The organism is Streptomyces sp. NPDC091416 (genome assembly GCF_044756845.1).
GTDB lineage: Bacteria > Actinomycetota > Actinomycetes > Streptomycetales > Streptomycetaceae > Streptomyces.
Map to the genome: position 1 here is coordinate 227,984 of NZ_JBIVTU010000012.1, position 97,870 is coordinate 325,853.

The 97,870-nt window shown below is 72.0% G+C and carries 78 protein-coding genes, 1 tRNA gene and 1 pseudogene; 35 read left to right on the plus strand and 45 right to left on the minus strand.

Annotation, left to right across the window (positions count from 1 at the left end; all coding sequences use genetic code 11):
- Positions 1–82 precede the first annotated feature (82 nt).
- Both ACIQMX_RS31285 and ACIQMX_RS31290 read left to right on the plus strand, forming a co-directional pair.
- Complete coding sequence (locus ACIQMX_RS31285) at positions 83–3,367, plus strand: S41 family peptidase (RefSeq protein ID WP_402483090.1); 3,285 nt, start codon at positions 83–85, stop codon at positions 3,365–3,367.
- 401 nt (positions 3,368–3,768) lie between these two features.
- A pseudogene (locus tag ACIQMX_RS31290) lies at positions 3,769–4,782 on the plus strand (MarR family transcriptional regulator).
- A gap of 250 nt (positions 4,783–5,032) precedes the next feature.
- Here the strand turns inward: ACIQMX_RS31290 and ACIQMX_RS31295 are convergent.
- Together ACIQMX_RS31295 and ACIQMX_RS31300 are read right to left on the minus strand one after the other, a co-directional pair.
- The gene (locus ACIQMX_RS31295) at positions 5,033–5,485 is read right to left on the minus strand and encodes an ATP-binding protein (protein WP_402483092.1); all 453 of its coding nucleotides are present in this window, start codon (positions 5,483–5,485) and stop codon (positions 5,033–5,035) included.
- The gene (locus tag ACIQMX_RS31300; RefSeq protein ID WP_363067293.1) at positions 5,482–5,700 is read right to left on the minus strand and encodes a hypothetical protein; all 219 of its coding nucleotides are present in this window, start codon (positions 5,698–5,700) and stop codon (positions 5,482–5,484) included. Before ACIQMX_RS31300 ends, ACIQMX_RS31295 begins: the two co-directional genes overlap by 4 nt.
- 118 nt (positions 5,701–5,818) lie before the next feature.
- On the opposite strand from ACIQMX_RS31300, the gene ACIQMX_RS31305 reads away from it, so the two are divergent.
- Positions 5,819–6,670: a helix-turn-helix domain-containing protein gene (locus ACIQMX_RS31305; RefSeq protein WP_402483095.1), complete on the plus strand. Its 852-nt coding sequence runs from the start codon at positions 5,819–5,821 to the stop codon at positions 6,668–6,670.
- Positions 6,651–6,854 (plus strand): DUF397 domain-containing protein, encoded by a 204-nt coding sequence (locus ACIQMX_RS31310; RefSeq protein WP_363067291.1) that lies wholly within the window; start codon positions 6,651–6,653, stop codon positions 6,852–6,854. Before ACIQMX_RS31305 ends, ACIQMX_RS31310 begins: the two co-directional genes overlap by 20 nt.
- A 56-nt stretch (positions 6,855–6,910) precedes the next feature.
- Here ACIQMX_RS31310 and ACIQMX_RS31315 read toward each other — a convergent pair whose 3' ends face one another.
- The 7 genes from ACIQMX_RS31315 to ACIQMX_RS31345 form a co-directional block, all read right to left on the minus strand.
- Positions 6,911–8,584 carry a tetratricopeptide repeat protein gene (locus ACIQMX_RS31315; protein ID WP_402483098.1) on the minus strand — a complete coding sequence of 558 codons (1,674 nt, stop codon included), beginning with the start codon at positions 8,582–8,584 and terminating at the stop codon, positions 6,911–6,913.
- A gap of 109 nt (positions 8,585–8,693) precedes the next feature.
- Positions 8,694–9,974, minus strand: a complete 1,281-nt coding sequence (locus tag ACIQMX_RS31320) for a S8 family peptidase (RefSeq protein WP_402483101.1) — start codon at positions 9,972–9,974, stop codon at positions 8,694–8,696.
- Positions 9,962–10,975: a hypothetical protein gene (locus tag ACIQMX_RS31325; RefSeq protein ID WP_402483103.1), complete on the minus strand. Its 1,014-nt coding sequence runs from the start codon at positions 10,973–10,975 to the stop codon at positions 9,962–9,964. The genes ACIQMX_RS31320 and ACIQMX_RS31325 overlap by 13 nt, the downstream gene beginning before the upstream one ends.
- Before the next feature lie 246 nt (positions 10,976–11,221).
- Entirely contained in the window at positions 11,222–11,452 is a 231-nt protein-coding gene (locus ACIQMX_RS31330; RefSeq protein ID WP_402483106.1) for a hypothetical protein, read from the minus strand.
- 88 nt (positions 11,453–11,540) lie between these two features.
- The gene (locus ACIQMX_RS31335) at positions 11,541–12,452 is read right to left on the minus strand and encodes an SDR family oxidoreductase (protein WP_363067286.1); all 912 of its coding nucleotides are present in this window, start codon (positions 12,450–12,452) and stop codon (positions 11,541–11,543) included.
- The gene (locus ACIQMX_RS31340) at positions 12,449–13,363 is read right to left on the minus strand and encodes an alpha/beta fold hydrolase (RefSeq protein WP_402483109.1); all 915 of its coding nucleotides are present in this window, start codon (positions 13,361–13,363) and stop codon (positions 12,449–12,451) included. The genes ACIQMX_RS31335 and ACIQMX_RS31340 overlap by 4 nt, the downstream gene beginning before the upstream one ends.
- Entirely contained in the window at positions 13,360–14,913 is a 1,554-nt protein-coding gene (locus ACIQMX_RS31345; RefSeq protein ID WP_402483112.1) for a flavin-containing monooxygenase, read from the minus strand. The genes ACIQMX_RS31340 and ACIQMX_RS31345 overlap by 4 nt, the downstream gene beginning before the upstream one ends.
- A 194-nt stretch (positions 14,914–15,107) precedes the next feature.
- Between ACIQMX_RS31345 and ACIQMX_RS31350 the strand changes: the two genes are divergently transcribed.
- Entirely contained in the window at positions 15,108–15,743 is a 636-nt protein-coding gene (locus ACIQMX_RS31350; protein WP_402483234.1) for a MerR family transcriptional regulator, read from the plus strand.
- Between the two features lie 119 nt (positions 15,744–15,862).
- Here ACIQMX_RS31350 and ACIQMX_RS31355 read toward each other — a convergent pair whose 3' ends face one another.
- Positions 15,863–16,678 (minus strand): exodeoxyribonuclease III, encoded by an 816-nt coding sequence (locus ACIQMX_RS31355; protein ID WP_363067283.1) that lies wholly within the window; start codon positions 16,676–16,678, stop codon positions 15,863–15,865.
- Positions 16,679–16,727: 49 nt separating this feature from the next.
- Here ACIQMX_RS31355 and ACIQMX_RS31360 point away from each other — a divergent pair, with 49 nt between their 5' ends.
- Positions 16,728–17,210 carry a GNAT family N-acetyltransferase gene (locus ACIQMX_RS31360; RefSeq protein WP_363067282.1) on the plus strand — a complete coding sequence of 161 codons (483 nt, stop codon included), beginning with the start codon at positions 16,728–16,730 and terminating at the stop codon, positions 17,208–17,210.
- On the opposite strand, the gene ACIQMX_RS31365 is transcribed toward ACIQMX_RS31360, so the two are convergent.
- Together ACIQMX_RS31365 and ACIQMX_RS31370 are read right to left on the minus strand one after the other, a co-directional pair.
- On the minus strand, positions 17,207–18,037 hold the full coding sequence (locus tag ACIQMX_RS31365; RefSeq protein WP_402483116.1) for an alpha/beta fold hydrolase: 831 nt from the start codon (positions 18,035–18,037) through the stop codon (positions 17,207–17,209). The genes ACIQMX_RS31360 and ACIQMX_RS31365 overlap by 4 nt on opposite strands.
- Positions 18,034–18,828: an SAM-dependent methyltransferase gene (locus ACIQMX_RS31370; protein WP_402483118.1), complete on the minus strand. Its 795-nt coding sequence runs from the start codon at positions 18,826–18,828 to the stop codon at positions 18,034–18,036. Before ACIQMX_RS31370 ends, ACIQMX_RS31365 begins: the two co-directional genes overlap by 4 nt.
- 178 nt (positions 18,829–19,006) lie before the next feature.
- Between ACIQMX_RS31370 and ACIQMX_RS31375 the strand changes: the two genes are divergently transcribed.
- Entirely contained in the window at positions 19,007–19,993 is a 987-nt protein-coding gene (locus ACIQMX_RS31375) for an aldo/keto reductase (RefSeq protein WP_363067279.1), read from the plus strand.
- A gap of 83 nt (positions 19,994–20,076) precedes the next feature.
- Here the strand turns inward: ACIQMX_RS31375 and ACIQMX_RS31380 are convergent, their stop codons facing one another.
- Complete coding sequence (locus ACIQMX_RS31380; protein WP_402483122.1) at positions 20,077–21,126, minus strand: aldo/keto reductase; 1,050 nt, start codon at positions 21,124–21,126, stop codon at positions 20,077–20,079.
- A gap of 107 nt (positions 21,127–21,233) precedes the next feature.
- Between ACIQMX_RS31380 and ACIQMX_RS31385 the strand changes: the two genes are divergently transcribed.
- On the plus strand, positions 21,234–21,647 hold the full coding sequence (locus ACIQMX_RS31385) for a MerR family transcriptional regulator (RefSeq protein ID WP_363067277.1): 414 nt from the start codon (positions 21,234–21,236) through the stop codon (positions 21,645–21,647).
- A gap of 260 nt (positions 21,648–21,907) precedes the next feature.
- On the plus strand, positions 21,908–22,687 hold the full coding sequence (locus tag ACIQMX_RS31390) for an SMI1/KNR4 family protein (RefSeq protein ID WP_402483125.1): 780 nt from the start codon (positions 21,908–21,910) through the stop codon (positions 22,685–22,687).
- A 686-nt stretch (positions 22,688–23,373) separates the two neighbouring features.
- On the opposite strand, the gene ACIQMX_RS31395 is transcribed toward ACIQMX_RS31390, so the two are convergent.
- The 7 genes from ACIQMX_RS31395 to galU form a co-directional block, all read right to left on the minus strand.
- Positions 23,374–23,447: transfer RNA gene (locus ACIQMX_RS31395), tRNA-Ala, on the minus strand.
- A 98-nt stretch (positions 23,448–23,545) separates the two neighbouring features.
- A complete protein-coding gene (glpR, locus tag ACIQMX_RS31400) occupies positions 23,546–24,715 on the minus strand; it encodes a gephyrin-like molybdotransferase receptor GlpR (protein WP_363067275.1) in 1,170 nt (389 codons plus the stop codon).
- A 163-nt stretch (positions 24,716–24,878) separates the two neighbouring features.
- Complete coding sequence (locus ACIQMX_RS31405; protein WP_363067274.1) at positions 24,879–25,502, minus strand: GNAT family protein; 624 nt, start codon at positions 25,500–25,502, stop codon at positions 24,879–24,881.
- Positions 25,503–25,519: 17 nt separating this feature from the next.
- Positions 25,520–26,035: a molybdenum cofactor biosynthesis protein B gene (locus tag ACIQMX_RS31410; protein ID WP_402483129.1), complete on the minus strand. Its 516-nt coding sequence runs from the start codon at positions 26,033–26,035 to the stop codon at positions 25,520–25,522.
- Positions 26,032–26,532, minus strand: coding sequence for a cyclic pyranopterin monophosphate synthase MoaC (moaC, locus tag ACIQMX_RS31415; RefSeq protein ID WP_363067272.1), 501 nt, complete (start codon positions 26,530–26,532; stop codon positions 26,032–26,034). The genes ACIQMX_RS31410 and moaC overlap by 4 nt, the downstream gene beginning before the upstream one ends.
- A 122-nt stretch (positions 26,533–26,654) precedes the next feature.
- Positions 26,655–27,965 (minus strand): gephyrin-like molybdotransferase Glp, encoded by a 1,311-nt coding sequence (glp, locus tag ACIQMX_RS31420; protein WP_363067271.1) that lies wholly within the window; start codon positions 27,963–27,965, stop codon positions 26,655–26,657.
- A gap of 4 nt (positions 27,966–27,969) precedes the next feature.
- Positions 27,970–28,872, minus strand: a complete 903-nt coding sequence (gene galU, locus ACIQMX_RS31425) for a UTP--glucose-1-phosphate uridylyltransferase GalU (RefSeq protein WP_363067270.1) — start codon at positions 28,870–28,872, stop codon at positions 27,970–27,972.
- Between the two features lie 107 nt (positions 28,873–28,979).
- On the opposite strand from galU, the gene ACIQMX_RS31430 reads away from it, so the two are divergent.
- Positions 28,980–29,564, plus strand: a complete 585-nt coding sequence (locus ACIQMX_RS31430; RefSeq protein WP_402483134.1) for a 5-formyltetrahydrofolate cyclo-ligase — start codon at positions 28,980–28,982, stop codon at positions 29,562–29,564.
- 102 nt (positions 29,565–29,666) lie between these two features.
- Here the strand turns inward: ACIQMX_RS31430 and ACIQMX_RS31435 are convergent, their stop codons facing one another.
- On the minus strand, positions 29,667–32,417 hold the full coding sequence (locus ACIQMX_RS31435; RefSeq protein ID WP_402483137.1) for a penicillin acylase family protein: 2,751 nt from the start codon (positions 32,415–32,417) through the stop codon (positions 29,667–29,669).
- Between the two features lie 275 nt (positions 32,418–32,692).
- Here ACIQMX_RS31435 and ACIQMX_RS31440 point away from each other — a divergent pair, with 275 nt between their 5' ends.
- The 6 genes from ACIQMX_RS31440 to ACIQMX_RS31465 all read left to right on the plus strand — a co-directional run bounded on the left by ACIQMX_RS31440 (position 32,693) and on the right by ACIQMX_RS31465 (position 38,809).
- On the plus strand, positions 32,693–34,255 hold the full coding sequence (locus ACIQMX_RS31440) for a potassium/proton antiporter (protein WP_402483140.1): 1,563 nt from the start codon (positions 32,693–32,695) through the stop codon (positions 34,253–34,255).
- A 303-nt stretch (positions 34,256–34,558) separates the two neighbouring features.
- Complete coding sequence (locus tag ACIQMX_RS31445; RefSeq protein WP_363067266.1) at positions 34,559–35,842, plus strand: MFS transporter; 1,284 nt, start codon at positions 34,559–34,561, stop codon at positions 35,840–35,842.
- A gap of 66 nt (positions 35,843–35,908) precedes the next feature.
- Complete coding sequence (locus ACIQMX_RS31450; protein WP_402483144.1) at positions 35,909–36,280, plus strand: FmdB family zinc ribbon protein; 372 nt, start codon at positions 35,909–35,911, stop codon at positions 36,278–36,280.
- 119 nt (positions 36,281–36,399) lie between these two features.
- Entirely contained in the window at positions 36,400–37,233 is an 834-nt protein-coding gene (locus ACIQMX_RS31455) for an S-methyl-5'-thioadenosine phosphorylase (protein ID WP_402483147.1), read from the plus strand.
- A 352-nt stretch (positions 37,234–37,585) separates the two neighbouring features.
- Complete coding sequence (locus ACIQMX_RS31460; RefSeq protein ID WP_402483150.1) at positions 37,586–38,161, plus strand: hypothetical protein; 576 nt, start codon at positions 37,586–37,588, stop codon at positions 38,159–38,161.
- Positions 38,162–38,284: 123 nt separating this feature from the next.
- The gene (locus ACIQMX_RS31465; protein ID WP_363067262.1) at positions 38,285–38,809 is read left to right on the plus strand and encodes an MscL family protein; all 525 of its coding nucleotides are present in this window, start codon (positions 38,285–38,287) and stop codon (positions 38,807–38,809) included.
- A gap of 10 nt (positions 38,810–38,819) precedes the next feature.
- On the opposite strand, the gene ACIQMX_RS31470 is transcribed toward ACIQMX_RS31465, so the two are convergent.
- The 7 genes from ACIQMX_RS31470 to ACIQMX_RS31500 all read right to left on the minus strand — a co-directional run bounded on the left by ACIQMX_RS31470 (position 38,820) and on the right by ACIQMX_RS31500 (position 44,725).
- Positions 38,820–39,029 (minus strand): hypothetical protein, encoded by a 210-nt coding sequence (locus ACIQMX_RS31470; RefSeq protein ID WP_363067261.1) that lies wholly within the window; start codon positions 39,027–39,029, stop codon positions 38,820–38,822.
- Between the two features lie 93 nt (positions 39,030–39,122).
- Entirely contained in the window at positions 39,123–39,500 is a 378-nt protein-coding gene (locus ACIQMX_RS31475) for a hypothetical protein (RefSeq protein ID WP_363067260.1), read from the minus strand.
- Positions 39,497–40,210, minus strand: coding sequence for a Rieske (2Fe-2S) protein (locus tag ACIQMX_RS31480; protein WP_402483155.1), 714 nt, complete (start codon positions 40,208–40,210; stop codon positions 39,497–39,499). The genes ACIQMX_RS31475 and ACIQMX_RS31480 overlap by 4 nt, the downstream gene beginning before the upstream one ends.
- Positions 40,207–40,809, minus strand: coding sequence for a 4Fe-4S dicluster domain-containing protein (locus ACIQMX_RS31485; RefSeq protein ID WP_136327991.1), 603 nt, complete (start codon positions 40,807–40,809; stop codon positions 40,207–40,209). Before ACIQMX_RS31485 ends, ACIQMX_RS31480 begins: the two co-directional genes overlap by 4 nt.
- Before the next feature lie 7 nt (positions 40,810–40,816).
- Positions 40,817–43,141 (minus strand): molybdopterin oxidoreductase family protein, encoded by a 2,325-nt coding sequence (locus tag ACIQMX_RS31490; RefSeq protein ID WP_363067258.1) that lies wholly within the window; start codon positions 43,139–43,141, stop codon positions 40,817–40,819.
- Positions 43,138–44,289, minus strand: a complete 1,152-nt coding sequence (locus ACIQMX_RS31495; protein ID WP_363067257.1) for an MFS transporter — start codon at positions 44,287–44,289, stop codon at positions 43,138–43,140. Before ACIQMX_RS31495 ends, ACIQMX_RS31490 begins: the two co-directional genes overlap by 4 nt.
- Positions 44,290–44,536: 247 nt before the next feature.
- A complete protein-coding gene (locus ACIQMX_RS31500) occupies positions 44,537–44,725 on the minus strand; it encodes a hypothetical protein (RefSeq protein ID WP_402483159.1) in 189 nt (62 codons plus the stop codon).
- A gap of 97 nt (positions 44,726–44,822) precedes the next feature.
- Here ACIQMX_RS31500 and ACIQMX_RS31505 point away from each other — a divergent pair, with 97 nt between their 5' ends.
- Together ACIQMX_RS31505 and ACIQMX_RS31510 are read left to right on the plus strand one after the other, a co-directional pair.
- Positions 44,823–45,968, plus strand: a complete 1,146-nt coding sequence (locus ACIQMX_RS31505) for a P1 family peptidase (protein ID WP_402483160.1) — start codon at positions 44,823–44,825, stop codon at positions 45,966–45,968.
- A gap of 133 nt (positions 45,969–46,101) precedes the next feature.
- Complete coding sequence (locus tag ACIQMX_RS31510) at positions 46,102–46,881, plus strand: DUF6227 family protein (protein WP_363067255.1); 780 nt, start codon at positions 46,102–46,104, stop codon at positions 46,879–46,881.
- A gap of 156 nt (positions 46,882–47,037) precedes the next feature.
- Here the strand turns inward: ACIQMX_RS31510 and ACIQMX_RS31515 are convergent, their stop codons facing one another.
- Positions 47,038–48,579 (minus strand): MFS transporter, encoded by a 1,542-nt coding sequence (locus tag ACIQMX_RS31515; RefSeq protein WP_402483164.1) that lies wholly within the window; start codon positions 48,577–48,579, stop codon positions 47,038–47,040.
- Positions 48,580–48,611: 32 nt separating this feature from the next.
- On the opposite strand from ACIQMX_RS31515, the gene ACIQMX_RS31520 reads away from it, so the two are divergent.
- A complete protein-coding gene (locus tag ACIQMX_RS31520) occupies positions 48,612–49,610 on the plus strand; it encodes a helix-turn-helix transcriptional regulator (RefSeq protein ID WP_402483167.1) in 999 nt (332 codons plus the stop codon).
- Positions 49,611–49,770: 160 nt separating this feature from the next.
- Here ACIQMX_RS31520 and ACIQMX_RS31525 read toward each other — a convergent pair whose 3' ends face one another.
- Entirely contained in the window at positions 49,771–50,769 is a 999-nt protein-coding gene (locus ACIQMX_RS31525) for a sigma-70 family RNA polymerase sigma factor (protein WP_363067253.1), read from the minus strand.
- 148 nt (positions 50,770–50,917) lie between these two features.
- Between ACIQMX_RS31525 and ACIQMX_RS31530 the strand changes: the two genes are divergently transcribed.
- Together ACIQMX_RS31530 and ACIQMX_RS31535 are read left to right on the plus strand one after the other, a co-directional pair.
- Positions 50,918–51,472, plus strand: coding sequence for an N-acetyltransferase family protein (locus ACIQMX_RS31530; RefSeq protein ID WP_363067252.1), 555 nt, complete (start codon positions 50,918–50,920; stop codon positions 51,470–51,472).
- Positions 51,473–51,543: 71 nt separating this feature from the next.
- Positions 51,544–52,584 (plus strand): questin oxidase family protein, encoded by a 1,041-nt coding sequence (locus ACIQMX_RS31535; protein ID WP_363067251.1) that lies wholly within the window; start codon positions 51,544–51,546, stop codon positions 52,582–52,584.
- A 35-nt stretch (positions 52,585–52,619) separates the two neighbouring features.
- Here the strand turns inward: ACIQMX_RS31535 and ACIQMX_RS31540 are convergent, their stop codons facing one another.
- Positions 52,620–53,402 (minus strand): class III extradiol ring-cleavage dioxygenase, encoded by a 783-nt coding sequence (locus ACIQMX_RS31540; protein ID WP_363067250.1) that lies wholly within the window; start codon positions 53,400–53,402, stop codon positions 52,620–52,622.
- 135 nt (positions 53,403–53,537) lie between these two features.
- On the opposite strand from ACIQMX_RS31540, the gene ACIQMX_RS31545 reads away from it, so the two are divergent.
- Positions 53,538–54,050, plus strand: coding sequence for a MarR family winged helix-turn-helix transcriptional regulator (locus tag ACIQMX_RS31545; RefSeq protein ID WP_402483172.1), 513 nt, complete (start codon positions 53,538–53,540; stop codon positions 54,048–54,050).
- A 122-nt stretch (positions 54,051–54,172) separates the two neighbouring features.
- Here the strand turns inward: ACIQMX_RS31545 and ACIQMX_RS31550 are convergent, their stop codons facing one another.
- Both ACIQMX_RS31550 and ACIQMX_RS31555 read right to left on the minus strand, forming a co-directional pair.
- Positions 54,173–55,705 (minus strand): MFS transporter, encoded by a 1,533-nt coding sequence (locus ACIQMX_RS31550; protein ID WP_363067248.1) that lies wholly within the window; start codon positions 55,703–55,705, stop codon positions 54,173–54,175.
- Positions 55,706–55,880: 175 nt separating this feature from the next.
- Entirely contained in the window at positions 55,881–56,543 is a 663-nt protein-coding gene (locus ACIQMX_RS31555) for a TetR/AcrR family transcriptional regulator (protein WP_363067247.1), read from the minus strand.
- A gap of 269 nt (positions 56,544–56,812) precedes the next feature.
- On the opposite strand from ACIQMX_RS31555, the gene ACIQMX_RS31560 reads away from it, so the two are divergent.
- On the plus strand, positions 56,813–58,090 hold the full coding sequence (locus ACIQMX_RS31560; protein ID WP_363067246.1) for a M6 family metalloprotease domain-containing protein: 1,278 nt from the start codon (positions 56,813–56,815) through the stop codon (positions 58,088–58,090).
- A 22-nt stretch (positions 58,091–58,112) separates the two neighbouring features.
- On the opposite strand, the gene ACIQMX_RS31565 is transcribed toward ACIQMX_RS31560, so the two are convergent.
- On the minus strand, positions 58,113–59,555 hold the full coding sequence (locus ACIQMX_RS31565; RefSeq protein WP_402483176.1) for a class I adenylate-forming enzyme family protein: 1,443 nt from the start codon (positions 59,553–59,555) through the stop codon (positions 58,113–58,115).
- A 143-nt stretch (positions 59,556–59,698) separates the two neighbouring features.
- Here ACIQMX_RS31565 and ACIQMX_RS31570 point away from each other — a divergent pair, with 143 nt between their 5' ends.
- The gene (locus ACIQMX_RS31570) at positions 59,699–60,322 is read left to right on the plus strand and encodes a glyoxalase (RefSeq protein ID WP_363067244.1); all 624 of its coding nucleotides are present in this window, start codon (positions 59,699–59,701) and stop codon (positions 60,320–60,322) included.
- A gap of 37 nt (positions 60,323–60,359) precedes the next feature.
- Here ACIQMX_RS31570 and ACIQMX_RS31575 read toward each other — a convergent pair whose 3' ends face one another.
- Positions 60,360–60,839 carry a hypothetical protein gene (locus ACIQMX_RS31575; RefSeq protein WP_402483179.1) on the minus strand — a complete coding sequence of 160 codons (480 nt, stop codon included), beginning with the start codon at positions 60,837–60,839 and terminating at the stop codon, positions 60,360–60,362.
- Between the two features lie 106 nt (positions 60,840–60,945).
- Here ACIQMX_RS31575 and ACIQMX_RS31580 point away from each other — a divergent pair, with 106 nt between their 5' ends.
- The gene (locus ACIQMX_RS31580) at positions 60,946–61,857 is read left to right on the plus strand and encodes an alpha/beta hydrolase (protein ID WP_363067242.1); all 912 of its coding nucleotides are present in this window, start codon (positions 60,946–60,948) and stop codon (positions 61,855–61,857) included.
- Between the two features lie 61 nt (positions 61,858–61,918).
- On the opposite strand, the gene ACIQMX_RS31585 is transcribed toward ACIQMX_RS31580, so the two are convergent.
- The 4 genes from ACIQMX_RS31585 to ACIQMX_RS31600 form a co-directional block, all read right to left on the minus strand.
- Entirely contained in the window at positions 61,919–62,995 is a 1,077-nt protein-coding gene (locus tag ACIQMX_RS31585) for an alpha/beta fold hydrolase (RefSeq protein WP_363067241.1), read from the minus strand.
- The gene (locus ACIQMX_RS31590; protein ID WP_402483184.1) at positions 62,992–65,373 is read right to left on the minus strand and encodes a thioester reductase domain-containing protein; all 2,382 of its coding nucleotides are present in this window, start codon (positions 65,371–65,373) and stop codon (positions 62,992–62,994) included. The genes ACIQMX_RS31585 and ACIQMX_RS31590 overlap by 4 nt, the downstream gene beginning before the upstream one ends.
- 43 nt (positions 65,374–65,416) lie before the next feature.
- Positions 65,417–74,311: an HAD-IIIC family phosphatase gene (locus tag ACIQMX_RS31595; RefSeq protein WP_402483187.1), complete on the minus strand. Its 8,895-nt coding sequence runs from the start codon at positions 74,309–74,311 to the stop codon at positions 65,417–65,419.
- A gap of 87 nt (positions 74,312–74,398) precedes the next feature.
- Complete coding sequence (locus tag ACIQMX_RS31600) at positions 74,399–76,150, minus strand: fatty acyl-AMP ligase (RefSeq protein ID WP_402483190.1); 1,752 nt, start codon at positions 76,148–76,150, stop codon at positions 74,399–74,401.
- Between the two features lie 166 nt (positions 76,151–76,316).
- Between ACIQMX_RS31600 and ACIQMX_RS31605 the strand changes: the two genes are divergently transcribed.
- Positions 76,317–76,958 (plus strand): TetR/AcrR family transcriptional regulator, encoded by a 642-nt coding sequence (locus ACIQMX_RS31605; RefSeq protein ID WP_363067237.1) that lies wholly within the window; start codon positions 76,317–76,319, stop codon positions 76,956–76,958.
- Positions 76,959–77,026: 68 nt separating this feature from the next.
- On the opposite strand, the gene fabI is transcribed toward ACIQMX_RS31605, so the two are convergent.
- Positions 77,027–77,806 (minus strand): enoyl-ACP reductase FabI, encoded by a 780-nt coding sequence (gene fabI, locus ACIQMX_RS31610; RefSeq protein WP_363067236.1) that lies wholly within the window; start codon positions 77,804–77,806, stop codon positions 77,027–77,029.
- Positions 77,803–78,666: an alpha/beta hydrolase gene (locus ACIQMX_RS31615; RefSeq protein WP_363067235.1), complete on the minus strand. Its 864-nt coding sequence runs from the start codon at positions 78,664–78,666 to the stop codon at positions 77,803–77,805. Before ACIQMX_RS31615 ends, fabI begins: the two co-directional genes overlap by 4 nt.
- A gap of 149 nt (positions 78,667–78,815) precedes the next feature.
- Here ACIQMX_RS31615 and ACIQMX_RS31620 point away from each other — a divergent pair, with 149 nt between their 5' ends.
- From ACIQMX_RS31620 to ACIQMX_RS31660, 9 genes are all read left to right on the plus strand, one after another.
- Positions 78,816–78,989, plus strand: coding sequence for a hypothetical protein (locus ACIQMX_RS31620; RefSeq protein WP_363067234.1), 174 nt, complete (start codon positions 78,816–78,818; stop codon positions 78,987–78,989).
- A complete protein-coding gene (locus tag ACIQMX_RS31625; RefSeq protein ID WP_402483196.1) occupies positions 78,986–79,936 on the plus strand; it encodes a hypothetical protein in 951 nt (316 codons plus the stop codon). Before ACIQMX_RS31620 ends, ACIQMX_RS31625 begins: the two co-directional genes overlap by 4 nt.
- The gene (locus ACIQMX_RS31630; RefSeq protein WP_363067232.1) at positions 79,933–80,283 is read left to right on the plus strand and encodes a ferredoxin family protein; all 351 of its coding nucleotides are present in this window, start codon (positions 79,933–79,935) and stop codon (positions 80,281–80,283) included. The genes ACIQMX_RS31625 and ACIQMX_RS31630 overlap by 4 nt, the downstream gene beginning before the upstream one ends.
- Positions 80,267–82,054, plus strand: coding sequence for a fatty acyl-AMP ligase (locus ACIQMX_RS31635; RefSeq protein WP_363067231.1), 1,788 nt, complete (start codon positions 80,267–80,269; stop codon positions 82,052–82,054). The genes ACIQMX_RS31630 and ACIQMX_RS31635 overlap by 17 nt, the downstream gene beginning before the upstream one ends.
- On the plus strand, positions 82,051–82,317 hold the full coding sequence (locus ACIQMX_RS31640; RefSeq protein WP_363067230.1) for a MoaD/ThiS family protein: 267 nt from the start codon (positions 82,051–82,053) through the stop codon (positions 82,315–82,317). The genes ACIQMX_RS31635 and ACIQMX_RS31640 overlap by 4 nt, the downstream gene beginning before the upstream one ends.
- A gap of 4 nt (positions 82,318–82,321) precedes the next feature.
- Positions 82,322–83,182, plus strand: a complete 861-nt coding sequence (locus tag ACIQMX_RS31645) for an acyl-CoA thioesterase (RefSeq protein WP_402483200.1) — start codon at positions 82,322–82,324, stop codon at positions 83,180–83,182.
- Positions 83,179–84,906, plus strand: coding sequence for an acyl-CoA dehydrogenase (locus ACIQMX_RS31650; RefSeq protein ID WP_402483203.1), 1,728 nt, complete (start codon positions 83,179–83,181; stop codon positions 84,904–84,906). Before ACIQMX_RS31645 ends, ACIQMX_RS31650 begins: the two co-directional genes overlap by 4 nt.
- Positions 84,907–84,972: 66 nt before the next feature.
- Positions 84,973–85,209: an acyl carrier protein gene (locus ACIQMX_RS31655; RefSeq protein ID WP_402483237.1), complete on the plus strand. Its 237-nt coding sequence runs from the start codon at positions 84,973–84,975 to the stop codon at positions 85,207–85,209.
- Positions 85,206–87,596 (plus strand): acyl-CoA dehydrogenase family protein, encoded by a 2,391-nt coding sequence (locus ACIQMX_RS31660; protein WP_402483207.1) that lies wholly within the window; start codon positions 85,206–85,208, stop codon positions 87,594–87,596. Before ACIQMX_RS31655 ends, ACIQMX_RS31660 begins: the two co-directional genes overlap by 4 nt.
- Before the next feature lie 51 nt (positions 87,597–87,647).
- Here ACIQMX_RS31660 and ACIQMX_RS31665 read toward each other — a convergent pair whose 3' ends face one another.
- Genes ACIQMX_RS31665 through ACIQMX_RS31680 form a run of 4 tightly spaced genes read right to left on the minus strand, consistent with a single transcriptional unit; the run spans position 87,648 to position 97,682 of the window.
- Positions 87,648–88,082 carry a nuclear transport factor 2 family protein gene (locus ACIQMX_RS31665; RefSeq protein WP_363067226.1) on the minus strand — a complete coding sequence of 145 codons (435 nt, stop codon included), beginning with the start codon at positions 88,080–88,082 and terminating at the stop codon, positions 87,648–87,650.
- Between the two features lie 51 nt (positions 88,083–88,133).
- Positions 88,134–89,318 carry an FAD-dependent monooxygenase gene (locus ACIQMX_RS31670; protein WP_363067225.1) on the minus strand — a complete coding sequence of 395 codons (1,185 nt, stop codon included), beginning with the start codon at positions 89,316–89,318 and terminating at the stop codon, positions 88,134–88,136.
- Position 89,319: 1 nt separating this feature from the next.
- The gene (locus ACIQMX_RS31675) at positions 89,320–96,630 is read right to left on the minus strand and encodes an amino acid adenylation domain-containing protein (RefSeq protein ID WP_402483212.1); all 7,311 of its coding nucleotides are present in this window, start codon (positions 96,628–96,630) and stop codon (positions 89,320–89,322) included.
- 41 nt (positions 96,631–96,671) lie between these two features.
- Positions 96,672–97,682, minus strand: coding sequence for an acyl-ACP desaturase (locus ACIQMX_RS31680; RefSeq protein ID WP_402483215.1), 1,011 nt, complete (start codon positions 97,680–97,682; stop codon positions 96,672–96,674).
- Positions 97,683–97,870 lie beyond the last annotated feature (188 nt).

Below are 97,870 nucleotides of genomic sequence, written 5' to 3' on the forward strand. Positions count from 1 at the left end.
CCCACCGAGCGAAACGAGAACGTTTCGCTTGTGTTCCGCACCACAAGTTGCCGCACCCCCCTCACACGGAAAGCATTGGGGGGTGAGTGACGACGTCTCGTATCTCCGGTTCCCGCACCTCCACGAGGATCTGCTCTGCTTCGCCGCGGAGGACGATCTCTGGGTGGCCCCCCTCGTCCCCGAGGGCGAGGTGCCCGGGCGCGCCTGGCGGGTGACCGTCGACCGCACCAGAGTGAGCCATCCGCGCTTCTCACCCGACGGGACGCGGATCGCCTACACGACCTGGCGCAGCCTGGACCCCGAGATCCACATCGCCCCCGTCGCCGGCGGGCCGGCCCGCCGGCTCACCTACTGGGGCTCGACGGACGCCCGGGTCTGCGGCTGGACGCCCGACCCCGGCGACAGCGCCCAGATCCTCGCCGTGTCCTCGCACCGGCAGCCGTTCTCGTACTTCTCCTGGGCCTACAGCGTGCCCACGGACGGCAGCCCCGGGGGCAGGCTGCCCTGGGGCCCGGTCTCCGACATCGCCGTCGCGGACATCGACGGCGAGCGCCGCACCCTGCTGCTCACCGGGAAGCCGCCGCACGAGCCGGCCGCCTGGAAGCGGTACCGGGGCGGTGCGACCGGCCGCCTGTGGCTGCACGGCGAGCGGCTGCTCCCGGACATTGGCGGGCACCTCGACTCCCCGATGTTCGTCGGCGGCCGCATCGCGTTCCTCTCCGACCACGAGGGCGTCGGCAACCTGTACTCCTGCCTCCCCGACGGCACCGGCCTGCGCCGCCACACGGACCACGACGCGTTCTACGCCCGGCACGCCTCCAGCGACGGGCGGCGGGTCGTCTACCAGTGCGCGGGCGAGGTGTGGCTGGTCGACGACCTCCAGTCGCCCGACGCCGTGCCCCGCAAGCTGGCGGTCCGGCTCGGCGGCCCGCGCGCCGGACGCCGGACCTACCAGGTACCGGCCGCCAGCAACATCGACTCGCTCTCCGTGGACGAGACCGGCCGCGCCAGCGCCGTCGCGGTACGCGGCAGCCTCTACTGGCTCACCCACCGCGACGGCCCCGCCCGCACCATCGCCGACACCCCCGGCGTCCGCGTCCGGCTGCCGGAGATGCTGGGCAGCGGTGGTCAGGTCGCGTACGTCACCGACGCGGAGGGCGAGGACGCGATCGAGATCGCCTCCCTGCCGCGCGCCAGCGGCGACCGCGCCCCGCGCCGGCTCGCCTCGGGCCTGCTCGGCCGGGTCCAGGAGCTGATCGCCGACCCGGACGGCGAACGGCTCGCCATCGCCTCGCACGACGGCAGGCTGCTTCTCCTGGACACCGACGAGGAGACGTCGAGCGGCGAGCCCACCGAACTCATCCGCTCCGTCAACGGCCCGGTCCGCGATCTGGCCTTCTCCCCGGACGGTGCCTGGCTGACCTGGTCGCACCCCGGCATCGGCCGCTCGCTGCGCAAGATCAAGCTCGCCCGCATCCAGGGCCCCGGCGCCCCGGCGATCGTCGACGTCACCAACGGCCGCTTCGAGGACGAGAACCCCGTCTTCACGGGCGACGGCCGCTATCTCGCCTTCCTCTCCTGGCGCGGCTTCGACCCGGTCTACGACGTGCACACCGGCGACCTCTCCTTCCCGCTCGGCTGCCGCCCCTATCTCGTCCCGCTCTCCTCGGCGACCCCGTCCCCCTTCGCCCTCTCCCCCGACGGCCGGCCGGCCGCGGGCGGCCTGGACCCGGGGGACTCCGACGAGGCGGAGGCGGCCGAGGGCTCCACGGTCACCGTCGAGTTCGAGGGCCTGGAGAGCCGGGTGACGCCGTTCCCGGTCTCCGCCTCCAAGTACTCGGCGCTGTACCCGGTCAGCGGCGGCGGGCTCGTCTGGCTGCGCTGGCCGATCTCCGGAGCGCTCGGCGAGACGTTCGCCAACCCGGCGGACATGTCGGGGCGGCCGACCCTGGAGTACTTCAACATCACCAAGGCGAAGAAGACCGAACTGGTCGACCACCTGGACTGGTTCGCCGTGAGCGGCGACGCCTCCCGCCTCGTCGTCATGGACGACGGCGAACTGCGCGCCGTCCCCGCAACGGAGCCCGGCGACAACGACTCCACGGTCTACCTCGACCTGCGCCGCATCCTGCACGAGGCCGACCCGCCCGCGGAGTGGCGGGGAGCGTACGACGAGGCGGGCCGCCTCATCCGCTCCTACTTCTGGGAGCCGGACATGTGCGGCATCGACTGGCCGGCCATCCTCGACCAGTACCGCCCGCTCGTCGAACGAGTGGCCACCCCGGACGAGTTCGCCGACCTGCTCCGCGAAGTCCTCGGCGAACTGGGCACGTCCCACGCCTACGTCTCCCCCGCCCGCCGCAACGAGGGCCCGCCGCACTACCAGCGCGCGATCGGCCTGCTCGGCGCCAACTTCGTGTGCCGTGACGGCGACTGGACCCTCTCGCGCATCCTTCCCGGCGACTCCTCGGACTCCAAGGCCCGCTCCCCGCTGGCCGGTACGGGCATCCGCGAGGGCGCGGTCCTCACCCATGTCGACGGCCGCCCGGTCGACCCGGTCACCGGCCCCTACCCCCTCCTCTCCGCGGCGGGCGGCACCACGGTAGAGCTGACCTTCCGCCCGGCCGAGGGCGCGGGCCGCTCCCGCCGCGTCGCGATCGTCCCGCTCGTGGACGAACGCCCGCTGCGCTACCAGGACTGGGTCGCCAAACGCCGCGAGGTCGTCCGCGACCTGAGCGGCGGCCGCTGCGGCTACCTCCACATCCCCGACATGGGCGGCTCGGGCTGGGCCCAGTTCAACCGCGACCTGCGCCTGGAGGTCTCCCGCCCGGCCCTGATCGTCGACGTACGCGGCAACGCGGGCGGCCACATCAGCGAACTGGTCGTCGAGAAGCTCACCCGCACGATCCTCGGCTGGGACCTCACCCGCGACGCCCAGCCGGTGTCGTACGCCTCCAACGCCCCCCGCGGCCCGGTCGTCGCCCTGGCCGACGAGGCGACGTCCTCCGACGGCGACATGATCACCGCCGCGTTCCGCCTCCTGAAGCTCGGCCCGGTGGTGGGCCAGCGCACCTGGGGCGGGGTCGTCGGCATGACCGGCCGTCACCGCCTGGGCGACGGCACGGTGATCACGGTGCCGATGAACGCGGCCTGGTTCGACACGTACGGCTGGTCGGTCGAGAACCACGGCGTCGAACCGGACCTGGAGGCCCTGCGCACCCCCCTCGACTGGGCGGAGGGCCGCCATGCGGTACTGGACGACGGAGTCAGGGTCGCCCTGGACCTGCTGGCCGCGCACCCTCCGGCGACGCCTCCGACGTACGACACGGCCCCGGACAGGAGGCGGCCGCCGCTGCCGCCGCGGTAGGGACGGCGCGGCGCTGCACGGTCCGAGACCCGAGACCCGAGATTCGACCTTCGGGACTCGGGCTTCGAGCCCCGGGCTTCGAGCTTCGAAGGGCCCTGTTCACTCGTTCGTGGGGATCCGACGGGGGCTGTGCCCGAGTCTCGAACCCCGGGATCCGAGCGTCGGGTTCCGAGTCCCGAGATTCGAGCGATGCCTGACAACCGGTAGGTAGAAGAAGGAGGTTGGGGAAACCCTCCCTACCCCCCTGACCCGTAACGGCGAGCAGATCTGACCGTTTGTGACCGACTTGCCGCAGAGCGTCACAAGTGCTTACGGTGCCCCCGACGTAGCGACCCCGACGCGGTGTTGAACGCACCGGCCGGGGTCTCACCCAAGATCGACACCAAAGGAAACACGATCTCGTGGCTACCCCGAACCTTAGCTCCGCCCTGCCGACGCCCGCAGTTCCGGCCGCGGCCGCGTGCCCGAAGGCCAGCCCCGGCTACGGCAAGCGTTCCGTCCCGGACCAGCGCCCGCCCCGCACGGACGACTTCGCGCTTCTGCCGGAGCGCGAGCGGTACATCGCCGGATTCGTCGACCGGCTCCCCGAGGGCGCGGCGATGAACATCAAGTCGCTCGCCAAGTCCCAACCCCTGTAGGGGCAGATGGCCGTCGGCAGCGCGCTGCGCGCCCTGGGCGTGGCCGGTCACCTGCGCCAGGCGCGGTGCGCGGTCGGCGACGGCGACAACCTCCGCTGGGTCACCCGTACCTTCTGGTCGCGGACGGCCCGCGACAACGAGTGGTGGGCCACTTTCCTCGCCGCCGAAGCAACCCACCGCCTGCCGCAACCGGTGGCCTCCTCGCCCACACCCGCACCGCCGTGGGTCCCGGCCGAGCCCGCGCCCGCCGCCGAGGAGCCCCTGCCCACCCCGGTCGTACCGCAACAGCGCACCGCCCCGACGGACGCGTCACCCGCCTCACCCGCCTACCTCGCCCTGACCCGCCTGGGCCCCGCCGATACACGCCTGGGGCTCTCCGAGGACGACTGCCGGGAACTGGAGGAGCTGGCCGCCGAGTGGTTCGCACGCGGCGCGGACGCCGACTACCTCGTCCACACCCTCACCGCCGGGCTGCCCCCGGCCGTGGACTCCCCGCGCGGCTTCGTCAGGAAGCGCCTCATCACCAAGCTCCCGCCCCAGCGACCCGCTGCACCACAACCGGCCGCGCCGGGCAGCTCCGCACCCCGGCTCATGGTCGAGTGCACCGACTGCGGCGCGCCCGGCAGGGCCGGGGCATTCCGAGACGGCTTGTGCGGCCCCTGCCGCGAACCCGCCCAGGCCTCCGACGCCGGCCCGGTGCCCACCGAGGAGCCCGGCATCGAGCGCGACATCCAGGCCCAGGTGAAGCGGCTGCGCGAAACGCTGAGGCTGCGCTGAGGAGGGTCTCCACCGGTTGACTCGGGCGCCTGACCGCCTCTGGCCGACGCCACTGCCGCCGCGACGGAACGGGCGGCTACTGCCGCGTGAGGCCGGCCGGGTCGATCTCCACGGGGAACGGCTCGTCCAGCGAGGTGGTCGCTCCGGCGAGCACGGTCGTCCGCTCGACGTATCGGCGCCCGCCCGCTCGTCACGCGTGAGCCCGGCAGCCGGTACACGGCCAGCATATGGGTGCTCCCAGGTGCCTGCATCAGGTCCGACCGCCACCAGCGAGGCCTCGAACCCGCGTGCCGCGAGGCCCGCTGCCCTGGGCGGGACATGGGTGGCCCGGCGCCCGCAGCTCGCACCAGACCGTTTTCCCGTACGGGCCCGGCTCCACGCCCCATCGCAACGCCAGCGCGTCCATGAGCAGGAGCCCGCGCCCGGACTCGTCAGCGGCGTCGGCCGACCGGAGCGCCGGCCAGACGCCAGGCGTCGGATCGCTGAGCTCGGCTCGGATCCGGCCGGTGTGCGTGCCGCTGACGCGCAGCGTGACAGGGGTCCCTTCGCCGAGATGCACGATGACGTTCGTCAGCAACTCAGCAACGCAGAGCGCCAGATCGTCCGTGTCCGCACCCACGAAACAGGCCCGCAGTATTTGTCGTACCTCCGGCACCGCCTTCGGCACGGCGAGCAGTTCCACCGCGAACGGCAGCGCGCTCATCCTCCGTCCACCGGGCGCAGCGCCTCGGCCAGCTTGCGTGCGGTGGCCGCGTTGCAGTTGCCGAGCGCGATCAGCGGCGGGCGGGTGGTGCGGGCCGCGAGGGTCAGGGGATCGACGCCGAGGGAGGGCAGGGTGATGCCGTGTGCGGTGAGCGCGGCGCGCAGGGCGTCGATGTCCGCGCCGATGTCGTACGTCTCGTGCTGCCAGTCGTCCATGAGGGGCGTACGCCTTTCGTTGCTGTCTGTGACGGACGCCTCACACGCTGCCGTACGGACCTCTACGGTGAAAGGGATTCCCGCTCCACAGAGCACAGCGTGAAAGGCGGTCGGCGCAGTGGCCACACGCAAGGAGATCGACGGATCGGCGGGAGTCCCGCAGTTCTACGGGAAGGAGTTGCGCTTCAAGCGGGAGGAAGCGGGCCTGACCCTGGAGAAGCTGGCGGACGGCAGCTTCTTCGGCATCACGTACCTGAGCGAGATCGAGCACGGGCATCGGCGGATGCCGATGGAACTGGCGCAGCATGTGGACCGGGTCCTGGGGACGGACGGGTTCTTCCAGCGGCGTTGTGAAGACGTACGGAAGGCCAGACAGGGTGCTCACGCTGCGTACTTCGCTGAAATCACGGAGGCCGAGGCGAGGGCCCGGTCCATCGGGGAATGGTCCGGCACCCTGATCCCAGGACTGCTTCAGACCAGGGCGTACGCCCATGCCCTGATCGACTCCGCGCACTCATTGGACACACCCGAGGAAGTCGAAGCCAAGATCGACGGCCGCCTGGGACGAGCCAGGCTCTTCAACGACCCCAAGCGGCCCGAGTACTGGGTGATCCTGCACGAGTCGCTGGTGCACCATTCCATCGTCCCGCCTGTGGAAATGGCCGAGCAACTGGACCACATCGCCGCCCTGGTAAGGCGCCGCCGCATCGTTGCGCAGATCCTCCCGTGGAACGGACCGACCCGCGCCTTCACCGAACTGCCGCTCTTCCTCATGGACTTTGACGACGAGCCACCGCTGCTCTACACCGAGGGCCCCTATCACGGCCAGACCATCGATGATCCAGTCCTCGTGATGCGGTACCGCAAGGCCTACGATCGCCTGAGGGCCGCCGCATTGCCGCCGGAGGCGTCCCTCACCCTGATCGAAAGAGCGGCTGAGGAGTACCGGCATGGCCAGCACCGATCTTGACCTCAGCGCTACGACCTGGCACAAGAGCAGCTACAGCAACGGCGATGGCGGCAACTGCCTAGAGGTAGCCGAAGGCCACCCCGGCCTCGTCCCCGTACGCGACTCCAAGCGCCCCCACGGCCCCGTGATCCTCGTGCACGCGACGGCCTGGGCACCCTTCATCGCTTCCGTCAAGGCGCCCTGACGTCGGCGACGCCCCGGCCCTGTGCCGTCGGACCGGGGCCGTCATCCACCTGGAGGTCAGGCCGACAGGGCCGCCTCCACCTCCTCCAGCACCTTCTCCGGGCGGACCATGCGGGACAGGAGGTCGAGGTCGTCGCGGTCGTAGCGGGACCTCACGTCCTCCTCCCACCGGTCCACGGCCTCCTCAAGCGGTTCGACCGCCTCCTCGGAGCGGCCGAGCCGGTGCAGGACGAGGCCGTAGTAGCCGGCGGCCTCCGTCCAGTAGGCGGAGCCTTCGCCCTCCTCCCAGGCGGTACGCAGGAACGGCTCCGCCTCGGTGTACGCGCCCCGCTGGGCCTTCAGCTTGCCCGCGAGCATGGAGTCCAGCAGGAGTCCGCCGTCGGCCGCGCGCATGTACCAGCGCTCGGCCTCCTGGTAGTCGCGGTGGTGCTCGGAGAGCCAGCCCATGTAGTGGCAGGAGTGGTGGTCCCCGCCCTCGGCGGCCCTGCGGTGCCACGCGTCGCGCAGCGGGAAACGGCGCAGGTCCGCGTAGAGCTCCGCCACGTCGTACGCCGCTTCGGCGTCCCCCGCCTCGGCGGCGGGCTCCATCCAGGGCAGCAGGTAGCGGGCGTTCTTGCCGCGCCAGTCGTTGAGCATCGCCGCGTACTCGTACCCGGCCCGCGCGTCCCCGGCCTCGGCCCGCTCGCGCAGCCCCGGCAGGAGGCGGAAGTCCACCTCGCCGGAGGTGGCGGCACCGCCCTCGCGGAGCGCGGTGATCCGGGCGAGCTGCTGGAGGGCGTCCTTGTCGTCGTCGCCGAACTCCGCGAACCAGGCCTCGGCCTCGTCGTACCGGGCCAGGCGCTTGCACAGCATCGCGAGGTTCCACTTGGGCGGTTCCTCGCCCGCGTCGACGGCGAGCAGGTAGGCGCGCTCGGCCTCCTCCAGCTCGCCGCGCCGCTCGTGCTCGATCCCGAGCGCCGCCGCCGCCTGGTCGCACCCGTCCTCGTGCGCCCGGAGCAGCAGGTCGCGGGCCCGGGGCCAGGACTCCTCGCCGCCGGTCTCGGTGAGGAACATCGCGTAGTACAGGCCCGCCCGGGCGCTGAGCGCGGAGGCCCGGCGGTAGAGCGCGTCGGCTTCGGTGGTCAGTCCCGGGTAGTCCGCGAAGTGCTTGTCGAGTGCGAAGAGCTGCTTGACCGCCGTCACGGCGGCCTCCCCGTCCTCGTCGGCCTCGGCCGCTTCGAGGCCCGTGGCCGTGGCGTCGAACGCCGCCTTGAACGAGTCGAAGAGCTGGGACCAGCGGAAGACCGCGATGTCGCCCAGCCCGGTGTCGCTCATCAGGAACGCGGACGCTTCCTCGACCCGGCCCTCGGCCGCCATCAGCTTGCCGAGCTCGATCTTGCAGTCCAGGTTCCGCCCGTCCTCCCAGCCCCGCCGGAGCCACTCGGCGGCCTCCGGGTCCCCGTCCTCCCTCAGCAGCACGCCGAGCCCGTACGCACAGCCCGGGTGCCGCTCGGCGACGGCCCGGTAGAGCGCGTCCGCCGCCGGCCGGTCGCCGCGGACCTTCCGGTACCGGGCCAGGGTGTAGTGCGAGAAGGCGTCCCCCGCCGCCGCTGCCCGTTCCCAGTACGGGATGCCTTCGTCGATGTGCTTCCCGAACACGAAGAAGTCCGTACCCCGTCGCGCGCCCTCGCTGTCACCGGCATGGGCGGCGGCGACGAGCGCCTCACCGCGGGCCTGTATGTCTTGCGTCATGCCTGCATCGTGTCAGGCGCGCTCATGTGCCTCTCAACAGGCGGGCGTTGGGGCCCGGTGCTCGGGGCCGGGCGGCCCAGCCCCGAAGCGGACCGGGCCGCCCGTCCTGTCAGTACGCCGGCGGCATGGCGGGCACGGCCGCGGCCCGGCCGCTCCTGCGTGCCCGTCTCAGCAGCAGGATTCCGCCGGCCATCGCCAGCAGCCCCGTCGCGCCGAGCCCCGCCGCCAGGCCCAGGTAGCCCTTGTCCATGCCGGTCCCGGTGCGCGCGGGCGTGCCGTCGTCGCCCGGGCCGAAGTGCGTGCCGGAGGTGGCGGTGCCCACCGCCATCGTCCCGGTGCCCTTCACCTTCGCGGCGGCCCGCAGCGCGGCCGCGGCGTCGATCTGCCCGTAGCCGGTGAGCGGCGAATAGGACGAGGGGTGCGAGGCCGTCTTCTTGAGAACCTCCGTCACCTGGGCGGGCGACAGCTTCGGGTACTTCGACAGCAGCAGCGCCGCGACCCCGGCGGTCAGCGCGGCGGCGGGCGAGGTGCCGTTCACCGGAGCGCGGCCGCTGCCCATATGGTCGGCGCTGTTGACGGCCACGCCGGGCGCCGCGACGTCCACGTAGTTGTGGACGGAGGAGAACGTGGCGCGTGAGCCGCCCGGTTGGCTTGCCGCCACCGCGAGCACCCCCGGGTAGGCGGCCGGGTAGCTGAGGTTGTTCTCGCCGCCACCGTTACCGGTCTCGTCGACCTCGTTCATGTCGCCGTCGTTCCCGGCGGAGGCGATCACCGTGATGCCCTTGGAGAGCGCGTACTGGATCGCGTCGGCGTCGCTGCTCTCGTAGCTCGCGAACGCGCTGGAGCCGCCGAGTGACATCGAGATGACGCGGACGTGCTGCTCCACGGCGTAGTTGATCGCGTTCCGCAGGGAGTTCGCGTTGTCCCCGCTCTCCGGGCCCTTCTGCATGGCCTCCTTCCAGGTCTGGTACTTCGGGTCCTCGTCGTCGCGAATGGCACGCAGCCCCAGGACCTTCGCCTCCGGCGCGACGTCCAGCACGTTCGAGGCCATGGCCGTGCCGTGCTTGCCGTACCAGGACTCGTCCTGGTCGTTCTCGTCCAGGAAGTCGGGGCCGTTCTCGGCACGGCCCGCGAGCACCGGATGGCTTGTGCGGATGCCGGTGTCGATGACGGCGACCGTGACCCCGCCCCCCTTGCTCACGGCGTGCGCCGCCGGTACCGACATCGCCTGCTGCTCCCAGCCGGGTGCGGCGGCTGCGGTGCCCGGCGCGGTGGCGACCAGCGCGACCGCGAGGCCGCCCGCCAGGGCCGTGGGGAGCGTGCGCGGCCGACGGCTCTGTCGCGGAGCCCCGTCCGGCCGCTGCGGCCTCGTCCTGCTCAGGCGCCCCACGACTTCTCCTTGCCTTCGATGACGTTCGGGAACGAGCGGCTGTAGATGCCCGCGAGATGGTCGGCGATCTTCGGGAAGACCCTGACCTCGGGCGGCCCCTCGTGTTCCCAGTCCCCGGGCAGCTTGCCGTAGTGGCGGTTGAGGTCCGTCGGTCCGGCCGTGACGGCCACGACGAAGGGCGCGCTGGTGGTACTCAGGCCGACCGCCCTGACGGCGCCGCCGAAGGCCTGCCACTCGGCGGCCGGAGTCCTGGCCACGGCGAGCGGCGGGACGGGCGGCTCCACCAGGTCGTTGGCCTTGCGGTCCACGACGGTGCTCTCGAACTCGCCGGCCAGCGCTTCCGCGTCCTTGTACGAGCGGGTGACAACGAGCGCCACCGTGGCGGCGGTCTTGCCCGTGTCATCCACGTACGTGGCGGCCATGACCCGGACGCAGCCCGCCGTCTTGGCCTGCTCGCGGAAAGGGCCCTTCAGGTTCTTCTCGCAGGAGCCGTCGCCGAGGATGCCCTGCCGCGTCCAGCCGGTGTTCTTCTGGATGATGCTGGTGTCCTCGAGATGCGCCGGAAAGATCTGGTCCGACCTGAGGTTGTGCCAGCTCTTGGCGGCGAACTCCTGATTGAACTCGTCGCTCTTGGAGTTGGAGAAGGCGACCCCGACCACCAACAGCCCGGCGAGCAGCGGGAACACACCCAGCACGATCAGGGCGGCCCCCCAGCCCCTGGCCGCCCGCCCGGGGCGCCGGCCACCGGGAGGCGGTGCGCCGAACCCCACGTGCTGCTGGGGGTATTGACCGGGCGCGGCGGGTATCTGCTGATGCCCCGTGCCGGGTTGAGGCGGCAGGGCGTACCCGTTGCCGGGTTGAGGCGGCGGGGCGTAACCGGCGCCGTACTGCGGCGGCGGATAGTATCCGCCCGGCTGCGGCGGGGCGGCAGCCGGTTGCTGGGGCGGATACGCCTGGGGCGGCCCCGGCTGCCACGGTGGTGGGGCGGATTGGGATGACACGCGCTGATCCCCCTCGTTGAGGTCTGCCGGGATTCGCTCACCTGCAGCGATGAGCGGGCGTCCGGCCGACGGGGATCGCATCCTAAGTGATCGGGAAAGCGCTTGAGTTGCCAGGTCGCTACTGGTCAGTCGGGTACCTCGGCGCGCACGGACCGGGGGTCGGCCCCACCGCACGCCGAGACGCGAAAGGGCGCGCCCGGACGAACCGGGCGCGCCCTTCAGCACGCGACGCTCAGAAGCGCGACATCAACGGTCGAAGCGCTCCCGCATGTCGTCCGCCGCACCCTGGGCGCGGTCACGACCCTGCTCGGACGCCTGGCGGGCCCGGTCGGTCGCCTCCTGGCGACGGTCCTGGCCCTGCCCCTGGCGCTGGCCCTGGCCCTGACGCTGGCCCTGACCCTTGCCGTCCTTCATCTTCTTCTGACCCTGGTCGGCAAGCTCCTGCGCCTTGTCCTTGAACTGGTCGGCGATGCCCATGCTGTTCACTCCTATGTGGGGGTGCGTGGGGATGGCCCCGTCGGGGCCTCGACCAGAGTTACACGACCGGACATCCAACGCATTTCGATCACTTACGCTGTGTGCTCGATGCCCGTCGCGACTCACGTTCGTCCTGGTCAGCCGCGCCTCCGGCGCCCACGAGTCCCTTGCCGACCCCCTCCAGCCGGGGGCCGAAGCGCTTCATCTCCCGCTGGCCGACCACGCCGATCAGCGAGGGCAGGTAGCCGCGCACGGACTGCATCCCGCGCAGCCACCACTGGGCGTACACATGCGGGGAGCGCCGCTCGATGCCGGCCACGATGCGGTCGACGGCCGGGCCCAGCGGGTACGTGCGGTTGGACGGCCACGGCAGCCGCTGGCGCAGCTCCCGCATCACGTCGTCCTCGTCCGCGCCGCGCACCATGTCGGTGTCGGTCCAGGAGAGGTAGCCGACGCCGACCTTCACACCCCGGTAGCCGACCTCCGCCCGCAGGCTGTGCGCGAACGCCTCGACGCCCGACTTGGAGGCGCAGTACGCCGTCATCATGGGCGCCGGCGTCAGCGCGGCGAGCGAGGCGATCTGGAGGAAGTAGCCGCGGCTCTCCATCAGGACCGGCAGAAACGCCCGGCCGGTCACCGCGCCGCCGATCAGGTTGACCTCGATCACCCGCCGCCAGGCCACGGGGTCGGAGTCGACGAACGGCCCGCCCGAGGCGACGCCCGCGTTGGCGACGACTATGTCGACCTTCCCGAAGCGCTCCTTGACCTCCTGCGCGACCCGCGCCATCGCCTCGTGGTCGGTGACGTCCGCGTGCCAGTGGTCGCTGTCCCCGTGCAGCCGCTCGGAGACCTTCTTCAGCTCGTCGGGCTCCAGGCCGACCAGCGCCAGCTTCGCGCCCCGCGCGGAGAGCTTGCGCGCCAGCAGCTCGCCCACACCGCGCGCCGCGCCCGTGACGACGACGACCTGTCCTTCGAGACTGCGCCTTCCGCTGCCGCTCATACGGCCTCCTCCGTGTCGTCGATGCGGACCCCCCGTACCGGGAGGTACGCGGTCACCAGTTCCCGGATCTTCGCCGTGACGAACTCCGGCGCCTCGACCGGTGTCATGTGGCCCATGCCCGCCAGCTCGGTGAGACCGAGACAGCCGGGCAGCGCCGCCGCGAGCGCCCGGGCGTGGACGGGCGGGGTCAGCCGGTCCTCCGTACCCGCGATCACCGCGGTGGGGACCCTCAACTCCCGTACGCCCTCGTCGAGATCGAGGTCCGCGAGCACGTGCCCCCAGGCGACCCGGGCCGCCCGTGGGCATCCGTGCACGATCCGTGCGCAGGCGTCGACCCGGTCCGGGGCCGAACCCGCTCCCATCGTCGCGTACTTGAGGATCCGGCGGGAGACCGGCGTGACCGGTCCCAGCGGTGCCCGCGCCCCGAGGATCGCACGCGTCATCCTGGTCCGCACGCCGCCGGGCCGCATCGGCACGACGAGGGACTCCGCGGTCAGCCGGGAGCTGCCCGTACTGCACAGCAGGGCGGCGGCCGCGTGCTCGCGCAGCCCGGCCCGGCGCGAGGCGGACATGATCGTCATGCCGCCCATGGAGTGACCGGCCAGCACGGCCTTCTCCCCCGGCGCGAGGGTGGCGGCGAGGACCGCTTCGAGGTCGTCGGCCAGCGCCTCGGTGCTGTAGCCCCCGCGCTCCGCCGACGGCGAGGCACCGTGGCCGCGCTGGTCATAGGCGATGACGCGGTGGTCCACGGCGAGGTCCCGGATCTGGGCGTCCCAGAAGCGGGTGCTGCAGGTCCAGCCGTGGGCGAGGACCACGGCCGGGGCGCCGTCCTGGCCGTGCACCTCGACGTGGACGCGGGAGCCGTCGGCGGAGACGGCCATCAACTCCCGTACGGGCAGCGGCAGGCTCATCGCGCCACCTCCTCGGCGACAGCGGTGGCAGCGGTGACAGCGGTGACGGCGACGGACTTCTCCGCGTCCTGCGCCGCCTTCGCCCGTATGACCTGGTACTCCGTGATGTCGACCCTCCGCGTCACCTTGCGGAACTCGGCGGTGGTGCCGGGCCAGGACGTGGTGTTGCGCCCGCTGGCATCCAGGTACCAGCTGTCGCAGCCGCCGGTCTTCCAGACCGTACGCTTCATCCGCTCCTGGACATGGCGGGTCCAGGCCCCGACGGCCGAGGGCCGGGCGTCGAGCGCGACGCGGCCGCCCAGCACGTTCAACTGCCTCATGTAGTCGGCCAGGTAGTTCAGCTGGGCCTCGATGATCAGGATCATGGAGGAGTTGCCGAGCCCGGTGTTGGGGCCGATGATCGTCATCCAGTTGGGGAAGCCGGCCGCGCTCGTGCCGCGCAGCGCCTCCATGCCGTCCTTCCAGGCATCGGCGAGCGTGATGCCGTCCGCGCCCACCACCCGGTCGGCGATCGGCACGTCGGTGACGTGGAAGCCGGTGCCGAAGATGATCGCGTCGACCTCGGCCTCCGTACCGTCGGACGCCACGACCGTGGAGCCGCGCACCTCGCTGAGACCGGAGGCGACCACGTCGACGTTGGGCCGGGCGAGCGCCGGGTAGTAGGCGCTGGAGAGCAGGATGCGCTTGCAGCCGATGCGGTACGAGGGGGTCAGCTTGGCCCGCAGCGCCGGGTCCTTGATCGCCCGGGCCATGTTGGCCTTCGCCACCCCCTCGACCAGGCCCAGCTGGTTCGGGTGCTTGGTGAAGGCGCCGACCTGCAACTCCCTTATGCCCCAGAGCAGTCCGCGGCGGGCCGTGCCGGTGACGGGGAGCTTGCGGTGCAGCCAGCGCTCGGCGCCGCTGATCTGCCGGTCCATGCGGGGCATGACCCAGGGCGCGGTGCGCTGGAAGAGCGTCAGCTTGCCGACGCGGGGCTGGATGGACGGCACGATCTGGATGGCGGAGGCGCCGGTGCCGATCATCGCGACGCGCTTGCCGTCGAGGTCGGCGTCGTGGTCCCAGCGGGCGGAGTGGAAGACCTTGCCGGGGAAGCCGGCGAGCCCCGGTATGTCGGGCATCTTCGGGTCGGAGAGCGGGCCGGTCGCCGAGACGACGACGTCGGCGACGATCGTGGCGCCGTTCACGGTCTCGATGACCCAGTTCAGCTCATCGCCGTCCCAGCGCGCCCGGCTCACCTCGTGGTTCAGCCTGATGTGCGGCCGGAGTCCGAAGGTGTCCGCGACGTGCTCCAGGTAGGCACGGATGTGCTCCTGCCCGGAAAACGTGCGCGGCCACTCGGGGTTGGGCGCGAAGGAGAACGAGTAGAGGTGGGACGGTACGTCGCAGGCGCAGCCCGGGTAGGTGTTGTCGCGCCAGGCGCCACCGACCGAACCGGCCCGTTCCAGGACCACGAAGTCGGTGATGCCCTCGCGGCGCAGCCGGGCGGCGGCCCCCAGGCCTCCGAACCCGGATCCGATCACCGCCACGCGTACATGTTCGTGCTCGGCCATGCTGCCGCCTCCTGCGGTACGTTCCACAACTCCGCCAGCAATCACTGGCATGGTTGGGAGAGTAGAGGAGCTTCGTACTGATGGGTAGGGGTCCGGCGAGGGAAAGTTACCGGCGGTACAACATGCCACCCGCCCGGGAAGGGGGCCGGTAGGGTGCGGAGGTGGCAGAAGGACACGAGCACCGCGAATACCGCATGGAGGAGCTGGCCAAGGAGGCCGGGATCCCCGTCCGCACCCTGCGCTTCTACCGGGAGCGCGGCCTGATCTCGCCGCCGCGGCGCGAGGGCCGCATCGCCTGGTACGACGACCACCATCTGGCCCGGCTGCGCACCATCGCCGGCCTGCTGGAGCGCGGCCACACCCTCACCGGGATCGCCGACCTGGCCCGCACCTTCGAGAGCGGCCGCGATGTCGCCGAGGTGCTGGGCCTGGGCGAACCGACCGAGGAGACCCCGGTCCGGCTCACACCCGAGCAGCTGGCGGACTACTTCAAGGACGACTCGACGCCGGAGAACCTGGCGACGGCCATGGAGCTCGGCTACCTCGGCACGGACGGCGACGAGATCGTCCACATCAGCCGCCGTCTGCTGGAGGTGTCGGCCGAGCTCGTACGCGAAGGAGTCCCGCTCGCCGAGGTGCTCGCCTCCGGCCGCCGGGTCCGCGAGCACGCGGACGCCCTGGCCGACCTCTTCGTCACGACCCTGCGCGCCCACAGCACGGAGGCCGAACCACCCCAACTGCGCCCGCTGGCCCGCGCGGTGGTGGACGCGGAACTCTCGATGGCCCTGGACCGGCGGCTGCGCCGCGAGACGGACCCGCCGCAGCCGTAGGCGCGGCCGCGGCGCCGGGGCGGGGCGGACGGGGCCGCCACGACCCCGCCGACGCGACCCGCACCGCCGGGCGCCGGGCAGACCCGCCACGGCCCCGCCGACGCGACCCGTACCGCGTCCTACCGCTCGTACACCACCGTCACCGGCGCGTGGTCGCTCCACCGCTCCCCGTGCGTCGCGGCCCGCTCGACCAGGGCCTTCACGGCGCGCCCGGCCAGACCGGGCGTCGCCACCTGGTAGTCGATGCGCCAGCCCGTGTCGTTGTCGAAGGCGCGCCCGCGGTAGGACCACCACGAGTACGGCCCCTCCACGTCCGGGTTCAGGGCGCGCACGACGTCGACGTACGCGGCCTCCTCGAAGACCCGGGTCAGCCACTCCCGCTCCTCGGGGAGGAAGCCGGAGCTCTTCCTGTTGGCCTTCCAGTTCTTCAGGTCGGCCTCCCGGTGCGCGATGTTCCAGTCGCCGCACACCACGACCTCACGGCCATCGGCGGCCGCCCGCGCCTTCAGGCCCACGAGGTAGGGCAGGAAGGCCGCCATGAAGCGCTCCTTCTCGTCCTGCTTGTCCGTGCCGACCTCGCCCGAGGGCAGGTAGAGGCTCGCGACCGTGACGCCCGGGAGGTCGATCTCGACGTACCGGCCGCTCGCGTCGAACTCCTCGCCGCCCTCGTCGCCGAATGCGCCGAAGCCGATCTGTACGCGCTCGGGCGCCCGGCGGGAGTAGAGCGAGACCCCGGCCCGGCCCTTGGCGGCGGCCGGCGCGTGGACGGTGTGCCAGCCCTCGGGCTCACGCACCTCGTCGGGCAGCTGCTGCGGCTCGGCCCGCACCTCCTGGAGGCAGATCACATCGGCATCGGTCTGCGCCAGCCACTCGACGAAGCCCTTCTTGGCGGCGGCACGGAGTCCGTTCACATTTACGCTGGTAACGGTGAGCATTCCGGCACGATACCGACCCAGTCGATCGCATACATGTACCATGATTCGCATGAATATCCAGCAACGCCCTTACGATCACCCCGATGCCGTCAAACTCAACGACCAGGTGCAGCTCGAATACGCCGAGCGTTACGGGGACGAGGGCGACATCACACCGCTGGACGCCACGATGTTCGACCCGCCGCACGGGCTGTATCTGCTCGCATACGACGCGTCGGACCGCCCGGTCGCCACCGGCGGCTGGCGCTCGCAGGAGCGCAACGACCAGGGCTACTCGGACGGTGACGCCGAGCTCAAGCGGATGTTCGTGATACCCGAGGGACGCGGCCAGGGCCTGGCCCGCCGCATCCTGGCCGCCCTGGAGGCCGACGCCCGGGCGGCGGGCCGTACCCGCATGGTGCTGGAGACCGGTGACCAGCAGCCCGAGGCGATCGCGCTGTACCTCTCCAGCGGCTACGCACCCTGCGAGAAGTTCGGCCACTACCGGACGTACGACAGCAGCCGCTGCTACGCGAAGCCGCTCCAGCCCTAGCCCTGCCCCTGCCCCCGGCCCACGCCCGCCAGGAACCGCACCACCGCGCCGTTGAACGCCTCGGGCCGCTCCAGGCCGGGCAGGTGCCCGGCCTCCTCGACCACGACCAGTTCCGCGCCCGGAATCAGCCCGTGCAGTGCCCGGGCCTCCGCGACGGGTGTGTAGACGTCGTCCGCGCCCACGACGACGAGGACCGGCACCCCGGCACCGGCCAGCGAGTCGCGGTAGTCGGTCCGCTCAGCCCGGCCCCGCAACGCGGCGGCCGCGCCCTCCGGAGCGGTGTCGCGCATCATGCCCAGCACATGCGCGGCGACGTCCGGCAGCCCGGTGACGTTGTACGGCGCCAGCATCTTGTCGATGACCTCGTCCGCGTACCCGCCCATTCCCTCGGCGAGCAGCCGGTCGGCGAGACGGTTGCGGAACGCCTTGCCGTCCTCGGTCTCGGCGACCGGTGAGGTGTCGGCCAGGACCAGCGCCGCCACCCGGTCCGGATGGGAGCGGTGGAACTCCATGGCGATCTGCCCGCCCATGGACACCCCGCCGACCACGGCCCGCCCGATGCCGAGGTGGTCCAGCAGCGCGGCGATGTCCGCGGCGAAGACCTCGAAGAGGGTCCGCCCCGGGACGACACCGCTCTCGCCGTACCCCCGCAGGTCGGGCACGACCACCCGGTACCCGGCCGCGACGAGCGCGGTGACCTGCGGCTGCCACATGGTCCGGTCGAACGGGTGCCCGTGGACGAGGACGACGGGCGGCAGTTCACCGGCGGGTCCCTGGTCGTCGTACGCGAGCAGGGTGCCGTCGTCCGCCGTGAACCCGCCACTCACCGGACCACCCGCCCGACCCCCACGTAGAAGCCACTGCGCTCGACGACCGGCACCGGCTCCTCGCGATACCACTCGGTCGCCGTGACGAGCCCCGGCTCGACGAGCTCCAGCCCCTCGAAGAACCGCTCGACCTCGGCCCGCGTACGCATCTGAAGCGCGATGGCACCCTTCCTGTACGCCTTCTCGGTCTCCTGCCTCAGCTCCGGGTGCTGGTCGGCGGTGCCGTGCGAGAGGGCCAGGTAACTGCCGTTGGGCAGCGCGTCGACCAGGGTGCGGGTGATGCCGTACGGGTTCTGGTCGTCCGGCAGGAAATGCATCAGTGCGTTGAGCGAGAGGGCGATGGGCCGGTCGAAGTCCAGGAGCCCGACCGCCTGTTCAAGGATCGCCTCCGGCTCCCGCACATCGGCGTGGAGGTAGTCGGTGGCCCCTTCGGGGGCGCTCACGAGGAGAGTCTCCGCGTGCCGCAGGACGATCGGGTCGTGGTCCGCGTAGACGACCCGGGCGGCGGGCGTGACCGCCTGGACGATCTGGTGGAGGTTGGGTTCGGTGGGGATGCCGGCGCCGATGTCCAGGAACTGGTCGATCCCGGCACGCGCCAGCCAGGCGGAGGACCGGTGCATGAACGCCCGGTTGCGTGCGGCGTTGCCGCGCGTCTCCTCCGGCAGCGTCTGCCCGAAGCTCCGGTCCGCCGGATAGTTCTCCTTGCCGCCCAGGAACCAGTCGTAGACGCGGGCGGGATGCGGCCTGCTGGTGTCGATCGGGGGCTGGGGTCCGGGTGTACCTGCCGTCACGGGCCGCTCCTCGATGCGGAGAGTCTCAACGTCGGGTCAATGCCTCAGCCTAAGGGCTGTCGGCGATCGCTCACTGCGGCCGACTCATTTCAACACCCTTGCGTTGAAGTGCACTTCAACACGCACACTCAACTCCGCGGCCACCGCAGGACGGTGGCCGGAACCGGAGGGGAACGTCATGAAGTACCGCACCATCGGCACAGATCCCGCCACCCGCCGCGAGGTGAGCGTCCTCGCGCTCGGCGCCATGCTCTTCGGATCGGTCACCGACGAGAAGACCTCGTTCGCGATCCTGGACCACTTCGCCGAGGCCGGCGGCACGTTCATCGACACCTCCGACAACTACGCGTACTGGGTCGAGGGCGGCCTCGGCGGCCAGAGCGAGCGCCTGCTCGGCGCATGGCGGCGCAGCCGTGGTGTCGGGGACGAGATCGTCATCGCCACCAAGCTGGGCGCCGAACCGCTCGCCCCGGGCACCGGGTTCGTCGACAACCCGGAGGGCCTGTCGGCGAAGGCGGTCCACGAGGCCGTCGAGCGCAGCCGCGAACGCCTCGGGGTGGAACGGCTCGACCTGCTCTACGCCCACATCGAGGACCGCACCGTCCCGCTCGCCGAAACGGTCGAAGCGCTCGGGGAACTGAGCGCGGCCGGTACGGTCGGGCTGCTGGGTGCCAGCAACCATGCCATCTGGCGGGTGGAGCGCGCCCGGGCACTCGCGGCCGCCGCCGGACTGCCCGGCTACCAGGTCCTCCAGTACCAGCACAGCCACCTCCGCCCCCGGTTCGACGTCCCCAGCCCCCTCTTCGAGGACGGCAGCCTGGGCCATGCCGGGCCCGAACTCCTCAGCTACCTGCGCGCCGAGCAGGACCTGACCCTGGTCGCCTACTCCCCGCTGCTCGCCGGCGCGTACACCCGCCCGGACAAACCGCTCCCCCAGGACTACGACCACCCCGGCACCCCCGCCCGTCTCGCGGTCCTGCGCGAGGTCGCGGCCGAGACGGGGGCGAGCGTCAACCAGGTCGTCCTGGCCTGGCAGATCGGCGGCCCGCTGCCCGTGATCCCGCTGGCCGGGGCTTCGTCGGTGGCGCAGCTGAAGGAGAACCTGGCGGCGGTGGACCTGGAACTGACGGACGAGCAGCGGGCGCGGCTGGACGGGGCGCACTGAGGACGGCGGCCCGCGTCCGAAGGACCTCTCTCCTGACGGGTCCGGTGAACTCCGGACCCGGACCCGGCATCCGGCCGCAGACCTCAGGCCGCGGCGCGCCCGTCGAGCGGGCGGCGGCGCAGGGCCGTCTCGGTCAGCGAGCGCGCCGGGAACGAGACGGCGGGGTTGTACAGGTTCGTCCCGGGCGGCACGATGGCGTCGATCCGGTCGAGGGTCGCATCGTCCAGGGTGAGCGCGGCGCCCTTGAGCAGGCCTTCCAGCTGCTGCATCGTCCGCGGTCCGATGATGGCCGAGGTGACGGCCGGGTGGGCCACGGTGAAGGCCACCGCGAGCTGGGGCAGGGTGCAGCCGATGCTTTCCGCGAGTTCGACGAGCTGCTCCACGGCGTCGAACTTGGCGGCGTTCGCGGCGATCGCGGGATCGAAGTTCGCCGGCCGGATCGCGGCCCGTCCGGTCGTCAGATCCGAGGGCCTGTCCTTGCGGTGCTTGCCGGTGAGGAACCCGAAGGCCAGAGGGCTCCAGACCAGTACGCCCATGCCGTAGCGCTCGCAGACCGGCAGGAGCGAGGACTCGATGCCCCGGGCCAGGATCGAGTAGGGCGGCTGATCGGTGCGGAAGCGCCCCAGGCCGCGGCGCGCGGAGGCGTGGTGCGCCTCGACGATCTCCTCGGCCTGGTAGTTCGAGCAGCCGAACGACCGGATCTTCCCCTGGCGCACGAGGTCGTCGAGGACGGAGAGGGTCTCCTCGATGTCGGTGGTGTGGTCGGGGAAGTGGATCTGATAGAGGTCGATCCAGTCGGTGTCCAGGCGCCGGAGGCTGTCCTCGACCGCCTTGAGGATCCAACGCCGGGAGTTCCCGCCTCGGTTGGGACCCTCACCCATCGGGAAGTGGACCTTGGTGGCGAGCACTACGTCGTCACGGCGTCCTCGCAACGCCTTGCCCACGATCTCCTCGGACTCGCCCTGCCCGTACATGTCGGCGGTGTCGACGAAGTTGATGCCCTGGTCGAGGGCGGTGTGGATGATGCGGGCGCAGTCCTCGTGATCGGAGTTGAATCCGTCCTGGAACATCATGGTCCCCAGGCAGTGGACGCTGACCTCGATGCCGGTTCTGCCGAGCGGGCGATAGCGCATGGTGGTGCTCCCCTACTAGCCGATCACGCAGGCGACACAAGCGTCGGCCGCACGAGGAACCCTAGGAACTAGAGCCCCCTCTAGATCAACCCATTACCCTGAGCGGCATGGTCGAGGTCCCCACGATTCTGAGCATCGGACAGGTCGCCGAACGCACCGGTCTGAGCGTTCACGCCCTGCGCTTCTACGAGCAGGAGGGCCTCTTCGTCAACGCCGTGCGGCGCGGGTCCGGCGGACGCCGGGTCTACGACCAGGACGATGTGGACTGGCTGACGGTCTGCATCATCCTCCGCGCCTCCGGCATGCCCCTGACCGTGCTCCGCCGCTACACCGAGCTCGTCCGGGAGGGCGCCGGCAACGCGGAGGAACGGCTCGCGCTCATGCGCGAGCACCAGGAGCGGGTCACGGACCGGATCAGCCGGCTCACCGAGTCCCTGGACCTGATCACGTTCAAGGTCGGGGTGTACGAGGACCTGGTCGACCAGGGCGACGCCGCCGAGCAGTGCCACGGTCCTGCCTGAACCGGGAAACCTGGCGGCCCGGAGCGCTCCTCGCGTACCCCAGGTCTCCCGATGCCCCCGGAAACGCCAAGATCCCGCCCGATCAATCAGATCGGACGGGATCTTGTGAACTCTTCCTGAGCTGACTCAAGAACAGTTGCTGCGGCGGGGTGTTCACGAGTACCACTGGCCAGCAGGGCAACCTCCCCGTTCAAGACCCCTTCCCGGTAGGGAAGTGATCGTTTCCCAGCGCACCTGCGGAAGGGGGTACGGTCCACCGCATGGTGGGCGACTTCGATGCAGCTGAGGCTATGCACGCCGGCATATCGGACCGGTCGGAGGCATGGAGCTTCATCCGGGCCTTTGCGGCTGGGTGGTACGCGCCCTTGGCCGATGGCGACGGCGTCAGTGAGGACGAGCTCAAGCAGGTCGAAGGCCAATTGGGCCTGTCGCTCCCTACCGCTCTGCGTGAGGCCTACCTGCTTTTCGGCCGACGTCCGGAGTTGTTCGAGCACCAGGATCCGATGCTGCCTCTCTCAGAGCTTTTCGTGCACGAGGACCTCGGTGGTGTGCTGTGCTTCCGGAGCGAGAACCAGGGGTGCTCCTTCTGGGGCGTGCGTCTGTGCGATCTGGGGCAGGCCGACCCGCCTGTCTTCGTCCAGTCGCGCGAGGGCTGGCGGCTGTTCATGGAGAGAGTCTCGCTGGCATGCGTGGAGCTGGTCCTCTCCGAGACCCTGTTCAGCGACGGGCCTCTCTACAACGCATGCGAGCTGCCGGCAGGGGTCGTGGGGGAGGTTCCGCGGCTCTTCCAGCGGGTCGCCCTCCCGGACTACCCGATGTGGACCGGTGATGACGAGTCACCGGTCCGCTGGTTCTCTGCTCCCGGGCTTCTTCTGCGGCAGGACGGGCTGACGGCCGAGTGCTGGCTGCACGTCCGGGGGAAAACTCTGGCCCACCTCTCAGCAGCCTGCATCACGGTCCCGGGACGGTGGGCCCAGTGGCAGGGAACGGAGCCGACCGCGATCGACGAGCTTCCCTTCTCAGCGGTCTCGGCCCGATAGGCGTCCAAGAGTCGGAAGAATTTCTCGACCGGAGTTGAGCCCTCGGGGGTGTTGCGCTCGATGCCGGCTGCCCAGCCGTACGACGCACTGCCGCTGCTCCCAAGGCGTTCCTTGAGCCACTGACTGAACCGCGGCATCGACGACGACACCCCGCTCCGTGAACAGATCGCCGCCCGCGAGCCGTACTACCTGCGCCTCAAGGAGTCCGCGGACGAGCGCGGCGCGATCCGGCTCCAGTGCCCGGCCAGCGGACCGTCGCCCGCAGTGGCCTGCCCCCGCTTCAGCCAGGTCCACCAGATCCCCGCACCGCGGCCCGCCACCGTCGACCTCACCAACCGGCGGGCCACCGCCGCACACACCGCGGCCAAACCCACCGTGCCCATCCCCCAGGGCCGAACGCCTGCGAGCCCTGCCCAAGAAGGACCTGCCGCGGATCTGCCAGAAACCGACGATCACGACCCGGCCCGGCGACCTCGGCAAACGCGACAAGTTCCGCCAGGACCGGCACTGCCTCCACCCCAGCTGGCAGGACGCCTACCGACCCGAACGGGCGAACATCGAAGGGGCGCCCATGCTCGGACACCAACTCGAACAGACCCCGGAAACGCCAAGATCCCGCCCGATCAATCAGATCGGACGGGATCTTGTGAACTCTTCCTGAGCTGACTCAAGAACAGTTGCTGCGGTGGACCTGTGGGGATTTGAACCCCAGACCCCCTCGATGCGAACGAGGTGCGCTACCAGACTGCGCCACAGGCCCTTGCAACGAGTGAAACTTTAGCACCCCGACAGGGGTGCTCGGAAATCCATTCCGCGCTGGTCAGCCGAGCCGGTGTCGCAGCGGGCGGTACGGCCGTCTCACTCGTTGGCCGCGCGGGGGCGGTCGTCCTCGTCGTACTGGTCGAAGAGCGGGGTCCGGCCCCGGTCGCGGGCGCGGCGGGACTGGACGGAGCGCTGGCGCGGCGCCGGGTCCACCGTGGGTGTCGCGGGCTGCGGGGCAGCCGACTGAGCGGGTTCGGCGGAGGAGGAGCGGGCCGCGCTCCAGGTCTCCGGGTTGCCGACCTCGATGCCGCCCGTGGCGCGCGGGGCGACCGGGGCCGTGACGTAGGTCGGCAGCGGGACCGGGACCGGCTCCCAGCTGTCGCCCTGGACGCGGCCGCGCTCGCGCTGCTGGTCGACCCACTCCGCGTGGTCCGTCTGCTCGACCAGGGCGCGGCGGCCCGCCTCCTGCGGGGAGACCGTGGGAGTGGGCTCGGGGGCGGGGTGGCGGGCTTCGGAGTCCTCGTCGGCGTCGGCGGGGGCCGTCGCGGCCGGCTGGTGGCGGCGGGGGCGGCTCTCGCGGAGACGCTGCGCGGCGACCTCCGCCCGGCGCCGGTCCATGGTGAAGGCGAACCTGCGGCGCTCCTGCGCGCGCAGATGCACGATGTACGTGCTCAGCAGCACGGCGGGGACCGCCGGCGCCCAGAGGAAGCGAAGGCCTCCCACCGCCGCGACGACCGCGCCGAGCGTGAAGCCGAGGAAGAGGACCACGGTGGTACGCCGACGGCGCGCGAGTACCTGGAGGCGCTGCGCACGCCGGGCGCGCTCCGCGTCGATTCCACCGGGGCGCGGACGCCGGTCGGATGCGGGCGCGGATACATCGGGGGACGGCTCGGGGTGGTCGCGCGCCGGACGCTTGTGCGCCGCGCGCTCCTGGGCGGCGTGCTCCGGCGTACGAGCCGGGTCGAGCACCCGGGCCTCGGTGTGCGCCGGAGGCGCGGAAAAGGCCCGGACGTCGACGGATTCCATTCGGTCCGTGACTTCGTCCGGGTCGGCGTCGGGCGCCGCCTCCTCATCGGTGCGCTCCCGCAGCTCCTTGGCGTACCGGCGCTCCATCGCCGCCCGTCCGGACAGCAGCCGGATGGCGGTGCTGAAGCGTTCCGTCGGACGGGCTTCGTTGAGCTCGTCCTGCCTGCGGAGCCACATCGGTACCAAGTAGGCGGCCCAGGCCCCGACAATGACTGCGTAGATGAGGCCGCTGCTGCTCACATCTCACACCGTAGAGGGGTTTGCGTGGAGGCATCCGCCAATTGGCGCGGTGTGTCGCACGTTCCGGCTGATATCACGGACTTTTTTTGTGATTGTTCGGATCAACAGTCGGCGTTTGTGCGTTCGCTAGCGGTCATCGACCGATCAATTTCGAACACACATTTCATTCCCGGCCGTACTCCGGCCGATCGGGGCGCTCCGGTCGCGGCCGGCGCCACCTCCGGAGCAGGCCGTCGGGCACCTCCTCCGCGGTGAGCGCGTAGATCAGATGGTCCCGCCAGGCGCCGTCGATGTGCAGATAGCGGGGACGGATGCCCTCCTCGCGGAATCCGAGTTTCTCCACGACCCGCCGGCTGGGCCCGTTCTCGGGGCGAATGCACACCTCGATGCGGTGCAGCCCGACCGCGCGGAAACAGTGGTCGGTGGCGAGGGCGACCGCGGTCGGCATCACGCCGCGGCCCGCCACCTCCTGGTCCACCCAGTAGCCGACGTGGCCCGAGCACATCGAGCCCCAGGTGATCCCGGCCACGGTCAACTGACCGACCAGGCGGCCCTCGTACTCGATGGCGAACGGAAGCATCCGGCCCGCGTTGGCCTCGGATCGCAGATGGCGGATCATCTGGCGGTACGTGGGGCGCTGGGCGACCGGTCCGCCGGGAGCGGGCGGGGGCACGGTCGCCTCCCAGGGGCGCAGCCAGTCCCGGTTGCGCCGGTTGACCTCGCGCCACATGCGCTGGTCGCGCATCTTTATCGGCCGGAGGGCGACGTCGCCGTCCACCAGGATCACCGGCCAGGTCGGGACGTTCAGCTCGGGCTCCCCGGTCGGGGGTGATCGCCGCCGTGGAGCTGGTCGACGGCGTGCACCAGGATTCGGTCGAGGACGGCCAGCCCGTCACGCACTCCGCCGGTGGAGCCCGGCAGATTGATGATGAGCGTGCGCTCGGCCACCCCGGCCACCCCTCGCGAGAGCGCGGCCGTGGGGACCTTGTCACGGCCCTCCGCACGGATCGCCTCGGCGATGCCGGGCAGCTCCCAGTCCAGCACGTTGAGGGTGGCTTCGGCGGTGCCGTCGGTGGGCGAGATGCCCGTACCGCCGGTGGTCACGATGACGTCGTACGCGGCGGCCAGGCCGTCCCACAGCGCCCGCTCGACCGGGTCGCCGTCGGGCACGACCTGCGGCCCGTCGACGGTGAAGCCGAGCCCGGACAGCGCGGCGGCGATCAGTGGTCCGCCCTTGTCCTCGTAGACCCCGGCCGCGGCCCGGTTCGAGGCGGTCACCACGAGGGCGCGGTAGCCGGCGTCCGGCTGACCGGCGCTCACGCTTCCGCCCCGCCGGACGCGCTGCGCCGGTAGTCGCCGGACTTGCCGCCCGACTTCGCCTCGACCCGGACGTCCGTGATGACCGCGGACTTGTCGACGGCCTTGATCATGTCGACGACGGTGAGCGCGGCGACCGAGACCGCGGTCAGGGCCTCCATCTCCACGCCGGTGCGGTCCGTCGTCTTCACGGTGGCCGTGATCTCCACCGCGTCGTCGGCGACGGAGAGGTCGACCGTGACGCCGGAGACGGCCAGCGGGTGACAGAGCGGGATCAGGTCCGGGGTGCGCTTGGCGCCCATGATCCCGGCGATGCGCGCGGTGGCGAGGGCGTCGCCCTTGGGGACCCCCTCGCCCCGGAGCAGCTCGATGACACGCGGCGAGACGAGGACCCTGCCGCTGGCGCGGGCGACGCGCGCGGTGACGTCCTTCGCGGAGACGTCGACCATGCGGGCTGCGCCCGCCTCGTCGATGTGCGTCAGCCTGTTCTGCGTACTCAACTAACTCCGCCTAGCGGTAGGGCGCCGGTTGCCCCGGTGCTGCACCGGGGTGCAGGTCCGGGGTCCGGGGGGTGTCCCCCGGAAGGCACAGCGGCAGATACCGTACCGCCACCGGACGCCGGTCAGCGGAGCAGGATCACCTCGGTGTCCGCGCCGGGCTCCGCGGAGGTGACGTCCTCGGGCAGCACGATCAGCGCGTCCGCCTGGGCGAGCGCCGCGATCAGATGGGATCCCGAGCCGCCCACGGGGGTGACGGTGCCCGCCTCCGCGTCGTACGTCCCGCGCAGGAACTGCCGTTTGCCGGCCGGCGAGGACAGCGCCTTGTCGGTGACCAGCGAGGCTCTGGCCGTCGGGCGGTTCACGTCGGGCAGGCCCATCAGGGTGCGGATCGCCGGTCGCACGAACAGTTCGAACGAGACGTAGCTGGAGACCGGGTTGCCCGGGAGTGCCAGCAGTGGGGTGTGGTCCGGGCCGATGGAGCCGAAGCCCTGCGGCTTGCCGGGCTGCATGGCGAGCTTGCGGAAGTCGACGCCGCCGCCGGGCTCGTCCTCGTCGCCGACGGAGGACAGGGCCTCCTTGACGACGTCGTACGCGCCCACGCTGACGCCGCCGGTGGTGACGACGATGTCCGCGCGGATCAGCTGGTCCTCGATCGTGGCCCGGAGCGTCTCGGCGTCGTCGGAGACGGCTCCGACCCGGTAGGCGATCGCTCCGGCCTCGCGCGCGGCGGCCGTCAGCGCGAAGCTGTTCGAGTCGTAGATCTGGCCGCCGGTCAGTTCCTCGCCGGGCTGGACCAGTTCGCTGCCGGTGGAGATGACGACGACGCGGGGGCGGGGCCGTACCTTGACCGTCGAGCGGCCGATCGCGGCGAGCAGACCGATCTGGGGCGGCCCGATCACCGACCCCTCGCGCAGCGCGAGGTCGCCCGGACGCACGTCGCTGCCGCGGGCCCGGACATGGGCGCGGGCCTCGGCCGGGCGGTGGACGCGGACCTCACCGGCCGCGCCCTCGGGGGCGTCGCTGTGGGCGCGCATCGTGGCGGCGGGGCCTTCGCCCGTGCCGCCGTCGGTCCACTCCACCGGGACCACGGCCTCGGCGCCTGCCGGGAGCGGGGCGCCCGTCATGATGCGGGCGGCCTCCCCCGGCCCCAGGCGCTGGTCGCCGTCCAGTCCGGCGTCGCCCGCCGCGACGTCGCCGATGACGGTCAGGACGGCGGGGAACTCCTCGGTGGCGCCCTCCACATCGGCGACGCGGACCGCGTAGCCGTCCATCGAGCTGTTGTCGAAGGGCGGCAGGGCGATCTCCACCACGACGTCCTCGACCAGGACGCAGCCCTGGGCCTCGGGCAGTTGCAGCTCGATGGGTTCGAGCGGCCTCACCGCGGCGAGGATGTCTTCCAGGTGCTCGTCCACCGACCAGATCGTGCTGCTCAAGGTCCTACATCTCCTCGGTGACGTAGCTGCGGAGCCAGGTCCGGAAGTCCGGGCCCAGGTCTTCACGTTCGCACGCGAGTCTGACAATGGCACGGAGGTAATCGCTCCGGTCACCGGTGTCATAGCGGCGGCCCTTGAAGACGACGCCGTGTACCGGGCCGCCCGCCTTCTCGTCCTCGGCGAGGAGCTGGAGGGCGTCGGTCAGCTGGATCTCGTCGCCGCGGCCCGGCTCGGTCCTGCGCAGTATGCCGAAGACCGCGGGGTCCAGGACATAGCGGCCGATGATGGCGAGATTGCTGGGCGCGTCGGCCGGTTCGGGCTTCTCGACCAGACCGGTGATCCGCATCACGTCGGCCTCGGCGGTCGGTTCGACGGCCGCGCAGCCGTACTGGTGGATCAGTCCGGGCGGGACCTCCATGAGCGCGATGACGCTTCCGCCCTCGCGCTCCTGGATCTCCACCATGCGGGACAGCAGCGGGTCGCGCGGGTCGATCAGGTCGTCGCCCAGCAGGACCGCGAAGGGCTCGTCGCCCACGTGCGGCTCCGCGCACAGCACCGCGTGGCCGAGACCTCTCGGGTCGCCCTGGCGGACGTAGTGCATGGTGGCGAGATCGCTCGACTCCTGGACCTTGCGCAGCCGTTCCGCGTCGCCCTTGCGGGTCAGCGCGGACTCCAGCTCGTAATTGCGGTCGAAGTGGTCTTCCAGGGGCCGTTTGTTGCGGCCGGTGATCATCAGGACGTCGGAGAGCCCGGCGGCGACCGCCTCCTCGACGACGTACTGGATGGCAGGCTTGTCGACGACAGGCAGCATCTCTTTGGGAGTGGCTTTGGTGGCCGGCAGGAAGCGGGTGCCGAGGCCCGCCGCCGGGATGACAGCCTTGCTGATCCCGTGGTTCGACTGAGTCATGCGCAGAACCTTAACGGTCACGCATGGGCGGAAGATGAGGCTCCGGTTAACTTTGTACTCATATATGCCAGTACGAGAAGTCTGTGGGTGCCCCGTTGAACACCGACATGTCCGCAAAGACACCACTGAGGCGTGAACTGCTCGCCGCCCGGCGCCTTCTGACCGGTGAGGACATCGAGCGGGCCGCCGCGGTCCTGGCCGGTCGCGCACTGGAACTCCCGGAGGTGGCCGGGGCCCGCACCGTGGCCGCGTACGTCTCGGTGGGGAGCGAACCGGGGACCCGCGCCCTGCTGGACGCGTTGCGCGCGCGGGGCGTACGCGTCCTGCTGCCGGTGCTCCTGGCCGACAACGACCTGGACTGGGCGCCGTACGAGGGAGCGGGGAGTCTCCGGAAGGCCGGGCGCGGGCTGCTGGAGCCCGCCGGGGCGCCGCTCGGCCCCGACGCCGTCCTGGACGCCGACGTGGTACTGCTGCCCGGCCTCGCCGTGGACGGGCGCGGGATGCGGCTCGGCCGCGGCGGCGGCAGCTACGACCGGGTACTGGCCCGCCTCTCGGCAGCCGGGGCGCACCCCGCACTGATCGTCCTGCTGTACGACAACGAGGTGGCCGCGCGGGTCCCGGAGGAACCGCACGACCGCCCCGTGGACGCCGTGGTGACCCCGGCCGGCCCCCGCCGCTTCGACGAGAACTGAGGCGCGTCGGCGCTTCGTCAGGAGCTGGAACCGGAGGGGCCCGCGGACCTCGGAGGCATCCTCCGAGGTCCGCGGGCCCCTTCGCTACGGCTTCAGCAGTCCCTACGGCTTCAGCGTCAGCGTGTCCTTCGTCGCCCCGGCCACCGCGTTCGTCCCGTAGGACCAGTCGAGCAGTTCGCCGTTGACCCACTTGTCGGTCTGGTCGGTGTAGTGCGCGCTGAACGCGTGCCCGGAGGCGCCGGTGAGGTTGATCCAGCGGGACTTGTCCCAGTCCCCCACGTTGACGACCATCCGCATCGACGGGACCCAGACGACCTCGTAGCCGCCGGCCGCGTTCCAGCCGGTGGCGTTCACCGCGGCCTCGCCGCCGCCGAGGTTCCAGGGGCCTCGGTTGAGTGCCCGCTGGAGCAGTCCGGGACCTTCCGTGCCGAGGGTCTGGTTCTTCAGGGTCAGCTGGTGCAGCCGGCCCCAGCTCCACGTGGTGATGTCCTTGCCGAGCTTGGCGGTCAGCTCCCAGCGGGCGTCCTCCATGGCGCGGGCGAAGAGCTCCTCGCGGTTGTCGGTCGCCCGGTCCTTGCGGTTCGCCGGCGCCTTCCACCAGGCACTGTCCGGCTTGTCCATGAGGTTCGCGACGACCTGGTACCAGCGGTCACCGCCGTCCGGCTGCGCGGAGTCGGGTGCGCGCTGACCGCATTCCCGTACCAGCCGGTCCTGCTCGTCGACCGGGCCCGAGCTCTTGGCCGGGGGCACGTTCAGGCACTCGCCCTCGACGCGCATCTCCTTGGGCAGCTTGTCCCCGAAGGCCAGCTTGAGGATGTTGCGCCAGACCGCGTTGAAGTAGGCGGCGGCCGCCGAGTCGGCCTCCTGGGTGTAGTCCCAGCCCTCCAGCAGCTTCTGCGCCTCGCGGATGTCCTTGTCCGAGATGTTGATCTTCATCAGCTCGGGCACCAGCAGCGCGGCGATCTCGCTGGTGTTGTCCATCTGCATCTTCTGCATGTCTTCGGTCGAGATCTTCCCGCCGCCCTTGATCTTCGACTCGACGAGGTCGTTGATCCGCTGACTGCGGCTGCCGTAGCCCCAGTCCTTGGTGAGCATGTACGGGTACTTGTCCTCATCGATCACGGCCTGGTTGGCGGTGACGATGAAGCCGCGCGCCGGGTCGTACTCGTAGGGCAGCTCGTCGAAGGGGATCGGGTCCTTCTTCCAGCCGTACGACGAGGACCAGCCGGGGCTGGGCATCGTGCCGTCACCGGCCTTGCGGACGGGGATCTTCCCCGGCGCCTGGTAGCCGATGTGGCCCTTGGTGTCGGCGTAGATGAGGTTCTGCGAGGGGACCTCGAAGTGCTCGGCCGCGGCACGGAAGGTGGTGAAGTCCTTGGCCCGGTTCAGCTCGAAGACGGCGTCCATGGAGTGGCCCGGCTCCAGAGCGGTCCACTTCAGCGCCACCCCGTAGCCGTCCGCCCGGTCGGGGGCGGCATTGCTGACGGGGGCCTTCTGGCCGACCTTCTCCAGCTCGCCGCTGCGGTCGGAGACCAGCGGGCCGTTGTTGGTCTCGCGGACGGTGATGTGCCGGCTGCTGCCGCCCGCGACCTTGATGGTCTCCTCGCGGACGGTGAACGGCTTCACCTTGCCGTCGTACAGGTAGCCGTCGCCCGAGACCTTCTCCAGGAAGAGGTCGGTGACGTCGGCGCCGAGGTTGGTGAAGCCCCAGGCGATGTCCTGGTTGTGGCCGATGATCACACCGGGCATGCCGGAGAACGTGTATCCGGCGGTGTCGTACTTGCAGGTCGCCGAGACCGCGCGGCAGTGCAGCCCCATCTGGTACCAGAGCGAGGGAAGCTGCGGCGCCAGGTGCGGGTCGTTCGCGAGCAGCGGCTTGCCGGTGGTCGTGTACTTGCCGGCGACGACCCAGGAGTTCGACCCGATGCCGGTGCCGTTGGGGCCCAGCAGCGCGGGAATCTCGTCAAGGGTGTCGGACAGCGCGCCGAGCTGGGAGGTCAGGCCCTCGGTGGCGCCCTGGGCGGTCGCCGAACCCGTGCCGTCGGACGGGGTCGCCTGCGGGTCGAACTTCCCGGTGACCGGGGAGATCGCGCCCTCGCCGACGATCGGCCTGTGCTTGTCGTACGGGTACGCCGGGTACAGGTCCTCGATCTGGTCCGCGTCGAGCCGGCTGGTCATCAGCGAACGGTCGATCTCGTCCTGCATGTTGCCGCGCAGGTCCCAGGCCATGGCCTTCAGCCAGGCGACCGAGTCGACCGGGGTCCACTCGGTGGGCTTGTAGTCGTTGGTGAAGCCGAGGGCCGCGTACTCGACGGAGATGTCCGCGCCGTCGCGGTCCTTGAGGTAGGCGTTCACGCCGTCCGCGTACGCCTGGAGGTTCTTCTTCGTCTCGTCCGAGAGGACGGTGTCGTACTCCTCCTGCGCGACCTTGCGCCAGCCCAGCGTGCGCAGGAAGGAGTCCGTCTCGACCTGGCCGGAGCCGAACATCTCGGAGAGCCGGCCGGCCGTCATGTGGCGGCGGACGTCCATCTCCCAGAAGCGGTCCTGCGCCTGGACGAAGCCCTGGGCACGGAAGAGGTCGGCGTCGGAGTCCGCGTAGATCTGCGGGATTCCATAGCTGTCGCGCTTGACCTCGACGTTGCTGTCGAGCCCGGCGAGCTGGATCGTGCCGCTGGTCTGCGGGTACGAGGCGCGCACAGTGGTTACGGACCAGAACGTTCCGTAACCGACACCCGCGACAAGCGCCAGCACCAGGACGATCACGATCAGGCGGGCGCGTCGCCCCTTCTTCTTGCGCGGCCCGCCGCCGGCGGAACCGGTGGAGCCGGAAGAGGCGGTTGTATTGGCGGGCATCGCTGTCCTTCGAGGGCAGGGTGGTCCTGGGAGTGCAGGAGCAACCATAGGCGCAGCGCCGGGGCCACTCGGACGCGGTATCAGGATGACTCGAATTGCGTAGCGATCGTACGAATACTCGAACGCATCAAGAAAACGTTAAAGATTAGGTAAGGTAACGAAGTACCGGCCACCGGAAGTCGATCCGGCAGGCGTACGCAGGGAAGGACCGGCCACTGACTGTCCACGCGCTCAACGAACTCCTGCTCGTCTGCTCACTTGTCCTGCTCGTCGCCGTGGCGGCGGTGCGCATCTCGTCGCGCAGCGGGCTCCCCAGCCTGCTCCTGTATCTCGGCATCGGGATCGCCATGGGGCAGGACGGGTTCTTCGACGTCAAGTTCGACAACGCCGAACTGACGCAGGTGATCGGCTACGCGGCCCTGGTCGTGATCCTCGCCGAGGGCGGCCTCGGCACGAAGTGGAAAGAGATCAAACCCGCGCTGCCCGCGGCCGTCGTCCTCTCCCTCGTCGGCGTCGGCGTGAGCGTGGGCGTGACCGCGGCCGGAGCCCACTACCTGGTCGGCCTGGAATGGCGGCAGGCGCTGATCATCGGCGCGGTCGTCTCCTCCACGGACGCCGCCGCGGTCTTCTCCGTCCTGCGCAAGGTCCCGCTGCCCGCCCGGATCACCGGCGTCCTGGAGGCCGAGTCCGGCTTCAACGACGCCCCTGTGGTGATCCTCGTCGTGGCCTTCTCGACCGTGGGACCGGTCGACCACTGGTACGTACTGGTCGGCGAGATAGCCCTGGAGCTGGCGATCGGCGCCGCGATCGGCATCGCGGTCGGCTGGCTCGGCTCGTACGGACTGAGGCATGTGGCCCTGCCCGCCTCGGGCCTCTACCCGATCGCCGTGATGGCCATCGCGGTGTCCGCGTACGCGGCGGGCGCGATGCTCCACGGAAGCGGCTTCCTCGCCGTCTACCTCGCGGCGATGATCCTCGGCAACGCCAAACTGCCGCACTGGCCCGCCACCCGCGGCTTCGCCGACGGACTCGGCTGGCTGGCCCAGATCGGCATGTTCGTCCTTCTCGGGCTGCTGGTCACCCCGCACGACCTGATCGACGACTTCTGGCCCGCCGTCGTGGTGGGACTGGTCCTGACCGTGGTGGCCCGTCCGCTGGAGGTCTTCATCTCACTGGCGCCCTTCCGGCTGCCCTGGCAGGAGAAGGCCCTCATGTCCTGGGCCGGGCTGCGCGGCGCGGTGCCCATCATCCTGGCGACCATTCCCATGGTGTCCGGGATCGAGGGCTCCACCCGGGTCTTCAACATCGTCTTCGTCCTCGTCGTCGTCTACACCCTCATCCAGGGACCGACGCTGCCCTGGCTCGCGAAGGCCCTCAAGATCGGCGAAGATCCGTCCGAGGCGGCCGACCTGGGCATCGAGTCGGCGCCCCTGGAGCGGCTGCGCGGGCATCTGCTCTCGGTGGCCATCCCGGCGAAGTCGAAGATGCACGGCGTCGAGGTCGGCGAACTGCGCCTGCCCGCCGGAGCCGCGGTGACGCTGGTCGTCCGGGACGGCAAGAGCTTCGTCCCCGCGCCCTCGACCGTGCTGCGCCGCGGCGACGAACTGCTGGTCGTGACGACCGATCCGGTACGCGACGCGACCGAGGACCGGCTGCGCGCGATCGGTGAGGGCGGCAAACTGGCCGGCTGGCTGGGTACCGGCCCGAACACCGCCGACGAGACCCTCGCCGGACCGAACGTGGCCAACGCGCTCAAGGCGGTGAAGAAGCTGGGCAGGACGGACGACCCCCGGAAGCACGAGGGACGGCCCGCCCGGGATGCCAAGGCGCACCACTGAGAGCACGCCCCCGTTCACAGGCAAAAATGGTCGAATCGGACACAATCACAGGTACTTCAGGGCTTTTGCCTGTAGCATAAAGAAAACCCAGATCGACCTGTTTGATCCACCAACTCTGCCTGATGCAGAGCTGGCGCGACCGTATGGCGGTCGTGGCGTCCTCCGCCTCTGCTGCGAGCGCCCGGCATCTACCGCAGTTCCGCGCGAAGAGGACAGCTCTCGGCAGCTCCTGCGCCGGTCCGCACCCACGTGCCGGCCGGCACCGCAGGAGCACGGCCACCAGGCGGCAGAAAGGCAAGGACCGTGGCGTCCACGGTCTCCGACCGCCCCGGATACGGGCAGTTGCTGCGCACCCCGGGTGCGTGGACCTTCCTCCTGCCGGGCTTCGCCGCACGGCAGCCCTTCGCGATGCTGACCATCGGCATCGTCCTGCTCGTCCAGCACACCACCGGTTCCTACGGCAGCGCGGGCGCCGTCGCCGCCGTCACCGGGGTCTCCATGGCCCTGTTCGCTCCGCAGACCGGCAAGCTCGCCGACCGCTTCGGCCAGCGTGCCGTACTGCTGCCGGGCGTCCTCGTACACACGGCGTCCGTCTCGGGCCTGACCGCGCTCGCGCTGGCGGACGCCCCGATGTGGGCGCTGTTCGCCGCGGCCGTCCCGACGGGCGCCTCCGTCCCGCAGATCGGGCCGATGGTCCGGGCCCGCTGGGCGGCCGTGCTCGGGGCGGCGCCCGGCCGGGAGGCCTCGCCGCTGATGTCGACCGCGGCGGCCTTCGAGTCGGTGACGGACGAGTTCACCTTCGTCATCGGCCCGGTCCTCGCCACCGCCCTGTGCACCGGCGTGCACCCGGCGGCGGGGCTGATCGCCGAAGCCGCCCTGACCCTGTTCGGCGGCCTGTTCTTCGCCGCGCAGCGCGCCACCCAGCCCGCGGTACGCGCCACCGGACCCGCCGGATCGCAGCGGCACGCCTCCGCTCTGTCCGTTCCCGGCGTCCGCGTGCTCGCGGTGGCCTTCCTCGGGATCGGCGCGGTCTTCGGCGGGATGCAGGTCTCGCTGACCGCCTTCGCCGAGGAGATCGGCAGCCCCGGGGCGAACGGTCTGCTGTACGGGATCTTCGCGGCCGGCAACATGCTGGCCGGGATCGCCTGCGGAGCCATCGCCTGGAAGACCGGCCCGCGACGCCGGCTGATCGCCGGATACGCGGCCCTGACCCTCACCGCGTCGGGCCTGTGGGCGGTGCACTCCGTGCCGCTGCTGGCCGGGCTCGGACTGCTGGTCGGCCTCTCCATCGCGCCTGCGCTGATCAGCGGATACACCCTGGTCGAGGCCCTGGTTCCGGGCTCCGCGCGGACCGAGGCGTTCACCTGGCTGACGGGTGCCGTCGCGCTCGGCCAGGCGGGCGCGGTGACGGTGGCCGGACGGCTCGCGGACGCCCATGGCGCGAGCACCGGATTCCTGGTGCCCCTGGTGGGCACGGTGCTGGCTCTGGTGACCCTGGTGGCGCTGCGTTCACGGCTGCTCCCGAGGTCTTCGGGGCGGACCGTGGCACGTGGGATCGGTCACCGCGGGCCGGTCACGGTGGACTGATCCCGAGGAATACGTCAGTATGGAGCGTCGTTAGCACTCATCGAGTCAGAGTGCCAGGAGGAACAAGTGCCGACCTATCAGTACCAGTGCACCGAGTGTGGCGAGGGCCTCGAAGCGGTGCAGAAGTTCACCGATGACGCCCTCACGGTGTGCCCGAGCTGCGACGGACGCCTGAAGAAGGTGTTCTCGGCGGTCGGCATCGTGTTCAAGGGTTCCGGTTTCTACCGGAACGACAGCCGCGGATCCTCGTCGAGCAGCACGCCGGCCCCGGCCGCTGCGAAGGCCTCGGGTTCCGGATCGTCGTCCTCGACGGGATCGGACGCGAAGTCGTCGTCCTCGTCGACGTCCTCCTCCGGTGCCTCCGGCTCCTCGACGGCGTCTTCCTCGTCGTCCTCCTCTTCTTCGTCGTCCTCGTCGAGCGGTTCGTCGGCCGCCTGAGGCGCCTGCCCGACCGTTTCACCTGGCTTCACCGGGACCCCGCCGATTCACTCGGCGGGGTCCTCGGCGTTTCCCGCCCGGCTGTGTCGCACGTCCGGGCGAACGCCTACTGTGACCGCATGGTGAACGCAGAGATCGGTGTGATCGGCGGTTCGGGGCTGTACTCCTTCCTGGAGGACGTCACCGAGGTACGCGTGGAAACCCCTTACGGAGCGCCCAGCGACTCCGTCTTCCTCGGCGAGATCGGCGGCCGCCGGGTCGCCTTCCTCCCCCGCCACGGCCGGGAGCACCATGTGCCTCCGCACCGCATCAACTACCGCGCCAACCTGTGGGCGCTGCGTTCGGTCGGCGTACGCCAGGTGCTCGGCCCGTGCGCGGTGGGCGGGCTGCGGCCGGAGTACGGACCGGGGACGCTGCTCGTGCCGGACCAGCTGGTCGACCGCACGAAGACCCGTGTCCAGACGTTCTACGACGGGGAGACCCGGGCGGACGGGGTCGCGCCGAAGGTGGTGCACCTGGGTTTCGCGGACCCGTACTGCCCCGAGGGCCGCAAGGCAGCCCTCGCGGCGGCTCGCGGACGGGACTGGGAAGCGGTGGACGGCGGGACGCTGGTGGTCGTCGAGGGACCGCGGTTCTCGACCCGGGCGGAGTCGCGCTGGCATGCGGCGATGGGCTGGTCGGTGGTCGGGATGACCGGGCACCCCGAGGCCGTGCTCGCCCGTGAGCTGGGCCTCTGCTACACGACGATGACGCTGGTGACGGACCTGGACGCGGGCGCGGAGGCCGGCGAGGGCGTCTCCCACGAGGAGGTTCTCAAGGTGTTCGCGGCCAATGTCGACCGGCTGCGTTCGGTGCTCTTCGACGCGGTGGCCGCGCTGCCGGCGGAGGCGGACCGGGGCTGTCCGTGCGCGCGTGCGCTGGACGGGGTCGAGACGGGGATCGAGCTGCCGTAGGCGCTCGTCGCCTGCCGTCCCTCAAGGGGCGTTCCCTGAGGCCGTTCCTCATGGGGCGCCCCTTGACGACGTTTACCAGGGGGTCATCGGGGGGGCCGTCCCCTGACATCGCTTCTCGTGGGACGCGCCCTGATGTCGATTCCCAGCGGGCGTCCTTCAGGCGGGTGAGGGAGTTTTCCACATCGTGTGGGCCGTCCACAGGGCTCAGCGGGAATCTCGCGGGTGGTGAATCGTGGGTGCTGTCCGGCCGGTCCTCCCGGCCGGAGGACTGCTCGATCCGGTTCCGCTGCCCTCGATTTCCTGCTCTCGATTCCCTGTCCTCTGAACTCCCCTACCGCAGGCGGTGTTTGGCATGTCTCCGTACGGCTCCCTCTCCTCCTCCCTTCCCACGCCTCCGTCCGCGCCGCCACCCGCCGGGGTGCCGCCGTTTCCCCCGCTGCGGGTGCGCGGGGGCAGTGGGCACCGCCTGCGGCGGGCGGTGTGGCGGCAGCGGCGGGCGATGACCGCGGGACTGGCGCTGACGGCTGCCGCGCTGGCCGCTTCGGGGCTCGGCGGCAGTGGGGCCGGCAGCGGGGCCGGGAACGCGGCCGGGCCGGGTGGCGGGCGCGGCGCGGCCGAGGCGGCCACCACCGCCTCGCGCCGGGTGCCGCCGCCGGTCCGTCTGGTGTCCGCGCCCGTCCGGATCGCCGACGCGGAAACCGTCCGGCTGCTGCGCCCGGGCGACCGGGTCGACGTGGTCGCGTCCGAGGGCGCCGGAGCCGGTTCGCGGGTGCTCGCGAAGGGTGCGCGGGTGACCCGGGTACCGGAGGTGTCCGCCGAGGGTTCCACCGAGCACGGGGCGCTGATCGTGGTCTCCGTACCGCGGGCCACGGCCACGACGCTGGCCGGTGCGGGTATCTCGGCCGGGTTTGCGGTGATCCTGTGTTGATTCGTACTGACGAACCATCGCGTCACCTGACAGCAGCCCTGGATGGGGTGGATTCCCCTTGCACTGCCGTAAGTTGCGGAACGGTTTGCTCCTCTTACGGCACATGCGAAGGACGGCTCGGGCGTGAGCGAGAAGAAGAAAGTCAGTCTGCTGGAAGGCTTCAAGGCCTTCCTGACGCGCGGCAACGTGATCGACCTGGCGGTGGCCGTCGTCATCGGCGCCGCGTTCACGAACATCGTGAACGCCGTCGTCAAGGGTGTCATCAACCCGCTCGTCGGCGCGTTCGGCACCCAGGACCTGGAGAACTACAGCTCCTGCCTCAAGGGCCCCTGCGTGACGGACCCGGAGACGGGCGAGGCGACCGAGGGCATCCGGATCCTGTGGGGTTCGGTGCTCAGCGCCACCCTCAGCTTCCTGATCACCGCTGCCGTCGTCTACTTCCTGATGGTGCTCCCGATGGCGAAGTACCTCGCCAAGCGGGCCGCCATGCAGGCGGCGAAGGAAGGCGTGCAGGAGACGATGGAGGTGAGCGAGCTGGAGGTCCTGAAGGAGATCCGCGACGCTCTGGTCGCGCAGCGCAGCGGTGGCGGCAGCGGACCGGTGGAGGGCGGGGGCGGTCGGGCCCCGGGGCCGGACAGCCGGCCGTAGGGGGACGGGCTCAGACGTGGTGGGGCGGCTTCTCGTCGAGGAAGCGGGCCAGGTCGGCGGCGCTGCCGCCGGAGGGGGCCCGCTCACCCCATCCCCGGTCCGTATCGTCCGCGGACTGCTGGTCCAGCGGATCGTCGAAGATCAGTGCCGGCTTGGGCTTCGGCCGGTCCGGTTCGCTCGGCTTCGAATCGCGCGGTCCGGAGGCGGGGGCGGTACTCATACCTCCCAGGGTACGGCCGTCCCGTGGGCCCGGAGGCACCCTGCGCCCGCCTCCGGGCCGGGGCGCCGAAGCGGGCCGGGACGCCCGCCCGGGTCAGCGGTCCTTGGGGTCGAGCCACCAGAGGCCGAGCACGACGAGGAACGACAGGCAGAGGAACCCGGCCCCCCACCAGGCGGTGCCGGTGTTGCCCTCCATGTATTCGTCGATGATGACCGTGAGGCCCCAGAGCTGCCCGATGACGACGGTCATGGCCAGGGTCAGCCGTGCCGTGAGTTTCGAGGACCGCTCCGGCTCCTGGTCGCTGCCCGCTCCCGGACCCGGCCCCGTGTGGCGGACGCGCGGGTCGCCGTAGCCACTGGTGGACCGGATCTGCGGGTAGCGCTCGTGGACGGGCCGGTTGAGTTCGGGCCGTGCGCTGCCCGGGTGGTACTCGGGGTACTGCGGGCCAGGGGGCTGCTGGGCGTCGCTCATGTCCGCCTGCCGGGGGTCTCGGGCTCGGTGGCCCTGGTACGGGAGCCGCCGGAGGCCTGGGGAGCTTCGGCGCCGCCGCGGATTCCGGGGCAGCCGATCCGGGAGGCGAGGTCCGGGCGGTCGTCGCCGAGCTGGCGGCACAGCCCCTTCTCGATGCTCTCGCCGGAGCGGGTGGTGCCGATGGCCCAGATGCTGCCGTCCGTCTGCTCGGTGAGGACGACCTTGGGCAGTCCTCGGGGCGGCGGGCCGGCGGTGACCTCGCCGGTGCGGGCATCGAAGACGCCCTCGTGGCAGGGGCAGTACAGCTCGCCCTCGGAGCCCCGGTCCTTGCGCCACAGCACGGCGCAGGCCAGGTGGGTGCAGATCGCCGAGTAACCGACGAGGGTGCCGTCGTCCAGCCGGACGGCGACGGCCTTGTCCTCCTCCTCCGGGTAGCTGAAGGCGAGGGACTCCCCCGGCAGCAGCTGGGCACTGATCCGCTTCGGTGCGGGCGCCTTGTCGTCCTCGGGATCACCGTGACGGGGCAGCATGCCGCCCGCCACGCCGATTCCGCCGACCGCGAGGCCGCCGGAGACGGTGGCGACGATCCGCAGGTAGTCGCGGCGGGTGGTGAGGGAGTCGGCGGCGATCCGGTCGTGCAGGGCTTCGCGCGGGTCCCCGGTGGACGGCCGTCCCGGGTCCCCGGGGGACGGCTGTTCGGTGACGGTCATCGGCGGACGTCCTTCCCGTTGATCTCGACGACGGGCAGGCCGCCCGGAACCGGCCACTGGACCCGGTCCGCGGGGACGACCATGGCGACTCCGGTGCGGACCTCGGTCTCGCCGAAGACGAAGGTGTCGGCGACCTGGACTCCGGGGCGTTCGGCCTGGAGTTCCTCGACGGTTCCGTAGAAGAGCGCCCCGGTCGGGCAGACGGTGGCGCACATGGGGGCGAGACCGTAGGCGGTGCGGTCGTAGCAGAGGTTGCACTTCATCTGCAGCTTCGCCTGGAGGTCGATCTTCGGTACGCCGAAGGGGCAGGCGTTGACGCAGTTGGCGCAGCCGATGCAGCGGGTGGTGTCCGCCTGCTGCACCACCCCGTCCGCGGTCACCAGGATCGCGTCGGCGGGACAGACCTCGGCGCAGGGCGCGACAGGGTCCTCACAGTGCATGCAGACCGTGGGAAGGGAGGCGACGGACTGGCCCTCGTCGGTGTAGTCGAGGTGGATCATCGACTTGCCGCGGTGCGAGTCGCATTCCCGGCAGGCGGAGACACAGGCCTGGCAGCCGATGCAGCGCCCCGGGTCGATAAAGATCGTTCTGCCCATCATGCGGGCATCAGCTCCTTTCCGAGGTGCCACGGCCCTGAGGGGACGTGGGGGGCAGCGGGTCGGTGCGGGAGACCTGGGCCTCCGGGTAGGCGACGTGGCCCGGTGCGACCGGGGGCGCGGGTACCTCGTCGATCTTCTCGGCGTGCTCGATGCGGCAGGCGCACACCTTGTACTCGGGGATCTTGGAGCGGGGGTCCAGGGCGTCGATGGTCAGCGCGTTGGCGGCGGTGGGGACCGGCCAGTGGTACGGGATGAAGACGGTGTCGGGGCGGATCGCCTCGGTGACCAGGGCGGGGAAGACTTCGCTGCCGCGCCGGGTGACGACGCGGACCGGTTCGCCGTTGCGGAAGCCGTGGGAGGGGTGGACCTCGACCCAGGGGCGCGGGGTCTGCTCGACGAGGCCGCCCAGGCGGCGGGTCTGATTGCCGGAGAGGAAGTGGGCGACGGTGCGACCGGTGGTGAGGGACATGGGGTGCTCGTCGTCGTACGGGTCCATCGGCAGGTGCCATTCCACGACCTGCATATGGATCTTGCCGTCGGGGTGGTAGGTCCTGCCGTCCTCGAAGAGCCGGGGGGTGCCGGGGTGATCGGTGGAGGGACAGGGCCAGGCGATCCCGCCGGTCTCCTCCAGCCGTTCGTAGGTGATGCCGTAGTAGTCGTTGACGGTGCCGGCGGAGGCGATCCGCAGTTCGTCGAAGACCTCGCGGGAGTCGGCGAAGGCGAATTTGTCGCCCGCGCCGAGACGTCTGGCGAGTTCGCACATCACCCAGGTGTCGGTCCGCACGCCGGGGGGCGGGTCCTGGGCCTTGTTGTGCTTGACCACCCGGGCCTCGGCGTTGGCCATCACGCCGTTGTCCTCGGCCCAGGTCGTGACGGGGAAGACCACATGCGCGTTGGCCGCGGTCTCGGAAAGGAAGAAGTCGAATTGAGCGTGGAACTCAGCGGTGTCGTATCCCTCCTTGACCACCTTGTAGTTGGGCAGGGAGACGAACGGGTTGTTGCAGATGCCGATCAGTCCGCGGATCTCGCGGCGCTGCATCTGCCAGACCATCTCCATCATCGAGGTGCCGATCTGCGGGAGTTCGGATTCCTCGATGCCCCAGATCTCGCAGATCTGCCGGCGGTGCTCGGGGTTGGTGATGGAGCGGCCACCGGGCAGCAGGTCGGACTTCTGGCCGTGTTCTCGGCCGCCCTGGCCGTTGCCCTGTCCGGTGATGGTGCCGTAGCCGGAACCGGGCTTGCCGATGTGTCCGGTGGCCGTGCAGAGATTGATCACGGTGAGGCAGTTCTCGACGCCCTGGGAGTGGTGCTCGATGCCCCGGGCGTGCCAGGCCATGGCCTTGGGGGCACGGGCGAAGGTGCGGGCGACCTGCACGATCTGTTCGGCGGGGACGCCGCAGATCTCGGCGGCACGGGAGGGCGGGTACTCGGCGACCTTGGCCTTGACCTCTTCCCATCCGGTGGTGTGGGCGGCGATGTAGGCCTCGTCGGTGAGGCCCTCCTCGATGATGACGTGGAGCACGGAGTTGAAGAACGCCGAGTCGGTGCCGGGCTTGAGGGCGACATGGATGTCCGCGGTCCGCGCGATGGCCGTCTCGCGCGGGTCGACGACGATCAGGCTGGCGCCGCGGTCCCGGGCGCCCCACACGTACTGGGTCATCACGGGGAAGCATTCGCCGACGTTGGAGCCCGCGATGAGGAGGCAGTCGGTGAGCAGGATGTCGGAGAAGGGGTTGCCGGCCCGGTCGATGCCGAAGGCGAGCTTGTTGGCGCTTCCCGCGCTGACCATGCAGAGACGGCCGTTGTAGTCGACGTGCCGGGTCTTGAGGGCGACCCGCGCGAACTTGCCGACCAGGTAGGTCTTCTCGGAGAAGAGGCTCGCCCCGCCGAGCAGCCCGAAGGCGTCGTTCCCGTAGGCCTGCTGGATGCGTTTGATCTCGGCGACGGTGAAGTCGAGGGCCTCGTCCCAGGAGACCTCCCGGAACTCCTCGTCACGGGAGCGGCGCATCAGCGGGGCGGTGAGCCGGTCGGGGTGGTTGACCTGCTGGTACGCGTTGATGCCCTTGGGGCACAGGCGCATCCGGTTGATGTCGTGGTTGCGGGGTTCGACGCCGAAGACCTTGCCGCCGCGGTCGACGCGCAGATACATCCCGCACTGCACTCCGCAGAAGCAGCAGTGGGTGGGGACGAGCGTCTCGCCGTTCTGGTCGGCGTGCCATTGGTCGGCGGGGATGCCGCCGGCGTCGCGGAAGGCACGGGTGCCGGGCGGGGCGAGAGAGGGGTCGAGGGGGACGACCGCACGGGTGTCGGCTGCTCGCGGGTCCGCGGTCACTTGAAGCCCTTCTTCACCTGGGAGAGATAGGCACTGCCGCGCAGCACCCGCTTGCAGCGCGGGCAGTACTCGGCCCACTCGTCGAAGTCGAGGCTGAGGTCGCGCATGGTGCCGCGGAGGTTCTCCACGTACGGGGCGGTGTCGATGGGTTCCTCGCAGCGGCGGCAGCTGAAGACCTCCTGGTCCTGCCGGCCGGTGTACTTGAACAGCTGCATGCCCACGGCGGCGGGGCGCTGGACGATGTGGAAGAACTTCCCGAACGGGATGTAGATGAGCGTGAAGACCACGGAGACCATGTGGAGGATCGCCAGGAACTCGTATCCGCCGCCGTGCAGGAAGATCGACGAGAAGGTGAGGAGCAGACCCGTCACGGAGATGACGATCAGTGCGATCAGCGGCACGAGGTCGTAGCCGAACCGCTGGCCGGTGATGGCGCCGCGGTCCTTCATCCGGCGCCACAGGAAGTAGGAGGCGCCGGGGATGACGAGGACGGCGGCGATGTCCAGGCCGTGAAACATCAGCCAGCCGAGGAAGTCCAGGGAGTCGAAGCCGACGATCTTGAAGCCCCAGATGCGCATCTCGTAGCCGGGCCCGGATCCGGTGCCCGAGGTGAAGGTGAACCAGCCCCAGGTCAGCGGGAAGGTGATCAGCGAGGCAAGGATGCAGCCCCAGAAGATCAGCTGGTGGGCGGCCCAGCGCGCATGGGAGCGGGCGCCGAGGAACTTCTGGAAGCCGAGGTAGGTGGCGATCATCTTCGGCAGGGCGGTGGGTGCCTTGCGGAAGTTCTCGGCCGAGAACAGGCTCCCCCAGCCCTTCTTGAACAGCCGCCGGGCGCCGGGCGCGGAGACCCAGACCGTGTAGCGGTAGGCGACTCCGAAGGCGAGGAAGACGGTGGCCACGGCGTACGGCAGGAGCGCGGAGTCGAAGTTCTCCAGGAACCGGCTGCCCAGCACGATGGCCACGATCAGCAGGAGGGAGACGATCGCGCCGGCCGCCGTCGCGCGGGCGGTGACGGACCGGGGGACGGCGGCGCCGAAGCGGGCGGACCCGCCGGAGGACGGCGGGTCGACGGCCGCGCCGGCGGAACCGGTGGGGTCACCGGGGGCGGGCTGCGCTGCTGCGGCAGAGGCTTCTGGTGGCTCGGTCACGCCGTCAGCGTAGGGCTGTATGGGGAGATTAGTCCTGTTTTATAGCCTTACGGGGTGAGCGCGTCGTGGATGCCCGGCGGCACCGAATGGCCTGGGGGATGTACAGACCGAGCGGTGGGCGGCTGCGCGCCAACGGGAAGGGGTCACGCGGCCCATACGACCCATGCGGCCCATACGGCTAAGGCGGCTTAGGCGGCTCAGGCAGCCAAGGCGACTTACGCGCGGGCCGGGCCGTGGTCCGTGCGGCTCACGCGCAGGCCAGGTTGCGGTCCTGCGGTGCGCGCTCTTCGCGCAGGCCGGGCCGTGGCCGCACCGCCCAGGCGCGGCTCGCGCAGGCCGGGCCGTGGCCCGCACCGCCCAGGCGCCACTCGCGCAGACCGGGCCGCGTGTCGCCGGGGATGGGGTGCCGCTTCTCGCGCGCAGCGCGGACGGCCACGCGGCGATCGCGTCGCCCTGGATCCTCGGGAGGCTCCGTGGGTACGTTCACCGGGCACGGCCCCGCCGTCGGCCACCCGCGTCACGAGGAGCACCGGATGACTCGCCAGGACACAACGCCCCCGACGCCACCGGTCGTGCCGCCGCCGCACCGGAGGGACGCGCTGACCGATGTCGCCGGGATCCGGGTCGGGCATGCGCGGGTCCCGGGCGCGGGTGCGTTGAGCGGCACCACCGTGGTCCTCGCGCCCGAGGGCGGAGCGGTCGCGGCCGTCGACGTACGCGGCGGCGGACCGGGCACCCGCGAGACGGACGCACTGGATCCGCGCAATCTGGTGCAGCGCATCGACGCCGTGGTCCTTACCGGCGGCAGCGCGTTCGGCCTGGACGCGGCGTCCGGGGTGATGGCCTGGCTGGAGGAGCAGGGGCGCGGCGTGCGGGTCGGTGCCGATCCGTCCCAGGTGGTCCCGGTGGTCCCCGCCGCCTGCGTCTTCGACCTGGGAAGGGGTGGCGACTGGCGGGCCCGGCCGGATGCCTCGACCGGCCGGGCCGCGGTGGAGGACGCGGCGCGCACGGAGCCGGGCGCCGCGGTCGCCGAGGGCTGCGTCGGCGCGGGCACGGGTGCGGTCGCCGGCCGGCTGAAGGGCGGGGTGGGCACGGCGAGCGTCCTGCTGCCGTCCGGGATCACCGTGGCCGCGCTGGCGGTGGTGAACGCGGCGGGCTCCGTACTCGACCCGCGCACCGGGGTGCTGTACGGGGACTACGGAAGCGCCGAGCCGGCCGTCGCACCCGCGCCGGAGGTCCACCAGGAGGCGCAACGGCGCCTGGCGCAGGCGCACGACGCAAACACGCGCCCCCCGCTCAACACCACGCTCGCCGTCGTCGCCACGGACGCCGAACTCGGCCGCGCGCAGGCTCAGAAGCTCGCGGGGACGGCACACGACGGGCTGGCGCGCGCCATCCGGCCCGTCCACCTGATGAGCGACGGCGACACCGTCTTCGCCCTGGCCACCGGCGTCCGGACACTGGATCCGGCGAACCCGCTCGCGATCAATGACCTGCTGGCGGCGGGTGCGGAGGCCGTGACCCGGGCCATCGTGAAGGCGGTGCGGGCGGCCACGGGCGTCAACGGCCGCAGCGGCGGCGGCACATACCTCGCGTACGGCGACCTCTACGGCACACCACGGCAATCGGTGCAGTCTCCGGACGATACGGCGAACGCATCCGACTCCCCCTCGACATAGGGAAGTTCGGACAAACTGCGGGAACCTTCTGCGTGCACCGTACGTTTTTCCCAACCCCGGTCACGATGTCAGACCCAGGGACTACGTTGAGCACGCACCAAGTCACACGCGGCGACGGCCTGGAGACAGCACCTTGAGCGATCCGTACGAGACAACCGAGCAGCACCTCGAGCGAATCCTGCGGCGGGCTCTCAACTCGTTCGACCTGCCCGACCGCACGGTCGAGCGGCTCGGCACCGCGCTCGCCCACAGCAGTTCCCTGCACTCCTCCCACCACAGCCCCTCCCTGCACCGCGAGACCTACCGGCACACCTATCTGCTGGCCGACGGCATGCCGCTCACCCTGTGGGAGCTGGTGCACTGCGGTCCGCGCCCGAGCGCCGCCCCGGTGAAACCGGGGCACGGCGCCGAGCCGCACCCGCCCCAGCACGAGCTGTACGACGACGAGGCGGACGCCCATGTCGCGGCGGCCAGGCTGACCGGCGGCTTCTGCGACGGCCCGGTCTTCGGGCACGACGGACCGCAGGCCGACCTGGAGATCATCGACGCCCTGATGGCGGCGCCCCCGGCCCCGCTGCCCCGGATGTACGCCCCGGACAATTCCGCCGACCATGCCCGCCGGGTGCTGCGCCGGGCGGAGAACCGGAACCGGCCGGGCGAGGCGACGGCCCTCCTGCTGCGGGCTGCCTTCGCTCATCACATCACCCAGATCTTCGGCCGCCAGTGCCAGGTGGACGGGCGGGACGCGGGGTTCACGCTGTACGAACACGCCTTCCTGCTGCTCGACGGCAGTGAGACGAGCCTGTGGGAGGTCGAGCACACGGCGACGCCGGACGGCCGTCACATGTGCGAGGTGTACGGCGACGAGGAGGCCGCACGCGGCGCGATGGAGAGCCGCACGCGCATCTGCTGACCTGCGAGCCGCCCCTCGTACGGACATGCATGACGGCGGCCCGGCCCGTTCGGCATGGGGGCCGGCCGGCCCCCCACGGACATGAGGATGCCCGCACCCCCGGCGGGGGTTGCGGGCATCCTCGGTTCTTCCGTCGTCCTCTTCCGCTCCGCCTGCTCAGTGCGTCAGCACGGGCTCCTTGGCGGGCTCGTCGAACGGCTCCGCGCTCTCGTCGCCGCCCTCCACGTGCTGCTTCGGACGGGCCGGCAGCGCGAACATCACCACGAAGATCACGGCGAGCACACCGGCCACACACCACAGCGAGTGCTCGAAGGCGTCGGCGAACGCCGGACCGATCTCCGGCGGCGTCAGCCTGTCGCCCATCGTCCCGAAGAAGACGACCGAGACCAGCGCGAGCCCCAGCGCATTGCCCATCTGCTGCACCGTGTTGAACAGCCCGGAGGCCGATCCCGCGTGCTCCCTGGGCACCTCGGACAGCACCGCGTCGGCCAGCGGGGCGACGATCAGGCCCATTCCGACGCCCATGACCACCAGCGGCAGCGCCATCTGCCAGGACGCGATCTCCATGCCGTAGCGGCCCGACTCCCAGATGTAGAGCAGCAGACCGGCGATCATGAGCAGCGCCCCCGCCTGGAGCACCTTGCGTCCGAAGCGCGGCACCAGCTTCTGTACGGAGATGCCGGCGGCGGCCGAGACGGCGACCGAGAACGGGATACCCGTCGTACCGGCCCGCAGCGCGCTCCAGCCGAGCCCCTCCTGCATGTACAGCGTCCAGACCAGGAAGAAGATCCCGAGGCCGATGCCGAAGGTCAGCTGTACGGCGATGCCCGCGGCGAAGCTCTTGACCCGGAACAGCGACAGCTCGACCAGCGGCGAACCGTCCCGGAGAGCCTTCCCCCGCTCGAACAGCACGAGGGCGGTGAAGACGACGACGCTGCCGGCCATCGACAGGTAGCCCCAGAGCGGCCAGCCGAGCTCCTCGCCGCGGGTCAGCGGGTAGATGAGCATGAGCATCCCCAGCGTCACCAGCACCACACCGACCAGGTCGAGGCGGAGCGCCTTGGGCGCCTTGGACTCCATGATGAACTTCCGGCCCAGGATCAGGCCCGCGATGCCGACGGGCAGATTGATCAGGAAGATCGGGCGCCATTCGAGACCGGCGATGTTCCACTCGGTGAGCAGGGCGCCGAGCAGCGGGCCGGACACGGCGCCGAGGCCGACGATCGCGCCGAAGAGGCCGAAGACCTTGCCGCGCTCGTGCGCCGGGAAGGTGGCGTGCACGATGGACAGCACCTGCGGGACCATCAGCGCGGCCGTGCCGCCCTGGAGGATGCGCGAGGCGACGAGCATCTCCGGGTTGGCGGCGAAGCCGCAGAGCGCGGAGGCAACGGTGAAGCCGCCGATCCCGATGAGGAAGAGCCGCTTGCGGCCGTAGATGTCACCGAGCCGGCCACCGGTGATCAGACCGGCGGCGAAGGCCAGGGCGTACCCGGCGGTGATCCACTGGATCGAGCTGAACGAGGCGCCGGTGTCCTCCGTGATGCTCGGGATGGCGATGTTGACGATCGTGACGTCGACCAGGTCCATGAAGGCCGCGGTCATCACGATGGCCAGCGCGAACCACCGTCGGCGGTCCGACGCGTCCGGGGACGCCGGGGGAACCGCCGTCGGCGACGGCTGGGATGCGGAAGAAGTCATATGAAGAAGTTAAACGTCGATTAGGTCAGGTCATGACCCAATGGACGGGCATCCTGGGTGACATGACCGACACCCCGGCACGACTGCTGAATCTGCTGTCACTGCTCCAGACGCCGCGCGAGTGGCCGGGCAGTGAACTCGCCGACCGGCTCGACGTCAGCGCGCGCACCATCCGCCGCGACATCGACCGGCTCCGCGACCTGGGCTATCCCGTCGAGGCGTCGCGCGGCTCGGTCGGCGGCTACCGCCTCGTGGCCGGCACGGCGATGCCGCCGCTGCTGCTGGACGACGAGGAGGCGGTGGCCATCGCGGTGGGGCTGCGGGCCGGGGCCGGACACGCCATCGAGGGCGTGGACGAGGCCTCCGTACGGGCCCTGGCCAAGCTGGAACAGGTGCTGCCCTCACGGCTGCGCCACCGGGTCTCCACCCTGCAGAACGCGACGATGCCGCTGGCCCGTGGTGACGGCTCGACCATCGACCCGCAGACGCTGACCGTGATGGCGTCGGCGGTCACCGGCCGGGAGCGGCTGCGGTTCGCGTACCGGGCGGGGGACGGCGCCGAGACGCGGCGGCAGGTGGAGCCGTACCGCCTCGTCAGTACCGGGTGGCGCTGGTATCTCGTCGCGTACGACCTGGAGCGGGAGGACTGGCGCACGTTCCGGGTCGACCGGGTGAGCGCGCCGTTCGCGACGGGTGCGCGTTTCACGCCTCGTGAGCTGCCGACCGGCGATGCGGCGGAGTTCCTCACCAGCTCCATGGCGCGCCGGCAGCCGGAGCTGGAGGTCGATGTGAGTTTCGCGGCTCCCGCCGAGTTCGTCGCCTCGCGGCTGCCCGCCTCGATCGGCCCGCTGGAGCCGGACGGCGAGCACGGCTGCCGGCTGCGGGCGGTGCTGACCGACTCGCTGGAGTGGGTGGCGCTGCGCCTGGCACTGGTGGACTGCGAGTTCACCGCGCACCGGCCGCCGCAGCTGGTGACGTATCTGAACGACCTGGGTGGCAGGCTCACCCGCGCGGCGGCGTCCGGCTCATGAGGGCCGTCGCGGTCTTCCCGGAAACCTCTCGGTCTCCCCGGAAACGGTCTTCCCCGAAAAAGGGATGAGCCCCGGCGCCAGGGGGGGGTGGGCGCCGGGACTCAGCTTCAGGGGGCCGCCGATGTGAAGCGGCCCAATTCGGAGGTTACTGGACTCGGGCTCACGCCGCAGCGTCAAAGCCCGTGTCGTGAGCCATTCGCTTCAGTTCGAGCAGCGCGTGCTTCTCGATCTGGCGGATCCGCTCGCGGGTGAGCCCGTGCTGCTTGCCCACCTCGGTCAGGGTCCGCTCACGGCCGTCCTCGATGCCGTACCGCATACGGATGATCGACGCGGTGCGGTTGTCGAGCTTGCCGATCAGCTCCTCCAGCTCCTCACTGCGCAGCAGCGTCATCACGGACTGCTCGGGCGACACCGCGGAGGTGTCCTCCAGGAGGTCGCCGAACTGCGTGTCCCCGTCGTCGTCCACCGACATGTTCAGACTGACCGGGTCACGGGCCCAGTCCAGGACGTCGCTGACCCGCGATGTGGTCGAGTCCAGCTCGGCGGCGATCTCCGAGTGCTCGGGATCGCGCCCGTTCTCACGGTTGAACTCGCGCTGGACACGGCGGATCCGGCCGAGCTCCTCCACCAGGTGGACGGGGAGCCGGATCGTGCGCGACTGGTCGGCTATGGAACGGGTGATGGCCTGCCGGATCCACCACGTCGCATACGTGGAGAACTTGAAGCCCTTGGCGTAGTCGAACTTCTCGACCGCGCGCACCAGGCCTGCGTTGCCCTCCTGGATCAGGTCGAGCAGGGGAAGCCCGGCCCGCGGATAGCGGCGGGCGACGGCAACGACGAGTCGGAGGTTGGAACGGATGAATATGTCCTTGGCGCGCTCGCCCTCGGCGACCAGCGCCTCCAGCTCCTCGCGCGAAGCCCCGCCGGCTTCGCTCTCCACCGCACCGTCGAGGACCTGCTGTGCGAAGACGCCCGCTTCCAGGGTCTGCGACAGCTCGACCTCCTTGGCGGCATCGAGCAACGGCGTGCGCGCGATCTCGTCCAGGTACATGCCGACCAGGTCGCGATCGGCGATCTCCCCGCCCACGGCGCGAACACTGCTTGCCCGGTTGGTCCCGCCGGTGGCGGACGAACGACGGGCGACGGCACGGGTTGCCATGCGTGCTCCCTTGCTGAGTAGGTCGCGACACCCTCTCGGGTGCCCTGCATCCGATGGAAACAACGACTGGAATCCGGACAGAATTCCCATGACCGGCATTCACTTTCGTGATCATGCAGTACCCTGTCGCGCCGACAGGGGAGGGCATATGACACAGCCGCGTACGGACGTGCAGGTCAGGGCAGGCGCCGAGAGCGATCTGGAGGCGCTGACGGACATCTACAACCACTACGTACGTGAGACCGCCCTCACATTCGACGTCAGCCCCTTCACCCCCGAGCAGCGCCTGCCCTGGCTGCGCTCCCATCCTGAAGACGGCCCGCACCGGCTTCTGGTTGCCCAGGACGCACGTCACACGGACGGGCCCGGCGCGCCCGGCCCCCGGATCCTGGGCTATGCGACCAGCAGCGCCTTCCGCCCCAAGGCGGCGTACTCGACCTCCGTCGAGGTGAGCGTCTACTGCTCCCCCGACGCCACGGGCCGCGGCGTCGGCACCCTCCTCTACACGGCTCTCTTCGAGGTCCTCGCCGGCGAGGACCTGCGCCGCGCGTACGCGGGCATCACCCAGCCCAACGACTCCTCGGTCCGGCTGCACGAACGCTTCGGGTTCCGCCCCATCGGTACGTACACGGAGGTCGGCCGGAAGTTCGACCGCTACTGGGACGTGGCCTGGTACGAGAAGCGGCTCGGGCCGCAGACCTAGTCCCGGCACCCGTCCCACACGGGACCGGAGCCCGTTACCGTGCGCCGCCGGGATGCCTAGCGTGACTCCGCATGGACCTCACGTCACGCACGGCACCCGACACCTCGGGAACCCTCGACGAAGCACTGGAACGGCTCCACGCCTTCGGCCCCGAGCGCGGCGGCCGGCTGAGCAACCACGCCCCGATGGCCGTCGAGGCGCTGGTGCGCCACGGCCGGGCATCCGGGGTACACCGCTGGCTGGACCACTACCGGACGAAGCTGGAGGACATGCCGGACCGGGTCGCCGAGGTGACCCCTGCGAACTGGCGGGAGGCGCTGGGCGACCCCCGGCGCATCGCCGACTGGGCGGTGTACTTCGAGCGCGAGACGGCCGGCCGGCCCTGGCGCGAGGTCCTCGCCGCATGGTGGCCGCGCCTGCTGCCCGGCATCGCGGCCGGGTCCACGCACCCGGTGATCCGCGTCGGCCACAGCGTGCGCACGCTCCTGGACGGGCCGGAGACCGCGCCCCGGGTGACCGAGCTGGCCCACGCACTCGGCTACTGGGCGGCGCGCCATCAGCCGCTGCCCCCGCTGTCCTCGCTCGCCCCGGCAGCCGACGCCGCCACCGCACTGGACGCGGTGGCACCGGTCCCCGACCCGAGCGGCGGCATGCGGCACCGGCTGGCCCAGCTGACCGCGTTCCCGGTGTGGCCGGGGCAGCCCGTGACCGGCCCGGAAGCCGCCCGCGCCCGGCTGGAGGAACTGGTGCGGGCCGCCACGCACCGCTACGCGGCGTACGGGTACGGCGAACCGGTCATGCTGGTGCACGCCGCCACCGCGCCCAACGCCGTGCTGCGGACCCTGCCCGCACTCCCGCGCGCGTTGTGGGCGCCGAGCCTGGCGGCCGCCTGGGCGGCGAGCGCGGCGGTCACGGCCGCGTACTCCCCGGCCCGGCCCGCCGAGCGCCCGGCCGTGCCGGGCGGGCTGTCCGCCGAGGAGGTCTTCGCCCGGGCGGCCGCGCACGGCGACGACCACACCATCAAGTTCACCGACACCGCCCTGGACGTCGGTGACCCGACCGCGCTGGCCGCCGCGCTCCGCTCGGTCGAGCTGAACCCGCCGGCGTTCTGACCGGCTGAGGCGTGCCGCGGGCCCCGCGGCACGCCTCAGCCGAACTGCACCGAGCGCTTGGCCAGCCCCAGCCAGAAGCCGTCGATCACGCTGCGTCCCTGCCCGAGCTCCTGCTCCGCGGCCCCGAGCGTGACGAAGAGGGGGGCGAAGTGCTCGGTGCGCGGGTGGGCGAGGCGGCCGGCCGGGGACTTGTGCTCGAAGTCCAGCAGCGCGTCGATGTCCTGCGCCTGGAGCGCGCGGTGTCCCCAGTCGTCGAACTCCGCGGACCAGCCGGGCACGCCGCCGCCCGTATGCCGCAGCGCGGCCAGGTTGTGCGTGAAGAAGCCGCTGCCGACGATCAGGACGCCCTCGTCGCGCAGCGGCGCGAGCTTGCGTCCGATGTCCATCAGCTTCTGCGGGTCCAGCGTCGGCATGGAGATCTGCAGGACCGGGATGTCGGCCGCGGGGAACATCTCCACCAGCGGGACGTACGCCCCGTGGTCGAGGCCGCGGTCCGGGATGTCCTGGACCGGCGTACCGGCGCCGCGCAGCAGCTTGCGGACGCTCTCGGCGAGGGCCGGGGCGCCCGGGGCGGCGTACCGCACCTGGTAGTAGTGCTCGGGGAAGCCCCAGAAGTCGTAGACCAGCGGGACCGTCTCGACGGCTCCCAGCGCGAGCGGGGCCTCTTCCCAGTGGGCGGAGACCATGAGGATGGCGGTGGGTCGCGGCAGCCCGGCGGACCAGGCGGCCAGTTCGCCGGGCCAGACCGGGTCGTCGGCCAGCGGCGGTGCGCCGTGGGAGAGATAGAGGGCGGGCATGCGCTCCGCGGTGACTGTCATGACACTCCCCATCCACTGCTACTCAAGGTAAGTCTTCTACCGGGGCCTTCGACAGGAACTTTTCTTTAATATTCAAGTTCCCATCCCTGGAGACCTTAGCTCTATCTAGTTCAACTTTCAAGAAAAGGTCGTACAGTGGAGTACATGACCACGGCATCCACCGGTGCGCCGCGCTGGCTCACCGACGAAGAACAGAGCGTCTGGCGCGCGTACCTTCACGCCACCACGCTCCTGGAGGATCACCTCGACCGCCAGTTGCAACGCGATGCCGGCATGCCGCACATCTACTACGGGCTGCTCGTCCAGCTCGCCCAGGCGCCCCGCCGTCAGCTGCGGATGACCGAACTGGCCAAGAACGCCAAGATCACCCGCTCCCGGCTCTCGCACGCCGTCGCCCGGCTGGAGAAGAGCGGCTGGGTACGGCGCGAGGACTGCCCGTCCGACAAGCGCGGCCAGAACGCGGTCCTCACCGAAGAGGGCTACGAGATGCTCCGCCGCTCGGCCCCCGGCCACGTCAGCGCCGTACGGCAGGCGATGTTCGACCGGCTCACCCCCGAGCAGGTGCGCGCGCTCGGCGAGATCATGCAGGTCATGGCGGCCGGACTCCAGCCGGAGGGCACCGGGGCGGACCTGCCCTGGCTCCGCTGACCACACCCGCGCACGCCCCTCCGCACACGCCTCCGCCCCGGCTCCGTAGAAGCAGTACGGAACCGGGGCGGAGCTCGCTTCACACGCCGTCACGAGAGCGACGGAACCTCACGGACGAGCGCTCAGTGCGCGACGACCGGGATCCTGAACTCGTCCTCGACACCATCGGCGTCACCGGAGCCGGTGCCCCCGGACGTCGTGGTGGCCGACGGACGGCCGGCGTTGATGAAGGTCCCCGCGATCGCGGCGGCCACCACCAGGATGCCGACGGCCCACCAGATGGCGCCGGTGAAGCCGTGCACCATCGACTGGAGCTTCAGCTGCTCCGGGTCGGTGGCACCGAGCGCGGCGTGCGAGGTGGCGTACGCCGTGGCGGCCGAGGCGGCGATGGTGTTGAGCAGCGCCGTACCGATGGCACCGCCGACCTGCTGCGAGGTGTTGACCATCGCGGAGGCGACACCCGCGTCACGCGGCTCGATGCCGTGCGTGGCCAGCGACATGGCGGGCATGAACGCCGTGCCCATGCCGAGACCCAGCAGGAGCTGGCCCGGCAGGATGACCGCCGCGTAGGAGGAGTCGATCTCCAGCTGCGTCAGCAGCAGCATGCCGACACCGGCGAGCAGGAAGCCGGGGGCCATCAGCAGACGGGCCGGGACCCGCGTCATCAGCCGGGCGCCGATCTGCGTCGAGCCGGTGATCATGCCGACGATCATCGGCATGAAGGCGAAGCCCGTCTTGATCGGCGAGTAGCCCTTGACGACCTGGAGGTAGTACGTGAGGAACAGGAACAGGCCGAACATCGCGATGACGGCAAGACCCAGCGAGAGGTAGACGCCGCCCCGGTTGCGGTCCATCACGACGCGCAGCGGGAGCAGCGGCGACGCGACCTTGGACTCGACCAGGACGAAGGCGAGCAGCAGGACGCCCGCGGCGACGAACGTGCCGATGGTCAGCGCGTCCGACCAGCCGCTGGACTCGGCGCGGGTGAATCCGTAGACCAGCGAGACCAGACCCAGCGCGGACAGGACGACGCCGGGGATGTCGAGCGACGAGCGGTTGCGGCTGCCGGCCGGCTCGCGGATCACGAAGTACGCACCGGCCGCCGCGACGATCGCGAAGGGGATGTTGACGAAGAACGTCCAGCGCCAGTTCAGCGTCTGGGTGAGGAATCCGCCGAGGATCAGGCCGACGGCGCCACCGCCACCGGCGATCGCCCCGTAGATGCCGAACGCCTTGGCGCGCTCCTTGGCATCGGTGAACATCACCGCGAGCAGCGAGAGGGCGGCCGGGGCGAGCAGTGCGCCGAAGACACCCTGAAGGGCGCGGGAGCCGAACAGCATGCCCTGGTTCTGCGCCGCGCCGCCGAGGGCGGAGGCCAGCGCGAAGCCGATCAGGCCGACGACGAAGGTGCGCTTGCGGCCCCAGAGGTCGGCGATCCGGCCCCCGAAGAGCAGCAGTCCGCCGAAGGCGAGGGCGTAGGCCGTGATGACCCACTGCTTGTTGGCGTCGGTGATGCCGAGGTCCGTCTGGGCGTGCGGAAGCGCGATGTTCACGATGGTGGCGTCGAGCACGACCATCAACTGCGCGAGTGCGATGAACGCCAGCGCCTTCCAGCGACTGGGGTCCGGGAGTCGGATATCAGCTGTTTTTGACATGGGAGTAGCCACCTAAGGACGCGCGAGAGCGCGCGAGGTCGTGAACCGTGCGTTCGGTGAAGGCCGGGCGGAAGCGAGGTCGGTCTGGCTGGACTGTGGTCAGGAAGGAAGAAGGCGAGGAGGGAAGAGGGAACGGGCGCGGTGGGGCGTCCGGTTCAGGAGCCCGGTGCGGTGGTCAGCTCCGGCGCCGCAGGTCCTCCAGGGTCGCCGCCGTTCCGGGGAGTACGGACCGGGCCGGGGCCTCCAGTCCGTCCAGGAACAGCTGGATGTGGCGATGGGTGAACCGGTCGATGTTCGGGCAGGCGATGCCCGGCAGCGGCCGGGTGAGCTGGGAGAGGACGACCAGTACGTCGCCGACGGCGATGTCGGCACGCAGGCGCCCCGCGGACATGGCGCGCCCGACGAGTCCTTCGACGGCCTCTTCGAGGCGCCGGCGCTCGGCGAGCAGTTCGGGATGGTCCTTGTCGAAACCGCCGGACAGCATGGGGCACAGGGCCCCGATCCGTTCGTCGGCCGCCGCGTGCACGAAGCGGCTGAGCGCGACGAAGGGATCCTGCTCCTCGTTCGCGGCCTCCTCGGCACGGTCGGTGGTGCGGGAGGTGACCGCGAGGACGACCTCATGGGTCAGCGCGGCCCGGTCGGGGAAGTTCCGGTAGAGGGTGGCGTTGCCGACGCCGGCGCGGCGGGCGACCTCGTCGAGCGGCACATCGGGGCCGAACTCGACGAACATCTCGCGCGCCGCCGTCACGATCCGCTCCCGGTTGCGCAGCGCGTCGGCCCTCGGTCGGGGCGTACGCGGCTGCGCGGTTCCGGCTGCGGTGCGGGTGACGGTGTCCACGGCGGCGCTCCTTCTCTTCCGGTGTTCGTGACTACGGCGGCCCTTTCGTACAACCGGGGACCGCCTCCCCGTTTCGCAGGGACACCGGTTCAAACGGGGAAATGCTCCCCGGTTATTTCCCCGGCCGATGTGACCTGCGCCACAGGTCCGGGAAAGGGAAAAACCAACCGATCGGCGCACCCACCGCGCGGCACCGCACCGCCCGGCCAATGCTGATCGACAGAGCGCAGTCAGGGTCGGCTGACTGCCGCGGACCCGAAGGCGCCTCTATGCAGCAGCCCCGCCACCGGATACGCAAGCACCGCCACCCGGTCGCACTCGGCGCGGCAACAGCCCTGGTCATCGCCTCCCTCGCCTCGGCGAGCAGCACCCTCCCCCTGCCCAGCCGGGCCTCCGCAGGCCCGATGACCACCAGCCACGCGGCCGGTCTCGGACCGTGCCGGATATCGGCGACCATGGGGGTGCAGATGTCGGAGGGCATGCCCACGCAGCCGGGCTACGCCCGTTCCACCGGCCAGATCCACGCGTTGAACCTGATGATCGACTTCCCCGACGCGGAGGGAAAGGAGCCGGCCATGGACCGGCTCGCGGAGTTCTTCCCGCAGACCACGGACTGGTTCCGCACGAGCTCCTACGGCCGGCTCACCTACGTACCCGAAGCGCCGGTGAAGACCTGGCTTCGGATGCCGCTGCCGTTCGCGGAGTACGGGATCGAGCGCGGATCACCGTACGAGCCGGGCTACCGCCACCTCGTCCAGGACATCGTCGCCGCCGCCGACCCGAAGGTGGACTTCACCGCGTACGACCTGGTCAACATCCTGGTCACGCCGAACGCCGGCCCCTCCGCCCTGGACACCGTGCTGTCCGTGACCTTCTCCGGCAACGACGACGCCCCGTACGCGGACGGCATCCCGCTCTCCAACACGTCCTTCGTCTACAGCCGCCAGGACGACGGCTCGGGCTCGTACGCCCAGACCGGCTACCGCGTCCTGCCGCACGAGAACGGCCACGTGTTCGGCCTGCCCGACCTCTACACGATGGAGGGCGGGGGCTCGGTCGGGCACTGGGACATCATGTCCGAGGACTGGGGCGCCAACAACGACCTGCTGGGCTGGCACAAGTGGAAGCTCGGCTGGCTGGACAACAGCCAGATCAGCTGCGCCTCCCGGCCCGGCACCAGCGACCACGTCCTGGAACCGCTGGCCACCCACGGCGGCACGAAGCTGGCGTTCGTCCCGCTGACCGCGGAGTCCGGCTACGCGGTGGAGGTACGGACCCAGGCCGGCAACGACCAGGAGGTGTGCCGGCCGGGCGTGCTGATCTACAAGGTGAGCTCGGACGTCGACACCGGCCAGGGCCCCGTGTCGGTCGCGGACAGCACGAAGGACAGCAGCGGCTGCACCCGGCTGCCCAACGTCCACGCCGAACTCTCCGACGCGCCGTTCCAGCCCGGCCAGTCCTTCACGGACCGGGCCAACGGGATCAGCATCTCGGTGCTCGAAAAGGATTCCAAGGGCGACTACCGGGTCCGCGTCACCCGCCTCTGACCGTCTCCCCCGCCATGCCCGCCTACTCCGCCCGGCGGCCGACGACGTCGACCCGCCCGTACCGGACCACCGCCAGGTCTCCGGTACGGAACCAGCCGCCGGTGAACGCCTGCGCCGTGGCCTCCTCGTCCTGCCAGTACCCGCGGGCCATCGCCTGGCCCCGGAGCCACAGCTCGCCGGTCTCCCCCTCGGGCAGCGCCTCGCCCGCCGGACCGGCGATCCGCACCTCGGTGCTCGGCGTCGGCCGCCCGGCGCCGCCCGGACGGAGCCGGTACTCGGCACCGGAGTTCGCCAGGACCGCGCCGCCGGTCTCAGGCGGCCCGTACCCGCTGTACGGCTCGATCCGCTCCCCGCACCGGGCGGCCAGCCGCGCGGCCAGGTCGTGCGGCGGCGCGGAACCGCCGGTGTCGAGCATCCGGAGGCTCTCCAGCGCGTCTCCGGTCCGGGCTGCCTCGGCGAGCAGGTCCAGGGCGGCTTCCGGCGTCCCGGCGCAGCTCGTCACGCGGTGTTCCCGGATCAGCCGCAGCGCCTGCTCCGCGTCCCACTCGTCCATCAGGACGACGGCACCGCCTGCCGACATCGCCGCATAGAGGGCGCTGAGCGCGGCAACGTGGAAGAACGGGAACGTCAGCAGCGTGACGGGCGCGGGCTCCAGCCCGGGGACGGTTCCCCGGGCGAGCGCGGAGGCTGCGGCGTGGAACCGCGGGTTGCGCGCGGCGCCCGCCTGGGCGAGCTGGGTGGCGACGACGCCACGGGGTCTGCCGGTGGTGCCCGGGGTGTAGAGGATCGTCGCGTCGTCCTCGGGCCGGACCTCGGCATCGGGCGGCGCGGCGAGCGGATCGGGCGCCGGCAGGTCCTCGTACCGCTCGACGCGGTCCTCCGGAGCACGGTGGCGGTCCCCGTCGTGGAAGACGATCACGCGCGCCCCGGCCTTCCGCGCCCAGTCCGCGACCGGCGGCAGCCGTTCGCCGTCGACCAGCAGCACCCGGGGCCCGCAGTCGTCGAGCGCATACGTGAACCGGTCCTGCGTCCACCGCGGGTCCAGCGGCACGGCGACCAGCCCGGCCAGCTGGGCGGCCCAGAAAGCGATCTGCCACTCCGGACGGTTGCTCATCGCCACCACGGCCCGGTCGCCCGGACGGAGCCCGTACGCATCGCTCAGCCGGCACGCCAGCGCGGACGCGGCGGCGAAGAACTCCCCGTACGCGTAACTGCGCCCGCCCGCGATCCCCGCGACGAGGAACGGCCGGTCCCCGAACGCCCACGTGGTCTCCACGAACTCACGGAGCGTCCCCGGCCCGTCCGCGTACATCAGTGAGCCCGCCTGCGGGCCGTCCTCGGCCCGCACCACGGCGAACGGACCGCCGGGACGGGTCAGTGCGGCGTGGACACGGGCCGCCGCCGCGGCTGCCGGCTCGGCCGGTTCACCTTCGGAATGAGGCACGAACGGCCTTTCTGGGCGCATGTTCACGATCTTGGCGAAGCTAAGGGCTGTCCCCCACCCCGTCAAGGGAGCCCCCGGCGCGTGCGAGAGCGCGGAAGGCCGGTGGCCGAACCGGTCAGGAATCGAGAAGCACGGGCGGTGGAGCCGCACTTAGCGTGAAGCACATGACCTTCATCGAAGCCCTCACCCTCGAGGTGGCCGACACCGCCGCCGCCCACCGCTTCTACACCGCCCTCGGTCTGGACACCCGGGTGGGCCTGCGCGCCTCGGACGCGCCCACCACCGGATTCCGCGGATTCTCGCTGTCGCTCACGGTCTCCCAGCCGGCCGACGTCCGCGGTCTCGTCGACGCCGCCCTCGCTGCCGGGGCCACGGAGCTCAAGCCCGCGTCGAAGTCCTTCTGGGGCTACGGCGGTGTCGTCCAGGCGCCGGACGGAACGATCTGGAAGATCGCGACCTCAGCGAAGAAGGACACCGCCCCGGCCACCGGACGGATCGACCAGATGATCCTTCTGCTGGGAGTCGCCGGCGTGAGCGCGAGCAAGCGTTTCTACGTCGAGCGCGGCCTCACCGTGGCCAAGAGCTTCGGCAGCAAGTACGTCGAGTTCGACACGCAGGACAGCCCCGTCAAGCTCGCCCTCTACGGGCGGCGGGCCCTGGCCAAGGACGTCGGCGTCCCCGTCGACGGCACGGGCTCGCACCGTCTGGCCCTCGTGGGCGGCTCCGGCGCCTTCACCGACCCGGACGGATTCGGCTGGGAGGCCGCCTCCCTGACGACCGCGCCCTGATCGCGCCGCACGGGCGCGCGGGGCGCCGGACCGGGTGTCAGGCGGGCCAGGCGGACCGGCCCGAGAGCAGGGCCCGGGCGGCTTCCTGGGTGGCATCCCTGTCGAAGCCCTCCGTCCGCCAGGTCGTCGCGCGCATGCTGCCCCGGTTCCGGTAGGAGCGCACGATCCTCATGTGGTCGCGGCGCGCCACGAACGCCTGCAGATCCCGCTCCGTACGCCATACGGAGACCGAGCCCGAGCGCGGACGGAACGGATCGGGATCGGCCCACAGCCACAGGCCGACCGCACCTTCCAGGTCCTGCCAGATCCGCCGCAGGGCGATTCCCTCGACGGTGACGCCGACCGCGGTCAGCGGCCGGTGCGGGGTGAACTCGGTGACGCTGACGACGGCCGCGCCGTCCGTACCCCCGCCGCTCCCGCCACCTTCGTCATTCCCGTCGCTCCCGCCGCCCGCTCCGGGCGCGGCGTCCGCTGCGGGACCGGGCTTCCACGGTGTGAACCAGAGGGTGGCCGACATGGTGTCCTCCTCGTGGGAGAGGGGCTGTGGACTTCCCTCACCTATAAAAGCACGGTCGTTCGTGCTAACTTATCATGCTCAGGATACCTATCGAGGAGTACTGGGCATGGTCCACACCGAGGCACTCGCCAGCACCGCGCTCAACACCGTGTCCCGGGTCTCGGGCGGACTCGCGGGGGCGGGCACCTACACCCTGTTCCACATGCCGCTGGCCCGGAGCAGAATGCGGAACTCGGAGCGGGAGCTCTTCGGCAAGGCGGAGATCCGGCGGCTGAAGGTCAACGGCAAGCTCGCGGTGACCTACCGGTGGGGCGACGGCGAAAGGCCCGTCCTCCTGGTGCACGGCTGGCAGTCGCGCGGCTCGCGTCTCGCGGACTTCGTCCCCGGCCTCCTCGACCGGGGCTACAGCGTCATCACCTTCGACGCGCCCGGCCACGGCGACGCGACCGGCCGCAGCACCACGATCCTCGAGTACCGCGACATCATCACCGGACTCCAGAACGAGTACGGCGAGTTCGAGGCCCTGGTCGCGCACTCGCTGGGCGCCCTGGGCTCCTTCTTCGCGCTCCAGGGCGGGGTGACGGCGAAGCGGATCGTCACCATCAGCGGGGTCTGCGACTACGACTACCTGATCGAGGAGTTCAGCTCCGCCCTCAAGCTGCGCCCCTCACTGAAGGAGCAGCTGCACCAGCGCGTCGCGAAGAACCTCTTCCCCGGCATGCCGGCCGACCGCACGCCGTTCTCCGCCGTGAACACGGTGACGGACCTGGAGCCGCCGCTCCTGATCATCCATGACGAGGACGACACGAGGATCAGCGTGAAGCAGGGGCGCCGGCTCGCCGCCGCCTTCGGCGCCCAGGCGCGGCTGATCATCACGAACGGTCTCGGGCACCGCCGGATCCTGGGCGATCCGGACGTCGTGCGCACCGTCCTGGACTTCGTCGAGCACGGGCCGGACCGTTCCGCGGACGCGCCCGCCGAGGCGGACGCGGGCAGCGAGGCGGCCGCGGCCCAGTGAGCGCGGCCGTGCGGGCCGGTACCTGACGGCTCCGCCCGCACGGCCGCTCTCTCCGGCGCCCTCACACGTGCGCGTCGAGGAACTCCAGGACGGTCCCGAACACGTCCAGCGCGGCGCCCCGGCCGACGAACGTGTCGAAGTGGCCGTAGCCCGGGATCTCCTCGTACCGCACGTCGAGTTGCGGCTGCCGGGCGGCGAGCACCTCGTGGCAGAGCTTCTGGGAGTCCAGCCACATGCCGTTCTCGCTGCCGGAGACCAGCAGTACCGGGCAGTCGATCCGGCCGGCCTCGTCCAGGGCGTTCTCGGGCAGCGCCCGGTACCGGTCGTCGCCCTGATTCCAGCGCACCACGCTGCGGGCCAGCGCGACCCGCCGCAGATGCGGCAGGATCCACAGCGGCGCCGGGCCGAGGAGCTGTGCCAGACGCTCATGGGTGGCGTCCGACAGGTTCTCGTGCACGAACAGCGACGCACCCACGCACCAGGCCGAGTTGGACAGGATCTGGCAGGTGGGGTCGGGGCAGCTCGCTCCCTTCGATGCCAGGGCGAACAGCGGGGTGTAGCGCGACCAGAACCCGACCTTGCGGAAGTCCACCGGGATGTGGTCGAAGCGGGACCGGAACAGTTCGCCCGCCATCGTCATCTTCAGCGAGGTCCGGGCCGCCAGCTTGGGCGTCAGGAACACCCCCTGCGCGACCACTCCCGCGAGGCCCGGCACCAGTCCCGCGGTCATGCTCATCGAGAGCGAGAGCGCGCCGATGCAGTGCGCCACGGCGAACAAGGGCCGGTTGCCTATCCGTTGGCGTATGTACGCGACCGCGGCGGGGATGTCGTACAGCGCGACGTCGTCGTACGTGTAGCGGCGGCCGGTCTCGTTGTACGGCAGCCGGCAGCTGCCCCGCCAGTCGAGCAGCCACGGCTCGTACCCCTCGTCGAGGAGCACGTCGACGAGATTGCGGGTCTCGGGCTGCAGGAACATGTCCGACGAGGCCGTGTGGCCGTGCAGGAGCAGCACCGCGGGCCGGTCCCCGCGGCCGGTCCCGATCCGGGTGAGGCCCAGCCGGGTGCCGTCGTCCGCCCGGAAGGGGATCTCCTCGACGACGCTCTCGTCGAGGCGCGTGTACAGGGGCCGCAGGATCATCGCTTGCGCTCCGTCAGGGTCGGGTGCCGGCGTAGGTCGAGCAGGTCCGCGCCGACCCGGGCGAACGGGCCGAGCAGTCCGCGGCCGATCTCCAGGCCGAACCAGGCGAGCCAGCTCAGCTTGGCGAGCCGCTTCTCCTGGCCGGACAGGCGTGGATCGACCCGGATGCCGTCGACCTGATCCCGTACGTAACTGTCGGAGGGCACGACGATCTCGCCCGCCAGCGACGCCGGTTCGCCCTCACGGCCGAGCTCGACGGTCAACGCCCGCGTCTGGCGCCACAGGTCACGCCGCGCGTGGGCCGACTTCCTGCCCTCCAGCCACCACGTCCCGCCCTCGGCATCACGCAGCCGCAACCGGTAGCGGAGCAGCGGATGGTGCACACCGTGCTCCAGCGGGATGCCTTCCTGGGGACGGACCCACACATCGCCCTCCTCGACCACGAGGGGTTCAGGGTGCAGGAGCGCGCAGGACAGCTCGCCCCGGACGTCCACCCGGCGCTCCTTGACCAGTTGGTACATGCTCACGATGGACAGGGTGAACGAGGCGGTGCACGGGGTGTCGGCGGGGCCGCCGGACCGGCCCAGGCTGCCCCGCATGGTCTCGGGGAACCAGAGATAGGGCTGGTCGGTACGGTCCGGGAGCCGGGCGAGGCCGTCCCCGGCCAGCCGTTCGAAGGTCTTCAGCTGCTCCTGCATGCCGTACCGCGTCGAGGCGGGCAGGTCCTGTGCGGCGACGAACGCCTCGGTGCGCTCGGCGGTGGCCGCCGGGCCCATCAGGGTCGCCTCGCACAGCTTCACGGCGGTGGGACTCTCCAGTACCCGTGCCAGGAAGTCGAGTTCGGCGACAGGTTCGTCCCGCAGCCGGGCGATCACGTCGCGCCGCCACGCGTCCCAGTCCTGGACGCGTACGTTCATGCCGCCGAGCTTCATGTCGTGGACGACGTCCGCCAGGGAGCTCGGCGTACCGCTGAGGTGGTAGTTGTAGCCCCAGGCGTCGGGCTCGCAGATCGCGGCCACCGCCACCCGGCTCACCCACTCCACCGGGGCGGCGTTGAGATGGCGGAACGCGGGCACCGTACGGAACCGGCTGAACACCGACATCATGCCGCTGCTGAGGTCCTGGGGGTTGCTGGCCCCCGTCCTGGTGTGCCCGCCGATGCCGCCCGGCCGCAGGAGCGTGACGACCAGACCGTGTTCGCGGGCCCGCCGGAGCGCGGCCTCCGCGGCCCACTTCGACTTGTCGTACCCGGCGACCAGGCCGTCGATGTGCGCGACCGGGTCGTCCTCGCCCATGGACTCGATGCCGATCTCGTTGAAGACCGCGATCGAGGAGACGTGGTGCAGCGGTTTGGGCCGTCCGGTGGCCGCCAGTTCCGCGAGCGTCAGCGGCCCGATCACATTGCTCTGCCGCAACGACGGGTAGCCGCGCAGGAAGTCGACCGCCGCGCCCACGCTCACGACGGAGTCCAGCTCCCCGGCCAGCCCGTCCCAGCGCTCGTCCGCCAGACCGAGGCGCGGCAGGCGCAGGTCGCCCGGCAGCACCGTCACGCGTCGCCGGATCTCGCCGGACCAGGGCAGGGAGAACCGTTTGAGCGCCGCGCCGAGCCGCGCGGTGCCTTCGTCCTCGTCGGCCGCGCGGACCAGGCAGAACACGTGGGCGTCGCTGTGACGCAGCAGATCGAGGAGCATGTGGCCGCCGAGGAAACCGGTCGCCCCGGTCAGCAGGACCCTGCGGGGCGGGGCGGCCTCCGGCCGGCGGGCCCAGGGCAGACCGTCGGCGCGGGCGAGGTCGGCCAGGATCAGGTCGAGGTCGGCATCCGTGCCGGTGCCGGCCGCGGCTCGGGGTCCGTGTGCCGGGACCGGCAACGCCTGTGGTGCGGACCCGTCCGTCGAGAGCGCGCGAGCGGCCAGGCTGCGCGGACGGGCGTCGGCGAACACGTCGTCGAGGCTGAGTTCCAGCCCGAAGTCCCGGGCCAGGCCGGCGACGAGCGTCACCGCGTCCACCGATGTGCCTCCGGCGTCGAAGAAATCGGTGTCGGGGCCCATCGCCCCGCCCGGCAGCAGGCCGGCCGCCTCGGCCGCGATGATCTCGGCCAGCCGCGCCGCCTCTCCACCGGCTGCCGCACCGGCCGCCACCCGCCCGGCAGCCGGACCGGCGTCCGCCGGGGCCGCCGCCGGCCGGACCCTGGCCAGCAGAGCGGGCACCGTCAGCCGGCCTCCGCCCCGCTCGGCCGCCTCATCCGCCGTCTCCTGCCCGGCACTCGCGCGGCCTCGCGGCACATCCGCCTTCTCCTGCCGGGCACTCGCGCGGCGTCGCGCCTCATCCGCCTTCTCCTGCCGGGCACTCGCGCGGTCTCGTGACACGTCCTCGTTCACTTCCCCCATGGTGCGCCTCTCAGGTGTGCACTGCCTCGAGTCATCACTGCCGCCACGACCGGAACGCCCGCAGCCGCTCCGGGGTGGTCCCGGCTTCCGGGCTGCCGTCCGGGTCGCCTCCGCCGAGCGCCGCGACCAGGCGGCGCGCCGGTACGTTGCGTGGCGTGTGGTCCGCCGTCATGCGTACGGTGGCGCAGCCGAGCTCCTCGGCACGGCCGGCCAGCCACTGGAGTATGCGTTCCTCCACTCCGCGGCCGAGCACCCGGCAGCTGAGCAGCCAGGCCAGGACCTCCAGCCGCTCGCCGTCCGGGTGCAGGGCCAGCAGCCCGATCTGGCCGTAGTCGCCGAACCGGTCGCGGGCCGCGACGGTCCAGACCTCGCCCTGCTGCCGCCACCGCCCGAGGTCGCCCCCGTCCGCCGACCGCGTCCGCAGGGTGAACTGGTTGGTACGACGGACGAGTTGGCCGGCTCGCAGGAGGTCGGGCTCCTCCAGGGGCCGGATGTCGAGGTCCAGCTCCAGCTGTTCGAGGAACTCCTCGAAGCCCGCTTGCTCCCGGGCCGCGTCCCGGGCCCGCTCCTGGGCGTAGAAGCCCGCGCGCAGCGCGTCCTCCGCCGTGACCGCCGCGGGCACCAGGGGCCACAACTCGGCCAGGAACGGCTCCAGTTCTCCGGCCGTGGGGCAGGAGACGGAGAAGACCTCGGGCAGCGCGGATCGCATGGCGGCGATCTCGGCCGGGTTGTCGTCGAGGTAGAGGAAGCTGTCGAGGCCGAGGTCCAGAGTCTGCGCCGCCGCCGCCAGACGCGCCGCCTTGCGGCCCCATCCGGCGTCGAGCACGCTGAAGTGCTCCGCTCGCAGCACGCTGTCCGGCCGTTCGAGCACGGCGCGCACGGTGTCCTCGTCGTTGTTGCTGACGAGGACGAGCAGGACTCCGGCCGCCCGCCACTGGAGCAGCCGACGGCCGAGGAGTGCGCGGGCGCCGCCGAGGTCCACGTGCTCCGGCCCGCTCTCCCCGGCCACCCCGCCCCACAGCGTCTCGTCGCCGTCCACCGCGATCACCTTGGGCGCCGGCCGGCGGACCGCGGCGGCGACGTCCGCCAGGGTGAGCGCCACGGCTGCCTGGAACTCCGGGCTGAACGGCAGGTGTGCCAGCTCGTCCGTCCCGGAGTCGAACCGGTCCTCGACGACATGGTGGCGGGTCCAGTCGTCGGGGTGCAGGACCGCGATGCCGGGCAGCTCCGACAGCAGGGCGGCGACCTCGCGCTCCCACCGCTCATGGCGGTCGTCGGGCCGGGCGGACGGCAGGAACCCGACGAGCAACGGCAGGCGCGTCCGCTCGGACAGCGCCCGCAGGGCCGCCGCGTACTCCGTGCGGAGCTCGTCGAGCAGCGCGTCGTTCACCGGTCCGAACCGTTCCAGGTCGGATGCCCGCAGCAGGACGGCACCGATCTCCGTCGAGGACTCGGTGAAGACGCCGGAAGGATCCTTGAGGGCCGCCAGCACATGGTGGTACGGCGCCTCGGAGACCTGGGGCACGGTGGCACGCGGGTCGTCACAGACGCTGTCGGCCAGGGCCGCTTCGCACAGCAGCGGCAGGTCGCCCAGCGCGAAGGTGGCCGCGACGGCGAGCGAGCCGGGCCGCACCGGCGGCGGCCCCCCGGGCGCGGACCCGGTCGCGGACGGTTCCGGCGCGGGCCGCTCCGGCGCGGGTGGTGCCGCCTCGTGGGACACGGATCCGGCCGTCGTCGGGAGCGCTGCCCGGGCCGGGGCGGCGGGATCGTCGGCGGCCTCGTCGAGCAGCCGGAGGAAGTCCGCGGCGAGCCCGGCGCAGTCCGCGTCGTCGATGATGTCCAGGCTGTGGTCGAAGCGGAGCCGGCCGGCGTCCGGCATCATGATGATCATGAGGTCGAGGTCGGAGTGCCCGGTTCCGGCCGGGAGGACTTCGAGGCGGCCGAGTTCCGCCGTGGACCGCACGTAGTTGAAGTAGACCTCGACCATCGGGGCGTTATCCCGGTGCAGTCCCTGGGCGGCGAGCACCGGCAGGGTGTCGGAGAACATGGCGCCCTTCGCGAGGACCCGTTCGAGCCGGCCGTCGGTGCGGCGCAGCACCTCGTCGATCCGCTCGCCCGGCAGGGCCTCGGCCGGGAACGGCACCGGCACGCCGAAGAAGCCGACCGCGCCGGCCGCGTCGACGTGGATCCGGGTATCGACCGGGACCGCCAGCACGAACCGGTCCCGCTGCCGCTTGCGGGCGAGGAGCACCGTCAGGGCGCCCAGGCAGAAGGCGGCCGGGGTGATCCCGAGCCCGCGCGCCCGGGATCCCACCCGGTCCATGAGGCCCTCGGGGATCGGCAGGGTCAGGCTGCCCGCCCGGAAGGAACGCACGTCCGGCCGGGCCCGGCTGAGCTCCAGATCGAGCCGGCGGCTCCCGGCGAACGCCTCCCGCCAGGCCGCCGCCGCGCCGTCCCGGCCCGCGCCGGACCGCGATGTCTCCGGAGGTGCCGGCTGCGCGGCGATCAGCAGGTCGATATCGCGGTTGGAGACCGTGTCGCCGAGCTGCGTACCCGACAGTTCGGCATCGATCTCGGCGGCCACGAGCAGCAGCGACTGCAGATCGCTCACCGCGTGGTGGGCCCCGATGAGCAGGATCTGCTCATCGCCGGCCCGCTCGATCAGCTCGAACCGCCACAGCGGTGCGGCGTTCAGGTCGAAGGCGGGACCGAGCAGTTCACTCAGCCGGTCCCCGGTTTCCCGTTCCTCGCCGGATGCCTGTTCCGACCACCGGAGCAGGGGGCGGGCCGGGGCCCGGTCCACCCTCAACTGCCGCTCCGCGCCGCGTTCGTTGACGATGCCCGTACGCAGTGCGGCATGGCGTCCCGCGAGGCGCGCGAGGATGTCCGTCAGCTGTCGGCGGGTGGTCGGCTCGGTGAGCCGGAACGCCAGGCCGATGGAGTGCGCGGCGCTCGGGGTGCCGTGCTGGGCCGCGCGCAGCAGCCGGACGACATCACGGGTGACCGGCTTCAGTTCGGCCTCGGGCACGGCCCGGTCGAGGCCGGCAGGCGTCCGCCCAGCGGGCCCGCCGTCGTCGGCGGCCTCCGGGGAGGCGCTCCGGCCGGCCAGTGCCGCGTACAACTCCTTGGCGAGACCGTGGCTGCCAGCCGCCGAGAACACCGCCGAGGCGGACAGCTCGGCACCCGTCTCACGGCTGAGCGTGTTGCGCAGCCGTACGATCATGAGGGAGTCGAGCCCGAGTTCCTTCAGGCCTCCGTCCGGGACGTCTGCGGCCAGATGCCCGGTCAACTCGCCGATTCTGGCGCGCACATGGGCTTCGAGGAAGGCGATCTGTGCCGCCTCCGTCCCGGCGGCCCGCACCTGGCCGAGCAGCAGCCCCGCCTCGTCGCGCGGGCCCGTGGGACGTGCGACGAGGCCGTGCAGGAGCGGACGCGAGCGGGCCTGCTCCGGGTCGCGGGCGAAGGCCTCCCGGTCGAGCGAGAGCGGCACGAGCTGGCGCCGGCCCGTGGACAGCACCCGGTCGAACATCTCGCCGCCCTGCTGCGAGGAGAAGGCGACGAGCCCCGACCCGCCGGTCGCGGCCGTGCGGGTCGCCGACTCGGCGACCAGGCCGGCGTCCGCCCAGGTACCCCAGTCGAGGCTCAGGGCCGGCCGGCCCGCGAGCGCGAGATGGTGCGCCCAGGCGTCCATGAAGGCGTTCGCCGCGGAGTACGGGCCCTGCCCGGCGGAGCCCAGCAGGCCGGCGGCCGACGAGAACAGGACCAGTGACTCCGCCTCGGGCACCAGCTCGGTCAGCAGGACGGTGCCGAGCACCTTGGGCGCCAGCACACGCCCGATGCGCTCGGGTGTCAGCCCGGGCAGGGTGGCGTCGTCGAGCACACCGGCGGCGTGGATGACACCGGTGATCGGGCCGCAGGCCGCACGCAGTGCGTCGAGGGCCGCCCGCAGCCCCTCCCGGTCGGCGACATCGGCCCGTACGAGCCGGACGGTGACCCCGTCCTCCCGCAGCGCGGCGATCCACCGTGCCGTGTCCGCGTCGGGTGTGCCGCGGCTCAACAGGCCCAGCCTGCGTACGCCTTGGCGCGCCAGGCGGCCGGCCACGACCCGGCCGAGGCCGCCGAGGCCGCCGGTGATCAGATACGTGCCGTCGGGCCGGACCGCTCCCGGGCCCGACCGGTCGGGGCTGGTGTGCACCAGCCTCGGCACGAGCCGGCCGCTGTCGCGCAGGGCGACGAGACGTTCGTCGTCCGCGTGCCACAGCTGGGTCCAGAGCGCGTCCTCGCCGCCGGCGGCCGGCAGGTCGATCAGCGTGGTGCCCAGCTCCGGATGCTCCTGGGCCACGGTGGCGCCGAAGCCCCAGGCGAGCGCCTGTTGCGGGTGGGTCACATCCGGGCTGCCGGTGGCGGCCTGGCTGCCACGGGTCACCAGGAAGAGGCGCGGCGACCGGCCGTACGAGCGTCCGGCGAGCGCCCGCACCAGGTTCAGGGTGCTGACGCAGCAGAGCCGGGCGGTCTCCGCGGCCGATTCGGCCGTGTCGGCCGACGGGGCGTCCAGGCCGTCCAGATGCACGACGTGCGTCGGCGGCCCCGCGGCGAAGGCCTCGTCGAGCAGCCGTTCCAGCTGCCGCGGATCCTGCGGGTCGACCGTGTAGCGCCCCGGCGCGTCCGGGCTGAAGCTCCCGCCCTTGCGGGCGACCACGTGCGGGGTCGTACCGAGGCGGCGGGAGAGGTCGTCGGCCGCACCCGAACCGTCGGCCAGGATCAGCCAGCTTCCCCGGACCGGCTGTTCCTGCGCGGCGGGCCGGGGCTGCCAGCACACCTCGAAGAGCGACCCGTCCAGCGGGGACAGCGCGGACAGCTCGAACTCCGCCACCTCCAGGACGGGTTGCCCGTCCCGGTCGAGAAGGCGCAGATCGAGCGTGACGGTGTCCCCGTCGGCGGCACGCAGCCGGCAGGCCGCCCATACGGGCGCGGTACGCCGCCCGGTGAGGCGCAGCCGCCCGGCCCTGCGCGGCACGAACGCCCGGCCCGACGGGGCGTCCCCCACCAGGGCGGCGGTGTGGAAGGCCGCGTCGAGGAGCGCGGGGTGCGGCAGATGCCCCGAGCCGGGTGTCCTCGCCAGCCGGCCGAGCGCCCGGGACCGTCCGCTCCAGCCCTCCTCCAGGAGCCGGAAGGACGGTCCGTAGTCGATCCCGAGGGCCGCCAGACCGGCATAGGCGCCGGGCACGTCCACCGGCTCCGTGCAGTGTTCCCGCAGCTCGGACAGGGTCATGGCGGCGTCGGCCCCCTCGGGCCCGGCGGTCGGCGGGACGGTCCGGCCTCCGGCATGGCGCACCCAGGGCGCCCTCCGGTCACCGGCCCGCCGCGAGGCGATGGTGAAGTCCCGGATGCCGTGCGCGTCGGCGGGCCTCAGGACCAGTTGCAGCCGGACGGGGTCCTCGGCCGCCAACGGGAGCGGCTCCTCGAACACGACGTCCGCCAACTGGACTCCGGCCGCCTCCTGGAGCGAGGACGCCGCTTCGAGCGCCATGTCCAGGAAGGCGGCAGCGGGCAGCCGGACCGTTCCGGCGACCTGGTGGCCGGTCAGATAGGCGAACCGGGGGTCCCGCAGGTCGACCAGGGTGTCGAAGAGGTGCCGGTCCGGTTCGTCACTGGCCTCGACGTGTACGTCGACGAGCGGGCTCCCGCTCCGGCCGGCCGGACCCGGTGGTGCGGCCTCGGTCCAGTGGCGCCGCGCGTCCCACGCGTAGGTCGGCAGGTCCACCGGGGGTCCGCCGGGCACGACGCGCCGCCAGTTGATCTCCACGCCCGCGGCATGCAGTTCGGCCGCGGCCCGGTCCAGGCAGGCCGGTCCGTCCTCGTCGCGCTGCAGGGAGCCGACGGCGAGCAGGTCACCGCCGGTCTCCTCGACGACGGTCCGGGTGGCGGTGATCAGCGCCGGGTGCGGGCTCAGCTCGACGAAGTGGCGGTATCCGTCGGCCGCCATGCGCGCGACGGTGTCGGCGTAGCGGACGGGCTCGCGCAGATTGCGGTACCAGTAGTCGGCTTCCAGCGGCTCGTCGGGGACAGGTCCGGCCAGGACCGTGGAGTACCAGGCGACGGGCGTGGGATGGGTGGCGATGCCTTCCAGGTCGGCGAGGAGAGACGCCCGCACGGGCTCGACCTGCGCACTGTGCGAGGCGTAGTCGACGGCCAGCCGGCGGACGAACACCCGCTCCCGCTCCAGTCCGGCGAGGAGGGCCTCCAGCGGCTCCGTGTCACCGGCCACCACCGTCGACGAACCGCTGTTGACCGCGGCCACGGACAGCCGCCCGTCCCACTCCGCCAGGCGCGCCTCGACGTCCGCCTGCGGCAGGGTCACCACGGCCATACCGCCGGTCCCCGCGAGCGAGGTCAGGGCCTGGGCGCGCAGCGCCACCACGGCCGCCGCGTCGTTGAGGCCGAGCGCTCCGGCGACGCAGGCAGCGGCGGCCTCGCCCTGGCTGTGGCCCACGACGGCGTCCGGCCGCACGCCCCGGGCCCGCCACACCGCGGCGAGCGACACCATGACGGCGAACAGCGCCGGCTGGACGACATCGACCCGGTCCAGGGACGGCGCCCCGGCGTCGCCGCGCAGCACCCCGAGGACGGACCACCCGGTGTGCGGGCGCAGCGCCGCGTCGCAGCGGTCCATCTCGTCGGCGAACAGCGGGGTCCGGTCGAGGAGATCGCGTGCCATACCGGCCCACTGGCTGCCCTGACCGGGGAAGACGAAGGCCACCTTGCCCCGGGCGAGCGGCCGGCGGGGTGCGGTGACCAGTTGCGGCGCGGGCTGTCCGGCGGCCAGGGCGCGCAGCCCGTCCAGCAGTTCCTCCCGCCTGCTCGCGACGACGACCGCGCGCTGCTCGAAGTGTGTGCGGTGGTGCGCGAGGGTCCGGGCGAGAGCGGGCAACGGCAGCCGGGGGCCGGCCGCCAGGGCGTCGAGGAGCCGCTCGGCCTGTCCGCGCAGCGCGGGCGGCGTACGGGCCGACAGCGGGAACAGGGCGACGGCCGACTCGCGGTCGCCGGGGCCGTCCCCGGACGGGCCGCCGGGTCCACCGGCGGACGGGACCGCGGCGTCCGTTCCACCGGCGGACGGGACCGGGTCCGGGGCCTCCGGCTCTTCCCCGGACGGTGCCGGGGCCTCTTCGAGGATCACGTGGGCGTTGGTGCCGCTGATACCGAAGGCGCTCACCCCCGCGCGGCGGATCCGGGCGCCGCGTGGCCACGGCCGGGGCCGGCTGCACAGTTCGAGGCCGCCGGCCTCCCAGTCGATCAGCCCGGTCGGGGTCTCGGCGTGCAGCGAGGCCGGCAGCCGTTCGTGCTGCAACGACAGCACCGCCTTGATGACGCCACCGACGCCCGCGGCGGCCTGCGCATGCCCGATGCAGGACTTGAGCGACCCCACGACGAGCGGCCGGTCCGCCGGGCGGCCGGAACCGAAGACCCGGGCCAGCGCCCGGCCCTCGATGGGGTCGCCCAGCGGGGTGCCCGTGCCGTGCGCCTCGACGTAGTCCAGGTCGCCGGGGAGCAGACCGGCCGCGTCGAGCGCGGCCCGCACGACGCGCTCCTGCGCCGGTCCGCTGGGGGCGCTCAGCCCCTGGCTGCGGCCGTCCTGGTTGACGGCGGAGCCTCTGATGACCGCGAGCACCCGGTCGCCGTCCCGTCGTGCGTCGCCGAGCCGCTTCAGCAGCACCAGCCCGCAGCCCTCGCCCCACACGACGCCGTCGGCGTCCCGGGCGAACGGCCTGCACTGCCCGGACGCCGACAGCCCGCCGAGCCGGCTGAACTCGACGTGGCCACGCGGGCTGACCATCAGCGTCGCACCCCCGGCCAGGGCCAGGTCGCACGAACCGTCGAGCAGCGCCCGGGCCGCCAGATGCAGGGCCACGAGCGAGGACGAGCAGGCGGTGTCGACCGTGAGGGCCGGCCCCTGGAGGCCGAGCTGGTACGCGATCCGGCCGGAGGCCACGGCGGACGACGTACCGGTGCCGACGTACCCGTCCAGTTGTTCCATCCGGGCGGCACCCAGATATCCGCTCTCGTACAGGCCGACGTACACACCGGTGGAGCTGCCGTTGAGCGACGCGGGCAGTATCCCGGCCCGTTCGAGCGTCTCCCAGGCGGTCTGGAGCAGCAGCCGCTGCTGCGGGTCCATCGCGGCCGCCTCCTGCGGCGGGATGCCGAAGAACTCCGCGTCGAAGCGGTCGATCCCGGTGAGGTACCCGCCCCGCAGCGAGTACGCCTTGCCCGTGGCCTCCGGGTCGGGGTCGTGGAGCGCCTCGGCGTCCCATCGGCCGGCCGGGACGTCCGAGAGGGCGTCCACGCCGGAGTCCAGCAGCCGCCACAGTTCCTGCGGATCCTCCGCGCCCGGAAAGCGGCAGGCCATCGAGACGACGGCCACCGCGTCGGCCTCCGGCGGCGCTTCCGCGGCCGGCCCGGCTTCGGGCGCCGCCTGTGCGGCGATCCCCGGCCGGGCTGCGGACGGCAGGCCGGGCCCGGCCTGCGACACGGCCCGGGCGATCGACGTGATGGTGGGGTGGTCGTAGACGAGTGTCGGGTCCAGCGTTCGGCCGAGGGCCCGGGACAGGCGCGCGCCGAGCGTCATCAACTCGCGTGATCCGAGGCCGAAGTCGGCCATCGGCCGGTCCGGCCCGACCTGCGCGGGCTCGATGCCGGCGGTACGGGAGACGGCCTCCGTCAGCCATGCCTCGACGTCCGCGGACGTGGGGTCGGCGAGGAGGCGTACGGCCGTGTCGGCGGAAGTGGCGGCCGGGCCGTCGGCCGACGCGCCGATCGAGGCGCCGGCCGGACCATCCGCCGGGCCGTCGGCCGAAGCGGCCGGGCTTCCGGCAGGTGTCCCAGAGGTGGATGCTCCGGCCGTGGGTTCAACACGCTTCTTCGCAGGCATCTGGGCACCCGTCTTCGCAGGCTCGGTCTCGGGATCTCTTCACTGCGTGCCGGCGCCGCGGGCCGGACAGGACCTCGGGGACGCGGGTCAGGACATCGGGCCGGCGTCCGGCAGCTGCTCCCCGACGGTGTCCAGGGTTCCGTCGAGGTAGGCCGTCCTGCAGACCTTGCGCTGGATCTTGCCGCTGGACGTCTTGGGGATCGTGCCGGGCCGGACCAGGACGGCGCGCAGGAGCGAAAGACCGTGGGCCTCGCCGATCGCTCCGCGAACCGCCGCTTCGATGTCGGCGATCCCGGGGCCCGGTGCCGCCGTCGTCTCCGCGACGACGACGGGACGCTCGCCGCCCGTCCCGTCCTCGACCGGGAACGCCGCGATGCAGCCCGGCCGGATCGCGGGGTGGGCCGTCTCCACCGACAGCTCCAGGTCCTGGGGGTAGTGGTTGCGCCCGTCGATCACCAGGAGGTCCTTGAGCCGGCCGGTGACGTACAGCTCCCCGTCCCGCATGAAGCCCAGATCGCCGGTGCGCAGGAAGCCGTCCCTGCCGTCCTTCAGGGAGGCCCCGAACACCTCGCGGGTCGCCCGTACATTGCGCCAGTAGCCTCCTGTGACGCTCTCCCCGGCGACCCAGACCTCTCCGATCCCGCCCTCGGGGCACTCCTGTTGCCGCTCGACGTCGGCGATGACCACGGTGAGGCCCTCGCCCGGCGGGCCGCAGCTCACCAGGTCCGCGCCCGGCGCGCCACCCGACGGCTCTTCGGATCCCGGCCGCCCGGCCGTCCTCGGCTCCCGTCCCACCGGTCCGCCGCTCACCATCAGGGTCGCCTCGGCGAGCCCGTAGCCCGGATGCAGCGCCTCACGGCGGAACCCGGCCTCGGCGAAGGTGCCGGCGAACCGGCGCAGCGTCGAGGCCCGTATCGGCTCGGCCGCGTTCAGCGCCACCCGCCACCGGCTCAGGTCGAGGCGGTCGATGAGCTCGGGTGTGGCGTCGCGCAGGCACAGTTCGTACGCGAAGTTGGGGCCTCCGCTGGTGTGCGCCCGGTACCGCGAGATCGCGGTCAGCCAGCGCTCGGGCTGCTGGAGGAAGTGCAGCGGGGAGAAGAGCGTGGACGTCCCGCCCATGTAGAGGTTGTTCAGCACGGGAGCGATGAGCCCGAGGTCGTGGTAGACGGGAAGCCAGCTGACGTAGAGCTCTCCTCCCCACTCCTCGACCGTCTCGGGTGTGTGGCCCATGCCCCGGGACAGGACCCGCTGGTTGTCCATCAGGTTCCGGTGGGTCACCATCACCCCGCGCGGCGCGGAGGTGGAGCCCGAGGTGTACTGCAGGAAGGCCACGGAGTCCGGCGCGATGTCGCACTCCGTCCAGGAGGCCCCGGCCTCGTCCGGGATGTCCTCCGTCGCGATGCGGAACGCGGCGTCGAGCTCCGGCAGTTCCCCGGCCGCGGCGCCCAGCGCGGTGAGGATCTGTCCGGTGCCCAGGACCGCCTTGGCGTCCGCGTCGGCGATCAGGCGCCGGATCCGCACGAGGGCGCGCCGGCTCTGTGACCGGCCCTGCGGCGGCAGCCCCGGCACCGCGACGACCCCGGCCGACAGGCAGCCCAGGTAGGCGGCGATGAACTCGAGGCCCGGCGGGTAGAGCAGGACGGCCCGGGATCCGGCGAGGCCGCGCTCCTGCAAGTGGCCGCCGATGGCCAGGGAACGCCGGGCCAGCCGCCCGTAGGTCCATTCCTCGGTCCCGCCGTCGCAGTCCCCGTCGGCCAGAAACCGAAAGGCGACCCTTTCGGGCTGAGCCGACGCCTGCGCCAGCAGCACGTCGACCATGGAACGGGCCGGCCCGGCCATCCTTTGTCCTTCCCCCAGCACGGCACATGGAAAGCGAACTGACCGCACGATCGTTCGTCCATCTACACCCTTACATACTGACCGCACGGTCGTCTACTTAATCGGTACAATGGGCTCTCGGCGGCGGCACCACGAGGGTCCGGCGCCCAGGGGATTGGCAGAAGGCATGGCAGAGACACACACCGACGGGCGGATCGCGCGCGGGAATCAGACGCGTCAGCTGGTCCTCAAGCGAGCTGTGGACATCGCCTCCGTCGAAGGCCTGGAGGGCCTCTCGCTGGGGCGGCTCTCGACCGAACTGAAGCTCAGCAAGAGCGGCGTGTTCGCCCTGTTCGGCTCCAAGGAGGACCTGCAGCTCGCCACGGTCAGGGCGGCCATCAAGATCTACCTGGAGCACGTCGTCCAGCCCGCCCGCGACCTGCCGCCGGGGCTCGACCGCCTGTGGCAGGTGTGCGCCGGCTGGCTCGACTACTCGCGGCAGCGGGTCTTTCCCGGCGGCTGCTTCTTCTACTCCGTCTCGGCCGAGTACGACGCCCGCGAGGGCAAGGTCCACGACACGCTCGCCGCGGCCCGGACCAACTGGGTCGCCTACGTCGAGCAGACCGTGCGCGAGGCGCAGCAGTCGGGCGAGGTCGAGGAGACGGCCGACGCGGCCCAGCTCACGTTCGAGCTCGTGGCGCTGATGGAGATGGCGAACGCCGAATCCGTCCTCCACAACGAGTTCACCTGCTACGACAAGGCGTCCAAGGGCATCCTGAACCGCCTGCGCCTCGTGGCCACCGACGCGTCGGCGCTCCCCGCCTCCTGACGGCACGGCGCCTTCCCCCGCCGCGGCGGCGGGGGAAGGAAGGCGCGAGGAGAGCGCCGCGGACGGCCTCAGGCCCCGATGGCGTGCACGCCTCCGTCGACGTGCACGATCTCGCCCGTCGTCCGGGGAAACCAGTCCGAGAGCAGCGCGACGACCCCACGGGCCGTCGGCTCCGGGTCGGACAGGTCCCAGCCGATGGGCGAGCGCGTGTTCCACACCTCACGGAACGTCTCGAACCCCGGGATCGACTTGGCCGCCATCGTCTTGACGGGCCCCGCCGCGACCAGGTTGCAGCGGATGCCGCGCGGCCCGAGATCCCGGGCGACATAGCGCGAGGTGGATTCGAGGGCCGCCTTGGCCACCCCCATCCAGTCGTACGCGGGCCAGGCGGTCTGCGCGTCGAAGTCCAGCCCCACGATCGACCCGCCCCGCTCCTCCATGAGGGGCAGGCAGGCCACGGCCAGGGCCTTCAGCGAGTACGCGGACACCTCGACGGCGGTCGCGACGGACTCCCAGCCGGTCTCCAGGAAGTTGCCCCCGAGCGCGTCCTGCGGCGCGAAGGCGATGGAGTGCACCACACCGTCGAGACGGGCGTCCTGACCGACGCTCTCCCTGATCCGGTCCGCGAGGCTGTCGAGATGCCCCTTGTCCTGGACGTCGAGCTCGATCAGCGGCGCCGGCCGGGGCAGCCGCTTGGCGATGCGTTCGACCAGGCTGAGCCGGCCGAACCCCGTGAGGACCACCTCGGCGCCCTGCTCCTGGGCGAGCCGTGCGGTGTGAAAGGCGATCGAGGACTCCATCAGGACCCCGGTCACCAGCACGCGCTTGCCCGCGAGTATTCCGCTCATCCCGCTGCCACCTCGGTCTTCCGTCCGGCCTCCGCGACATCGGAGGTCATGAAGTTCGCTATCTCGTCCACGACCTGGGGGGAGCCGAGAATGCGCCGGTGCCCGAACCTGCGGGTGGTGACGAGCCGGGCACGGTCGCCGAAGGCATCGGCGACCCGCCTGCCCTGACCGGCGTCGACCATGCCGTCCTCCTCGTCATGGATGACGAGGAGCGGGATCTGCACGCTCGCGGACTCGTGGAAGACCGAGAACCGGGTCCACATGTCCGCCTCGCCCGGGTACACATCCCGTTCGATACGCCCCCGGAGCTCCTCCTTGAGATGCGGGTCGAGCCCCATCCCGGCACTGAACGCGTCGACGAGGTAGGTGAAGTCGGGGACCGTGCTGATCGCCACGATCCGGCCGGTCCGCACCCCGTACCGCAGGGAGAAGAAGGTCGCGGTGACACCGAAGGAGTGCGCCACGACGGCCTCGAAATCCCCGTGCACACGGTGGAGTTCGGTGATGATGTCGCGGTACTCCAGCAGGGTCGTGGTGTCCCCGGTGGCCTCTCCGTGCCCCGGCGCGTCGAAGGACACCGGGCTGTAGCCCAGTTCGAGGAGCCGGGCGACGGCCTTCGCGTAGCGCGAGGCCCGCGACTCCCAGCCGTGGACGAGCAGCACCGGGCGCTCGCCACTGCCCCAGCGGTAGACGACCGCCACCTTGCCGCCGACGGTCAGCTCGCTCGTCCGCGCGCTCTCGATGGCCGCCCGTTCGTCGGGCCGGGTCCTGCTGCGGCCCTGCGGCCGCCGGAAGAGGTCGAAGACCTCCTCGCCCCTGTCACTCGGGGCCGCGCCTACGACTGCGGTAGCGGGATCCATTCCACGCCCTCCAGATCGATCATCATGCGGCGAGATGTTAGCACGATCGTTCGCTCACATTTAACAGGCAGCGCTCGCCGGGGACTAGAAAACTGCACGGACGGTCGTGCTAATGTCTGCCCAGTCCACTCTCCCTCTTGGAGGTCGGTATGACGCTCCCGCACCCCTCTCCCCGCACGGGCGAAGTAATCGACACGGGCCCCGGCCCGAACCAGTGGATCAAGGACCATCTGGACGGGCTGATCGACGCGCAGCTCCTGACCGACTGCCCCGCGCCCGTCCCCGCCACCGCACCGGAGCTCGAGAAGGGGCTGTTGCCATGACCGACGCGGACACCACGGAGCGCATCGGCATCGCCGTCGCCTCGGGCATGCTCAAGGGCGTGTACAGCCACGGAGTGCTGTCCGCCTTCGAGGCACGCGGGCTGCGCGCGGACGTGTACGGCACCGCCTCGTCCTCCGGCCTGTCCGGCGGCCTCGCCGCGACCGGGCGGGCGGTGGAGGTCGGCGTGGACTACTGGCTCGGCGCCGCCGCGGCCGCCTCCGAGAAGGGCATGAGCAGCGTCGCGCTGGACAGCATCAAGGAGCACGCCCCCGCGATGTGCGAGGGGCTCTTCCGCCCCGGCGCCCCCGAGTTCCTCCTCGCCACCAGCAAGGTCACCACCGCGGAGGCCGCGGAGGTCACCCAGGGCCCGGGGGCCAAGGCGCTCGGCAAGCAGCTCCTGCGCAACATCTTCACCGGGGACCGGAGCTGGGTCGAGGAGAACCTGTCCGCTGCCGTGTTCTCCTCCCACGCCCCGGCCGGCGGCACGGAGCCCCGGCTGACGGCGGACAACTACGAGGCGGTCTCCTACGCCTCGACGCGCATGCTGCACGCCTGGGCCGTTCCGGCCGAGGTCGACGGGGAGGCGTACGTCGACGCGTCGTACACCTGCGCCTGTCCGGCCCGTGAGGTCGCGGCGAAGGGCGTCGGCGTGCTCATCGCGATCGGCAGCGACCCCTTCCCGCTCTTCCGCGACCTGTACGCCTCCGAGGAGATCACCGACGGCTCCGTCCTGGACGAGGCCCGGGTCCTGGTGATCAAACCCGATGACGACCTCAAGCTGCTGGGCGTCGACTACGCCGCGGCGACCCCGGAGGGCCTGGTCAAGGCCTACGAGCTCGGCCTCGACGCCGGCCACCTCTTCCTGGACCGGCATGCGGCGCTGCTCGGGCCCGCCGCCTCGGAGCGGACCGGCATGACGGACACGACCGTGAAGGACCAGCCGTGACACACGTGGTCACCGAGCAGTGCGTCCACTGCAAGTTCACGGAGTGCATCACCTACTGTCCCGTCGCCTGCTTCCGTGAGGGCGGGACGTTCCTCGTCATCGATCCCGAGGAGTGCATCGACTGCGGGAACTGCGTGGAGGCGTGCCCCGCCGACGCGATCTACCCGGAGGACGAACTGCCTCCCGAGCTCATGCCGGCCCTGGAGTGGAACGCCCGGCTCTCGGCCGAACTCCCCCTGGCCACCACCCGCGTGGAACCGCTGCCCGACGGCGAGACGTGGCTGGGGATGCCCGGCAAGTGGGCCTCGCTCCCGGCGGAACAGGCCCCCGGTGTTCCCAGCCGGTGACCACAGCCTCGCCACGCTGATACGCGAACGGGCTCAGCGGCAGCCCGATGTCGTCGCCTACCGGTTCGTCGCCGAGGACGAATCGGCCGAGGAGATCACCTACGGCGAGCTCCACCGGCGCGCCCTGGCGGTCTCGGCGCGCCTCCTGGAGGCCACCCGGGGGCGGCCCGACCCGGCGCTGCTGCTCTTCGAGCCGGGTCTCGACTACCTCGCGGGCCTGTTCGGCTGCTTCTGCTCGGGCGTGCCCGCGGTGCCGGCGTTCCCGCCGGACCCGGCCCGCCTGGCCCGTACGCTGCCGCGGCTCGCCGCGATCATCCGGGACACCGGATCCGATGTCGTCCTGACCACGTCGGACATCGCGCCGCTGATGACGGACTGGCTCACGACGACGCTCGACGGCCGCGCTCCCCGCCTGATCACGACCGACGAACCGGCCGGACCGGACGGCGCAGGCCCCGACGCGCCGTCCCCGGCGATCCGCCCCGACAGCCTCGCGCTGCTCCAGTACACCTCCGGCTCGACGGCGCTGCCGCGTGGCGTCATGCTCAGCCACGCCCGGTTGCTGGCCAACTGCCGCGACATCGAGCGGGGGTTCGGGATCCACCCGGGCAGCTCGGGCGGCCTCTGGCTGCCGCCGTACCACGACATGGGTCTGATCGGCGGCCTCCTCACCCCGCTGTACACGGGCATACCGGTGACGCTCATGTCGCCGGTGACCTTCCTCCGCCGCCCGCTGGCCTGGCTGCGCATGCTGTCCCGGTACGGCGCGACGATCACCGGGGCCCCGAACTTCGCGTACGACCTCTGCGTCCGCCGCGCGACGGACGCCGACGTGGCGGGCCTCGACCTGTCCGGTGTGGAGCTCTCCTTCACCGGCGCCGAGCCGGTGCGCCCCGAGACGATGGCACGGTTCACGGAGCGCTTCGGGCCGAGCGGGTTCCGGGGCGAGTCGTTCTGTCCCTGTTACGGCCTCGCCGAGGCGACCCTGTTCGTGACCGGCGCCAAGCCACTGGACGGCTGGCGCTCGGTGGAGGTCGCCCGGGACGCGCTGGAGACGCGGGGCACGGCCGTTCCCGCCGGACCGGCGCAGAGCTCCCGGTCGCTGGTCAGCTGCGGTCACCCCGGCCCCGACACCCGGCTGCTGATCGCCGACCCGGCCACCCGTGAACCGCTGGCGGACGGCGCGGTCGGCGAGATCTGGGTCGACTCGCCCGGCGTCGCCGACGGCTACTGGCGGCGCCCGCAGGAGAGCGCCGGGACGTTCGGCGCGACGACGGCGACCGGGGACGGCCCGTATCTGCGCACCGGGGACCTCGGGTTCGTCCGGGGTGGCGAGCTCTTCGTGGCAGGACGCCTGAAGGACCTCGTCATCGTCAACGGGCGCAATCTCGACCCGGTCGACATCGAGCGGGTCTGCGAGGCCGAGGTCCCCGGGATCCGCCGCGCCTGCGGTGCCGCGTTCGCGGTGGAGGACACGGCGGGAGGCACCGAGCGGCTCGTGGTGGTCTACGAGGCCGACGCCGGGGACGAGGACGGGTACCGGGCGGCCGTCGACGGCATCCGGCGGGCGGTGTCACGGGAGTTGAGCGTTCCGCCGCACGCCGTCGTCCTGACCGCGCCGCGGAGCATCCCCAAGACCTCCAGCGGAAAGGTGCAGCGCTGGCTGGCGCGCCGGCACTACCTCGGCGGTGAACTCCAGGAACTCGCCCGCTGGCAGGCACCCGCCCGCAGCGGCAACAGCAACCACACCGACGAAGGGACCGGCCGGTGATCATCAAGGTCAGGGGCGTCCTGCTCCGCTTCACCGAGTACGAGAACGAGATCGAGGTCGGCGGCGGGACCGTGCGGGCCGGTCTGACCGCGCTGACCGAGCGCTACCCCCGCCTGGGCGACGTGCTGCTCGACCGGACGGGCGAGGTGCGCCCGACGCATCTGATCGCCCTCAACGGCGAACGGCTCACGAAGAACGAACTGGAGCGCGCCGCCGCCGAGGACGACCGGGTCGACATCGTCACCGCGGTCTCCGGAGGCTAGGGCCTTGCCGCGCAGCTCCACGTACGAGGCCGTACTCGACGCGAGCCTCTTCACCCCGTCCCAGTTGCAGCCCACCGCGGTCGGACGGCTCGCCTTCCAGGCGGGCACCCGCTGGATGCGCGACCACGTGTGCAGCCACCGCACCCTGGTGCACGAGCACCGGGTCGGATTCGTGCTGTGGTCCTGGCAGTTGGAGTACGTCCACCCGCTGCGCTTCCTCGACGCCGACGAGGTGGGCGTCGAGGTCACCGCGCGCGTCCGCGGGCCGCGCGCCTCGCAGCTGGAGGTGGCGATGGACCTCGAAGGCCCGGCCGGTGTCGCGGTGCGCACACGGGCCGCGTCGGTACCGCTGCGGCTCAGCGGCGACGAGGCGCTCTCCGGCGTACCCGGGCCGCTGCCCGACGCGCTCGCCGGCCTCTTCCACGAGGACGAGACCGAGCGCACCCCCCACCGCTCGCGGGTCCGCGCACTGCGTGCCGGTTTCACGCGTGACGGCGAGCAACTCGCCTCGGGCCGGACGCACTTCCGGGTGCACCGCCATCACTGCGAGGTCGCCGACCAGTGGTACTGGGCCGAGACGCTCGGTTTCGCCGCCGGGGCGCGCGAGGAGCTCGTGATGCGGCACGGCAAGGCGCTTCCCGGGCTGCGCCGCGCGCTGGCCGCGCCGCTGCGGCGCGTGGACGTGACATGGCTGCGCGCCGGCCAGTTCCGGGATCTGCTCACGGTCCGTACGACGGCCCACCGGACCGGCGAAGAGCTCGCGTTCGTCCATGAGCTGTGGCTCGCCGAGGACGAGAGCCGGGGCGGGGACGGGAACGGGTACGAGGGCGGCGGGCCGTACGCCGTCGTGGTGGAGCGCGTATGACCTCGCCGGCCCGACCCGCGGGCGCACGGTCCACGTTCGATGCCGCGGAATGCCTGGAGCAGGCGCTCGGCTGTCCCTTCGACCCGGGCAGCGGCATCTCGCTGGCCGAGGGCGTACGGGCCGACGAGCGGGAGGCGGAACCCGTCGCGGCCTACGAGGCCGCCTGGGCGGCCGGCCTGCACGAGCATCTGGTCCCCGTGACCGAAGGCGGCCGGCTCGCCTCGTTCGAGTCGCTGATGGGCGTGGTGCGCGCGACCTCGCGCCGCGATCTGGCGGTCTCCGTCGGTCTCGGGTCGACGCTCCTCGCCGCGACACCCGTGTGGACCTGGGGCGACGACGCCCAGCGGAGCAGAGTCGCCGAGCTCGTCCTCGGCCGCGCCTGGGGCACCGCCGGCATCAGCGAGGAAGCGGCCGGCAGCGACCTGCTCGCCACCGGCACCCGCGCCGTCCCGTCCCCCGGCGGATATGTGCTCGACGGAGAGAAATGGCTGGTCGGCAATGGCCGGCGCTCCTCGTTCGCCACCGTCCTCGCCGCATCCGAACCGTCCTACGGGCTGTTCCTGCTCGACTTCGACGCCCTCGACGGCACCACCGTGAAACGGCTCGACAAGGTCCGCACGCACGGCCTGCGCGGCCATGACCTGAGCGGCTTCGCCCTCAACGGCTGCCCGGCCGGTGCCGGGGCCCTGCTCGGCCGGCCGGGCCGCGGCATCGAGATGGTCTCCGGCATGCTGCAGTTCACCCGGACCCTGGTCGGCGCGAGCAGCATCGGCGCGGCCGACACGGCACTGCGGATCGCGCTGCGCCACGCCCGCGGGCGGACGCTCTACGGCCGGCCGGCCCTCGCCATGGCCCCCGTGCGCTCCCTGCTCGCCCGGGGCTTCGCCGATCTGCTGGTCGCCGAGTGCACCGAGCTGTCCGCGGCGCGCGGGCTCGACGTGGCGCGGCAGCGCATGGCGCTCTGGTCCGCGGTGGCCAAGTACGTGGTGCCGCAGCTGTCCGTGGACACCGTGGCCGCCTGCGCGGAGGTCCTCAGCGCACGCGCCCACCTGCGCCAGGGAGTCGCGGGCGGCGCCTTCCAGAAGCTGCTGCGCGACATCGCGGTCACCCCGGTCTTCGAGGGCACCGAACTGGTCCAGCTGGACACGGTCCGGGCCCAGCTGACCGGCGCGGCACGGCGCCGCCGGGCGCCCGCGACGGTGCCGCTGCCGCTGCTCTTCGGGTTCGGCGAGCCGGTGGTGTCGCCCGCGCCGCGGGAGCTGCGCCCCTCGCTCACCTTCGGCGGCGCCGACGAGGTCGTCGACCTCCTGGACGACGCGGTCGAGGAGCTCGCCGACGATCCCCTGCTCGCCGCTCCGGCCCGCGCGATCCTGCGGGTCCGTGACGAGACCCGGACGGCGTTCGCCGCGCTCGGCACCCTGCGGACGGCCGAGGCCTACGAGGCCGCCCGCCGGCACTGCCTGGTCCACGCGGCGGCCTGCTGCATCCACACCTGGAACCGGCGCCGTGCGGCGCTCGGCGGCCCGGCCACCGAGCGGGCCTGGCTCTCGCTCGCGCTGCGCCGCGTCGTGGCACGGCTCGGCCTGCCGGTCCCGCCCGACCCGGAGGCCGAGGACGTGCTGGTGCGCCTGCTCGAAGAACTCGACGACGAGGACCGGGCGTTCTCCCTCGTCCCGACGCGCCTCGCACCGCAGCACCGTGATCCCACGCCCGAGCGAAGCTAGGAGTACGCCATCACCACCGCGCCCACCGACCCCGCGGACCCCGCCGCCGAACCCCTCGGCGCCTGGCTGTCGTCGCTCGTCGCCGACCTGCTGGGCCTCGACGAACCGTGCCCGGCCGACCTGCCGCTCGGCGAGCTGGGCATCGACTCCCTCACCGCGGCCCAGCTCTCCGTGGAGGCCGAGGAGCACACCGGTGTCCATGTGCCGCTGACCCGCTTCCTCGGCGACGAGACTCTCGACGACATCGTCCGGGCCATGGCGGCCACCACGGTCCACGGCCCGGCGGCCGGAGCGGCCGCGTGACGGCCCGGGCCCGGGCCGCCGATGTCATGAACCGGGGCGGCGAGGAGCGCCACGGGCCGCAGCGCACGCTCGACGCACAGGTGGAGGAGGTACGGTCCGAGGCCCGGCGCAGGTTCGCCGGATTCGTCCTGGACGTCGCCAACCCCGGCTCGCACTTCCGCAACCACGCACGCCGGCCGCTCGACACCCGCGTGTTCGAGCAGGCGGGCGACCTCGGCCTGATGCGGTTCTCGCTGCCGGCGGAGGCCGGGGGCGACGGCCGGGACAAGCTCGCCTGGGGTGTGGTGGTCGAGGAGATCGCCCGTCTCTCGCGCGATCCGGGATTCGCCGTGCTGCTCGACATCACCGTCGAGATCACCGAGCTGATCCTGTCCAGCGGAACCCCGGAACTCATCGAGCGCTACGTGCCCGACCTCGTGGCCGGCCGGCGCTTCGGTGTGCAGGGCGCCTACGAGAACCGGGACCCGTACGACTACACGTCCACCGCACGCCTCGAAGGCGGCACCTGGGTGCTCAACGGCGCCAAGCGGTTCCTCGCCGGGGCCGCCTTCGCCGACCTCTTCATCCTGTTCCTGCGCGACGAGGCGTCCAACGACATGCTCGCCTTCGTGGTCGAGAAGGACGATCCGGGTGTCACCCCGGTGCCGCTCGACACCATGGGCCTGCACACGATGGGCCTGGGCCAGGTGCTCCTGCACGACGTACGTCTGCCGCCGTGGCGGCTCGTGTGGCGGGCCGACGCGCTCAGCGAACTCAACACGTACGCGCGCATCCGCCGCACGATGAGCGCCTGCGGGGTCCTCGGCGCCCTGGACGCGGTGGTGGAGAACTGCGTGGAGTCGCTGGCCGCGCGCAGACGCGGCGGGCGCCCGGTCCTCGACCACACCAACGTGGAGCGCACGGTCGGCGAGATGCACATGCTGCTGCAGAGCGCCCGGGCGAGCGTCTACCGGGCACTCGACGGCACCCGCTCGGCCGACCGCGACCCGCACTTCGATGAACTCGCCACCGTCGCCAAGCACCGGACCGCCGAAAGCGCGCTGCGGGTCGGTCAGTTGGTGATGGGACTGCAGGGCGGCGAGGCGTACATGGCCACGTTCCCCTGGGAACGCTTCATGCGTGACGTCCTCGGCCTGGTCTCCGGTCAGGGATCCCAGGAGACGCTCCTCATCCAGCTGGGCCAGCGCTCGATCGTCGGTCTGGAGGGAAAGCGGGTGCGTCAGGAGGCCGCCGAGCGCACCGTCGCCCGGCTGGCGGATTCCTGGTGGGTGCTGCACGCCGTCCTCGCGTACGACCGTCCCGGCGAACTGGCCGGCCCCGTAAGCGAGGTGCTGTCGGCGGCCGGACTCGATCCCGTCGGTCCGGGCCTCCGCGCCGAGGCGGACGCATGGCTGGGCCGCGCCCACACGCTGTGGGCCGCGGTGTGCTCCGGGGCGGCGCCCGACGCACTGCCACCGGGACCGGCGGGGCTCTTCGACGGACAGCTCGCACAACCGGCCGCGCAGGCGTGGGCGCTGCTGGCGTGCGCCGTCGCGGAACGGACCGGGCTGCTGGCCCGGCTGCTCGGTCCGGGTACGGCGAAGGAGGCCGCCGGGACACTGCCCGTGAACCTTGCCGAGGGTCTGCTGGAGGTTCTGGCGGACGCCGGGCTGGTACGGCGGGACGGCGAGGGCCGCTACGTGGCCGTCGAGGGTCTGGAGCGCGTACTCGTCGGTGGCCCGCGCGCCTCGGCGTTCGCCGCACGGCTGCGGAGCGCGGTGGCCGGGGGCGCCCGGCTGCGGTCCGGGGCGGGCGCTGGGACGGACGAGCCGGCGCCCGGATGCGGTGGCGAGGCCCCGGCGCTCGCGGAGGCGCTGGTCGACTCCCTGCTGGGACAGCTGGAAGGACTGCCCGCGGTGCTGGACCTGCCCGGTGCGCGGGCCGGCTGCGCGGCCGGTGACGGAGGTATCTCCGCCGACGCGCTGTCGGGTCAGATGCCCGGTGTCCCGGTCGTCGCTCTGGATCCGGAGCAGTTGAGCGCCGTCCCGGCAGCCGACGGGCGGGCAGGGGTACGGGGCGGTGTTCCGGCCGGCTTCGAGGAGCGCGAGCGGCTCGCGCTCGTGTGGCTGCCCGTCGGCGGTCTGCCGGGCGAAGGTCTGCGCGGGGCCGTCGCCGCCGGCGCCGCGGCGCTGATGCCCGGCGGATGGATCGTCCTGCCGTGCCCGCTCCTGCCGAAGCGCGCTCTCGGCGCCGCGGCGGTACGCCTGCGCCTCGCCGTCACGGGCGGGACGGCACCCGCGGACGGTGAGGTCGAGGGCCTGCTCCGGGCCGCGGGCCTGGGCCATGTCCGTACGGCGTGGGAGGACCATGCCCTCGGCATCCGGCTGATCGCGGCCCGCCGTCCGTGACGAGCAGATCCGCTCCGGCCCGGTCCGGGCCGGAGCGGATCCGTCCCGGGCTCAGCCCTGGCCGAAGAGGGTCCGGCCGAAGTACTCGGTGTCGAAGTACTCCCGCATGCTCCGGATCCTGCCCTCCCTGACGGTGAACTGCGCGCTGATCTCCAGTACGTACGGGGCGCCGTCGCGCGTCGTGGCCCGGGTGACGCACTCGACCGAGACCTCGTCGCCCTCGGCGATCACGTGGAGGACGTCGACCGCGTACTCGGCCGTCGGGTCGAAGCGCTCTCCCATGGGCATCAGGAACTTCTCGGCGATCTCGCCCAGCCCGGTCCAGGTCCCCGCCACCGGATGGCTGCCGGGTATGCGGTAGACGGCGTCGGCTGCGACGACGTCGGAGATCACCGCCGCGTCGCGTTCACGCAGTCCCTGGAGGTAGCGGTGCACGACGCTCTTGGCGTCGAGGTCTTCCCGGGTTCGTTCGGCGGCCTGGGTCATCGGTTCTCCTCGGGTTGTCACTGATCGGTCGTGCGGGGGCGAGGGCCTACGTCAGCTCGCCGGGGCGTCGTCCAGCAGCTGGGGCGTCAGGGCCCGCTGGAAGGGCTTGAACAGCACGGACTGGGGTGCGTGGCGCAGATACAGGTCGCGCACGACGCGCAGGGCGGGGTTCTCCAGCTGTTCGAAACCGCCGAACCTGCGGGAGACCTCGACCATTTCCCGGGTGCGCTCGCGCCGCAGGTTCTCGTACCTGCGCAGCGAGGCGACGGTGTCCGTGCCCGCGGCCAGGCACTGGGCCAGCACCACCGCGTCCTCGATGGCCGTGCTTCCGCCCTGGCCGAGGCTGGGGAGCATCGGGTGTGCGGCATCGCCCAGCAGGGTCACCGGACCCTCGCCCCAGTTCTCCAGGAACGGGCGGTCCTGTGCCGGTACGGCGACGATGTCCTCGGCCGGGGTCGTCGAAATGGCCTCGCACACCTCCTCCGCCCATCCGGCGTAGGCGCGCACGATGGGGTCCTTGTCCCCGTCCCAGCGGCCGGCCGCGTCGGCCGACATGTTCAGGGTTCCCCACCAGTAGGCGCGTCCCTGGCCCACGTCGTGGATGCCGAAGCGCTTTCCGAGGCCCCAGTAGTGCGCGTTGAACCCCTTCGTGATCCTCGGGTGGGCGAAGGGGGTGACGGAGAGCCAGCAGAGGAATCCGCCGTACCGCGGGCCGCTGTCGTCGCCGGTACGCAGGCGGCGGACCGCCGAGTTGATGCCGTCGGCACCGATGAGGATGTCGCCGGTGGCTTCCCTGCCGTCCTCGAAGCGGACCCGGACGCCGTCCCCGGTGATCTCGTAGCCGGTGGCCGTCGCGCCCACCTCGACGGGCATTCCGCCGAGGGCGTCGAGCAGGGCGGCCTGCAGATCGCCCCGGTACATCGCGACGCTCGGGGCGCCGAGCCGGTCACCGGCGGTCTCGACCGGCAGGGACCGCAGGGTCCGGCCCTTGTCGGTCATGATCCCGGTGTGCAGGATCGTCTGTCCGCGCTTCTCCAGACCGAGGTCGATCCCGAGGGCGCTCAGGGCCGCCACGGCGTTGCTCATCACGGAGATGCCGAATCCGGCGGGGCGCAGATCGGGCGCCCGCTCGTAGACCTCCACGTCGACGCCGACCCGGCGCAGCGCCACGGCGGCCGCGAGCCCTCCGATGCCGGCTCCGATCACGAGGGCGCGGGGGCTGGTTCGCTGTGCCACGTCAGTGTCCCTTCTCTGCGGTACGGGGAGCGGGCACCGGGCCCGCGGGGTGCGGTGTGCCGTCGTCCTCGGCCCGCGCCAGTGCGGCGACGGCCTCGGCGACGTGGGCCACGTGCGGCTCTTCCATGAGGGAGAGGTGGTCGCCGGGGACCTGTACGACCTCGACCCGGCCGGTGGTCATGGTGTGCCACCCGTTGGCCGGGTCCTTGTGCTGCGTACTGCCGGCGCCGTGCATCGCGTGCAGGACCTGCGGCAGCGGCTCGGTGGCCCGGATGAGGGTCACGTCGTCCGCCACCGGTCCGGGCCGGTAGTGCTGGGTCGCGCGCCAGTTGGCCTCGTACACCGCGAAGAGACGCCCGACGAGCGAGCCCCTGCTGTCGGCGGGCAGGATGCCCTCGTCGGCCGCGACCGAGGCGATGTAGTCGAACTTCTGCTCAAGCGTGCCGAGTTCGTCGGGAATGGCTTCCAGGGGCGAGTCGCCGCCGCGGCCGAGCAGCAGCAGCTCCCAGAAGAACCAGCCGAGCAGCGCCTCGTCGGTGAACGCCCTGTGCTGGTCCTCCGGCCCCAGGGCCACGGTGTCCAGCAGGATCACCTTGGCGACCTGCTGTCCGGCGGCCCGCAGCTGCCGTGCCATCTCGAAGGCCACGAAGCCGCCGAAGGACCAGCCGCCTATGACGTAGGGGCCCTCGGGCCGGACCCGGCGCATGGCGGCGACATAGTGCGCGGCGATCTCCTGCATGGTGCGCAGGGGCGCGGTGCCCGGGTCGCCGCCGGCCGCCTGGAAGGCGTACAGCGGCTGGTCGTCCGGCAGATGGCGGGCGAAGGGTACGTAGCAGAGCACGTTGCCGCCCATGGGGTGGACCAGGAAGATCGGCGGCCTGCCGCCGGCGCGCCGGATCGGCACCAGCGGGTCGAAGCCGGGTGTGGCGCCGCCTGCGCGCAGCAGCTCGGCCACGGCGGCCACCGTCGGCGCCGTGATGAAGGCGGAGATCGGGATCGGGACGCCGTACCGCTGCTCGATCAGCACGACGAGCCGCATCGTGGTGAGGGAGGTGGCGCCCCGCGTGAAGATGTCGTCGTGGACGCCGATCCGTTCGAGGCCGAGGAGTTCACCGAGCATCTCCACCAGGGTGCGCTCGTACGCGTCCCGGGGCTCGTCGCCCTCCCCGGCGTCCGGCCGGGTCAGCGGCCGCGCCCGCAACGCCTTGTCGTCCCGCTTGCCGCTCGGGGTCAGCGGCAGCACGTCCAGCCATTCGAAGTGCTGCGGAACCATGAACTCGGGCAGTACGGCGCGCAGTTCGGTCCGCAGGAGGTTCAGGTCGGTCCGCTCGGCGTCGCCGGTCAGGAAGGCCACCAGTGCGGTGCGTCCGTCCGCCGCGCTCCGGGCGACCACCGCGGCCTGGTGGACGCCGATGTCCGGATGGCGTGCCGCGAGGCCGGTCAGGGCGACCTCCGTCTCGGCGGGCTCGACCCGGTAGCCGCGGATCTTCACCTGGGTGTCGGCCCGGCCCGCGTAGGCGAGGACGCCGCCGGGCAGGACGCGGCCCAGGTCACCGGTCCGGTAGGCGGTGACCTCGCCGTCGGGCCCGGCGATGCGCACGAACCGCTCGGCGGTCAGCGCGCCGGCCCCGAGGTAGCCGTCGGCGAGCGCCGGCCCGGACAGGTACAGCTCGCCCTTCACACCCGTGGGGACGGGACGGCCCAGCGGGTCCAGGACCTGTACCCCGGCACCGGTGACGGGGGTGCCGATCGGGACGAGTGCCGGAAAGGCGGCCGGGTCGCCGGTCAGGGTGTGGCGGGTCACCACGTGCGACTCGGTGGGCCCGTACTGGTTCTCCAGGACCGCTCCCGGCAGCGCGGCGACCAGGGCCCGGATCTCGTCGGTGACCCTCAGCTGCTCGCCGGAGGACACGATCACGCGCAGCGCGCGCGGGACGATTCCGAGGGCCCCGGACGCCTCGGCGAGTTGCTGCAGCGTCACGTACGGCAGGAAGATCCTTTCGACGCCGGACTCGTCGAGCAGGCGCAGCAGCGCCGGCATGTCACGCCGTTCCTCCTCCGTGACCAGGCGCAGCGTGCCGCCCGCGCAGAGCGTGGAGTAGATCTCCTGGAAGGAGACGTCGAAGCTGAGCGGCGCGTACTGCACGGTGGTCCGGCCGGCGGACGCGCTCTCCGCCCGGATCTGCCAGCCGGTCAGGGCGGCCAGGGAGCGGTGCGGCATCACCACGCCCTTGGGCCGGCCCGTGGAGCCCGAGGTGAACAGGATGTACGCGGTACTGCCGGGGTCGATCGCGTCCGGCAGCGCGCCCGGCTGCCCGGGGGTGGCTGCCGCCTCCGGGCCGAAGAGCGACTCCGCGGACAGCAGGAGCCCCGGGTCCGGCAGGAGTGCGGCGTCCGCCGTACGGGCGATGATCCGGAACGGCCCCGCCTGCTCCACCATCGCGGCGATGCGCGCCTGGGGATAGGCGGTGTCCAGCGGCACGCACGCGGCGCCGGCCATGGCGGTGCCCAGGATGGCGGCGACGGTCTCCGGCGAGCGGTCCATCGCGATGCCGATGCGGGCGCCGGGGCGGGCCCCGAGAGCGGTCAGCCGGCGGGCCACCCGCTCGGCGGACCCGCGCAGTTCGCGGTAGGTCCAGGTGCGCTCGCCCGTGGTGACGGCGGGTGCGTCGGGGGTCCGGCCGGCCTGCCGGCCGAAGAGCCGTACGACGTCGTCGGTGAACGCGTCGGCGGTGGGGGACGCGCCCTGGCGCGTACCGGCCGGGAAGGCGAGGCCGGGCGGCTCCTCCGGACCGGTGACGAGGCTGCGCAGCACCTCGGTGTAGGTGTCCCCGAACAGTTCGGCCTGGGCCGGGGTGATGGTGCGGCCGTCGCCGTCGATCCGCAGTCCGATCGTGCCGTCCTGCGGATGGAGGAAGGCGTTGACCAGGAGCTGGAAGTCGGTCTCCTCCCATGTCGTGAACGCCTCCAGGCTTACGTCGGGAAGACGCAGCACGTCGGAGAGCACATGGAAGTGCACGTAGTTGAACGCGGTGTGCAGGACCGGGCTTCCGCCGTGGTCCGCCTGCATGGCGCTCAGCGGACAGCGCTGGTGGGCCTGGCCCTCGGCCTCCTGGCGGTGGAGTTCCCGGACCACGTCGAGCCGGCTGCCCCCGGCCCCGGGGGCGCCGACGCGTACCGGAACGGTGTTGAGGAAGAGGCCCACCATGCGCTCGGCGTCCGCGTACTCCGGCCGGCCGTGCGTGATCACGCCGGTGGTGACGTCGTCGAGCCCGGAGAACAGCCGCAGCGTCAGGCAGTGCGCGGCCAGCAGCACGGACTTCAGGGGCAGCGCGTGCTCCCTGGCCAGGGCGCGGGTCTGCCGGGTCAGCCCGTCGGGCAGCACCAGCTGATGCACCACCTGTTCCTGGGCGCGTGGCGCTTCGGACGGTGCGAAGCCGTCGAGCCGCAGCGCCTGGGCTCCCGCCAGTCGCCGCTGCCAGTGTGCGCGGGCGGCGGGGTCCGCCTCCGCCTCGCGTTCGCCCCGCACGTGGAGGGCCGGGGTGAGCAGTTCGCCGTCCGGGACGGCGGGGATGTCCGCGCCGAGCGTGTGCAGGTAGTCCTGGAGGAGTTCCCGCAGCAGGTTGGCGACGCTGCCTCCGTCGAGGAGCGCATGGTGGAAGCTGAGCACCAGGTCGACGGCGTCGTCGCGCACATGGGCGCGGAAGAGGTACAGCGGCGGCCGTTCGAACACGTACGGGTGGAAACGCCGTTCCTCGATGTGCCGGCGGATCTCCGCCTCCGCTTCGGCTCCTTCGCGCCCCCGCAGGTCGGCGATCTCCAGTCCGCCCGGCGCGCTCGTGTGCACGATCTGGAGCGGCTCGGTGAGCCCGCCGAGGTCGAAGGAGGAACGCAGCGCGGGATGGCGGGCCGCCAGCCGCGCGAAGGCGTCCTGGAAGCGTGCCTCGTCCCACTCCATGGCCAGGCGGTAGCGGAAGACGTCGTGGTAGACGGCGGAGCGCTCGTCCCGGCGGCTGTGGTAGACGAGCCCCAGCTGGAGCCGGGTCAGCGGCCAGGCGTCGACCGCGTCCCCGAGGCGCGCCCGGTCCACGTGCGGGACGAGCGCGAAGGGGGCCAGGCCGGCCGCGGGCCCGGACTCCTCGGTGGACCGCGCCGCGAGGGCGGCCACCGTCGGGTTCCGCGCGAGGTCGCTCAGGGAGAAGTGGATGCCCTGCCGCTCGGCCAGCGCGCGGACGCGGAGCATCAGGAGGGAGTCGCCGCCCAGGGCGTAGTAGTCGTCGTGGATCCCGACCTCCCGCACCCCGAGCACCTCGGCCCAGACCGCGGCGAGCACCGCCTCGGTCCCGTTGCGCGGCGCCGCGCCCGGTTCCCCGGCGGGCTCGGCGTCCGGGGCGGTGAGCCTGCGCCGGTCCAGCTTGCCGTTGGGCGTCAGGGGGATCGCGTCGATCCGCCGGAACTGCGCCGGGATCATGACCTCGGGAAGTTCCTCGGCCAGCCGGCCGCGCAGGAACGCCGTTTCGAGGTCGTTCCCGGCCACGTAGTGGCCGACCAGGAAGGTGCCGCGCCCCGGGGCCGTGTGGTCCGTGACGGCGGCGTACCGCACGCCGGGTATGCGGGACAGGGCGTCCTGGACCTCGCCCAGCTCGATGCGGTTGCCGCGGATCTTCACCTGCCCGTCGATCCGGCCGAGGTACTCCAGGGTGCCGTCGCCCAGCCAGCGGGCGAGGTCGCCGGTGCGGTACATCCGGCCGCCGTCGACGAAGGGCGCGTCGACGAACTTCTCCCGGTTCAGCTCGGGCCGGCCGAGGTATCCGCGGGCCAGGCCGACGCCGCCGATGCACAGCTCGCCCGGCACGCCCACGGGCTGCGGCTCGCCGGCCCGGTCCAGGACGTGCAGCTCGATGTTGTCGATCGGCCGCCCGATGGGGACCCGGGGTACGGACCGCCCGTCCGGCGCGGGGCAGACCTGCGCGGAGACGTCGACGGTGGCTTCGGTGGGCCCGTACAGGTTGACCAGGACGGGTGCGTCCTCGGTACCGAAGACCCGGTGGAACTGTTCCACGTGGCCGGGGGTCAGGGCCTCGCCGCTGCAGAAGACATGGCGCAGCGAACCGGCCCGGGCGCGCAGCCCGTCCGACTCCTCCAGCAGGTCGAGGAAGGGGCCCAGCATCGAGGGCACGAAGTGCGCGACGGTGACCCGCCGCCGTTCGACCGTGCGCAGGATCTGCCGCGGGTCCTTCTCGCCTTCCGGCGGCAGCAGCGCCACCGAGGCTCCTTCGACGGCCCACCAGAACAGCTCCCACACCGACACGTCGAACGAGACGGGCGTCTTCTGCAGCAGGACGTCGTCCGCGCCGAGCGGGAACGCGCGCTGCATCCACGCCAGCCGGTTCACCACCGACCGGTGCTCGACCATCACGCCCTTGGGCCGTCCCGTAGACCCGGAGGTGTAGATGACGTAGGCGAGATCGCGTGCACCGGCCCCGGCCCGCACCGGGTCGGCCGGTCCCCGCAGCAGCTCGCCGACCGGGCACACCTCGGTGCCCTCGGGCACCGGGACCCCGCTGTCCGCGGCGTCCGTCACGACGGCCCTGGCCGCGCTGTCCTCCAGGATGAAGGCGATACGCCGCGCGGGATGTCCCGGGTCCACCGGGACGTACGCCGCACCCGACTTGAGGATGCCGAGGACGGCGGCGAGCATCCGCGGGCCGCGCTCCATCAGGACGGCGACCCGGTGGCCGACGCGTATCCCCCGCGCCCGGAGCGACCGCGCCACCTGGTTGGCCCGGGCGTCGAGCCCGGCGAAGCCGAGCGTGTCCCGGTCCTCCGCCCCGTGCACGGCGGTCCTGCCGGGCGACCGGGCGGCCTGCTCCTCGAACAGGGCGTGCAGGGTCGTGTCGTCGGCGAACGGGATGCGCGGGCCGCGGGTGAAGCCCTGGATCTCGTCCTGCTCGCGCTCGCTCAGCATCAGCAGCTCACCGGCGGGCCGTTCGGGCTTGTCGAGCCCGTGGGCGATCAGCGAGGTGAGGTGCTCGACCAGCGACGAGACGGGCAGGTCGGCGTCGAACACATCGGTGGCGTAGCGCAGTTCGACCTGGAGCTCCGACCGGCCCCGGGTGCCGACGACGCTGACGACCAGCGCCTCGTCGTCGTGCGGCGGCGCGGTGAACGCCGCTCCCCCGCGTACCACGCCGTCGAGCTCCAGCGGCTTGCGCAGGGTCATGTAGGTCAGGGTGACGTCGAAGAGCCGGCGTTCCCGGGAGCCGTCGGCCGGCAGCTCCCGCAGGACGTCCCCGATCGGCAGCCGCTGGTGCTGCTGCAGCAGGCCGACGCCCTCCTGGACGCCGCCGGCTATCGCGGCCAGTGGCTTCCCGTCGGGGACCTCGATGCGCAGGGGCAGCGTGTTGGCGTACTGCGCGACCGCGGTCAGCTCCGTTCTGCTGCGCCGGTTGAGCAGGGGCACGCCGATCACCGCCTGTTCCGTGCGGTGCACCCGGGCGAGCCAGGTGCCGAGCGCGGCGGCGAAGAAGGCGAAGGGGGTGCTGCCGCTCTCCTTGATGCGGTCGGCCACCGCTCCCGGCAGGGTGAACGTGTGGAGTCCGGTGGCGGGCCCGCCGTCCTGCGGGTGCCGGGTGAAGAAGCGGGGTTCCGCCGCCGCGAGCTCGGCGCGGTGGAAGGCCCGGTCGTCGTCCTGCTCCGAGGAGCCGAAGTAGGCGTCCCGGCCGGTGACCGCGGTGAGCGCCGACGGGGCGGCGCCACGGTCGCGGGGCTCCTGCCCGCGGGACCGGCGGGCGTAGTCCTCCATCACCTCGGTGTGCAGGATCTCCGCGCCCCGGCCGTCGACGAGCAGATGGTGGCCCATCAGGAACAGATGGAGCGTGTCCCCGCTCTCCCGCAGCAGCGCCGCGCGGAAGAGCTTGCGCCGCCGCAGCTCGAACGGGGTGGCCATGGCCTGCTCGCGCCAGGCCCGGCACGCCGCCGCGGGGTCGGCCGCGCCGGAGAGGTCGACCAGGTCGACCGCGGGCGCCCCGTCGTCGGTCAGCGCGTCGGCCCTCCACTGCCGTGGCACGCCGTCGAACTCGTCGAATCTGAGCCGGAAGGCGTCGTGCCGCTCCAGGGCGCGGGTGAAACACGCCCTCAGCAGTCCGCCGTCGACGGCGCCGCTGAACCGTTCGAAGACGGCCCCGTTGAACTGGGCGGTGCCCGGCGTCCGGGACTCCGCGAGCCAGATGTCACGCTGATACGGCGACAGCCGCACGTTCTCGGTACTGATGACTTCCCCCTGGTCTGCTACGGGTGCCGCGCTGGGCACACCGACACCTTCCGGGCGCGACCGGTCCCGGATCTTCTCCGTCAGGCGGCGACGGCCGCCGCTCGCTTGGCCCGTGCGGCGCGGATGCCTTCGCGCCGGTCCGCGAAGGACGTGGCCTGGCTGTCCAGCCGGGCCACGAACGCGGCGAGTTCCTCGCGTGCCGCCTCGCCTGCCGGGCCGAACCCGCTCCGCTCGAACACGCGCAGATTGCGCAGGATCGGCATCACCACGCTGTCGTGGTGCAGCCGCAGGTCGTAGATGCCCGCGATGGCGATCTCCGCGGACTTGCGCCCGAAGTCCTTGATCGTGGAGCCGGGCATCTCGAACCCGGTCACGACATCGTGTACGGCCTCCATCGCCCGGTCGGGGGCGAGTTCGAACGCGGCGTCGACCAGGTTCCGGTAGAAGACCATGTGCAGGTTCTCGTCCGCCGCGATCCGCGCGAGCAGCGCGTCGCAGACCGGGTCGGCGCTCACATGGCCGGTGTTGCGGTGCGAGATCCGGGTGGCGAGCTCCTGGAAGGAGGCGTACGCGATCGCGTGCAGCGCGCTGAAGCCGTCGGGGCGGTCGTATCCCGCCGACATGTGTGCCATCCGGGCCCGCTCCAGGGCCCTGGGGTCGACGGCCCGGGTGGCCAGGAGGTAGTCACGCAGGGCGATGCCGTGCCTGGCCTCTTCGGCCGTCCAGCGGTTGACCCAGTTGCCCCAGGCCCCGTCCCTGCCGAACTCGGCCACCGCGAAGTGGTAGCCGGGCAGGTTGTCCTCGGTCAGGAGGTTGACGACGAGCGAGGTCCGGGCCACCTCCGGGAGCTTCGCCTCGTCCTGGGTCCATGCCTCACCGCCGAGCGGACCCTCGAAGTCCCGGCCCTGACCCCACGGGATGTACTCGTGCGGGAACCACTCCTTGGCGACGTCGAGGTGGCGGTGGAGATTGTGCTCGACCACGGGCTGGAGCTCGGCCAGCAGGGAGCCCTCGGCCCGTGCCGCTGAACGGTCTGACGGGTCGGGACGGTACGAGGAGTCGGGACGGCCGGATCGGTCGCTGGGTGGCATTGCGCTCTCTGTTCGTCTGGTCGGGCGGAAGAGGACGGGGTCGGTCGGTGGCGGGGGCCCGGGCGGTGGGGGCCGCCGGGGCCCCCCCCCCCGCCCCCCCCCCCCGGGGGTGTGGGGGCGGTGCGTTACGGGGCGGGGGCCCCCGGGCCCGGGGCCCGCTCACCCGCGGGGCCACCCCGGGCCCGCCG

Bases quoted from the DNA above. Each gene is read 5' to 3' on its own strand.
- ACIQMX_RS31295 (WP_402483092.1), bottom strand. From the start codon at position 5,485: ATGAGCGCGCTGCCGTTCGCGGTGGAACTGCTCGCCGTGCCGAAGGCG.
- ACIQMX_RS31300 (WP_363067293.1), bottom strand. From the start codon at position 5,700: ATGGACGACTGGCAGCACGAGACGTACGACATCGGCGCGGACATCGAC.
- ACIQMX_RS31310 (WP_363067291.1), top strand. From the start codon at position 6,651: ATGGCCAGCACCGATCTTGACCTCAGCGCTACGACCTGGCACAAGAGC.
- ACIQMX_RS31315 (WP_402483098.1), bottom strand. From the start codon at position 8,584: ATGACGCAAGACATACAGGCCCGCGGTGAGGCGCTCGTCGCCGCCGCC.
- ACIQMX_RS31330 (WP_402483106.1), bottom strand. From the start codon at position 11,452: ATGGGCATCGCCGACCAGTTCAAGGACAAGGCGCAGGAGCTTGCCGAC.
- ACIQMX_RS31335 (WP_363067286.1), bottom strand. From the start codon at position 12,452: ATGAGCGGCAGCGGAAGGCGCAGTCTCGAAGGACAGGTCGTCGTCGTC.
- ACIQMX_RS31340 (WP_402483109.1), bottom strand. From the start codon at position 13,363: ATGAGCCTGCCGCTGCCCGTACGGGAGTTGATGGCCGTCTCCGCCGAC.
- ACIQMX_RS31345 (WP_402483112.1), bottom strand. From the start codon at position 14,913: ATGGCCGAGCACGAACATGTACGCGTGGCGGTGATCGGATCCGGGTTC.
- ACIQMX_RS31350 (WP_402483234.1), top strand. From the start codon at position 15,108: ATGGAGGAGCTGGCCAAGGAGGCCGGGATCCCCGTCCGCACCCTGCGC.
- ACIQMX_RS31355 (WP_363067283.1), bottom strand. From the start codon at position 16,678: ATGCTCACCGTTACCAGCGTAAATGTGAACGGACTCCGTGCCGCCGCC.
- ACIQMX_RS31360 (WP_363067282.1), top strand. From the start codon at position 16,728: ATGAATATCCAGCAACGCCCTTACGATCACCCCGATGCCGTCAAACTC.
- ACIQMX_RS31375 (WP_363067279.1), top strand. From the start codon at position 19,007: ATGAAGTACCGCACCATCGGCACAGATCCCGCCACCCGCCGCGAGGTG.
- ACIQMX_RS31380 (WP_402483122.1), bottom strand. From the start codon at position 21,126: ATGCGCTATCGCCCGCTCGGCAGAACCGGCATCGAGGTCAGCGTCCAC.
- ACIQMX_RS31385 (WP_363067277.1), top strand. From the start codon at position 21,234: ATGGTCGAGGTCCCCACGATTCTGAGCATCGGACAGGTCGCCGAACGC.
- ACIQMX_RS31390 (WP_402483125.1), top strand. From the start codon at position 21,908: ATGGTGGGCGACTTCGATGCAGCTGAGGCTATGCACGCCGGCATATCG.
- galU (WP_363067270.1), bottom strand. From the start codon at position 28,872: ATGACTCAGTCGAACCACGGGATCAGCAAGGCTGTCATCCCGGCGGCG.
- ACIQMX_RS31430 (WP_402483134.1), top strand. From the start codon at position 28,980: ATGTCCGCAAAGACACCACTGAGGCGTGAACTGCTCGCCGCCCGGCGC.
- ACIQMX_RS31435 (WP_402483137.1), bottom strand. From the start codon at position 32,417: ATGCCCGCCAATACAACCGCCTCTTCCGGCTCCACCGGTTCCGCCGGC.
- ACIQMX_RS31455 (WP_402483147.1), top strand. From the start codon at position 36,400: ATGGTGAACGCAGAGATCGGTGTGATCGGCGGTTCGGGGCTGTACTCC.
- ACIQMX_RS31460 (WP_402483150.1), top strand. From the start codon at position 37,586: ATGTCTCCGTACGGCTCCCTCTCCTCCTCCCTTCCCACGCCTCCGTCC.
- ACIQMX_RS31470 (WP_363067261.1), bottom strand. From the start codon at position 39,029: ATGAGTACCGCCCCCGCCTCCGGACCGCGCGATTCGAAGCCGAGCGAA.
- ACIQMX_RS31475 (WP_363067260.1), bottom strand. From the start codon at position 39,500: ATGAGCGACGCCCAGCAGCCCCCTGGCCCGCAGTACCCCGAGTACCAC.
- ACIQMX_RS31480 (WP_402483155.1), bottom strand. From the start codon at position 40,210: ATGACCGTCACCGAACAGCCGTCCCCCGGGGACCCGGGACGGCCGTCC.
- ACIQMX_RS31485 (WP_136327991.1), bottom strand. From the start codon at position 40,809: ATGATGGGCAGAACGATCTTTATCGACCCGGGGCGCTGCATCGGCTGC.
- ACIQMX_RS31505 (WP_402483160.1), top strand. From the start codon at position 44,823: ATGACTCGCCAGGACACAACGCCCCCGACGCCACCGGTCGTGCCGCCG.
- ACIQMX_RS31515 (WP_402483164.1), bottom strand. From the start codon at position 48,579: ATGACTTCTTCCGCATCCCAGCCGTCGCCGACGGCGGTTCCCCCGGCG.
- ACIQMX_RS31520 (WP_402483167.1), top strand. From the start codon at position 48,612: ATGACCCAATGGACGGGCATCCTGGGTGACATGACCGACACCCCGGCA.
- ACIQMX_RS31525 (WP_363067253.1), bottom strand. From the start codon at position 50,769: ATGGCAACCCGTGCCGTCGCCCGTCGTTCGTCCGCCACCGGCGGGACC.
- ACIQMX_RS31530 (WP_363067252.1), top strand. From the start codon at position 50,918: ATGACACAGCCGCGTACGGACGTGCAGGTCAGGGCAGGCGCCGAGAGC.
- ACIQMX_RS31535 (WP_363067251.1), top strand. From the start codon at position 51,544: ATGGACCTCACGTCACGCACGGCACCCGACACCTCGGGAACCCTCGAC.
- ACIQMX_RS31540 (WP_363067250.1), bottom strand. From the start codon at position 53,402: ATGACAGTCACCGCGGAGCGCATGCCCGCCCTCTATCTCTCCCACGGC.
- ACIQMX_RS31550 (WP_363067248.1), bottom strand. From the start codon at position 55,705: ATGTCAAAAACAGCTGATATCCGACTCCCGGACCCCAGTCGCTGGAAG.
- ACIQMX_RS31560 (WP_363067246.1), top strand. From the start codon at position 56,813: ATGCAGCAGCCCCGCCACCGGATACGCAAGCACCGCCACCCGGTCGCA.
- ACIQMX_RS31565 (WP_402483176.1), bottom strand. From the start codon at position 59,555: ATGCGCCCAGAAAGGCCGTTCGTGCCTCATTCCGAAGGTGAACCGGCC.
- ACIQMX_RS31570 (WP_363067244.1), top strand. From the start codon at position 59,699: ATGACCTTCATCGAAGCCCTCACCCTCGAGGTGGCCGACACCGCCGCC.
- ACIQMX_RS31575 (WP_402483179.1), bottom strand. From the start codon at position 60,839: ATGTCGGCCACCCTCTGGTTCACACCGTGGAAGCCCGGTCCCGCAGCG.
- ACIQMX_RS31580 (WP_363067242.1), top strand. From the start codon at position 60,946: ATGGTCCACACCGAGGCACTCGCCAGCACCGCGCTCAACACCGTGTCC.
- ACIQMX_RS31585 (WP_363067241.1), bottom strand. From the start codon at position 62,995: ATGATCCTGCGGCCCCTGTACACGCGCCTCGACGAGAGCGTCGTCGAG.
- ACIQMX_RS31595 (WP_402483187.1), bottom strand. From the start codon at position 74,311: ATGCCTGCGAAGAAGCGTGTTGAACCCACGGCCGGAGCATCCACCTCT.
- ACIQMX_RS31600 (WP_402483190.1), bottom strand. From the start codon at position 76,150: ATGGCCGGGCCGGCCCGTTCCATGGTCGACGTGCTGCTGGCGCAGGCG.
- ACIQMX_RS31605 (WP_363067237.1), top strand. From the start codon at position 76,317: ATGGCAGAGACACACACCGACGGGCGGATCGCGCGCGGGAATCAGACG.
- fabI (WP_363067236.1), bottom strand. From the start codon at position 77,806: ATGAGCGGAATACTCGCGGGCAAGCGCGTGCTGGTGACCGGGGTCCTG.
- ACIQMX_RS31615 (WP_363067235.1), bottom strand. From the start codon at position 78,666: ATGGATCCCGCTACCGCAGTCGTAGGCGCGGCCCCGAGTGACAGGGGC.
- ACIQMX_RS31620 (WP_363067234.1), top strand. From the start codon at position 78,816: ATGACGCTCCCGCACCCCTCTCCCCGCACGGGCGAAGTAATCGACACG.
- ACIQMX_RS31625 (WP_402483196.1), top strand. From the start codon at position 78,986: ATGACCGACGCGGACACCACGGAGCGCATCGGCATCGCCGTCGCCTCG.
- ACIQMX_RS31650 (WP_402483203.1), top strand. From the start codon at position 83,179: ATGACCTCGCCGGCCCGACCCGCGGGCGCACGGTCCACGTTCGATGCC.
- ACIQMX_RS31665 (WP_363067226.1), bottom strand. From the start codon at position 88,082: ATGACCCAGGCCGCCGAACGAACCCGGGAAGACCTCGACGCCAAGAGC.
- ACIQMX_RS31680 (WP_402483215.1), bottom strand. From the start codon at position 97,682: ATGCCACCCAGCGACCGATCCGGCCGTCCCGACTCCTCGTACCGTCCC.